General features: G+C 65.9%; 102 protein-coding genes, 1 tRNA gene and 3 pseudogenes (2 of these 106 cut by a window edge). 45 read left to right on the top strand and 61 right to left on the bottom strand.

What is annotated here, in order from left to right; translation table 11 throughout:
* Both U4012_RS12295 and ftrA read right to left on the bottom strand, forming a co-directional pair.
* Positions 1-472, bottom strand: partial view of a hypothetical protein gene (locus U4012_RS12295; RefSeq protein WP_321798797.1) — the 5' portion only. The gene continues 272 nt to the left of window position 1, outside the view; the window shows 472 of its 744 coding nt (coding positions 1-472); the start codon lies at positions 470-472; the stop codon falls past the left edge of the window.
* Positions 473-621: 149 nt separating this feature from the next.
* Positions 622-1,596, bottom strand: coding sequence for a transcriptional regulator FtrA (ftrA, locus tag U4012_RS12290; protein ID WP_321798795.1), 975 nt, complete (start codon positions 1,594-1,596; stop codon positions 622-624).
* 111 nt (positions 1,597-1,707) lie between these two features.
* On the opposite strand from ftrA, the gene U4012_RS12285 reads away from it, so the two are divergent.
* Complete coding sequence (locus U4012_RS12285) at positions 1,708-2,127, top strand: rhodanese-like domain-containing protein (protein ID WP_321798793.1); 420 nt, start codon at positions 1,708-1,710, stop codon at positions 2,125-2,127.
* Positions 2,128-2,217: 90 nt separating this feature from the next.
* Positions 2,218-2,544, top strand: coding sequence for a superinfection immunity protein (locus U4012_RS12280; protein ID WP_321798791.1), 327 nt, complete (start codon positions 2,218-2,220; stop codon positions 2,542-2,544).
* 18 nt (positions 2,545-2,562) lie between these two features.
* Here the strand turns inward: U4012_RS12280 and U4012_RS12275 are convergent, their stop codons facing one another.
* From U4012_RS12275 to U4012_RS12250, 6 genes are all read right to left on the bottom strand, one after another.
* Positions 2,563-3,729: a cytochrome P450 gene (locus U4012_RS12275; RefSeq protein ID WP_321798789.1), complete on the bottom strand. Its 1,167-nt coding sequence runs from the start codon at positions 3,727-3,729 to the stop codon at positions 2,563-2,565.
* A gap of 148 nt (positions 3,730-3,877) precedes the next feature.
* Complete coding sequence (locus U4012_RS12270) at positions 3,878-4,144, bottom strand: YodC family protein (protein WP_044847912.1); 267 nt, start codon at positions 4,142-4,144, stop codon at positions 3,878-3,880.
* 23 nt (positions 4,145-4,167) lie between these two features.
* Entirely contained in the window at positions 4,168-4,407 is a 240-nt protein-coding gene (locus U4012_RS12265; RefSeq protein ID WP_321798786.1) for a hypothetical protein, read from the bottom strand.
* 71 nt (positions 4,408-4,478) lie between these two features.
* Complete coding sequence (locus U4012_RS12260) at positions 4,479-5,339, bottom strand: isocitrate lyase/phosphoenolpyruvate mutase family protein (RefSeq protein ID WP_321798784.1); 861 nt, start codon at positions 5,337-5,339, stop codon at positions 4,479-4,481.
* Positions 5,340-5,555: 216 nt separating this feature from the next.
* The gene (locus U4012_RS12255) at positions 5,556-6,416 is read right to left on the bottom strand and encodes a MurR/RpiR family transcriptional regulator (protein ID WP_044847909.1); all 861 of its coding nucleotides are present in this window, start codon (positions 6,414-6,416) and stop codon (positions 5,556-5,558) included.
* A 63-nt stretch (positions 6,417-6,479) separates the two neighbouring features.
* A complete protein-coding gene (locus U4012_RS12250) occupies positions 6,480-6,833 on the bottom strand; it encodes a NirD/YgiW/YdeI family stress tolerance protein (protein ID WP_321798782.1) in 354 nt (117 codons plus the stop codon).
* 226 nt (positions 6,834-7,059) lie between these two features.
* On the opposite strand from U4012_RS12250, the gene U4012_RS12245 reads away from it, so the two are divergent.
* The 3 genes from U4012_RS12245 to U4012_RS12235 all read left to right on the top strand — a co-directional run bounded on the left by U4012_RS12245 (position 7,060) and on the right by U4012_RS12235 (position 10,155).
* A complete protein-coding gene (locus U4012_RS12245) occupies positions 7,060-7,722 on the top strand; it encodes a response regulator (RefSeq protein WP_044847907.1) in 663 nt (220 codons plus the stop codon).
* Positions 7,719-9,095 (top strand): ATP-binding protein, encoded by a 1,377-nt coding sequence (locus tag U4012_RS12240; RefSeq protein ID WP_321798780.1) that lies wholly within the window; start codon positions 7,719-7,721, stop codon positions 9,093-9,095. The genes U4012_RS12245 and U4012_RS12240 overlap by 4 nt, the downstream gene beginning before the upstream one ends.
* Before the next feature lie 859 nt (positions 9,096-9,954).
* Positions 9,955-10,155 carry a membrane protein gene (locus U4012_RS12235; RefSeq protein WP_044847905.1) on the top strand — a complete coding sequence of 67 codons (201 nt, stop codon included), beginning with the start codon at positions 9,955-9,957 and terminating at the stop codon, positions 10,153-10,155.
* Positions 10,156-10,675: 520 nt separating this feature from the next.
* On the opposite strand, the gene blaPEN-bcc is transcribed toward U4012_RS12235, so the two are convergent.
* Entirely contained in the window at positions 10,676-11,569 is an 894-nt protein-coding gene (gene blaPEN-bcc / locus U4012_RS12230) for a PEN family class A beta-lactamase, Bcc-type (RefSeq protein ID WP_321798777.1), read from the bottom strand.
* 116 nt (positions 11,570-11,685) lie between these two features.
* Here blaPEN-bcc and penR point away from each other — a divergent pair, with 116 nt between their 5' ends.
* Complete coding sequence (gene penR / locus U4012_RS12225) at positions 11,686-12,576, top strand: beta-lactamase transcriptional regulator PenR (RefSeq protein ID WP_044847903.1); 891 nt, start codon at positions 11,686-11,688, stop codon at positions 12,574-12,576.
* 494 nt (positions 12,577-13,070) lie between these two features.
* Here penR and U4012_RS12220 read toward each other — a convergent pair whose 3' ends face one another.
* From U4012_RS12220 to U4012_RS12210, 3 genes are all read right to left on the bottom strand, one after another.
* Entirely contained in the window at positions 13,071-13,325 is a 255-nt protein-coding gene (locus tag U4012_RS12220; protein WP_044847902.1) for a hypothetical protein, read from the bottom strand.
* A gap of 100 nt (positions 13,326-13,425) precedes the next feature.
* Positions 13,426-15,651 carry an amylo-alpha-1,6-glucosidase gene (locus U4012_RS12215; protein WP_321798774.1) on the bottom strand — a complete coding sequence of 742 codons (2,226 nt, stop codon included), beginning with the start codon at positions 15,649-15,651 and terminating at the stop codon, positions 13,426-13,428.
* 156 nt (positions 15,652-15,807) lie between these two features.
* Positions 15,808-22,911, bottom strand: coding sequence for an autotransporter-associated beta strand repeat-containing protein (locus U4012_RS12210; RefSeq protein ID WP_321798771.1), 7,104 nt, complete (start codon positions 22,909-22,911; stop codon positions 15,808-15,810).
* On the opposite strand from U4012_RS12210, the gene U4012_RS12205 reads away from it, so the two are divergent.
* On the top strand, positions 22,904-23,122 hold the full coding sequence (locus U4012_RS12205) for a hypothetical protein (protein WP_135801009.1): 219 nt from the start codon (positions 22,904-22,906) through the stop codon (positions 23,120-23,122). The two genes, U4012_RS12210 and U4012_RS12205, sit on opposite strands and share 8 nt — an antisense overlap.
* 644 nt (positions 23,123-23,766) lie before the next feature.
* On the opposite strand, the gene U4012_RS12200 is transcribed toward U4012_RS12205, so the two are convergent.
* Entirely contained in the window at positions 23,767-24,801 is a 1,035-nt protein-coding gene (locus tag U4012_RS12200) for a rod shape-determining protein (protein WP_044847899.1), read from the bottom strand.
* Between the two features lie 270 nt (positions 24,802-25,071).
* Here U4012_RS12200 and U4012_RS12195 point away from each other — a divergent pair, with 270 nt between their 5' ends.
* Complete coding sequence (locus U4012_RS12195) at positions 25,072-27,489, top strand: patatin-like phospholipase family protein (protein WP_321798766.1); 2,418 nt, start codon at positions 25,072-25,074, stop codon at positions 27,487-27,489.
* Between the two features lie 71 nt (positions 27,490-27,560).
* Here U4012_RS12195 and U4012_RS12190 read toward each other — a convergent pair whose 3' ends face one another.
* A complete protein-coding gene (locus U4012_RS12190; protein WP_321798764.1) occupies positions 27,561-28,691 on the bottom strand; it encodes an ATP-binding protein in 1,131 nt (376 codons plus the stop codon).
* 64 nt (positions 28,692-28,755) lie between these two features.
* Entirely contained in the window at positions 28,756-29,466 is a 711-nt protein-coding gene (locus tag U4012_RS12185; RefSeq protein WP_044846903.1) for a response regulator, read from the bottom strand.
* A gap of 221 nt (positions 29,467-29,687) precedes the next feature.
* Here U4012_RS12185 and U4012_RS12180 point away from each other — a divergent pair, with 221 nt between their 5' ends.
* Complete coding sequence (locus U4012_RS12180; protein ID WP_321798760.1) at positions 29,688-30,602, top strand: glutaminase; 915 nt, start codon at positions 29,688-29,690, stop codon at positions 30,600-30,602.
* Positions 30,603-30,830: 228 nt separating this feature from the next.
* Here U4012_RS12180 and U4012_RS12175 read toward each other — a convergent pair whose 3' ends face one another.
* Positions 30,831-31,622, bottom strand: coding sequence for an SDR family oxidoreductase (locus U4012_RS12175; RefSeq protein ID WP_321798758.1), 792 nt, complete (start codon positions 31,620-31,622; stop codon positions 30,831-30,833).
* A 75-nt stretch (positions 31,623-31,697) separates the two neighbouring features.
* The gene (locus tag U4012_RS12170; RefSeq protein WP_321799040.1) at positions 31,698-32,462 is read right to left on the bottom strand and encodes an SDR family oxidoreductase; all 765 of its coding nucleotides are present in this window, start codon (positions 32,460-32,462) and stop codon (positions 31,698-31,700) included.
* A gap of 138 nt (positions 32,463-32,600) precedes the next feature.
* Here U4012_RS12170 and U4012_RS12165 point away from each other — a divergent pair, with 138 nt between their 5' ends.
* The gene (locus U4012_RS12165; RefSeq protein WP_321798756.1) at positions 32,601-33,545 is read left to right on the top strand and encodes a LysR family transcriptional regulator; all 945 of its coding nucleotides are present in this window, start codon (positions 32,601-32,603) and stop codon (positions 33,543-33,545) included.
* Between the two features lie 164 nt (positions 33,546-33,709).
* Here U4012_RS12165 and U4012_RS12160 read toward each other — a convergent pair whose 3' ends face one another.
* A complete protein-coding gene (locus tag U4012_RS12160) occupies positions 33,710-34,591 on the bottom strand; it encodes an AraC family transcriptional regulator (protein ID WP_321798753.1) in 882 nt (293 codons plus the stop codon).
* Positions 34,592-34,743: 152 nt separating this feature from the next.
* Here U4012_RS12160 and U4012_RS12155 point away from each other — a divergent pair, with 152 nt between their 5' ends.
* Both U4012_RS12155 and U4012_RS12150 read left to right on the top strand, forming a co-directional pair.
* Positions 34,744-35,721, top strand: coding sequence for an oxidoreductase (locus tag U4012_RS12155; protein ID WP_321798751.1), 978 nt, complete (start codon positions 34,744-34,746; stop codon positions 35,719-35,721).
* A gap of 77 nt (positions 35,722-35,798) precedes the next feature.
* The gene (locus U4012_RS12150; protein WP_321798749.1) at positions 35,799-36,800 is read left to right on the top strand and encodes an aldo/keto reductase; all 1,002 of its coding nucleotides are present in this window, start codon (positions 35,799-35,801) and stop codon (positions 36,798-36,800) included.
* A gap of 322 nt (positions 36,801-37,122) precedes the next feature.
* Here the strand turns inward: U4012_RS12150 and U4012_RS12145 are convergent, their stop codons facing one another.
* From U4012_RS12145 to U4012_RS12115, 7 genes are all read right to left on the bottom strand, one after another.
* On the bottom strand, positions 37,123-37,683 hold the full coding sequence (locus U4012_RS12145) for a hypothetical protein (RefSeq protein ID WP_321798748.1): 561 nt from the start codon (positions 37,681-37,683) through the stop codon (positions 37,123-37,125).
* Positions 37,684-37,832: 149 nt separating this feature from the next.
* On the bottom strand, positions 37,833-38,216 hold the full coding sequence (locus U4012_RS12140; RefSeq protein WP_124523247.1) for an ATP-dependent protease: 384 nt from the start codon (positions 38,214-38,216) through the stop codon (positions 37,833-37,835).
* 601 nt (positions 38,217-38,817) lie between these two features.
* Entirely contained in the window at positions 38,818-40,137 is a 1,320-nt protein-coding gene (locus U4012_RS12135) for an MFS transporter (protein ID WP_321798745.1), read from the bottom strand.
* A gap of 58 nt (positions 40,138-40,195) precedes the next feature.
* Positions 40,196-41,410, bottom strand: a complete 1,215-nt coding sequence (gene tcuB / locus U4012_RS12130) for a tricarballylate utilization 4Fe-4S protein TcuB (RefSeq protein ID WP_321798743.1) — start codon at positions 41,408-41,410, stop codon at positions 40,196-40,198.
* The gene (tcuA, locus tag U4012_RS12125; RefSeq protein ID WP_321798741.1) at positions 41,397-42,806 is read right to left on the bottom strand and encodes an FAD-dependent tricarballylate dehydrogenase TcuA; all 1,410 of its coding nucleotides are present in this window, start codon (positions 42,804-42,806) and stop codon (positions 41,397-41,399) included. Before tcuA ends, tcuB begins: the two co-directional genes overlap by 14 nt.
* Positions 42,807-42,869: 63 nt before the next feature.
* Positions 42,870-43,823, bottom strand: a complete 954-nt coding sequence (locus U4012_RS12120) for a LysR family transcriptional regulator (RefSeq protein WP_321798739.1) — start codon at positions 43,821-43,823, stop codon at positions 42,870-42,872.
* A gap of 220 nt (positions 43,824-44,043) precedes the next feature.
* Positions 44,044-44,670, bottom strand: coding sequence for a class I SAM-dependent methyltransferase (locus U4012_RS12115; RefSeq protein WP_321798737.1), 627 nt, complete (start codon positions 44,668-44,670; stop codon positions 44,044-44,046).
* A gap of 260 nt (positions 44,671-44,930) precedes the next feature.
* On the opposite strand from U4012_RS12115, the gene U4012_RS12110 reads away from it, so the two are divergent.
* Positions 44,931-45,566 (top strand): isochorismatase family cysteine hydrolase, encoded by a 636-nt coding sequence (locus tag U4012_RS12110; protein ID WP_321798735.1) that lies wholly within the window; start codon positions 44,931-44,933, stop codon positions 45,564-45,566.
* A 79-nt stretch (positions 45,567-45,645) separates the two neighbouring features.
* On the opposite strand, the gene U4012_RS12105 is transcribed toward U4012_RS12110, so the two are convergent.
* Positions 45,646-46,377 carry a ribonuclease T2 gene (locus tag U4012_RS12105; protein WP_321798733.1) on the bottom strand — a complete coding sequence of 244 codons (732 nt, stop codon included), beginning with the start codon at positions 46,375-46,377 and terminating at the stop codon, positions 45,646-45,648.
* A gap of 417 nt (positions 46,378-46,794) precedes the next feature.
* On the bottom strand, positions 46,795-48,198 hold the full coding sequence (locus U4012_RS12100) for a DUF308 domain-containing protein (RefSeq protein ID WP_321798731.1): 1,404 nt from the start codon (positions 48,196-48,198) through the stop codon (positions 46,795-46,797).
* A gap of 545 nt (positions 48,199-48,743) precedes the next feature.
* Here U4012_RS12100 and U4012_RS12095 point away from each other — a divergent pair.
* Complete coding sequence (locus U4012_RS12095; RefSeq protein ID WP_321798729.1) at positions 48,744-49,301, top strand: helix-turn-helix transcriptional regulator; 558 nt, start codon at positions 48,744-48,746, stop codon at positions 49,299-49,301.
* Between the two features lie 109 nt (positions 49,302-49,410).
* The gene (locus U4012_RS12090) at positions 49,411-49,992 is read left to right on the top strand and encodes an HD domain-containing protein (protein WP_321798727.1); all 582 of its coding nucleotides are present in this window, start codon (positions 49,411-49,413) and stop codon (positions 49,990-49,992) included.
* 176 nt (positions 49,993-50,168) lie between these two features.
* On the opposite strand, the gene U4012_RS12085 is transcribed toward U4012_RS12090, so the two are convergent.
* Entirely contained in the window at positions 50,169-51,707 is a 1,539-nt protein-coding gene (locus U4012_RS12085; RefSeq protein WP_321798725.1) for an MFS transporter, read from the bottom strand.
* Between the two features lie 189 nt (positions 51,708-51,896).
* On the opposite strand from U4012_RS12085, the gene U4012_RS12080 reads away from it, so the two are divergent.
* Positions 51,897-52,832 carry a LysR family transcriptional regulator gene (locus U4012_RS12080; RefSeq protein WP_044846889.1) on the top strand — a complete coding sequence of 312 codons (936 nt, stop codon included), beginning with the start codon at positions 51,897-51,899 and terminating at the stop codon, positions 52,830-52,832.
* Between the two features lie 42 nt (positions 52,833-52,874).
* On the opposite strand, the gene U4012_RS12075 is transcribed toward U4012_RS12080, so the two are convergent.
* From U4012_RS12075 to U4012_RS12050, 6 genes are all read right to left on the bottom strand, one after another.
* Positions 52,875-54,014: an enoyl-CoA hydratase/isomerase family protein gene (locus U4012_RS12075; protein ID WP_124667450.1), complete on the bottom strand. Its 1,140-nt coding sequence runs from the start codon at positions 54,012-54,014 to the stop codon at positions 52,875-52,877.
* Positions 54,011-54,802, bottom strand: a complete 792-nt coding sequence (locus U4012_RS12070; RefSeq protein ID WP_044846887.1) for an enoyl-CoA hydratase — start codon at positions 54,800-54,802, stop codon at positions 54,011-54,013. Before U4012_RS12070 ends, U4012_RS12075 begins: the two co-directional genes overlap by 4 nt.
* Entirely contained in the window at positions 54,799-55,701 is a 903-nt protein-coding gene (gene mmsB / locus U4012_RS12065) for a 3-hydroxyisobutyrate dehydrogenase (protein ID WP_044846886.1), read from the bottom strand. Before mmsB ends, U4012_RS12070 begins: the two co-directional genes overlap by 4 nt.
* Before the next feature lie 18 nt (positions 55,702-55,719).
* Entirely contained in the window at positions 55,720-57,249 is a 1,530-nt protein-coding gene (locus U4012_RS12060; protein WP_321798722.1) for a CoA-acylating methylmalonate-semialdehyde dehydrogenase, read from the bottom strand.
* A 114-nt stretch (positions 57,250-57,363) separates the two neighbouring features.
* Positions 57,364-58,965 carry an AMP-binding protein gene (locus tag U4012_RS12055; RefSeq protein WP_321798720.1) on the bottom strand — a complete coding sequence of 534 codons (1,602 nt, stop codon included), beginning with the start codon at positions 58,963-58,965 and terminating at the stop codon, positions 57,364-57,366.
* A gap of 300 nt (positions 58,966-59,265) precedes the next feature.
* Positions 59,266-60,399, bottom strand: coding sequence for an acyl-CoA dehydrogenase family protein (locus tag U4012_RS12050; RefSeq protein WP_321799038.1), 1,134 nt, complete (start codon positions 60,397-60,399; stop codon positions 59,266-59,268).
* A gap of 137 nt (positions 60,400-60,536) precedes the next feature.
* On the opposite strand from U4012_RS12050, the gene U4012_RS12045 reads away from it, so the two are divergent.
* From U4012_RS12045 to U4012_RS12035, 3 genes are all read left to right on the top strand, one after another.
* On the top strand, positions 60,537-61,571 hold the full coding sequence (locus tag U4012_RS12045; RefSeq protein WP_044846883.1) for an AraC family transcriptional regulator: 1,035 nt from the start codon (positions 60,537-60,539) through the stop codon (positions 61,569-61,571).
* A 121-nt stretch (positions 61,572-61,692) separates the two neighbouring features.
* Positions 61,693-63,252, top strand: a complete 1,560-nt coding sequence (locus U4012_RS12040; RefSeq protein WP_321798718.1) for a nodulation protein NfeD — start codon at positions 61,693-61,695, stop codon at positions 63,250-63,252.
* On the top strand, positions 63,249-64,022 hold the full coding sequence (locus U4012_RS12035; RefSeq protein WP_044846881.1) for a slipin family protein: 774 nt from the start codon (positions 63,249-63,251) through the stop codon (positions 64,020-64,022). The genes U4012_RS12040 and U4012_RS12035 overlap by 4 nt, the downstream gene beginning before the upstream one ends.
* Positions 64,023-64,127: 105 nt before the next feature.
* Here U4012_RS12035 and U4012_RS12030 read toward each other — a convergent pair whose 3' ends face one another.
* The gene (locus U4012_RS12030; RefSeq protein WP_044846880.1) at positions 64,128-65,405 is read right to left on the bottom strand and encodes a haloacid dehalogenase-like hydrolase; all 1,278 of its coding nucleotides are present in this window, start codon (positions 65,403-65,405) and stop codon (positions 64,128-64,130) included.
* Positions 65,406-65,903: 498 nt separating this feature from the next.
* Here U4012_RS12030 and U4012_RS12025 point away from each other — a divergent pair, with 498 nt between their 5' ends.
* The 5 genes from U4012_RS12025 (at position 65,904) to U4012_RS12005 (ending at position 70,587) form a co-directional block, all read left to right on the top strand.
* Positions 65,904-66,803 (top strand): M24 family metallopeptidase, encoded by a 900-nt coding sequence (locus U4012_RS12025; protein ID WP_044846879.1) that lies wholly within the window; start codon positions 65,904-65,906, stop codon positions 66,801-66,803.
* Between the two features lie 49 nt (positions 66,804-66,852).
* A complete protein-coding gene (locus U4012_RS12020) occupies positions 66,853-68,640 on the top strand; it encodes an SDR family oxidoreductase (RefSeq protein ID WP_321798714.1) in 1,788 nt (595 codons plus the stop codon).
* A 36-nt stretch (positions 68,641-68,676) separates the two neighbouring features.
* Positions 68,677-69,582, top strand: coding sequence for a metal-dependent hydrolase (locus tag U4012_RS12015; RefSeq protein WP_124485276.1), 906 nt, complete (start codon positions 68,677-68,679; stop codon positions 69,580-69,582).
* A gap of 90 nt (positions 69,583-69,672) precedes the next feature.
* Positions 69,673-69,960 carry a hypothetical protein gene (locus U4012_RS12010; protein ID WP_044846876.1) on the top strand — a complete coding sequence of 96 codons (288 nt, stop codon included), beginning with the start codon at positions 69,673-69,675 and terminating at the stop codon, positions 69,958-69,960.
* Positions 69,961-70,212: 252 nt separating this feature from the next.
* The gene (locus U4012_RS12005; RefSeq protein WP_321798710.1) at positions 70,213-70,587 is read left to right on the top strand and encodes a DUF2917 domain-containing protein; all 375 of its coding nucleotides are present in this window, start codon (positions 70,213-70,215) and stop codon (positions 70,585-70,587) included.
* 173 nt (positions 70,588-70,760) lie between these two features.
* Here U4012_RS12005 and U4012_RS12000 read toward each other — a convergent pair whose 3' ends face one another.
* The gene (locus U4012_RS12000; protein WP_321798708.1) at positions 70,761-71,039 is read right to left on the bottom strand and encodes a hypothetical protein; all 279 of its coding nucleotides are present in this window, start codon (positions 71,037-71,039) and stop codon (positions 70,761-70,763) included.
* 781 nt (positions 71,040-71,820) lie between these two features.
* Between U4012_RS12000 and U4012_RS11995 the strand changes: the two genes are divergently transcribed.
* Positions 71,821-73,122, top strand: a complete 1,302-nt coding sequence (locus U4012_RS11995; RefSeq protein WP_044846874.1) for an NCS2 family permease — start codon at positions 71,821-71,823, stop codon at positions 73,120-73,122.
* Between the two features lie 174 nt (positions 73,123-73,296).
* Here U4012_RS11995 and U4012_RS11990 read toward each other — a convergent pair whose 3' ends face one another.
* Positions 73,297-74,148, bottom strand: a complete 852-nt coding sequence (locus U4012_RS11990) for a LysR substrate-binding domain-containing protein (RefSeq protein WP_321798705.1) — start codon at positions 74,146-74,148, stop codon at positions 73,297-73,299.
* A gap of 202 nt (positions 74,149-74,350) precedes the next feature.
* On the opposite strand from U4012_RS11990, the gene U4012_RS11985 reads away from it, so the two are divergent.
* Genes U4012_RS11985 through U4012_RS11975 form a run of 3 tightly spaced genes read left to right on the top strand, consistent with a single transcriptional unit; the run spans position 74,351 to position 76,098 of the window.
* The gene (locus tag U4012_RS11985; RefSeq protein WP_321798703.1) at positions 74,351-74,890 is read left to right on the top strand and encodes a sugar ABC transporter; all 540 of its coding nucleotides are present in this window, start codon (positions 74,351-74,353) and stop codon (positions 74,888-74,890) included.
* A 13-nt stretch (positions 74,891-74,903) separates the two neighbouring features.
* On the top strand, positions 74,904-75,230 hold the full coding sequence (locus tag U4012_RS11980; RefSeq protein WP_124485271.1) for a hypothetical protein: 327 nt from the start codon (positions 74,904-74,906) through the stop codon (positions 75,228-75,230).
* A gap of 4 nt (positions 75,231-75,234) precedes the next feature.
* Complete coding sequence (locus U4012_RS11975) at positions 75,235-76,098, top strand: MBL fold metallo-hydrolase (protein ID WP_321798700.1); 864 nt, start codon at positions 75,235-75,237, stop codon at positions 76,096-76,098.
* Positions 76,099-76,269: 171 nt separating this feature from the next.
* Here the strand turns inward: U4012_RS11975 and U4012_RS11970 are convergent, their stop codons facing one another.
* Together U4012_RS11970 and U4012_RS11965 are read right to left on the bottom strand one after the other, a co-directional pair.
* The gene (locus tag U4012_RS11970; RefSeq protein ID WP_014898618.1) at positions 76,270-76,557 is read right to left on the bottom strand and encodes a DUF1488 domain-containing protein; all 288 of its coding nucleotides are present in this window, start codon (positions 76,555-76,557) and stop codon (positions 76,270-76,272) included.
* A gap of 243 nt (positions 76,558-76,800) precedes the next feature.
* The gene (locus U4012_RS11965; protein ID WP_321799035.1) at positions 76,801-77,076 is read right to left on the bottom strand and encodes a DUF2964 family protein; all 276 of its coding nucleotides are present in this window, start codon (positions 77,074-77,076) and stop codon (positions 76,801-76,803) included.
* A gap of 391 nt (positions 77,077-77,467) precedes the next feature.
* Between U4012_RS11965 and U4012_RS11960 the strand changes: the two genes are divergently transcribed.
* The 9 genes and pseudogenes from U4012_RS11960 to U4012_RS11920 all read left to right on the top strand — a co-directional run bounded on the left by U4012_RS11960 (position 77,468) and on the right by U4012_RS11920 (position 82,833).
* Positions 77,468-79,357, top strand: coding sequence for a sigma-54-dependent Fis family transcriptional regulator (locus U4012_RS11960; RefSeq protein ID WP_321798696.1), 1,890 nt, complete (start codon positions 77,468-77,470; stop codon positions 79,355-79,357).
* A gap of 134 nt (positions 79,358-79,491) precedes the next feature.
* Positions 79,492-79,794 (top strand): 2Fe-2S iron-sulfur cluster-binding protein, encoded by a 303-nt coding sequence (locus tag U4012_RS11955; RefSeq protein WP_059527056.1) that lies wholly within the window; start codon positions 79,492-79,494, stop codon positions 79,792-79,794.
* A 56-nt stretch (positions 79,795-79,850) separates the two neighbouring features.
* Positions 79,851-80,345: an SRPBCC family protein gene (locus U4012_RS11950; RefSeq protein WP_321798691.1), complete on the top strand. Its 495-nt coding sequence runs from the start codon at positions 79,851-79,853 to the stop codon at positions 80,343-80,345.
* A gap of 103 nt (positions 80,346-80,448) precedes the next feature.
* The gene (locus U4012_RS11945) at positions 80,449-80,826 is read left to right on the top strand and encodes a DUF2946 domain-containing protein (protein ID WP_321798690.1); all 378 of its coding nucleotides are present in this window, start codon (positions 80,449-80,451) and stop codon (positions 80,824-80,826) included.
* 89 nt (positions 80,827-80,915) lie between these two features.
* A complete protein-coding gene (locus U4012_RS11940; RefSeq protein ID WP_321798689.1) occupies positions 80,916-81,059 on the top strand; it encodes a hypothetical protein in 144 nt (47 codons plus the stop codon).
* Positions 81,056-81,417, top strand: a pseudogene (locus U4012_RS11935) (copper resistance CopC family protein). Before U4012_RS11940 ends, U4012_RS11935 begins: the two are co-directional and overlap by 4 nt.
* Before the next feature lie 46 nt (positions 81,418-81,463).
* A complete protein-coding gene (locus tag U4012_RS11930; protein WP_321798688.1) occupies positions 81,464-81,910 on the top strand; it encodes a copper chaperone PCu(A)C in 447 nt (148 codons plus the stop codon).
* Between the two features lie 32 nt (positions 81,911-81,942).
* Complete coding sequence (locus tag U4012_RS11925; RefSeq protein ID WP_185733800.1) at positions 81,943-82,119, top strand: hypothetical protein; 177 nt, start codon at positions 81,943-81,945, stop codon at positions 82,117-82,119.
* An 84-nt stretch (positions 82,120-82,203) separates the two neighbouring features.
* Positions 82,204-82,833, top strand: a complete 630-nt coding sequence (locus U4012_RS11920) for a LysE family translocator (protein WP_321798686.1) — start codon at positions 82,204-82,206, stop codon at positions 82,831-82,833.
* Positions 82,834-82,877: 44 nt separating this feature from the next.
* Here U4012_RS11920 and U4012_RS11915 read toward each other — a convergent pair whose 3' ends face one another.
* On the bottom strand, positions 82,878-84,203 hold the full coding sequence (locus tag U4012_RS11915; RefSeq protein ID WP_321798684.1) for a leucine-rich repeat-containing protein kinase family protein: 1,326 nt from the start codon (positions 84,201-84,203) through the stop codon (positions 82,878-82,880).
* Between the two features lie 149 nt (positions 84,204-84,352).
* Between U4012_RS11915 and U4012_RS11910 the strand changes: the two genes are divergently transcribed.
* Positions 84,353-84,437 (top strand) — tRNA-Leu (locus U4012_RS11910).
* Positions 84,438-84,830: 393 nt separating this feature from the next.
* Here the strand turns inward: U4012_RS11910 and U4012_RS11905 are convergent.
* The 15 genes from U4012_RS11905 to U4012_RS11835 form a co-directional block, all read right to left on the bottom strand.
* Positions 84,831-85,964, bottom strand: coding sequence for a porin (locus U4012_RS11905; protein ID WP_124667467.1), 1,134 nt, complete (start codon positions 85,962-85,964; stop codon positions 84,831-84,833).
* A gap of 176 nt (positions 85,965-86,140) precedes the next feature.
* Positions 86,141-86,893 (bottom strand): dipeptidase PepE, encoded by a 753-nt coding sequence (gene pepE / locus U4012_RS11900; RefSeq protein ID WP_415750374.1) that lies wholly within the window; start codon positions 86,891-86,893, stop codon positions 86,141-86,143.
* 51 nt (positions 86,894-86,944) lie between these two features.
* Entirely contained in the window at positions 86,945-87,613 is a 669-nt protein-coding gene (locus U4012_RS11895) for an AroM family protein (protein WP_321798681.1), read from the bottom strand.
* Between the two features lie 19 nt (positions 87,614-87,632).
* Positions 87,633-88,571, bottom strand: coding sequence for a DUF1177 domain-containing protein (locus tag U4012_RS11890; protein WP_321798679.1), 939 nt, complete (start codon positions 88,569-88,571; stop codon positions 87,633-87,635).
* 14 nt (positions 88,572-88,585) lie between these two features.
* Entirely contained in the window at positions 88,586-90,199 is a 1,614-nt protein-coding gene (locus U4012_RS11885; RefSeq protein WP_321798677.1) for an OPT/YSL family transporter, read from the bottom strand.
* Positions 90,200-90,356: 157 nt separating this feature from the next.
* Positions 90,357-91,130, bottom strand: coding sequence for an IclR family transcriptional regulator (locus tag U4012_RS11880; protein WP_321798675.1), 774 nt, complete (start codon positions 91,128-91,130; stop codon positions 90,357-90,359).
* Between the two features lie 160 nt (positions 91,131-91,290).
* A complete protein-coding gene (locus tag U4012_RS11875; protein WP_124667501.1) occupies positions 91,291-92,091 on the bottom strand; it encodes an ABC transporter permease subunit in 801 nt (266 codons plus the stop codon).
* 5 nt (positions 92,092-92,096) lie between these two features.
* Entirely contained in the window at positions 92,097-93,062 is a 966-nt protein-coding gene (locus tag U4012_RS11870) for an ABC transporter permease subunit (protein ID WP_321798673.1), read from the bottom strand.
* Entirely contained in the window at positions 93,059-94,213 is a 1,155-nt protein-coding gene (locus tag U4012_RS11865; protein WP_321798671.1) for an ABC transporter ATP-binding protein, read from the bottom strand. The genes U4012_RS11870 and U4012_RS11865 overlap by 4 nt, the downstream gene beginning before the upstream one ends.
* 68 nt (positions 94,214-94,281) lie before the next feature.
* Positions 94,282-95,763, bottom strand: a complete 1,482-nt coding sequence (locus U4012_RS11860; protein ID WP_321798669.1) for a DUF3138 family protein — start codon at positions 95,761-95,763, stop codon at positions 94,282-94,284.
* Positions 95,764-95,857: 94 nt separating this feature from the next.
* On the bottom strand, positions 95,858-97,060 hold the full coding sequence (locus U4012_RS11855) for an extracellular solute-binding protein (protein ID WP_321798667.1): 1,203 nt from the start codon (positions 97,058-97,060) through the stop codon (positions 95,858-95,860).
* A complete protein-coding gene (locus U4012_RS11850; RefSeq protein ID WP_321798665.1) occupies positions 96,990-98,570 on the bottom strand; it encodes a hydantoinase/oxoprolinase family protein in 1,581 nt (526 codons plus the stop codon). Before U4012_RS11850 ends, U4012_RS11855 begins: the two co-directional genes overlap by 71 nt.
* A complete protein-coding gene (locus U4012_RS11845; protein WP_321798663.1) occupies positions 98,567-99,766 on the bottom strand; it encodes a DUF917 domain-containing protein in 1,200 nt (399 codons plus the stop codon). Before U4012_RS11845 ends, U4012_RS11850 begins: the two co-directional genes overlap by 4 nt.
* A 129-nt stretch (positions 99,767-99,895) precedes the next feature.
* The gene (locus U4012_RS11840) at positions 99,896-101,467 is read right to left on the bottom strand and encodes a PucR family transcriptional regulator (RefSeq protein ID WP_321798661.1); all 1,572 of its coding nucleotides are present in this window, start codon (positions 101,465-101,467) and stop codon (positions 99,896-99,898) included.
* 438 nt (positions 101,468-101,905) lie between these two features.
* On the bottom strand, positions 101,906-102,547 hold the full coding sequence (locus tag U4012_RS11835; protein ID WP_321798659.1) for a response regulator transcription factor: 642 nt from the start codon (positions 102,545-102,547) through the stop codon (positions 101,906-101,908).
* A 317-nt stretch (positions 102,548-102,864) separates the two neighbouring features.
* Here U4012_RS11835 and U4012_RS11830 point away from each other — a divergent pair, with 317 nt between their 5' ends.
* Positions 102,865-103,188 carry a flagellar transcriptional regulator FlhD gene (locus U4012_RS11830; protein ID WP_321798657.1) on the top strand — a complete coding sequence of 108 codons (324 nt, stop codon included), beginning with the start codon at positions 102,865-102,867 and terminating at the stop codon, positions 103,186-103,188.
* Entirely contained in the window at positions 103,185-103,787 is a 603-nt protein-coding gene (locus tag U4012_RS11825) for a FlhC family transcriptional regulator (protein ID WP_321798655.1), read from the top strand. The genes U4012_RS11830 and U4012_RS11825 overlap by 4 nt, the downstream gene beginning before the upstream one ends.
* Here U4012_RS11825 and U4012_RS11820 read toward each other — a convergent pair.
* Positions 103,784-105,595 (bottom strand): hybrid sensor histidine kinase/response regulator, encoded by a 1,812-nt coding sequence (locus tag U4012_RS11820; RefSeq protein WP_321798653.1) that lies wholly within the window; start codon positions 105,593-105,595, stop codon positions 103,784-103,786. The genes U4012_RS11825 and U4012_RS11820 overlap by 4 nt on opposite strands.
* An 826-nt stretch (positions 105,596-106,421) precedes the next feature.
* Between U4012_RS11820 and U4012_RS11815 the strand changes: the two genes are divergently transcribed.
* The 3 genes and pseudogenes from U4012_RS11815 to U4012_RS11810 all read left to right on the top strand — a co-directional run bounded on the left by U4012_RS11815 (position 106,422) and on the right by U4012_RS11810 (position 107,949).
* Positions 106,422-106,778, top strand: coding sequence for a NirD/YgiW/YdeI family stress tolerance protein (locus U4012_RS11815; protein WP_321798651.1), 357 nt, complete (start codon positions 106,422-106,424; stop codon positions 106,776-106,778).
* Positions 106,779-107,399: 621 nt separating this feature from the next.
* Positions 107,400-107,492 (top strand): annotated as a pseudogene (locus tag U4012_RS35935) (hypothetical protein); the annotation flags it as partial.
* A 94-nt stretch (positions 107,493-107,586) separates the two neighbouring features.
* Complete coding sequence (locus U4012_RS11810) at positions 107,587-107,949, top strand: cation:dicarboxylate symporter family transporter (protein ID WP_321798649.1); 363 nt, start codon at positions 107,587-107,589, stop codon at positions 107,947-107,949.
* Positions 107,950-108,243: 294 nt separating this feature from the next.
* Here U4012_RS11810 and U4012_RS11805 read toward each other — a convergent pair whose 3' ends face one another.
* Positions 108,244-109,134 carry a LysR family transcriptional regulator gene (locus U4012_RS11805; RefSeq protein ID WP_321798647.1) on the bottom strand — a complete coding sequence of 297 codons (891 nt, stop codon included), beginning with the start codon at positions 109,132-109,134 and terminating at the stop codon, positions 108,244-108,246.
* A 343-nt stretch (positions 109,135-109,477) separates the two neighbouring features.
* Between U4012_RS11805 and U4012_RS11800 the strand changes: the two are divergent.
* Positions 109,478-110,080 (top strand): annotated as a pseudogene (locus U4012_RS11800) (recombinase family protein); the annotation flags it as partial.
* Positions 110,081-110,450: 370 nt separating this feature from the next.
* The gene (locus tag U4012_RS11795) at positions 110,451-111,728 is read left to right on the top strand and encodes an MFS transporter (RefSeq protein ID WP_321798643.1); all 1,278 of its coding nucleotides are present in this window, start codon (positions 110,451-110,453) and stop codon (positions 111,726-111,728) included.
* Positions 111,729-111,855: 127 nt separating this feature from the next.
* Here U4012_RS11795 and U4012_RS11790 read toward each other — a convergent pair whose 3' ends face one another.
* From U4012_RS11790 to U4012_RS11775, 4 genes are all read right to left on the bottom strand, one after another.
* Positions 111,856-113,022: a porin gene (locus U4012_RS11790; protein ID WP_321798641.1), complete on the bottom strand. Its 1,167-nt coding sequence runs from the start codon at positions 113,020-113,022 to the stop codon at positions 111,856-111,858.
* A gap of 380 nt (positions 113,023-113,402) precedes the next feature.
* The gene (locus U4012_RS11785; protein WP_321798639.1) at positions 113,403-114,107 is read right to left on the bottom strand and encodes a response regulator transcription factor; all 705 of its coding nucleotides are present in this window, start codon (positions 114,105-114,107) and stop codon (positions 113,403-113,405) included.
* 68 nt (positions 114,108-114,175) lie between these two features.
* Positions 114,176-114,433, bottom strand: a complete 258-nt coding sequence (locus U4012_RS11780; protein WP_321798637.1) for a GlsB/YeaQ/YmgE family stress response membrane protein — start codon at positions 114,431-114,433, stop codon at positions 114,176-114,178.
* Between the two features lie 24 nt (positions 114,434-114,457).
* A protein-coding gene (locus tag U4012_RS11775) for a tetratricopeptide repeat protein (protein WP_321798635.1) crosses the window boundary here: on the bottom strand, positions 114,458-115,343 show its end. The gene runs 1,025 nt beyond the window's last position; 886 of the gene's 1,911 nt are visible here — the last part of the coding sequence; its start codon lies off the right edge, out of view — the gene reads right to left on this strand; it ends in the stop codon at positions 114,458-114,460.

Below are 115,343 nucleotides of genomic sequence, written 5' to 3'. Positions count from 1 at the left end.
AAATGAAGTTCACGCGCGCCGCGACGTCGGACTGCTCGTGCGTGTCGTGATTGACCTCGGCGGCCTTCTGCATCCACGCTTCGCCGCGCTCCACTTCGTCGCACATCACCGACGTCGTCGCGAGCTGCACCGCGTTGTGCGCGCTCGGCTCATGGTCGAACAGCGCGAGCCAGTACGGAAACGCTTCCGGGTAACGCTTCATCGCCGAGTATGAAAGCGCGCAGAGGCGCGCCGCATCGGCCAGCCGCTCCGCGTGCGGCGCGGCGGCCGCGATCGCGGCCTCGTGCCGGCCGGCCTGGAATGCCCTCAGCGCGGGCGCGAGTTCCGGCGCGATGTCGGGGCCGCCTTGTTCGTGCGTATCGTCCGATCCTTCCGTTGCTTCCGACGCTCCGCCTGCGTCGTGCGCGGAACGCGCAGGCGCTGCCGCTTCGTCACGCGTTTTCTTTCCGAACAGCTTGCCCAGCAGGCCCATGATGATTGTCCTTGTCGTTGTCGTTGCGAGCGGGAATGGCGGCGCCGCATCTACGGTCGCCGCACGGCGATCGCCATCTTACGCGTGCTCGAAGTCGACAAGAAGCAAACGACGGACCGGTGCCGCCGCTGCGCGGAAAGACGCACCACTCACGCGTCCGTGGACCTCATACCGCGATCCATCCCGCGCCGGTACGCGGCGGGGCTCGTCGCCGCGACGCGCCGGAAATGCCGGCGCAACGATTCCTCGGAACCGAACCCCGCGCGCGCGGCAATCTGCGCGAGCGACAGCCCGGGATGCGCTTCGAGCATGTCCTTCGCGACGTTCACGCGCTCGCGGATCAGCCATGCGAGCGGCGACATCCCCGTTGCATCCGCGAACTGCCGCTGCAGCGTGCGCGTGCTCATCGCGGCCTGCGCGGCCAGCGACGCGAGCGTGTGCGGTTCGGCCGCGTGCGCGCGCATCCAGTCGATCAGCTTCGCGAGCCGGTCGCTGCCGCCCGGCGCGACCGGGCGCGGCACGAACTGCGCCTGGCCGCCGTCGCGATGCGGCGGCAGCACGAGGCGCTGCGCGACGCGGTTCGCGATCGCGCCGCCGTGATCGCGGCGCACGAGATGCAGCAGCATGTCGAGCCCCGCCGCCGAGCCGGCCGACGTGACGATCTGCCCTTCGTCGACGTACAGCGCATCGGGATTCACGCGCAGCGCCGGATAGCGCGCCTGCAGGCGCTCGGCGTAGCGCCAGTGCGTCGTCACGGTGAGCCCGTCGAGCACGCCGGCCGCCGCGAGCACGAACACGCCCGAGCAGATCGAACAGAGCCGCGCGCCGCGGCGATGCGCGGCACGCAGCTTCTTTAGCAGCGGCTCCGGCGGCAGCTCGTCCGGATCGCGCCAGCCGGGAATCACGATGGTGTCCGCGCGATCGAGCATCGCGAGCCGGTACGGCGCGGCGACCGTGATGCCGCCCGCCGCGCGCACGGGCCCGGGCTCGCTCGCGCAGACCGCGAAGCGATACCAGTCGACGCCGAGTTCCGGGCGTTCGAGCGCGAACAGTTCGACCACGCAGCCGAACTCGAAGGTGCAGAGGCGATCGTAGGCGAGCGCGACGACGAGATGATTGTGCATGGCGCGATGTTACCGGAACTTGTCGATCACGCCACTGCCGCGACGGCCGCCGAACCGCGATACTGCCCTTCATTCCGGCGCATTCCGCGCCGTCCTTCAGGAGCGCCTTTCATGTCATACGTCACCGACGTCCCCGCCGCCGACAGCGCCACCGCCCTCGCGCACTTCGAAGCATCGCTGCGCTTCGAGACCGATTGCTGGGACGTCCACGATGCACTTGCGTCCGGCGCGCCGGATTTCGTGCTGCTCGACGTCCGGGGTCCGGAGCAGTTTGCCGCCGGTCACGTGCCCGGCGCGCACAACCTGCCGCACCGCAAGATCGTCGCCGGCAAGCTCGCCGACCATCCGGCCGGCACGCTGTTCGTCGTCTACTGCGCGGGCCCGCACTGCAACGGCGCCGCGCGCGCGGCGATCCGGCTCGCGCGCCTCGGCCGCCCGGTGAAGCTGATGATCGGCGGCGTCACGGGCTGGCTCGACGAAGGTTTCGCGTTGAGCAACGAAGTGCAGCCTGAGGGCGTCGCCATGCGCTGATCGTTATTGAAAACGCAACAATCAATTGCCGGCACACGAATGGAAAAAGCGCGACAATCAGCCTCATTGCAGTTCGGACGGAGCAGCAACATGGAACACACAGTCCTGATTCAGGTGGCCGGTTCGGTCGCAGCGATCGCGCTCTATTTTCTTCCGGCCATCGTCGCCGATCGGCGCAGCCGGCACGACAAGCTGACGATCGCGATGTTCAACGCGCTGTTCGCGTGGACGGGCATCGGCTGGCTGATGACGCTGTACTGGGCATGCCAGCCGAACCCGCAGGCCGACGTCGCACAAACCATCCTCGCGAAGCGCCGCGGCATCAGCATGCGGACCTTCTCGACCGGTCTCGTCGAACGCGTGCAACGCCGCGTCGCCGCCCAGCAACAATGGGCCGAGAAGCAAGGTTGCCGCTAGGCAGTCCCGCCTTTCCGCTTACCTCGCCACGCCGAACTTCGGCATCCTGACATTGGTCGAGGCCCGGTAGTCCCACACCAGCCTGTCGCGCGGCGCGTCACCGCCCGCGCGCAACCACGCCCCGAACGCCCCCGCCGTGACCGCCCGCGCGATCCGCTCGCCCGGACAGCCGTGCGGCCCCGTGCCGAACCCGAAGTTCGGCCCCGGCGCGCGGCCCGGCAGCAGTCGGTGCGGCTCGCGATGCACGGCCGGATCGCGGTTCGCCGCCGCAAGCACGACCAGGATGGCCGCACCGGCATCGACGGTCACGCCGTCGATCGTCGTGCGCGACGCGACGAAGCGGCGCGTGTTCTGCACCGGCGCATCGAATCGGCCGACCTCGGCGACGAATGCGTCGAGGGCGGCCGTATCCGGCATCGCGCGTTCGCCGTCCGTGCCATCCCATGCGACCAGCACGTTGCCGAGCCACGCGGCCGTCGCCTCGCACGTCTGCGACAGCAACCCGACCAGATTCGCGACCAGCGCGCCGCTCGCGTGCCAGCCCGCGGCGCCGGCCGCCTGCTGAACCGCGGCGACGAGTGAACCGTCCTGCGCATGCGTGCGCGCGACGCGTTCCGTCATGCGGTCGAGCAGTTGCCGCGCGGCTTCGCTCGCGCGGGCCAGCGCGGCGTCGTCCGACAGCGGCGACAGCGCGGCGACGAAGTCGACGACCAGCGCGGCGATATCGTCGAGTTGCGCGCTGTCGAAGCCGAGCAGATCGGCGACCGCGCAGACAGGCACCGTCAGGCACCACGCGTTCAATGCATCGGCGTCATACGGCGCGCGCAGCCGGCTGCCGGCGAGTTGGGCGGCCCGTTCGCGCAACGCGTTCGCATCGATCGGCGCGAACGCCGCGCGCAGCGCCTGCTTCGGCACGTCGTGCCGCAATGCGCCGTCGTTCATGCGCACCAGTTCGCCGAACAGCGCACCCGCCGTCGACCCGCGCAACGCGGGCGGTACCGGCGCATCGAGCGGCCTGACGCGGCACGCCGGGTGGCCGAGCACGGCCGTCACGCTGGCCGCCCGGCTCGCGACCCACAGGCCGAGCGAGGCGTCGAACGCAAGCGGCGGCCCGTCGACGAGCGTCGCGTAATACGGGTAGGGATCGCGGTGCGTGACCGCGGCAATCGGATGGGTCGGGTTCATGCGTGCAGTATCGGCGCGCCGGGCCGCCGCATGTTTCGGGTTGACGTGAAATGTCGTGGATGTCGTCGGCATGCCGGCACGGCCGGCCACTGCGATGCGGCAAGCTGCGGCCGGCAAGCGGCGCGGCGCCGTGACGGGCGCGGCGTCGTCAGGCTGCCGACCGGTAGCGGTGCCCCTGCATGCGCACGCGGACGCGCCCGGCGGAAATCGCGCGCGGTTCGGGCACCACCGTTTCGTGATGAAACATTTCCTGCCGGAAGTGGCCGCTGTCGTCGAACCACTGGCAGATCAGCCAGTCGGCATCGTCGAACACGACCGGCCCCGCGTAGGTGACGGTCATGCGCGGCCCGCCGGTTTTCAGCGTCACGACATCGCCGACGCGAACGCCACTGCGGTGATTTTCTCGGATTGTCATCGCTCTCTCGATTTTTTATATATTCATTTTCCGGCGGCCCGCTGGCAGGTCATTCGGATATGCGGGAGATTACCAATCCGATAAATAACCGGCAACTCCCGAATACGAAAAAAACAGCGAGCGGAAAATCGCAACAATATGCGGCACCGGTTCGCGTGGCGGGCGGCTGACGCCAGAACCGGCGCGGCTTGCGTGCCGGTTCCGGTCGCACCGCCGGAATACGGAGAATAATCGATGGTTTTCGCGCCGTCATCGAACTTCAAATCGGCAGCAGTTTCGATTGATTACCGTCAATCAGCTTTCGGTTGGAAACGTTCCCACGTTTCACCGGCCCTTATTGTTCGAACTGAACGGGCGAATTGTCCGGCGCCGAAAACCAGCGATTGAGGTCGCGGCCCGGCACCGCCGCCTGCGTGAACGTGAACGTGCCGTCGCGCGCCATTTCCGTCGCGGCGCGCAGGAACGCGCCGAATGCGGCCCGCGCCAGCGCGCCGCCGACGCTGACGCGCTTCACGCCGAGCGCCGCGAGTGTCTCGAGGCTCAGCAACCCGCCCTGCAGCCCCATCACGACGTTGACCGGCGCGCCGACCGCGCGCGTGAGCGCCGCGATCTCGTCGGGATCGGTCACGCCCGGTGCGTACAGCACGTCGGCGCCCGCGTCACGGTACGCGACCAGCCGCGCGATCGTGTCGGCGAGGTCGTGGCGGCCGTGCAGGTAGTTTTCGCAACGCGCGGTCAGCGTGAACGGAAACGGCAACGCGCGCGCCGCGTCGACCGCCGCCGCGATGCGCTCGACCGCCGCGTCGTACGGATAGATCGGTGCGTCGGCGCGGCCGGTCGCGTCCTCGATCGAGCCGCCCACCGCGCCGGCGCCGGCCGCCAGGCGGATCGTCTCGGCGACCGTGTCGGGCGCGTCGCCGAAGCCGTTCTCGAGATCGGCGCTGACCGGCAGGCCGCCCGCCGCGACGATCTCGGCGATGTGGGCGAGCATTTCGTCACGGCCGATCGCGTTGTCGGGCCGCCCTCTCGAAAACGCGAAACCGGCGCTCGTGGTGGCGAGCGCTTCGAAGCCGGCCATCGCGAGCAGCCGGGCAGACCCGGCATCCCACGGGTTCGGGATGATGAAGGCGCCGGGGCGCGCGTGCAGCGCGCGGAAGGTTTCGGCCTGGCGGAACTGCACGTTGGAATCGGACATTGACGTCTCCTCGGAATGGAGACGTCAGCATACGCGCGCGCGGTACCGCGACGGTTCAGGTCGCGATGAAATATCGATGCGGATGTCAGGGCCCGGCGCGGCGCAGTGTGCGGCCGGTCGCGTCGCCGGCGTCGGTCACGTCGTAGGTGAACGTCATCGGTTAGGTCGGATCAAGGAGAAAACGGGAGCGGAAGACAGGCGGAGCCGCGCGTGCGGCTACACGACATACGCGCCCTTCGCATGCAGTTCCGCTTCCGTGCGCTCGAGCGCCGTGATCGCATCGCTGCCTTCGAGCGCCAGCAACTGCGCGACCAGCGCCTCGGCCATCGCATGCGCGGCGACCAGCGACGGAAAGAACGACGGGCTGTCGTGCGTGAAGATCAGCTGCGCGTCCGCATGCAGCGCGATCGGCGACACCGCGCTGTCGGTGATCGCGACGATCCTGCTGCCCTGCGCTTTCGCTGCCTGCGCGACGCGCGTCGCTTCCGCCGAATACGGCGCGAAACTGATGATCACGGTCACGCTCTGCTTCGCGATCGTGCGCAATTCCATCTCGAGCGAGCCGGCGACACCGTTGAGCAACGACACGGTCGGCCGGAACAGCCGGTAGCCGTACACGAAACCGAACGCCACCGGATAGCACGACCGGAACCCCGCGACATGCACGTGCGACGCCTTGCGGATCAGCTTCGCGGCGTCCGCGAGCGCGTGCCCGTTTTGTGCGGCGGTGGCGGCAAGATTGTGCTGCTGTGCGGCGAGCAGGTCGTGCGCGAGCGACGCCTTCGCGTCGGGCCGCACGAGCGAACGCGCACGCTGCGTGAGCGGCTCGGGACGCGTGCGCACGCGTGCGACGCACAGGTCGCGCAGCTCGTTCCAGCCGGGAAAACCGAATTGCTGTGCGAGCCGCACGAGCGATGCGGGTTGAACCTGCGCGCGCTGCGCGACCTTGCGCATCGACGAGGTGGCGACCTCGTCGGGATGATCGAGCAGAAATGCAGCGCCCGCCTGGAATTGCGGGCTCAGTTCGGAAAATTGCGCCCGGATCCGGGACGCGAGTTCATCGAAATTGGCAGCCATCTTGGTGAGAACGGGAACCGGTCGTCCATGGTATCACCGGCCCCGTATGCACCGGTGCACCGGTCAGCGCAGCACTTCCACGTGATCGGCGTCGACCTTCACCTTGCCCGACCACTTGCGCTCGAACTCGCCGGTCAGCTTCACTTCGTTCTTGTCGCTGACGGGCTGGCCGGCCGCCCACAGCTTGCGGTCGATCTCGACGCGGATCGTGCCCGTCGCATCGGCGAACTCGTAATCCTCGCCGCCGGCATGCTTGACGATGCGCCCCTGCAACTGCACGTGCTGGTCGTCCTTGCCGTTCGCGAGCAGTTCCTTCACGGTCGTCGTGGTCAGCGCGGACGGCCCCGTGTATTGCGCGTAGACGGCGGCGGGCAGCACGGCAAGCGCGACCGCCAAAATTCTCGTCAGGTGTTTCATGATCTCGTTCCTCCATTTTTTCGAGTGCGCCGCGCTCCGTTGAACGCGACGGCCCCAGATTACGGACCGTAAGATTAAGCAAAGCTGAAGACCGTGCGCCGCGGCATGCCGTCGCAACGTTCCAGTGCGCGAACGCACGCAGGCGCCCGTGTTTAAGCTCCGCCTAAGACACCTGCGCTTATCATGGGAACCCCGGGCGCCCGCGCCCGCCAACAGACACGAATCCATGCGCGTACTGCTCGTCGAGGACGATCCGCTGATCGGCAGCGGGCTCGAACAGGGCCTCAAACAGGAAGGCTTCGCGGTCGACTGGGTCAAGGACGGCGACGCCGCGACGCTCGCGCTGCGCTCGACCGGCTACGGCCTGCTGCTGCTCGACCTCGGGCTGCCGAACCGCGACGGCCTGTCGGTGCTCGCGTCGCTGCGCCGCCGCGACGAAACCCTGCCCGCGATCATCATCACCGCGCGCGACGGCGTGCCGGACCGCATCGCCGGCCTCGACAGCGGTGCCGACGACTACCTCGTCAAGCCGTTCGTGCTCGAGGAACTGCTCGCCCGCATTCGCGCGGTCAACCGCCGCCACGCGGGGCGCGCGCAGACGACGCTCGCGATCGGCCCGCTGCGGCTCGATCCGGTCAAGCACCTGGTCTGGCTCAACGACGAAGAAGTCACGCTGTCGCCGAAGGAGTTCGTGCTGCTGCACGAACTGATGCGCGACCCCGGCGCCGTGATCTCGCGCGAACAGTTCGAGGAACGGTTGTACAGCTGGGGCGAGGAAATCGAGAGCAACGCGGTGCAGGTGCACATCCACAACCTGCGCAAGAAGCTCGGCCACGACATGATCCGCACGGTGCGCGGCGTCGGCTACCGGATCGGTGACGCCGCATGATGCGTCTGCAACACGCGATCGTGCGCTGGCGCAGCGCATCGCTGCGGCGGCGCCTGTTGACGTGGCTGCTGCCGGCCGCGTGCGTGATCGGGCTGGTCGCAAGCGCGGGCACCTACTGGGGCGCACTGCGCGAGCTCGACGATCTCCTCGACGACCAGATGCGCAGCATGTCGAAGCAGATCGTCGTCGGCCCGAACGGCGAACTGTCGTTCAGCAACCATCGCGACGGCAAGCACGAATTCGAGGCCGGTGACCCCGACGCCGTGCTGCTGCAGGTCTGGCGCAACGGCACGCTGGTGTATTCGACCGATCGCAAGTCCGCGCTGCCGCCGCCCGCGCAGACAGGCATCGGCAGCGTCGACGTCGGCGGCCAGCCGTGGCGCACCTACGTGACCGAACGCGGCGGCACGACGATCCGGCTCGCGCAGGCGCGCCACGCACGCTGGGAAGCGATCGCGGGCATCGCGGTGCACCTGCTGTGGCCGGTGTTCTCGATGCTGCCGGTGCTCGCGATCGGGCTGTGGTTCGGCATCGGCGCGGGGCTGCGGCCGCTGCGCACGATCGCGGCCGGCCTGAAGCGCAGGAATGCGAACAATCTCGAGCCGGTCGACGTCGCGTCGATGCCGAACGAAGTCCGCCCGCTCGCCGAAGCGATCAACGACCTGCTCGCGCGGCTCGACCGCTCGTTCACGCTGCAGCGGCACTTCATCGCCGATGCCGCACACGAGTTGCGCACGCCGATCATGGGGCTGTCGATCCAGTCGCAATTGCTGCGGCGCGCGTCGACGGCCGACGAACGCGAGCAGATCCTCGCGCAGATCCATGCGGGCACGACACGCCTCGGCCACCTCGCCGAACAATTGCTGACGCTCGCGCGCCTCGAACCCGACGCGCAGGCGTCCGCCGCGGCCTCCGCGCCCGTCGATCTCGCCGCGCTGTGCCGCTCGGTGGTCGCCGATCGCACGCGCGTCGCGGATGCGCACCGCATCGACCTCGGCGCGATCGTGTCGTCGCCGGTGATGGCCGCCGGCAACATCGACACGTTGCGCGTGCTGCTGAACAACCTCGTCGACAACGCGATCCGCTACGCGGGCGTCGGCGCGCGCGTCGACGTGTCCGCGCGTCTCGACGGCGCGACGCCCGTGCTCGAAGTCGCCGACGACGGCCCCGGCATTCCGGAAGCCGAGCGCACGGACGTGTGGGAGCGCTTCTATCGCGGCGAAGGCGCGCAGGCGGTCACGTCGTCGGGCAGCGGGCTCGGGCTGTCGATCGTCAAGCGGATCGCCGAACAGCATCGCGCAACCGTCGCGCTGGGCACGACGCAAGGCGGGCGCGGGCTGACCGTGACGGTGCGCTTTCCGGCGCCGGCCTGACACACGCCCGACGGGCCGCTTTTCCACAGATTGTGTTGGCAAGCTTGTGGACAACCGGCCGCTAACGGCAGCAAACCATTGATCCGAAAGGGTTTGGCGCTCGTGCGCAGCGAATGCGCCAACCCGCGCCGAGCAGGCGCTCGCCTCGACGCGACATCGCGTACCGATCCCTTCCCTCCGAGTCGTCGCCGCACTACTTGCAGGGGCGCCCAATGCCACATTTCAAATCGATGGACCCGAACTTCCCGATCCGGCAACAGTTCGGCGTCGACGCGCAACCCGTCGTGCTCCTCAACATCTTCACGGTGGATCCGGCAGACGAGGCGGTTTGCACGATGTGCCGCGCCGCGCGATCGCCACGCGGACTTCTCCACAGAAAATGTTGGCAAGCTTGTGGATATCCTGCGCACCGCAACGCTAAGCCGTTGATCCGACGGACTTTGGCACGCGTGATGCAGACGCGGCGCGCGCCGGGCCGTCACACGCGCCGGTTCGCCGCACTTCGCATCACGATGCCACGTCGATGCCCCAATGATGTGCGATGCGATCGTCGCAGCACTTACCCACAGATTTTGTTGGCAAGCTTGTGGATATCCTGCGCACGCATCGGCTAACCCGTTGATCGGCCAATGATTCATGCGCCACGTCACCGTTGCGGCAGCACGCGGTTCGCCCGCGCGCGCAGACAGACGATCCGGCGCAACAGCGGCACCCTGCCCGCCGCTTGACGCCCGCACCTGCCACGCGTCACGATCACACGAGCCGCACGCGCCACGCATCGCGAGACTTCACGCAGCGGCACCACGGTGCCGGCCGTTGCGCCCGCATCGGACAACGACACATCATTCCGAGGAAGACCATGGAACACTTCACCGCAGGGCAGTTGATCGTCTCGCTCGTGCTCGTCGCGATCGTCGTCTATCCGTATGTCCGCATCGTTCGGCGTACCGGGCATTCAGGCTGGTGGATCCTGACGATGTTCGTCCCGGTCCTGAACTTCATCATGTTGTGGGTGTTCGCGTTCGCGCGCTGGCCCTCGGTCGACGATCGGCATGGCTGAACATCGGGCGGGCTTGTCCACAGATTGTGTTGGCAAGCATGTGGATAGCCTGCGCATACCGCGATCAAGCGCTTGATCCGTAAGACTTTGTCCGCGCCGCTTCGAATCGGGCACGCGGCCACGCGATGTGCCGTTCACGCATCGTCGCACGACGCGACGGACCGCATGTCGCGCGCGCCATGCCGCTTGTCCACAGATTGTGTTGGCAAGCGTGTGGATAGCCTGCGCATACCACGCACAAGCGCTTGATCCGAAAGGTTTTGTCCGTGCCGCTTCGAACCGGGCAGGCAAGCCTCACGCACGCCGGCGCCGCGCCCGCTGCGCGATGAACGCGGCCGCGCGCGGGCTTGTCCACAATTTTTGTTGGCAAGGATGTGGATATCCTGAGCATGCGTCATCTAAGTCGTTGATCGCACAACGTTTCGACATGCCGGTCACGACTGCGGCACCGCGTGCATTCATCGACACATCGCTTCGTCGTTCCGTGCATTCATCGATGAACGCGCGCCGCGCCGCCCGCTCACGCGAACGTCGCGACCGCGATGCGCGCGGCGGCCGCGATCACGTCGTCCTTCGCCTTCGCATCGGCACGCGCCTGCGTGTAATACACGGCGAGCACGATCGGTGCGCGCGACGGCGGCCAGATCACGCCCGCGTCGTTCGTCGTCCCGTAGTCGCCGGTGCCGGTCTTGTCGGCCACCTGCCACCCGGCCGGCACGCCCGCGCGAATCCGCTTGTCGCCGACCTTGTTGCCGCGCAGCCAGGCGACGAGCTGCGCACGCTGCGCGGGCGGCAGCGCGTCGCCGAGCGTGAGCACGCGCAGGCTCGCGGCCATCGCGGCCGGCGTCGTGGTGTCGCGCGGGTCGCCCGGCAACGCGGTGTTCAGTTCGGTCTCCCAGCGATCGAGCCGGAACGTGTCGTCGCCGATCGAACGTGCAAACGCGGTCACCGCCGCCGGCCCGCCGATCAGCTTCATCGCCAGGTTCGCGGCCGAGTTGTCGCTGTACTGGATCGCCGCCTCGCACAACTCGGCGACGGTCATCCCGGTGCCGACATGCTTGCCCGACACCGGCGAGTAGTTCACGAGATCGGACTGCGCAACGGCCACGCGCTGCTGCAGCAGCCCCGGGCGCTCGACGCTCTGCGCGAGCACCGCCGCACTCAGCATCGCCTTGAACGTGCTGCAGAACGGGAAGCGCTCGTCCGCGCGATGCTGCGCGCGCCGGCCGCCCGCGGTATCGATCGCGCACACGCCGAGACGGCCGCCCGCCGCGCGCTCGAGCGCGGCAAACGACGTCGCGGACGAAACGTCCTGCGCGGCAGCCGGCGGCGACGCGCACGCGCTGACGGTCAGGACGAGCGGCGCCGTCGCGGCGGCCAGCAGCAGGGTTCGACGTTGCGATGAGTAGGTCATGGAGTGTCTCTCGTGGTGGAGTGGAGGCAGAATGGCCGGCCGGCGAGACAGCACTATCGTGACTTTACGGTTGCCTGACAAGCAACGATAATTGAGCGCTGACAAAAGAAATTCTTATGACGAAGCTCCGCCCTCATCTTCCGCTCAATGCGTTGCGCGCGTTCGAATCGTCGGCGCGCCACCTGAACTTCACGCGCGCCGGCCTCGAGCTGAGCGTGACCCAGGCGGCCGTGAGCCAGCAGGTGCGCTCGCTCGAGGAGCGGCTCGGCTGTGCGCTGTTCACCCGCTTGCCGCGCGGCCTCGGGCTCACCGACGAAGGGCGCGCGCTGTTGCCGGTGCTCAGCGACGCATTCAGCCGGATCGAAACCGTGCTCAAGCAGTTCGACGGCGGGCGCTTCCACGAAGTGCTGACGCTCGGCGCGGTCGGCACCTTTGCCATAGGCTGGCTAATGCCACGGCTGAAGCGCTTCGGCGACACGCACCCGTTCGTCGAGCTGCGGCTGCGGACCCACAACAACGTCGTCGACCTCGCGGCCGAGGGTCTCGATTTCGCGATCCGCTTCGGGGAAGGCAACTGGCCGGCGACGCGCAACGAGCGGCTGCTCGACGCCCCGCTCACCGCGCTGTGCGCGCCGGAGATCGCGCGGCGCCTCGCGCGGCCGGCCGATCTCGCGAACGAAACGCTGCTGCGCTCGTACCGCACCGACGAATGGCTCGGCTGGTTCGATGCCGCGCCGCTCGAACCGTGGGCGGTGAACGGGCCCGTGTTCGATTCGTCGCGGCTGATGGTCGAGGCCGCGATGCAGGGCGCCGGCATCGCGCTCGCGCCAGCCTGCATGTTCGCGCGCGAACTGCAGCTCGGCCTGCTCGCGCGGCCGTTCGACATCGATGTGCGCGCGGGCGGCTACTGGCTCACGTCGCTGAAGTCGAAGCCGCTCTCGCCGGCGATGACGCTGTTTCGCGACTGGATCGTCGCGGAGGCGGCCGACACCGCGCCGGTCGAATGATGCGGCCCGGCTTGTCCACAGATTGTGTTGGCAAGGATGTGGATATCCTGGGTACCCGAGGCCTAACCCGTTGATCGCGCACGAATTATCGCGCCGACGCACGCAGCGGGCAGCCCGTGTGCAAAGGCTTCGACGCCGCGGCCGCCGCGCGCCGGATCGTCAACCATCAGGAAGCAATCACGTCAGACTTATCCACAGATTTTGTTGGCAAGCCTGTGGATATTCCACCAATGTGACGCGTAACATCCTGATACAAAAGGGGATTCAGTAGATCGGGCCAGACAGGTCAATGACGCGTCATCGTGTGCGGCCTCGCGGCGCCGCTTGCGCGGCCGGTCGGGGGCCGGCCGGTTCTCCACAGATTGTGTTGGCAAGCTTGTGGATATCCTGCGCACCGGCCGGCTAACTCATTGAGCGCACGGGATTTTGTGCGCGCCGTGCAGGATTGGGCAGCGCCGGCGCGGGCCAGGCGGCCGACGCCGGCTGCCGCTTCGTCAATGCCGGTCGAGCCCGCGGCGCAATTCGCTCGCCTTGTCGCGCAGCGCCTCGTACCCGGAGCGCGCATGTTCGGGCAGGTCGGGATCGCCGATCAGCGCGCCGAGCGTTTCGATCAGGCTGAACAGGATGCCCTTCGCCGCGCCAGCCGCGATGCTCTGCGACTCGATCGACTTGTGCAGGTGGTCGACCGCCGCTTCCAGGTTCTCGAGCTTCTTCTGCTCGCCGTCGTCGGGCCGGTTGTCGGTCGTCATCGTAGGTGCCTCCGCCATCGTTCAAGGGTCATGTCACGATTCTATGCCGCTGCGTGCGGACGTGGCACGACATCGCGCAACGTCCGTGCAGCCGCATGCGCTACAGCACCGCGACCACCTTCACCCGCCCCGGCTGCTCCGCCGACGCGATCACCTGGCCGTCGACGCGCCGGAACGTCAGCGATACCGTTTCGTCGCCGACGCGCAGTTCGTCGATGCGCAGCCAGTCGACACCTTCGGGCAGCGCCGGGCGCTCGACCCGCACCTCGTGGCGCGCCGCGTCAACGCTCACGCCGAGACACGCCTGCAGCATCATGAACGGCGCACCGGCCGCCCACGCCTGCGGCAGGCACGCGACCGGATAGGCGGTCGGCGGCTCGCCGCGCCGGCGCGGGAACCCGCAAAACAGCTCCGGCAGCCGCATCTCGAAGCTGACCGCGGCTTCGAACAGCGCGCGCAGCAGGTTCACCGCGGCCGTCTTGTCGCCATAGCGCGCGAGCCCGCGCGCGATCAGCGCATTGTCGTGCGGCCACACCGAGCCGTTGTGATAGGCCATCGGGTTGAAGCGCGGCTGGCCGGCCGCGAGCGTGCGCACGCCCCAGCCCGTCTGGAACAGCGTCGAGCCGAGCACGCCGGCGACCGCCGCGCCGCGCTCGGCGTCGGGCAGGCCGAACGCGAGCAGATGGCCCGCGTTCGACGCCAGCACGCGGCACAGGTCGCCGTGACCGTCGAGCGCGATCCCGTAGAACTGGCCTTCCGGCATCCAGAACAGCGTCTCGACCTGGTCGCGCAGCGCCTTCGCGCGCAGCGCATAGCGTGTCGCGTCGGCCGCGTGGCCGCGCCGGTGCGAGCACATCGACATCGCATCGAGCGCCGCGCACGCATACGCCTGCACTTCGACGAGCGCGATCGGGCCGTCGGGAAAACGGCCGTCCGCGTGGAACACCGAATCGTGGCTGTCCTTCCAGCCCTGGTTCGCGAGACCGCGCTCCGACGTGCGCTGGTAATCGAGCAGCCCGTACGGATTGCGGTCGCACTTGTCGATCACCCACTGCGCGGCGCGCTCGAGCGCGGGCCACAGCTCGTCGATCAGCGCATCGTCGCCGGTGTGTTCGACGTACGCGCCCGCGAGCACGATGAACAGCGGGGTCGTGTCGACGCCGCCGTAATAGAGCGCGAACGGCACCTCCCCCGTCGCGGCCATTTCGCTGCGGCGGAATTCGTGCATGATCTTGCCGGGCTCCGCATCGCGAAACGCGGACGTCTCGCGCGCCTGGTGCTCCGCGAGAAAGCGCAGCACGCCGCGCGCGAGCGACGGCTGCAGCCACAGCATCTGCAGCGACGTGATCACCGCGTCGCGGCCGAACGGCGTCGAGAACCACGGAATGCCCGCATACGGATACGGCCCGGTATCGAGCTGCGTCGTGAGCAGCCCGAGATCCGCGAGCGAGCGGTCGAGCCACGCATCGAACAGCGGATTGCCGGTGTGCACGCGCGCCATCGACTCGCGGCGCGAGCGCATCTCGCGATGCACGCCGACGAGCGCGGTGCGCAGCGCGACGCGCCCGCATCCCGGGCCTTCACCGTCGTGCGCGCGGCCGAGCGTCGCGTCGACGGTCAGGTAGATCGACACGCACGCCTGCGCGGCGATCGTCAGCGTGTAATCGGCACGATCGACCGACAACGCGTCGGGCGCCGGCGAGAAATGCACGGTCACGTTGCGTTCGACCTTGTCGAGGCCATCGTAGCGAAGCCGCACCGCACCGCCGTCGACGCGCGGCGCAACCACCGTGCCGCGCTTCGGGCGCTGCGTGCCGCGCACTTCGAACATGTCCTTGAAATCCGCCGCGAACGACAGCGACAGCGGCACCTCGGCCTCGCTCGCGCCATAGTTGGTCAGCGTCAGCGCTTCGTAAAGCACGTCGCCCGCGAGCACGCGCATCCGTTCGATGTGGATCACGCCCTCGGGCGTCTCGCGACCGCCGAGCGGCGGCAGCGGGCGGTTCGTCAGGTGCGCGGTGAACGACGCGTTGTCCGCGCTCGTCGCGCCCGACAGCAGCGACGGCGCGCGGCCGCCGAACGTCAGGCGCCAGGTCGACAGCACGCGCATGTCGTCGACGAACAGGCCGTCGTCATGGCCGCCGACGTCGCCGAGCGCGTCGCTGACGACGAACGCGTCGCCGGATTTCAGCACGTACTGGTTGTTGCGTGCGAGCGCCTGCGGATCGGCTTCGGGCGCGATGAATGCGGGGCCTGTCGCCTGGGTCGGGGGGACGGGCGCGACTTGCGGCGCCTGCGTCGTGGTGGCTTCGGCGTGATTCGGCATCGATGCTCCTGTGTCGAGGCGCAACGCGCGGCGCGCGTCGCGTGTTTCGCACAGGATAGGCCAGAACGGGGGACGCGCGCAGCGCCGAAAAAGACGCGACCCCGATGCGGGCATTGCCGTCGCATCGGGATCGCGCACAGGCACCTCAGGCGCCGGTCAGAACTTCCACAGGATGTTGCCGAGCACCGCGTTGTCGCGCACGCCGCTGCCGTACTGGCCGCTGAACGTGAGACCGAGCGTCAGGCGCTTCGTGATGGTCGCGTCGATGCCCGCTTCGAGCACCGCGCTGTCGCGCGCGATCGGCACGCCCGACACCTGGAACGACGTGCCGCCGTTCGCGAACGTGAACGCCGACGACGGCCGCACGTTGCCGAACGCATGCCGCCAGCCGACCGTCCCGCGCGCGGTGAACGTGCCGCTCGCGAGCATGCCGAGTTGAGAGGCCGCGCGCACGCCGAGCGTCGAGAAACCGACGTGGGTCGTCTGGCCGCCGGCCTGCAGCGCGGCCGCGCCGCCGGTTTCCGTATAGCCGTCGGTATGCAGGTTCACGTAGGCAAGACCCGCGAACGGTTCGAGCGCGACCGGCCCGACCGGCAGCGCATAGCCGACTTCGCCGAACACCTGCTCGGAATGCGCGTTGTAGCCGGCCGAATCGTGATCGGAGAAGCCCGCGAAGCCCGGATAACGGTCGCTGTTGATGCGGTACCACGTGTACGACGCGCCGCCGCGCACGCCGAGCGCACCGTACTGCGCGCCGCCGTACAGCGACACGTAGTAGCTGTTGACCGACGCCGACGCGCTCTGGTCGTTGTCGAGCGAGCTGTGCGTGACGCCCGCGGCGAGACCGGCACGCCACTGGTCGTTGAGCGCCATGTCGGCACCGGCGATGAAGCCCGTCATGCTGCGGTTGATCGTCGACGCGTTGCCGTCGCCCGCGAGCCGGCTGCGGCCGCCGAACGCCTGCCCCCAGACCACCGGCTGATACGGCGTGCCGCCGTAGCAACCTGCGCGCGAACCGATCCGGCGTTCCGGCGGCAGCGTCGGATCGGTCGCGCCGGCCGTGTTGTCGCCGCACAGCGCGGCACCGCCCGACGACAGCGCGGCGAGCGGCCCCGCTCCGGGCGCGAGGCCCTGGCGCACGCGATCGGTCACGGCTTCGCGCACGTAGCGGCTGTCGAGCAGCAGCATGCTCTTCAGGCTCGCCTGCAGTTCCCCGTCGAGCATCCCGTAGGCTCGCCGCGCGGTGGCCGCATCGGTCGTCAGCACCGTGTCGTACAGCGGGTTGCCCGCGCCGAGCCCACCGATCGCGGTCGCGACCGCGCGCTGGTTCGGCGTCGCCGCGACATCGGGCAGCGCCGTGCCGTTCGCGACGAGCTGCAGGTACACGTGGTCCGGATCGTAGCTGAGCGTCGGCGTCAGGAACGCGTAGTTCGAATTCACCTGGCTGAACGTGCCCTGCACGCCCGACGATGCGCTGAGGATCGTGTACTTCGTGGTCGGCTGGTAGCTGGCCTGGTTCGCGAGCACCTGCACGGTGCCGCCGTTCAGCGTGGCCGTGCCGCCCGCCGCGATGCTGCCGGCCTGCTGCGGCGTCACCGCGACCTGCAGCGTCGAGCCCGGCTGGAACGCGACGTTGCCGGCCACGTTCAGCGCCGCGCCCGGCTGCGACGCGGCCGCGAACGCGCCGCCCTGCACGACGAGGCCGCCAACCGTGCCGGTGCCCGTCAGCGTCGCGCCGTTCTGCACGGTCACGGTCGACTGGCCGAGCGAACCGTCGACCGCGAGCGTACCCGCCGCGACGGTGGTCGGGCCGCTCAGCGTACTGGTACCGGTCAGCGTCAGTTGCCCGCTGCCGGCCTGGGTCAGCGAACCGGTGCCGGACAGCACGCTCGCGAGCGTCACGTTCGCGGACTGATTGAAGATCAGCGCGCCGTTGTCGACGACATTGCCGACCACGCTGCCCGACGTGCCGCCGTTGCCGAGCTGCAGCGTGCCGCCCGATGCGATCGTCGTGCCGCCCGTATAGGTGTTGCTGCCGGTCAGCGTCTGAATGCCGGTGCCCGCGACCGTCAGGCCGCCGGTGCCGCCGATCGTCCCGCCGAACGTGCTGGCGCCGCTGCCGCTCAGCGCCAGCGCATTCGCGCCGAGGTTCACGGTGCTGCCGGCCGCGCCCGACAGCGCGCCGATCGTCTGCGCACCCGCTGCGCCGCTCACGTCGAACGTCGCACCCGCGCCGGCGAGGTTCACCGCGCCCGTCGACGCGAGGCTGCCGCCCGCGCCGAGCGCGAGCGTGCTGCCGCCGTTGATCGTCGTGCCGCCGGTATAGGTGTTCGCGCCCGTCAGCGTCTGCGTGCCGGTGCCCGCGAGCGTCACGCCGCCGCTGCCGCCGATCGTCCCGCCGAACGTGCTGGCGCCGCTGCCGCTCAGCGCGAGGGCGTTCGCGCCGAGGTTTACGGTGCTGCCCGCCGCGCCCGACAGCGCGCCGATCGTCTGCGCGCCCGTTGCGCCGCTCAGGTCGAACGTCGCGCCCGTGCCAGCCAGGTTCACCGCGCCGCTCGACGCAAGGCTGCCGCCCGAACCGAGCGCGAGCGTGCTGCCGGCGTTGATCGTCGTGCCGCCGGTGTACGTATTCGCGCCCGTCAGCGTCTGCGTGCCGGTGCCCGCGAGCGTCACGCCGCCGCTGCCGCCAATCGCGCCGCCGAACGTGCCGTTGCCGCTGCCGTTCAGCATCAGCGCATTCGCGCCGAGGTTCACGTTCGTGCCGGCCGTGCCGGTCAGCGTGCCGAGCGTCTGCGCGCCCGTTGCGCCGCTCAGGTCGAACGTCGCGCCCGTGCCGGCCAGGTTCACCGTGCTGCCCGCGGCGAGGCTGCCGCCCGCGCCGAGCGCGAGCGTGCTGCCCCCGTTGATCGTCGTGCCGCCGGTGTATGTGTTCGCCCCCGTCAGCGTCTGCGTGCCGACGCCCGCGACCGTCACGCCGCCGCTGCCGCCGATCGTCCCGCCGAATGTGCCGGCGGTGCTGCCGTTCAGTGTCAGCGCGTTGCCGCCGAGGTTCACGCTCGTACCCGCCGCGCCGGTCAGCGTGCCGATCGTCTGCGCACCCGTTGCGCCGCTCAGGTCGAACGTCGCGCCCGTGCCGGCCAGGTTCACCGCGCCGCTCGACGCAAGGCTGCCGCCCGAACCGAGCGCGAGCGTGCTGCCGGCGTTGATCGTCGTGCCGCCGGTGTACGTGTTCGCGCCCGTCAGCGTCTGCGTACTGGTGCCGGCCAGCGTCAGGCTGCCGGTGCCGCCGATCGCGCCGCCGAAGGTATTGCTGCCGTTGCCGCTCAGCGTCAGCGCAGTCGCGCCGAGATTCACGTTCGTGCCGGCCGCGCCGGTCAGCGCGCCGATCGTCTGCGCACCGGACGCGCCGCCCAGGTCGAATGTCGCGCCCGCGCCGGCGAGATTCACCGTGCCGCTCGCCGCGAGGCTGCCGCCTGCGCCCAGCGCCAGCGTGCTGCCGCCGTTGATCGTCGTGCCGCCCGTATACGTGTTCGCGCCGGACAGCGTCTGCGTGCCGGTACCCGCGAGCGTCAGCCCGCCGGTGCCGCCGATCACGCCGCTGAACGTGCCGCTGGCGGTTCCGCCCAGCGTCAGCGCGTTGCCGCCGAGGCTCACGTTCGTGCCGGCCACGCCCGACAGCGCACCGAGCGTCTGCGCACCCGACGCGCCGCTCAGGTCGAGCGTCGCGCCCGCGTTCGCGAGATTCATCGTGCCGGTCGATGCGAGGCTGCCGCCTGCGCCGATCGCGAGCGTGCCCGCGTTGATCGTCGTGCCGCCGGTGTAGGTGTTCGCGCCCGTCAGCGTGGTCGTCGCCGCACCGTTCTTCACGAGCGCGCCCGTACCGGTAATCGCGCCGCCCAATCCGAGCGCGTTGCTGCCGCCGAGCGTGAGCGTCGAGCCCGCGCCGAGACCGATTGCATTCGCCACCGTCAGGTTCGTGTTCGTATCGAGTGTCGCCGAACCGCCGACATTCAGCGCGCCGGTGCCGAGTGCCGCGGCGTTGCCGAGCACCAGTCCGCCACTATTGAGGTTCGTGCCGCCCGAATAAGTGCTCGCGCCGTTCAGCGTCTGCGTACCGGTGCCGGCCAGCGTCAGGCTGCCGGTGCCGCCGATCGCGCCGCTGTACGTGCCGCTGGCGGTTCCGCCGAGCGTCAGCGCGTTCGCGCCGAGATTCACGTTCGTGCCGGCCACGCCCGACAGCGCGCCGAGCGTTTGCGCACCCGACGCATTGCTCAGGTCGAGCGTCGCGCCCGCGTTCGCGAGATTCATCGCGCCGGTCGCCGCCAGGCTGCCGCCCGCGCCGATCGCGAGCGTGCCCGCGTTGATCGTCGTGCCGCCGGTGTAGGTGTTCGCGCCCGTCAGCGTGGTCGTCGCCGCGCCGTTCTTCACGAGCGCGCCCGTACCGGTAATCGCGCCGCCCAATCCGAGCGCGTTACTGCCGCCGAGCGTGAGCGCCGCACCCGTGCCGAGATCGATAGCGTTGGCGATCGACAGGCTCGTATTCGTATCGAGCGTCGCCGCACCGCCGACGGTCAGCGTGCCGGTACCCAGCGCCGCGGCATTGCCGAGCACCAGTCCGCCACTGTTGAGATTCGTGCCGCCCGAATAGGTGCTCGCGCCGTTCAGCGTCTGCGTGCCGGTGCCATCCAGCGTCAGGCTGCCGGTGCCGCCGATTACGCCGCTGAACGTGCCGCTCGCGGTTCCGCCCAGCGTCAGCGCGTTCGCGCCGAGATTCACGTTCGTGCCCGCGACGCCCGACAGCGCGCCGAGCGTTTGCGCACCCGACGCATTGCTCAGGTCGAGCGCCGCGCCCGCGTTCGCGAGATTCATCGTGCCGGTCGCCGCCAGGCTGCCGCCCGCGCCGATCGCCAGCGTGCCGGCATTGATCGTCGTGCCGCCCGTATAGGTGTTCGCGCCCGTCAGCGTCACCGTCTCCGCGCCGTTCTTCACGAGCGCGCCGGCGCCGGAAATCACGCCGCCCAGCCCGAGCGCGTTGCTGCCGCCAAGCGTGAGCGCCGCACTCGTGCCGAGATCGATCGCATTGGCGACCGACAGGCTCGTATTCGCATCGAGCGTCGCGGCACCGCCGACGGTCAGCGTGCCGGTGCCGAGCGCCGCGGCGTTGCCGAGCACGAGGGTGCCGGCGTTCAGCGTCGTGCCGCCCGTGTAATTGTTCGCGCCGCTCAGCGTCAGCGCCGCCGCGCCGTTCTTCACGAGCCCGCCGCCGCCGGCGATCGTGCCGCCGAGCCCGAGATCGGTGCTGCCGCCCACCGTCAGCGTCGTGCCGGTGGCGACGTTGATGCCGTTCGCGAGCGACACGTTGGTGGTCGCATCGAGCGTCGACGAGCCGTTGACGTTCACCGCGCCGGAGCCCAGCGCCGTGTTGCTGCCGACGACGAGGTTGCCGCCGTTCAGGTTCGTGCCGCCGGAGTAGACGTTCGTGCCGGTCAGCGATTGCGTCCCGGGGCCGGACAGCGTCACGCTGCCCGAGCCGCCGATCGTGCCCGCGTAGGTCGCGTTGATGGTGCCGTTGAGCGTCAGCGAATTGCTGCCGAGGTCCACGTTCGTGCCGGCCGCTCCCGCCAGCGCACCGATCGTCTGCGCGCCCGACGCGCCGCTCAGGTCGAACGTCGCGCCCGCGCCGGTCAGGTTCACCGTGCCGGTCGCCGCAAGGCTGCCGGCGCCGCTCAGTGCGAGCGTGCCGCTGTTGATCGTCGTGTCGCCCGTGTAGGTGTTCGCGGCCGTCAGCGTGGCCGTCGCGGCGCCGTTCTTCACGAGGCCGCCGTTTCCGCTGATCGTGCCGGACAGCCCGAGGCTGTTGCTGCCACCGAGCGTCAGCGTCGCGCTGTTGTTGAGATTGATCGCATTGTCGAGCGTGACGTTCGCGCTCGTGTCGAGCAACGCCGACGCGTTGACGTTCACCGCGCCGGTGCCGAGCGCCCCGTTGTTGCCGACCAAGAGGTTGCCGCCGTTCAGGTTCGTGCCGCCCGTATAGGTATTGGCACCCGACAGCGCCAGCGTGCCGCCGTCGTTCTTCGTCAGCGCGCCGCTGCCCGACACCGTGCCCGACAGCGTGAGCCCGGTCGCGCCCTGCACCGTCAGGCCGGTGCCGAGCGTCACGTTGTTCGACACGTTGAGCCCGGCCGTGCCCGCCTGCAGCGCGCCGCCGTTGGCCGTGATCGTGCCGGTGCCGAGCGACGCGTTGTCGTTGATGATCGCGACGCCGCCGCTCGACAGCGTCGCGTCCTGCACGGTCGACGCGCCGTTGATCGTCCAGTTGCCGCTCGCGACGTCGAGGTGATTGAAGTTGACGTAGTTGTTGATCGCGATCGTGCCGTTCGCGGAGGTGCCCTGCTGGAGGTTCAGCGTGTTGTTGCCGCCCGCGCCGCCGTCGACGATCCCCGTCGCCGCCACGTTGAGCGTGTTCGGGCCGACCGTGATGTTGAACGCGCCGCCGGTGCCGCCCGCCGCGTTGACCGACGAGCCCGTCACCGCGTTGAACGTGTTGGTGCTGTTCGCGCCCATCGACACGCTGCCGTTGATTGTGCCCGAGTTGGTGAACGTGTTGCCGCCCCCGGGCGTGCCGTTCGTGGCGAGCGACACGCGGCCGTTGATCGTGCCGCTGTTCGTCATGTTGACCGTGCCGCCGCCGTATGCGGCGACCACCGGCGCATCCGCGCCGGACAGCGTCGCGCCGACCAGCGGGTTCGAACCGATCGTGCCCGTGTTGTTGATGGTCGACGTGCCGCCGGTGCCGTTCTGGACCGACAGCGCCATGCCGGTCACGCCGCTGATCGCGACCCCGGTCGAGCCGAGCATCGTGCCGTTGTTGGTGACGGTGGTATTGCTCGCCGACGCATTGCCGAGCACCGCGCCGCTCGACAGCACGCCGAGCCCCGAGCCGAGCGCGGACGGGTCGATCGTGCCGTTGTTGGTCAGCGTGTTGTTGTTGCCGGTCAGCGACATCGCGGTGCCGCCGACGCCCAGCAGCACGCCGACGCTCGCGCCCGGGTTGACAGTGACGTTCAGGTTGTTGGCGCTGTTTGCATAGCTCGGCGCCAGCGGATTCGCGACGCCCGTGCAGGTCACCGTGGTGCCTGCCGTGCTGCAGGTCGCGTACGCGGGGACGATGCCCGCGCCGGACAAGGCCAGGAAGACGCCCGTCGGCAACAGGAATTTCGGAAACGGCTCTCCGCTCTTCTTCGAATGCGCAATGTTCATGCTTCCCCTCGTGCTCGGCATGGCCGGTGAATCGATCCGGCGGCGGCGGAAAATCCGGGACGCAAGCGTGCCCTCCGGCGGTCGCGGAACGACGTCGGTCTATTCGTGGATGAACTGCGGGTTAATCGATTCTCGTTTGCGAGTGCAAACTCAACCGGACGACATGATCGTGGCCCCTTGTTCTTATGCAGCGACTTTCTGGTTGATTTGATTACCGCCCTGCTTTTTGTCAGACAAGGCTATATCAAATAAACAGGGTTTTCCAGTCGATGTTTGGTTATCGGACCGAGGTCGATGGAATACGTATTTTTTACTCGTTAGATTGCGTGAAACGACCGGATTAAAAGGGTCTTTCGGTCATTCCGTCATGCCAGGAAAAGTTACCTGTACCACGAGATCAGTAAAAACACTGATAATTCATACTAATCGCCGGCCGGATTTTCGCGACTCAATTTAAATGATGACGGCGGCAGTCGGCGCAAATAATCCGAACCCATTTTATTTAAAGAATTGAAAGCATGGATTCTCAACACACTTGCAGAGTGCCTTCGAATTCGGCGCACATGATCCCGCCGCCTTGAAATGAAAAATGAAAGCCGCAAGGTCAATCGCCCCCCGGCCACGCGGCCCCACTTGAAACGCGGATTCAAAGGTGTCGGACTTCAGGAGAAGCGTGCCGCCGGCTTGCACGGCACGCGGCCCGGCATGCTGCCACGGCCGGCTCGCGCATGGCCAGGCACTGCGGTCGACACGGCGTGTCGAGCGTGTCCGGAGCAGCCGGACGATGTTCGGCATGCCGGAGCTTCGGGGTTCGAAGGATGTTCAACGAACGTCGACGGGCCTGCCCGGCCCGCGTCAATCCACCGGACACATCGCGAGCCGCCCCATCGCCTCCCCGGCGCCGCGCACCGCGCAGGTGGCCGGCTCGTCGGCAATCCGCGCGCTCAGCCCGGTCTCGTCGCGCAGCAGGCGTTCGAGATCCGCGAGCAGCGCGCCGCCGCCCGTCAGCACCACGCCGCGATGCGCGATGTCGGTCACGAGTTCGGCCGGCGCGTTTTCCAGCACCGACTTCACCGCGCCGATCACCTGCTTGAGCGGCGCGGCCAGCGCGTCCGCCACATCGTGGTTGGACAGCTCGATCGAACGCGGCAGGCCGTCCTTGACGCTGCGCCCGATCGCGCGCGTCGACGCGCGCGGCACGGCGCTGGTGGCCGAGCCGATCGTCTCCTTCACGCGCTCGGCAGTCTGCTCGCCGAGCAGCACGCCGTACAGGTTGCGCACGTGATTGACGATCGCCGCGTCGAACTGGTTGCCGCCGACCCGGATCGCCTCGCGATAGACGACGCCGCCGAGCGCGATCACCGCGACTTCGGTCGTCCCGGCGCCGATGTCGACGACCATCGAGCCGACCGGCTCGGTCACCGGCAGGCCCGCGCCGAGCGCGGCGGCGAGCGCTTCCTCGATCAGTTCGACGTCCGATACACCGGCCGCGAACGCCGCCTCGCGCATCGCGCGGCGCTCGACCGCCGTCGCATCCGACGGCACGCACAGCGTGACCTCGACGCGGCGGCTGAAGCGCGAGCGCGTGCGCGACATGTCGATGAAGCGGCGAAACATCTGTTCGGCGGCGTGCGCATCGGCGATCACGCCGTGCCGCATGGGCCGCACGGCCTCGAGATGCCCCGGCTCGCGGCCGAGCAGCGCCTTCGCGAGTTCGCCGACCGCCTCGAGCGTCGGTCGCGCATCGGACGCGCCGCCCTTGCGAAAGCAGACGACCGACGGCTGGTCCAGCACCACGCCGCGCTCGTGCGTATAAATCCGCGTACTCGCCGTTCCAGGGTCGATCGCAACGGGTTGCGCAAACAACTTTCCGAACAGCGGTGTCGACATGGTTACCCTTTTCTTGAACAAACGGCCGAAGCGGCCAGGCCGCATCCCCGCGGCGCACCTTCGCCGCCCCATTGAAGTCTTAGCGGCAAATCGTGCCGATACTTTAAGCAATTCCAATGATTATTTCGCGACGAAATTGCCGAAACCGCGTTTCGGCAGGCCCGCGGCTACGCATCGGCCGCTCGCGTTGCGCTTGTAAAACACGGTAATCTCTCGGTCTTGCCTGCTCCCGGCAGGCGCCCGACGCCCGATCACGCCAGGTATTCCACCATGACAGCGACCGCCTCTCTCCGCTGGCTCGGGGTGCGCCGGCTCGGCGCCACGCTCGTTGCGCTGTGGTGCTGCACCGTTGCCGCGCAGCCCTTGCCGGCCGCCGACACCGCCGCGCGCACCGCGACGGCGGCCACTGCCGCCGCACCGGCCGCCCCTGCCACGGCGGCCGCCCCCGCCGCCACGCCCGCCTCGACCTGCAACGCCGACGGCGGCCCGGCCGGCCGGCCGCCGGTCGGCCTCGTGCTGTCCGGCGGCGGCGCGCGCGGTTACGCGCACCTGGGCGTGCTGAAGGTGCTCGAGGAAAACCGCATCCCGATCGACTGCATTGCCGGCACGAGCATGGGCGCCGTGGTCGGCGGGCTGTATGCGAGCGGGATGGCCGCCGACGAGATGCAGAAGCAGCTGTCGGAGGTGAACCTGGCCGACATCGCGTTCGACGTGACCGACCGCGCCGACCTGCCGCAAACCAGCCGCGAGGACGAGCGCCTGTACATCAACAGCCTGACGCTGGGCTTCGGCAAGAAAGGCGTGAAGGCGCCGGTCGGCCTCGTGCAGGGCAACCGGCTGCAGGCGCTGCTCGCGAACTGGACCGCCGCCGTGCCGACCAACCAGCCGTTCGACCAGCTGCCGATCCCGTATCGCGCGGTCGCGACCGACCTGCAGACGGGCCAGATGGTCGTGCTGGACCGCGGCTCGCTGCCGCTCGCGATCCGCGCGAGCATGGCGATGCCCGGCCTGTTCGCGCCGGCCGAGATCAACGGTCGCGCGCTCGTCGACGGCGGGCTCGTCAGCAACCTGCCGGTCGACACCGCGCGGCAGATGGGTGCGAAGGTCGTGATCGCCGTCGACATCGGCTCGCAGCTGCGTCCGCTCGACGCGCTCGCGTCGCCGGCCGACGTGATGCAGCAGATGGTCGGCATCCTGATCCGCCAGAACGTGACGTCGCAGCGCAAGCAGCTCGCCGCGCAGGACGTGCTGCTCACGCCCGACCTCGGCGCGCTCGCGTTCACCGATTTCCAGAACGCGAAGCAGGCGATCGCCGCCGGCGCGGCCGCCGCGACCGCGGCGCTGCCGCGGCTCAGGCACCTCGCGCTCACGCCGGAACAGTACGCGGCGTACCGGTCCGCGCATGCGCAGCCGCTGCCGCCGCCGATCCGCATCACGCGGGTCGAGATCAAGACGACCGGCGGCGTGCCCAAGCGTGTCGTCGCCGACGCGCTGCACGTGAAACCGGGCGACACCTACGATCCGGCGACCGTCAGCCAGGACCTGCTCGGGCTGACGACCGGCGGCAATTTCGAAAGCGTGACGCAGCAGATCGTGAGCCACGGCGACGAGAACGTGCTCGAGATCGATGCGCGGGAGAAATACTGGGGGCCGAATTTCCTGCTGTTCGGCGTCGGGATGTCGAGCAGCTCGACCGACGAAGGCGGCTTCCGCCTGCACGTCGGCTACCGGCGGCCGTGGCTCACCGAATCGGGCCTCGAGTTCCGCGCGGACACGACGATCGGCAGCGACCTGCAGTCGGCGCGCGTCGAACTGCGCCAGCCGTTGCCGGCCGCATACGGCTTGTACATTTCGCCCTATGCGGAATATCAGCGTCGCTACGTGAACCTGTACGACAACAGCGGCGAGGTGAAGCTGAACCAGTACTTGATGCAGACGGCGCGCACCGGGCTCGACTTCGGCCTGCCGATCGCGCGGCTCGGCGACTTCCGGATGGGTATCGGCTATGCGACCGGGCACGGCTCGCCGAACTACAACCTGCCGTTCCCGTTCGATGACGGCAGCTCGACGCTGATCTGGCCGAGCTTCACGTCGCAGGCGCTGACCGCGCGTGCGCGGCTCGTCATCGATCAGCTCGACGATCCGATGTTCCCGCGCCGCGGCTACTACGGCGAATTCCGTGTCGAACGGTCGCTGTGGTCGCACAACAGCCAGTCCGCGGAGGACCTCGCCGATACATCCAACACGCCTTACACCGAGCTCTACGCCAAGGCGATGATCGCGCAGCAGTTCGGCCGGCACAGTGTCAGTGCAACGATCGAGGGCGGCAAGAGCATCGGCGGCACCAACCTGATCAACGCGTTCAACTTCACGCTCGGCGGGTTCCAGCATCTGGCCGCGTATGCGGCCGACCAGCTGACGGGCAACGAACTCGCGTACGGCAACGTGACCTACATGAACCAGCTGATGACGTTCAACGCGTCCCCGATCAAGGCGCTGTCGGTCGGCGCCAGCGCGGAACTCGGCAACGTGTGGTCGAGCGGCGTGAACGTCGGCGGCGGCACGCTCAAGCAGAGCTATACGTTCTTCACGAGCCTGTCGACCTCATTCGGTCCGCTGTACATGGGTATCGCGCTCGCGCCGGGCGGCCGGCGCAACATCTACCTGCAGCTCGGCCGCACATACTGATGGGGGCGCGCGGATGGCGGCGGCGGGCATCCGCCGCGTCACCGCCCGCGCCTTGCGCGGCCGGACGCCGGCTAGATCGGCCAGCTGATCTCGAAGCGCGCGCCGCCGAGTTCGGCCGGATCGACGACCGCGATCCGGCCGTTGTGCGCGTGGAGCACCTGCCGCGTGATCGCGAGGCCTAGCCCGTAGCCGCCGGTGCGGCGGTCAAGCCGCACGAACGCGTCGAAGATCCGCTCGCGTTCGCTCTCCGGCACGCCCGGCCCGTCGTCCTCGACATAGATCGCGATGTTGCCGTGTTCGATCGCGATCCCGACGACGATCCGCGACGCCGCGTATTTGCTCGCATTGCGCAGCAGGTTGCGCATCGCGTACGACATCAGCCGCCGGTCCATCTTCACGCGCAGGTCCGACGCGATCGCGATGCGCGACTCGATCGCGCGCTCCGGATACAGCAGCTGCGCGTCGCTGACCTGGTGCTCGAACCACGCGACCGGCGCGGTCAGCTCGAGGCTCGACTGCAGCGAGCTGTATTCGAGCCGCGCGTACGTGAGGCTCATGTCGATCAGTTCCTCGAGTTCCGTCACGTCCTGCGCGATGCTCTCCAGCGCACCGTGGTATTCGGCGGCCGAGCCCGGTTCGCGCAGCATCTCGAGCGCGAAGCGCACGCGCGCGAGCGGCGTGCGCAGCTCGTGCGAGATCCCGTTCGTCAGGTCGCGCTGCGCGGCGATCAGCCGCTCCATGCGCATCGCGAGCGCATTCAGCGTGCGCGCGAGCGGGCCGATGATCACGCTGTGCGACTCCCGTGCGCGCGTGTTGAAGCGCCCGCCGGTGAAATCGATCGCGCGCTCGCGCACCATCACGAGATCCGACCAGACCGGCCGCATCCACCGATACGCGGCGAGCGCGGGCGCGGTGAACACGAACGCGAGCACGATCCAGATATCGCCCGGCAGCGCGTCGAACGCATGCCACACGACTTCCGGCGACAACACCACGCACAGCGCGAGCGCCGGCACCAGCGCGGTCAGCAGCACGAGGCCGAGTAGGTGCAGGTAGGTGCGCACGTACAGGCGCGACCAGCTCGGAATGCGGTCGGCGCGCGTGTCGGTCCACGCGCGGCGGAAATGCAGCCAGCGCCATTTGACATAGCGCAGCGCGGAAAGCGGCGCTGCGTCGGGGTGCGAACGGGTGCGTCGGATCATCGCGGCTTCCGGCTATCGTGCGATGCGGGGAGGCAGCGGCCGACGGGCTCGCGCCGGGTTGGCGTCATTCCCACGCATGCTTGCTGAACTGGTAACCCTTGCTGCGGATCGTCTTGATCCGCTGCGGGTTGCCTGCATCGTCGTGCAGCTTGCGGCGCAGCTTCGAGATGCGCCCGTCGATCGTGCGGTCGAGGCCGTCGAATTCGACCCCGCGCAGCTGCAGCATCAGGTCGTCGCGGCTGACGACCTCCCCCGCACGGCACACCAGCACCCACAGCAGGTCGAACTCGGCCGACGTGAGGTCGGGCGAGCCGCCGCCGGGCAGCACGACCGAGCGGTCGGTGCGGTCGATCGAGAACTGGCCGAACGTGTAGCGCTCCGGCTGCGGCGCGGCGCCCTCGGCCGCGCGCGCGGGGACGCGGCGCAGCTGCGCCTTGATCCGCGCGAGCAGGATGCGCGGCTCGACCGGCTTGTGCACGTAGTCGTCGGCGCCGAATTCGAGGCCGAGCAGTTCGTCGAACGGCTCGTCGCGCGCCGTCACCATGATGATCACGCCGTCGTACTGCTTGCGTGCCTCGCGGCAGATCTCGAACCCGTCCTTGCCCGGCAGGTTCACGTCGAGAATGACGAGATCCGGGCGCGTGGACAGGATCGCCGGCACGGCGGCGTCACCATGCAGCACAGTGTCGACTTCATAGTCGTTCTTGCGCAGGTAGCCGGCGATCAGCGTGGACAGGCGGGTGTCGTCTTCGACGAGCAGGATGCGAAAGGGCATGGGCAACGGTCGGATCGTACGGGGAGACCGCGGCGGCGGCAGGCTTGCGCCGGTTGCCGGCCATCGGTCGAAACGTACCGCATGATACTGCGCCCACCGCTCGCCTGTTTGCCCGATCCGATAAATAAGGGCGCGATTGCTGCCGCGCTTGACGAACCGGCGCCGAAACGGTTCCATACGGGCTCTTTGGAAACCGGGCCGCCCGCCCTGCCTCGCACGCGATGAACTATCAGCCGATCCTCGAACGCATCCATACCGAACTCGCCCCCTGGATCGGCCAGGGACGCGTCGCCGACTACATTCCCGAGCTCGCGAAAGTGCCCGCCGACAAGTTCGGGATGGCCGTCGTGACGCTCGACGGAAACGTTTACACGGTCGGCGACGCGCGGGAGCGCTTCTCGATCCAGAGCATCTCGAAGCTGTTCGCGTGCACGCTCGCGTTCCAGTTGCTGGGCGACGCGCTGTGGGAACGGGTCGGCCGCGAGCCGTCCGGCACCGCGTTCAATTCGCTCGTTCAGCTCGAGAGCGAGCGCGGCAAGCCGCGCAACCCGTTCATCAACGCCGGCGCGCTGGTCGTCACCGACGTGCTGTGCCGCCGCTTCGTCAGGGCCGAGACGGCGCTCGTCGAGTTCGTGCGGCGGCTGATCGGCGCGACCGACCTCGACTACGATTCGCGTGTCGCGCTGTCGGAGCTGCAGCACGCGGAACGCAACCGCGCGATGGCGCATTTCATGGCGAGCTTCGGCAACATGCAGATGCCGCCCGATACGGTGATCGACGCGTATTGCCGCCAGTGCGCGATCACGATGAACTGCGTCGAGCTGGCGCAGGCCGCGCTGTTTCTTGCGAACGGGGGCGTCGCGCCGGTTACCGGCGAGCGGGTCGTCGACGCGAGTTCGGCAAAGCGGCTGTCGGCGCTGATGCTGACCTGCGGCACCTATGACGCGGCGGGCGACTTCGTATATCGCGTCGGCTTGCCTGCCAAGAGCGGTGTCGGCGGCGGGATCGTCGCGGTGCTGCCGGGGGAGATGGCCGTGTGCGTGTGGGCGCCGGGGCTCGATGCGAACGGGAACTCGCTGGCCGGGACGTTGGCGCTGGAGTGGTTGACGACTTATACGGAAAGGTCGATTTTTTGACGCACCGAATTCACGCGCAACGCATTCTTTGAAATGTGACGATCGATTCGGCACGCACCGGCACGTTGAATGGGGAATTCGTTCTTGGGCAGCAATCGACCCGGAGGACACGCTCGCAACGCCCGAAACCGGACGTCGCACTCGTCATGAATCGAGCGCGACAACCGATCGCATCGGAACATCGAGCGAGCAAGATTCGGACAGGCCGGCGCAAGTCCGGCCACGCAGCTAGAAGGCGCTCTTTATCACGCCCCCGTCGGCTCGCAACGCAGCGCCGGTCGTCGCCGACGAAAGCGGGCTGGCGATATAAGCCACGAGGGACGCCACTTCCTGCGGCGAACCGAATCGCTTGATGAGCGATGTGGGACGGACCTTCTCGAAGAATTCCTTTTCGAACGCTTCAAACGATTTGCCGTCGGCCTTCGCGAGCGTCTCGACGAATTCGCCCACGCCGCGCGATTTCGTCGGCCCCGGCAGGATGCTGTTGACCGTGATACCCGTGCCGGCAACGGCTTCGGCCAGCCCGCGCGCAACCGCGATCTGCGCGGTCTTCGTCACCCCGTAGTGGATCATTTCAGCCGGAATCTGCACCCCGCTTTCGCTCGAAATGAAAATGATGCGCCCCCAGTCGGCCTGCTTCATCGCCGGCAGGAACAGCCGGGCGAGGCGTACGCCACTCAGGACGTTGACGTCGAAGAAACGCTTCCAGTCCGCGTCAGGAATCTCTTCGAATGGCTTCGGCTCGAAGATGCCGAGGTTATTGATCAGGATTTCCACACCCGGATAGCGTTGCGCCAGTTCGTCGGCCGCTTCGGCCGTACTCAGGTCGCCCGCAAATCCAGCCACATCGCCGCCGGTATCCGCTTTCAGTTGCGCGACTACGTCATCGACAGATGACTGGGAGCGTCCGTTCACGATCACACGAGCGCCTTCCTGGGCCAGCGTGCTGGCGATAGCGAGGCCAATGCCGGCTGTGCTGCCGCTCACCAGTGCGAGTTTGCCTGTCAGATTCAGGTTCATGAGTGATTCCTTTTTCCGTGGACAAAGTAGACGTGACGACATCGAGTCTCGAACGACCGGATGTCGCCAACGGGTTTACGTACGCGTAATCGATGCGCCGCCATCGACCAGCGAGGCAGTGCCGGTGACAAAGGACGAATCGTCCGATGCGAGATAAAGCACTGAACGCGCCAGTTCTTCCGGCTTTGCCACGCGCTTGAGCGCATGCAGCCCGGTCACGAACGCCTGCGATTCGTGGGTGTCGTTCATGCCGCGATACATCTCCGTGTCCACGGCACCCGGCAACACCGCGTTGACCCGCACGCCTTGCGCGCCGTACTCCGCGGCGAGTGCCTGCGTCAAGCCGATCAGCCCGGCCTTGCTCGCCGCGTAGGCCGCCGTGCCGGGAAACGCGAACGAGTAACCGACGAAGGTCGACGTGAAGATGATCGATCCGCCGCCTTGCTTCAGCATTTCGGGAATCTGGTGCTTCGCGCCCAGGAAGGCACTGGTCAGATTGGTCGCCAGCGCGGCGTTCCAGCCTGCTTCGGAAATACCGGTGGTCGGGCCCATCTCGCCGAGCGTACCTGCGTTGTTGTAGGCGATGTCCAGACGGCCGAAGCGGCTCACTGCAAGCGCGACCAGCGCTTTCGCGAAGTCCTCCGACTGTACGTCGCCGGCCAGATACGCGGCTTCGCCGCCTTCGCTGGCGATCTCCGCCGCGAGCGTCTCGAGTTCCGCGGCGCGCCGCGCCGCAATGACCACCTTGGCGCCTTCCTTCGCGAACAGCTTTGCAGTGGCACGGCCAATACCTGCGCTGGCACCCGTCACGATGGCGACTTTTCCTGTCAAACGTTGCATTTCCAATCTCCTGATCCGCTGCGTCGGCCAGCGCCCGATGCGTTGGCCCGTGAGAGCAATATAGGCTTCAGTCTTGATTGCAGAAAGGCATAAAAAATGGTCCTATCATTAAGTTTTTGTGAATGATCGAGGATTGGTATGGATCGCCTTCGCGCCTTCGAGGTTTTCGTGACGGTGGTGAGCCGTGGCGGCTTCGCGCGCGCGGCGGAAGCGCTCGGCACGTCGCCGGCCAACGTCACGCGGTACGTGCATGAACTGGAAGCGCACCTCGGCACGCGCCTCCTGAATCGCACGTCACGCACGCTGTCCCTGACGGAGGGCGGCGAGACCCTCTACGCCCGCTGCAAGTCCATCCTCGACGAGGTTGCGGAGACGGAGGGGCTTGTGTCATCCGCGTCGGTCGAACCCCGTGGACGACTGCGCATCAATGCGCCGGTGAGCTTCGGCATTCTGTATCTGGCGCCGCTATGGCCCGGGTTCATGCAGAAATATCCGCGAATCGAACTCGACATCGGGCTGATCGACCGCGTCGTCGATATCGTCGACGAGGGCTACGATCTCGCCATTCGCATCTCGCGCGCCGGCTCGACTAGCCACGCGGCACGCAAGCTGGCGACATCGCAAAACATTCTGTGTGCGTCGCCGGCCTATCTGGCCCGCTTCGGACATCCGACCGCGCTGACGGACCTGGTCGAGCATCGCTGCATCGGGTACACATATGCGGCCACCGGCGACGAATGGGAACTGATCGATGGAAACGGCAAGACCCATCCTGTGAGGGTCGACTGCCATATGCATACCAATAACGGCGATACGGCGCGCTCGGCAGCGCTCGCCGGGCAAGGGCTGATCTGGCAACCCACGTTCCTGATCAACGACGATCTGCGTGCAGGCAAACTCGTTCACGTGTTGCCTGAGTATCGTCTACCCGAGATCGACATACTTGCTGTCTACCCGAGCCGCCGACACTTGAGCGCCAGAGTGCGCGTCATGATCGATTTCCTGGTCGATGCGTTCGGTGGAGTGCCGCCGTGGGATCGGGATGACGGAAATCGGGCAGGCGCCACGCCGGCGATGCGTTGAAGGCGCCTCCCGGACAAGCGTCCGCCATCGTCGGGCATTCAGGCTGCGGGAGCGCGATCGTTCCGTGCTCTGGCATTCCATACGTTGCAAATTTGATTATTGACGGGTGTCCGTTGCGGGCCGCACGCCCCGTGGGGGAAAGTCGAACGAGAGAAACGGCATCGCTAGTCTGCAACGCAATGGGCGCGCGCTCCTGCCCCGTGGAAACGGGCCATGTCACGCGCGGGAGACACTCCGAATTGGCGTGCATATTCACGGCTGAATTGACTCGGGCTTTCGTAGCCCACGCTAAAGCCGACGCCTGCGACATCTCCTTGTTGCGCTAAAAGCCGGGCGCGAGCGGTCTGGAGGCGGATTTGCTTTTGATATTGAAGCGGGCTCATGGCGGTTGCCGCCTTGAAATGGCGGTGGAAAGATACCGGGCTCATTCCTGCCAACGCGGCCAGGCGTTCGACCCGCACCGACTCCGAAAAATTGGTGCGCAGCCATGTGATGGCACGGCTCACCTGCGAGAGGCGGCTGTCCGCCATGGCAATCTGGCGGACCATGGGGCCACACGGGCTTTGCAGAATCCGCCAGAACACCTCGCGCCGGATCATGGGCGCGAGGACTGCAATGTCCTCCGGCCGGTCGAGCAACCTGACCAATCTCCACATCGCATCAAGCAAATCGGGCCCAGCCTGGTTCACCTCCACGCCGGCGGCGCCGCCCTGTGGCGCCATTGGCTCGGCGATCAAGCTCGCGAGCATGCCCAAGTCCAGGTCCAGCGTGACGGCGGAGTATGGCGCCAGGGTGACCTGCCCTGTCGCTGGCAGGTCCACGGACACGGCTACGTAGTCGCCCGGCACGATGTCGAATAGCCGGCCTCCGAGCACCGTCCGCTTTGCCCCACCGAGGATTAGGGCCAAAACCGGCCGGTGGACCACGTAGGTGACTACCGAAAGATCCGTCTCGACATAAAGCGTCAGCCCGCCAACGGCGGTTTCAGTCGGGCCTTCCCCGCCATGGCGCTCGACCAGCGCGCGAAGTTCGTACAAGTGGTCCAAGCCTGCCTCCAAACACCTCAGGGCATTGCACCCGCTCCGGAAACACCAATTGACAGGATTGTGCAAGAGATTGGCGGCATTGCGCTACCGCCGCGAACGGTCGCTGCGATTCAATGGAGCGTCCCAAACGCAGAATTGAACGAGGAAACCGTATGACGCACACGCCTCAAAAACCAATCGGTTCAGGCTTCGGCCCCGCCTCGACCGCCGACGAGGTGATCCGTGGCATCAATCTTACGGGCAAGACCGTCGTGGTAACCGGCGGCGCTTCAGGTATCGGAATCGAGACCGTCCGTGCATTTCGTTCCGCAGGCGCCAGGGTCATCGTGCCGGCCCGCGATACAGCCCAGGCCAAAGCAGCCCTCGCGACCATGCCTGACGTCATCGTGGAAGCGATGGACCTGCTGGAGCCTGCAGCGATAGACCGATTCGCCAGTCGCGTACTGTCGCTGACGGACAAGCTGGACATTCTTGTCAACAACGCTGGAGTCATGGCCGCACCGCTGACACGCGATGCGCGCGGCTACGAAATGCAGTTCGCGGCCAACCACCTCGGCCATTTCCAACTCACCTGCCGGCTATGGCCCGCACTCGTGCGCGCGGAGGGGGCTCGCGTCGTAGCGCTCAGCTCCTACGGACATCGCCGCGCCGGCATCGATTTTCGCGACCCTCATTTCGAGCGTCGTGAGTACGACCGATGGATAGCCTACGGCCAGGCCAAAACCGCGAACGCCTTGTTCGCCGTCGCGCTGGATTCAATCGGCCGGCACTGGAACGTGCGCGCATTCGCCGTCCATCCCGGTGGCATTGCCACCCCGCTAGCGCGCCACATGCTGCCCTCCGAGATCGAAGCGAGCCGGATCTTCGATGCCGAGGGCAAGCCGGTCATTGATCCGGAAAACAACAAGAAGACGCCCGAACAGGGGGCGGCCACCTCCGTGTGGTGCGCGACGAGCCCTCAACTAGCCGGCATGGGCGGCGTCTACTGCGCCGATTGCGACATCGCCATCGCGCTTCCCAGCGACGGGAGCCCTGAAATGCACGGCGTCAGGCCCCGTGCCATCGACCCCGTCTCCGCCGGCCGTTTGTGGCAGCTCAGCGAACAACTGACGGGTGTGACGCTGGATTGAGCAAATTCGATGCGACTCGGGACAACCAGTCGCGCCTTATCACCAACCACTATGGCAACGTAGCCAGGAGAAAAAACATGCGAACGGTATCACTCGGTAGCCAAGGCATGGCGGTCAGCGCGCAAGGCCTTGGGTGCATGGGAATGAGCACTACCTACGGGCCCAGCGACGAGCAGGAAAGCCTTGCAACCCTCATGCGCGCCCTCGACCTCGGTGTGACGTTCTTTGATACGGCGGAGGTCTACGGCCCATTCATGAACGAGGAGCTTCTCGGCAAGGCCTTCATAGGCAAGCGCGACAAGGTCATCCTGTCGACCAAGGCAGGATTTCGCTACACCGAGCACGGCAAGCTCGCCATGGAAGGTGAGAAGCCCTTGGTCACGGGCGATCCGTCGCATATCCGAAAGTCGGTCGAAGGATCGCTGCGACGCTTGAGGACCGACGTCATCGACCTCGTCTACCTGCATCGCATCGATCCAGCAACGCCGATCGAAGTGACGATCGGCGCGCTCGCCGACCTCGTGCACGAAGGCAAGATCCGCTACCTCGGCCTATCCGAGGCATCGGCAAAGACGATCCGGAAAGCCCACGCGGTTCATCCGCTCACGGCCGTCCAAATGGAATATTCCCTGTTCGAGCGTGGCGTCGAGCACAACGATGTGCTGGCGACCGTCCGAGAGCTGGGAATCGGTTTTGTCTCCTACTCGCCGCTCGGCCGGGGCTTCTTGACCGGTGCGCTGAAGCATCTGGATAACCTGCATCCGACCGACTTCCGCCGGTTCGATCCGCGCTTCCTGGGAGAGAACCTCCAGTCCAATCTACTGTTGGTCGACCGCATCACCGAGATCGCTGAAGCAAAGGGCGTCATGCCGTCTCAGCTCGCCCTTGCATGGGTGACGAGTACCGGAACGGTGCCCATTCCGGGAACGCGACGCATCAGGTATCTCGAAGAGAACGTCGCCGCCATCGATATCACGCTGACCCAGGACGAGATGAACGCCCTGGATGCGGCCGCTCCGTTCGGCGCTGCAGCTGGCGAACGCTATTCGTCTGGAATGATGGCCACACTCGGTCATTAGGACAGCAACTCGCAGGAGGCGCCGCGAGCGTTTGCGCAGGCAGTGATCGACGTTGACAGGTTTTGATCCGGCAGACTCCGACCTTGAAGGCGCGCGCCTCAGCCAGACTGTGGTCAACACGACGTAAGTAACCAGGGGCAGCGCCACGACGTATACGAGCTGTGGCCTGTCGGACATCTTGCGATTTCGCGCAAGTTTGAAAGATGCATGACTCTTGTTCTCGGGAGCGGGTTTGCTTCGTAACTCCCCGCCGTGCACCACAACTCCCGCCCGTCATATACGCCGAAGGCGGTGCGGTACGCGACCCGGCTTCCAACGAGGGCTACGATTCTGTCCGTCCGGGTAGAGCAGCCACGGAGACCTGACTGCCGGCGAGCATCCTGTTCGCTCGGCGCACGAACACCCAGTGCCAAACCCAGAGCAAAACCGCAACGCCGCCCGCGATGGAGCCAATGGTATTGGGTATCAGCGAAAGAACCTGGGCAAGACACCACCCGATGCCGCTGATCCGGCCGAACGAGCGCAAACCCGACAGAGCCGGATTGATACGAGACTCCGCTTCCAGGGACTTCGCGACGTTGGAAATAATGAAGAAGTCCTCGATGAAGTTGTATGGCAAGAGGAACATGAGCCAGACGCTGTTGGGTTCGGCCGCACGCGATCCTCGGTTGACCGATTTCAGGGTGGTCCTGAGGTCGCTCGCGTAGGCATAGACCAGCGCCAGGAAAACCGCGACGACGACGATGCCACCGATCGGCCCAAGCATCTCCATTTCGCCGAGAACGCCTCCGCCTTCAGCGGGATAGATAAGGGGATAGGCGAGCCCAAAGGCAATGGGGATGCTCAGAATGGCTTTGAGAATGGTCCGCGCAGTCGTGCTCATGTATATCGGCTGGAGTAGGTGCGTTGTCGCAGGCAGCATAGCGAACGATCATCCTCGCCGTGCGATTTTTTCCTGATATATACCGCCTTTTCTCGCGACTCCAGCCGAGTTGGTGTCTTCGATTGAATCGACCCGTTCGATGGCAACGATCAGAGATCTCCGCGCACTTCACCGGTTCCCAGCGCGCTGCGCTGCCGGTTGACTTCCGCCCAAAGCTCGTCGCTGTCGTCATTGCGCAGCACGACCATCCAGTCCAGTTGATCGTCGGTCACGCCGAAGTATTCCAGGATTTCCCGGCGAACCGCATCGACGAACTGCGCATATTCCGGGGTTGCCTGCGCCTGCGCGTGCAGGGCGTCGTATGCGGCATCGTCCGCGCCGCCGCCGTGCTCGTCGATATAGCGCGAGATCCACTGGTCCAGTTCGCGGTCGTAATCGGCCTCGGCGCGCATCGCTTGCACAGCCGTGTAGAAATCCAATTGCGCAAACGCGGCGATTGCCGCCGTTGTCGCTTCGTCGAAGGTAGTCGTCATTCCATCTCTCATGTCAGTCATGGCACATCATCGCACGGGCCGCACCCGGGCAGGTGCCGCGAATCCGGACGGTGCAACACACCGCCTCGCGCCACCGGTCGACCGGAGCAAAGGCACCGTGAACGGGGGGCACGCCTTCCAGTGCGCCACTCATCGGGGCCGCCCGGCAACAGGACACTCATTTTGCCGCATTGCGAGCACAGTGAAGAAAGCAACCGGGCGCGGCAAATCGCGGAACAAGTTTCGAGCGTATCGCCGCAGGCGTCACTCCGGTACTCAAGCGCCAATGCGGGTGCCGGTCGTGCATGACTCGTAATGGCCGAATCGAACGCCGTTGGATACCTCCCCGGCGGTCCGTTGCCGGTTGAATCCGCTCCCCTTGCCGAAAAGCCCACTCGTCGGTCAGTCGAATAGGCCTTCAGCCCATGATCTGCACGCCGGACACACGAGCCTGTCAACCACAGACCCGCCGCTCCTGCGGCACGACGGCGTGGCCTGCGCTGCTGCGCAAGCTGGACCGCATCGCCCCTCTTGTCGCCGCTGAAAAAGCGCAAGCCCGGCGCGAAGCCGGGGTGACGGAAACGCGCCGCTGTAATCGCTCTCAGGCCGACGATGCCGCCGACGCATTGCCGCCCGCGCGGCGACGGTACAGCCCGAGCGTCGCGCAAAAGCCGCAGAGCGCGGCGAAGCTCAGCCAGTAGCCGGGTGCGGCCTTGTCATGCAAGACCTGAATCAGATACGTCGATACGGCCGGCGTAAAGCCGCCGAACAGCGCCGTCGCGAGACTGAACGCCAGCGAGAAGCCCGCGACGCGCACTTCGACCGGCATCACTTCGGTGAGCGCGGCGACCATCGCGCCGTTATACATGCCGAAGAAGAACGAGAACCACAGCAGCACGATCAGCATGCGCGCGAAGCTCGGTGCATCGGCGAGCCAGGACAGCGCCGGATAAGCCGTGAAGATCGTCAGCGCGGAAATGGCGAGCAACAGCGGTTTGCGGCCAATGCGGTCGGAGATCGCGCCGCCGATCGGCAGCCAGACGAAATTCGACGCAGCCACGAGCAGCGTCACCATCAGGCTGTCGGCGGTGGACAGCTTCAGCACCGACTTCCCGAAGGTCGGCGTATACACGGTGATGAGATAGAAGGTGGTGGTAGTCATCGCCGTCAGCAGCATGCCGCCGATGACGGTGCGCCAATTGCCGAGCAACATCGCGAAAATCTCGCGCGCCTGCGGATGATGCCGCCGCGCCTCGAACGCTGCGGTCTCCTGCAGCGAACGGCGCAGCACGAACAGGAACGGCACGATCGCGCAGCCGATGAAGAACGGCACGCGCCAGCCCCATGCAGCGATCTGCTGCGCGGACAGCCACTGGTTCAATCCGTAACCGATGGCCGCCGCCACGACGATGGCGACCTGCTGGCTCGCCGACTGCCAACTCGTGTAAAAACCCTTGTTACCGGGCGTCGCCATTTCCGCGAGATAGACCGACACGCCGCCCAGTTCCGCGCCCGCAGAGAAGCCCTGCAACAGACGCCCGAGCAGCACGAGCGCTGGCGCGACCAGGCCGATGGTCGCGTACCCCGGCACGCAGGCAATCAGAACGGTGCCGCTCGCCATGATCGACAGCGTAACGATCAGCCCGGTGCGTCGCCCGACCTTGTCGATATACGCGCCGAGAAAGATCGCGCCGAGCGGACGCATCAGAAACCCCGCGCCGAACACGGCAAAGGTGAGCATCAGCGACGCGAACTCGCTGGTGGACGGGAAAAAGATCTTCGCGATCGAGGTCGCGTAGAAGCCGAACAGAAAGAAATCGAACTGTTCGATGAAATTGCCGCTGGTCACGCGCAACACGGCGGCGGCCCTCGTCATGGGCGAAACGCCGGACGTGGCAGCGATCGATTCTGTGCGGTTCATTGCGTCTCCTGCTTCTTGTCTATGGTGATGGGCGCCCAAGGCGCACCCTAGTGACTTGCTAATCCGAACCGAGGCTCAGCGTGTTGCGTTGCCGCTTCTCTATCGACGATTTGAGCAATGCCGCCGAGCGGAAGATGCCGTGCGCGAACTTGCCGTAAGGCAGCGTGGCGAACAGCGCCATCACGATGCCGAGATGAATCGCGAGCAGCAACGGCATCGCCGAGGTCGTGCGGAGCGCGAGCAGCGCGAGACCGGATGCGCTCGTGAGAAGCAGGAGCGCGATGAAGCCGCGGTCCATCGGACGCTGACGGGCATCGCCCCGCTCCGGAACGCGTTTCAGGTTCAGCCACAGCAGTCCCGCCGGCCCCGCAATCAGTCCGATGCCGCCCGCCGTTCCCATCAGCACCGGCACGCTCAGAAACGGATACGGCGCTTCCAGACCGAATGCATAGTGATAAAGCGTCGCGACCGCGGTTGCCGCAAAGCACAGCATGAAGCCGTAGAACGTCAGATGATGGAAACGCCGCCGCGCCAGCGTGAAGGCATCGTCCTCTTCGTTGCAGCCGTCGCCGTGGCCGCCGTCCAGGTACTTGAGCGTCAGCGCGTTCCTGGCCGCGTCCGCGACGGCTGGCGCGCTCGCGCTCGCCGTTCCTGCCGACACGTCGCGCCAGAAGCGCGTGACGCCCAGACCGAGCGCAAGAATGGCGAACAGGAAAACGATGCCGAACATCGCCGCGAGCAGGCCGTGCGGGAAGATCGCGTAGAAGTTCGCCGGCGCGACATCGCCCGACAAGCCGCCGCGCAATGCCGTACCGAGCAGCAGAAACAGCGCGATTCCGGCCGCCAACGCAACCGACAATGTCAGGCCGTTTCGCTTGTACAGCGCGCCGAACGACGCGGGAAACGCGTATTCGGTGTAGGTTTCGAGCCGGACTTCGGCCATCGCCTTCGGCACGTTCACGCCGAACTCGTGCGGCGGCGCGTATTGGCACGCGTGATAGCACGCGCCGCAGTTGTGGCAGAGATTCGCCAGATAGTTGACGTCCGCCTTGCCGAATTCCAGGCGGCGCGTCATGGCCGGGAACACCGCGCAGAAGCCTTCGCAATAGCGGCAGGCGTTGCAGATCTGCATCTGCCGTGCCACTTCGGTTTCGGCGGCGCTCATCTGCACGATGGGGATCACGCGCGCCGTGCTGCCGTGTGAAGTTTTTTTCGTATCGACCGAGCACGCCGTGCGCGTGCGTTCGGGCGCGAGCGGGTCAGACTGCTGCACTGGTTGCCTCCGTTGTCTTGAGTGCGGCGCGTGCGGCCTGCGTCCCGGCAATGCGCCCGAAGGCCGTGCCGATCGACATGCCGACGCCCGCCGTATAGCCCTTGCCGAGCACGTTGCCGGCCATCATTTCGCCGGCGACGAACAGGTTCTCACTGGCTTTGCCGCCGAAGTGAACCTGCGCGCGGTCATTGGTCTCGAGTCCGAGATACGTGAACGTGATGCCTGGCCGCAACGCATAACCGTAGAACGGCGGCGTCTCGATGCGGCGCGCCCAGTGCGTCTTGGGCGGCGCGAGGCCTTCGGTGTGGCAGTCGTCGAGCGCGGTGTGGTCGAAGGTGCCGTCGCGGCATGAATCGTTGTAGCGCGTGAGCGTTTCCATGAAGCGCGCTTCCGGCAGCCCGAGCTTGCGCGCGAGTTCCGGCAGCGTGTCGGCCTGTTCGCCCGGAAACACCGGCGGCATGAAGCGGCCGATTGCTTTCGAGTCGATGATCGAATAGCCGATCTGCCCCGGCTGATGCGCAACGAGGCGTCCCCAGATTGCATAGCGCTTCGGCCAGAAATCCTCGCCTTCGTCGTAGAAGCGCTCGGCGTCACGATTCACCACGACGCCCAGCGACACGCAGTCGATGCGTGTGCAGATGCCGCCGTCATACAGCGGCGCGCGCGCATCGATGGCGACGCAATGCGACTGAGACGGGTCGCCAATCATGTCCGCGCCAGCGTCGGCCATATGCTTGATGAGCACGCCCTTGTTGAAGCGCGTGCCGCGAATCAGGAAGTTGTCGGCGGGCCATTCGCCGCGCTCGTTTTGCCCCCACGCTTCGCGCAGCCATTCGCGATTCGATTCAAAACCGCCTGCCGCCAGCACGCAAGCGCGCGCCTCGAAGCGCTGGCTGCCGCTGCGCGCCGCGATGAAGAGACTGCCGTCGAGTTCAAGCGAATCGACGGGCGTTTCATAGCGGATATCAACGCCGAGCGCTTCGGCGCTGCGGTAATACGCGTTGACGAGCGCCTTGCCGCCGCCCATGAAGAACGCGTTGGTGCGTGCCACGTGCAGCGCACCGGACAGCGGCGGCTGGAAGCGCACGCCGTGCTTCTGCATCCACGGCCGGCACGACGACGACGCGCGGATCGTCAGCCGCGCGAGATGCTCGTTCGTGATGCCGCCGGTGACTTTCAACAGGTCCTGCCAGAATTCCTCTTCCGGATAGGCATCGACGAGAACGTCTTGCGGCGCATCGTGCATGCAGCGCAGATTGCGCGTGTGTTGCGAGTTGCCGCCGCGCCATTCGCGCGGCGCGGATTCGAGAAGGAGGACCGAGGCGCCCGCTTCGCGCGCCATCAATGCGGCACACAGCGCGGCATTGCCTCCTCCGATTACGAGCACATCGACCATCAGACTTGCCTCCTTTTGGACAAATCGTAAAGGTCTCGTGCCCGCGTCGCTACCAGCCAGCCGTCAACGGGTCTTCACTTTTTGTGAAGGCTGAGGTTCCCGCAGCCGCGCACCGGGCCAGCGGCCTTCCTGCACCAGTCGACGGGCGACATCGGCGAGCACCACGCGCGCAGCGAGACCGGCGGGAGACAGTTCGTCGTCGGAGATGCTGGCGAGCATGTTGGGCCGCGTGGCGTATTTTTCAGCGACGGGCACGCTCGTCAGTATCACGTTCTCGGGCCTGGCGAGCGCCGCGCCCGGTTGTATCGTCGCGCCGATGCCGGTGCGGACGAAGTCCATCAGGAGCGCAAGGCCGTCGACTTCGGCGACGATGTTCGGCTCGTACTCGGCGCGCCTGAACGCCGATAACAGCAACGAACGCAGCCCGTGCGTGCCGCTGGGGAGAATCAGCGGAAGCCTGCCGAGATTTTTCAGCCGGACGAATGCGCTCGTCGGCATGCCATCGAGATCGTCCGCGCCGATCAGGAACAGCCGCTCGTCCAGCAGCGGCAGCACGCTCCAGCGTTGCGCGGACTCCTCACGGAACAGCACGGCGAGATCGATCTGACGCGCGCTCAACATGGACGCAAGATAGCCGGAGAGACTTTCGACCATGTGCAACCGTACATCGGGATAGCGCGAGCGCATGGCCTGCATGAATGCGACACCCAGCACGCTCGCCGTGCTCGGCGCCATGCCGACGCTGACATGGCCCGACAGACGGGCCGAGCGTGCGGCAAGCGCGGCATCGTCGATATGCCGCAGCGCAAGTTGCGCCTGACGCCAGAACGCCAAACCTGCGTCGGTCGGAACGACGCCCGCCGAGGTGCGTTGCAGCAAACGCGTGGACAGCTCGCCTTCGAGACGGCTGATCTGCTGACTCAGTGCCGAGGTCACCACGCCGAGTTCCAGCGCTGCCTTGCCCATGCTTCCGTGTTCGACGACACTGAGAAAATAGCGTAGTTGTCTGAGTTCCATTCCGCGCTCGATCAGAAGGATTGGGCGGATATTTTGACAGAACGTCGTCGGGTAATCCTCAGTGTCGAGGTCGGATCTTTACAGCAGGTGCGTCTCTGAAGAAGTCGCACATATCAAGCAGAGACCAGCCCCGTATGGATCCCGCTCTCTTCGAGAACCGCCGCTGATCGATCCATACGCGCGCTTACTGACGCCTCCCTGGCTCGAGCTTCGACCGAAGCTAACCCCGCGTGCCGCCTTTGACGAATGCCAATCGGCTCCACGTCACACCCGCACGCCGATTTCCACGCTGTACGGATTCGGTCTGGACATTCAGCACATTGCGCAAGCCATGAGCATTTGCGAGCTGCATGGTTTCGTCCGCTGAAACGTCGAACATCCGTCGTCCTTCCGGAACTGGTCCGTAACGCAAGGACATGACCAGCATCGCGCCATCGCACAGGAGAGCGCTGACGTTCGGCATCGCGCGACGACGTTCGTCTTCGTCAAGGTGCATCCAGACGGCCGACAGCATCACGAAGTCAAATGCTTTTCGCCTCGTACGCAAGATCGCGAGATCCGGCAGGCTATCGTCCAGCCATTCGATCCGCGGAGACGAATGCCGCCTGATTCCCGCAACGCGCAGCGCATCCACCGGTTCGACGGCTACGACCGAATGCCCCATCGCCGCGAATGCAGCCGCATCGGTTCCGATACCGGCTCCGACATCGAGAATGCACGACGGGCGCGCCGGAACGAGATGCAGGATGGGCTGATGATGTTCCTCGAACGAGATGTCTTGCCATTGCTCGATGAGCGAACGTGCATGCTCCGCGTAGCCTTCCGTGCCGCGTACATTGATGGACACCACCGTTCTCCAAATGTCGGTGTTTCGCGAAGTTTGCCAGACTGCCGGCATTTCAGTATCGCCGACCCGATGTCCAGAGCTGACCGAACCCGGTCGTCCAGGGCGGCACCGCACTCGCCAGCTCGGTCGGTCTGCACCAAGATGAAATGTCGGTTTATATTGCCGGAGTTCCAACACGCTCGCGCCGGAATGGTTGGCGACATATACGGAGCGGTCGATTTTCAGAAAACACCGAAGTGACTCATGGGAGAGCATCAGTCATGCAACCGGAACACGCTTCAGATCTCGCAACGACTCGCCATGCAGGTGCGGAAGGCGGCACGCACGCGCCGATACCCTCGATCGTTCCGGCACAAACCGCGCTCATCGTGATGCACTACCAGACCGACATCCTCGGCCTCTTTCCGTCAGTCGCCCCCACCCTGCTCGCCAACACGCGCAAGCTGTGCGATGCAGCCCGGGCGAGCGGTGTCCACGTCTGCTTCGCGAATCTCCGCTTCAGCCCCGGCTATCCGGAAGTCAGTCCGCGCAACAAGAACGGGCAAGGGATCAAGCAACTCGGGCTGTTCGTCGACGACGGCCCGTGCCCGGAGCTCGGCCGGCTCGACAGCGAGCCGCTGACTATCGCGCATCGCGCGAGCGTGTTCTTCCGCACCGACCTGCAGGCGCGGCTCATCGCGCGGGGTATCGATACGCTGATCCTGGTCGGGATCGCGTCGACCGGTGTCGTGCTGTCGTCGGTCGCGCACGCCAGCGACGCGGATTTCCGGCTGTATACGGTGAAGGACTGCTGCTACGACCCGGATCAGGTCGTGCACGAGCATCTGTTCGCGACGGCGTTCGAGACGCGCACGACGGTGCTGTCGCTCGCGGACGCGCTGCGGCTGCTCGCTTAGGCGCACGATATCCACGCCACGCCGGCCGGAGCGCTTCCGGCCGGCGCCTCGCGCATCACGCCGTGCGCAACTTCGCGCGTTACTTCGCGATATACACGCCCGACGTCGGGCACGTCCCCTGCGTATTCCCGTCCGTCACGAGCGACGCCGCGCTCGGAAACTGCGTGGTCGCGTTCGTCTTGACCGCGATCCACGCTTCCGTGAAATAGCTGACGCCATTGGTCTTCGTGCACTTCAGCGACACCGCGCTGCGCGTATTGCTGCCGAACGCGCCTTCGAACGCGGACAGCAGCTGGTTGCGCGTCACCGTCTTGCCCGCGTTCGCCTGCAGGAACGCGTTGAACGACGTGTTGCCGAGCCGGCTGATCATGCCCGCCGCCTGGTTCCAGTACGCATCCGGCGACGCCGAGTTCGAGCAGGTGCCGTGCTTGAACCATTCGTGCTTGTCGAGGCACGACGCCACGCCCGGCATGTAGGTCGACAGCGTATTGCGGGTCGCGGTGCTGACCGGATACGCATCCATGCTGCACCACTGGTGCGCGTTGTCGAGATCGACGTCGCTCTGCGGCACGCCGCAGTAGAACGGCTGGTTGCCGTCGTACCGGTTCGGCCAGAGACCATGCAGCGACAGGCTCGTCGCCGCATACGTGCCGGCGAGGTTCGTACACTCCGGCGTGCCGTGCGACGCGCAGAAGCCGGGTTCCCACGAAGCAGCGAGCAGCAGGTAGTCGTAGCTGGTCTGCGCGACGGCGTGCAGCGAGGCGGATGCAACCGCGATTGCGGCCGCGGCGCGAGCGAGCGTCTTGAGCATGGCGTTTCCTCGGAAAAGGCTTGCGGTCGCGGGATGCGCCGCAAGGTTGTCGAATGTCTGCCCGCGATTGTTGCTCGCGCAACGTGGCATCAATATGAAGGTGGACGAAGGAATTCGTAGTCGAACGCCACCCTTGTCAGCGCCGACATCGGTACCAACCAATACGCGCCCTTCTCCGCCGGAGACGCCGCCCAACCCTGCAACGGAGCATCCCCACGATGACGGCCTGCCGGCCGGGCAAGCCCTATCGCGTCGCGATCGGAACGGGCAAAGCATCGAACTCGCGGACAGCATGCCCCTGCTCACGGCTCGCTGCCAAGCCGCATGCACGCACGCGCGGCCGAATCCGTGCCTTCGAGCGCGAGAATCTGCCACACGCAGATGCTCACGCGCAGGCCCTCGTCCGGCGCCACGCGATCATTTCACCGACGCGGCTTCCGATCCGCCGGACGACAGCGCCGCGCTGTCTTGCTCGCGCCACGCGCGGCGCGACGCGATGATCGCCTGCACGGCCGAGCGCGCGACCTTCCACCACGCGAACGGACGCGGATCGGCGAGCATGCTGAGCGCGCGCGCATAGTCGAGCGTGAGCCCGGGCGTCCAGGCCATCGTCACCGCACGCTTGCGGATCTGCGCGGCGACCCACAGCTCGGGCGTGAGCAGCAGCCGCACGAATGCGCCCCACCCGGCCCGCGCGCCCTTGAGCCGCCACACCGCGCCGTCGAGCGCCGCTTCGAGCGCGTTCGACACGGTGCTCGAACAGTTGCGGTGCGTGAGGTTGTACGTGACCGTCTGCCGATACGACGACCAGAACGCGGCCAGCTTCGCCGGATCGTAGTTGCGGATCCGCACGCGCACGGTCGACGGACACCACGCCTTCGACTCGGTCGCATAGTCGGGCTGGAACAGCCCGGGCACGTCGTTCTCGCGCGTCGCGCGCAGGATCCGCGTGAATTCATCGGGAGAACGATCGATCTCGACGGCCGGATACAGGCTGATGTAGATGCCCTCGGGCGACTCCAGCGCCGCATGGCCGGTGGAGATCACCCCGTTGACGTCCACCGCCGCGATGTAGCGGTCGATCACCGGATAGCGCTGCGCCTCGGCCTTCGACGTGCCGGTCGGCGTCCACACGTGCACGGTCAGCGCGTGCTCGTGGTCGGCCGGCGGACCATCCCATTCGGATTGCGTGAAGCGCGGGAGGTCGGCAGCCGTGTCGATGTCGGGGACGATCGCCGGCGCCGGCGACGTGACGAACGCGGGGTTGCGCGTCAGCCGCCGCACGCGCGCGGCAAGGCTCAGCATGTGCATCCCGCCGAACATCAGCAGCAGGCCGAGGCAGTACGGCACGGTGCCCACATAATGAGTCGGATACGGCTGGTAGAAGAAGATCGCGAGCAGGATCTCGACGACGCCCCACGCGAATGCGACGTGCCAGCGCCGGTAACGCACCATCCACGCGGACGTGCACTGCAGCAGCCCGTCGACGAGGAACAGCGTGCCGAAGATCATCGACAGCAGGAAGTGTCCGTGATGATGGCCCGCGAACACGAGTGCGGCAGCCACCACGACCGCGATGCCCTTCACGTAGCGCAGGACGCGCTGCCCGCCAACGCCGCTGCCGGCCACCGCGAGCGTCGCAAGCCCCTCGATCAGGAACAGCCACGCGAACAGTTCGATCGGAAAATGCAGCGCGCCGTCGAGTGCGTCGACGAAGATGCCGACGCCCGCGACGACCCACAGCCAGCCCAGCACGGTCAGCCCGCGCCAGCGCGTTCGCAGATACTCGATGCCCAGCAGCAGCAAGACCAGTCGTACCATGGCGCCCTCGTATTGATTTTTTCTGGATACGCGCAGGTCACGCGTGCCCTGTCGTTCCAACCGCGCATCGTGCGATGCGGAAGTCGGACGGCGGCAATGCTGACCGGCGCGTCATGCGTCGACATGACCAATGGCGGCCGGCGCGCGCCGCTTTCGCCGAATAATAAGATATGGCGGAGCCGGTTGAAAGCCTGGCGAAAACATTGCCGGCGGAGCCGGACGCCCGGCGTGTCGATAGAGACGGCGCGATTGGCGGAGTTGCGGCTGCTATTCCGCCGAGGGTTTCGACGTACCGTCCGGGATGACCGCACCGTTGCTCGACCAGCCGTACACGATCTAAGCTCGGCATGTCACGATGGCGATCGCAGGTCTGGATCTCACGATGCCGCGCACACCGATCACCGCCGACGGCTCACCCGCCCTTGGCGGACGACGCGCGTTCCGATCGGGTTCGTCGTAATCCAGGCATCCCGGAAATGACGGCCCCATTCATCCATTGCGCAACGCGGCGCCTGCGCAACCCGCATCCCGAACGGAATACGAACATGCCCGCCTCACCGCTTCACACCCCGCCGCTCGGCCGGCAACTCAAGCGTTGGCGCACGCTGCATCGCGTGAAGCAGAGCCATGCTGCCGAGTTGTTCGGCGTCGCCCAATCGACGATCTCGCGCTGGGAAGCCGGCATCCAGCAGATGTCGCCGGACGAGCGCGCGACGGCCGAGCGGCTGCTTGCCGCGCGGCTCGATTCGGCGGGCGACCACGCGCTCGCGCGGCTGATCGCGAGCAGCGCGGCGCGCATGCATCTCGTGTGCGACCTCACGCACCGTCTGCTCGCGTGCTCGCCGTCGCGCGCGGCCGAGTTCTCGCGGCCGCTGCCGACGCTACTCGGCACGTCGCTGTGGCGCTATGCGTCGCCGGAGATCGTCCGCATGGAAGCCGCGCTCGACCCGCTCGGCTGGCACGATCATGCGGGGCCGCCGAGCGTCGAATTCGCGACCGGCGCCAATGCGTCGCGCGTCGTGCCGATCCGCGGCAGCACCTGCCGATGGACGCGGATGACGCTGTCGGACGGCTCCGCCGCGCGCCTCGTCGAAACGCTGTAGCACGCGCGGCGGTGGCGGGGTGCGAGCGCGGCGCGCATATTTCATGCGTGGACGCAGCGCGGCCGCGCGGCGTACGCTAGACGGCACGATTCGAGCATTTCCACCAGCCATGAACCTCGACACGATCCACGCGCGGCTCGATTTCCTGCGCGAAGCCGAACGCCTGAAAGACGTGCTGCGCAGCGGCCACACGTCGAGCGGGCGCGCCGAAAGCACGGCCGAGCACAGCTGGCGGCTGTGCCTGATGGCGCTCGTGTTCGCCGACGCGCTGCCCGACGTCGACACGACGAAGCTGCTGAAACTGTGCGTCGTCCACGATCTCGGCGAAGCGCTGCACGGCGACATCCCCGCGATCGAGCAGGCCGCGCATCCGGACAAGAGCACGCACGAACGCGACGACCTGCTGACGCTGACGGCCGGGCTCGATCGCGCGCTGCGCGACGAGATCGTCGCACTGTGGGACGAATACGAGGCGGCGGCATCACCGGAAGCGCGCGCCGCGAAGGCACTCGACAAGCTCGAGACGATCCTGCAGCACAACCAGGGCAGCAATCCGCCGGACTTCGACTACGCGTTCAATCTCGGCTACGGCCGGCGCTACACCGACGCCGCGCCGCTGTTCAACGCGATCCGTGCGATCGTCGACGCGGACACGCAACGCAGGATCGATGCCCGCGGCGACGGCGCGTAAGCGCGCGGAACCAGCCGCGCACCACACCGCGTGCGGCAATCGCACAAGATGCGCACGCACCTGAACGGACGGGAATCGGCGCGATGCCCGCGCGCGGCGAGGAACGCGACCGGCCGATGATGGCGCTCGTTACCGCGTCACGGCAACGACGCGTCACCCGACGCGCGGCGCACGCCTCATTCACACACCGTCACCCCCCGCCGCGCCGGCGCGAACGCCACCGCGCTTGCCGTCGCGAGCACGGCCACGCCGGCCGCGCCGTACATCATCACCCAGCCGAAGCCGTGCACGAGCGCCGCGTGCAGCGCCGCACCGTTCGGGTCGGCCTTGGCGAGCGCCGGCGCGATCGCCTGCAGCCCGTCGGTGCTGCCCGACGCGATCTGCTGCGCCAGCGCGCGCAGCGCCTCCGGATCGACCGCTCCCGCGACGCCGGCCTTCAGGCTCGCGACGATCCCCGCGACCAGCACGAAGCCCATCGTCGCGATGTTCAGCGCGAGCGAGATCATCCGCGCGCTCATGTCGATGCCCGACGCCATCCCGGCCCGCGAACTCGGCACCGCGCCCGTCGTCGTGTTCGTGACCGGCGTGTTGGTGAGCCCGAGCCCGATGCCGGCGATCACGCAGCCGGGCAGCATCGTGAGCCAGCTCGCGTGCTCGACGCCGCTGCCGATCCGCATCAGCGCGAAGCCGGCCGCGATCGTAAACAGGCCGCCCGGAATCACGACGCCTGGCCCGTAGCGCAGCGCGAGCCGCTCGCCGAACGGCGGCGCGACCAGCGTCGGCAGCGTGTACGCGAGCAGCGCGAGGCCGGCCGTCACGCTGTCGTAGCCGAGCGCGACCTGGAACCAGATCGGCAGGTAGATCATGAACGGCCAGAAGCTGAAGTTCATCCCCATCGAGCCGAAGATCGCACCGGTGAACGCGCGAATCCGGAACACGGAGAAGTCGAACATCGGCCGCGCGCTCGTGCACTCCGCGACGAAGAAGCCGGCCAGCGCGAGCACGGTCGCGCCGAGCACGCCGAGGCCGGCCGCACTCGTGAGCCCCAATTCCGCGCTCTGGGTAATGTAGAACGCGAGACCGAGCACCGCGAGCGACAGCGTGACGATGCCCGCGACGTCGAGCGTGCCCGCATGCGGATCGCGCGACTCCTGCACCGCGCCGCCGATCAGCACGAGCGCGACGGCCGCGAGCGGCGCATGCACGAGGAACACCCACGGCCAGCTCGCCGCCGCGACGATCGCGCCGCCGACGATCGGCCCGAAGCCGAGGCCGATCCCGAACACGATGCCCCAGATCCCGAACGCGCGGCCGCGCTCGCGCCCCTCGCGGAACTGGTGCGACAGCACCGCGATCTGGCAGATCAGCATCGCGCCGCCGCTCGCGCCCTGCAGCAGCCGGCCCGCGACCAGCACCGGCACGTTCGGCGCGAGCCCGCACAGCAGCGAGGTCGCGCCGAACAGCACGGTGCCGATCACGTACACGCGCTTGCGGCCGAACCGGTCGGCGAGCGTGCCGGCCGCCATCAGCACCGTCGTGCACGCGATCGTGTACGCGTTCATGATCCACTGCATGCCGTTGAAGTCGCCGTGCAGCACGCGTTCGAGCGTCGGCAGGATCACCGGCACGCTCGAGATCTCGAGGCCGAACATCAGCGACGTGAGACAGACGGCCGCCAGCGCGACCGCATTCCTGCGGGAGTCGGATAGGGTCATGCGTATTGCGCGACGGCCCTCGACAGGCCGTGCGCCTCCAGGTGAGAAGGATGCGCCGCGTGCGGCCGGCAACGCACGCTGAGCGGGAATCGGTACTATAGTGAGAATTTCCCTCCCCATTGATGCGTCCATTTCCCCGGACTCGGGAATCACAGGACGCAATCAGGGCAACCTCAGCACACCCCTGCCATGACCGACAAACTCGACGGCGTAACGACCTTCGTCCAGGTCGTGGAATCCGGCAGCTTCGCGCTCGCCGCGGAACGGCTCGACATGACGCGCTCGGCGGTCGGCAAGGCAATCGCGCGGCTCGAGAAGCGGCTCGGCGCGCGGCTGCTGCAGCGCACGACGCGCAGCCAGAGCCTGACCGACGACGGCCAGGCGTACTACGACCGCTGCGTGCGCGCGCTGGCGGAGCTGGAAGCGGCCGAAGCCGATCTCGATTGCGGCCGCAACGAAGCGCGCGGCAAGCTGCGGCTGAGCGTGCCGCTCGCGTTCGGGCATCACTGCGTGACGCCGATCGTGCTCGATCTCGCGCGCACCTATCCGCACCTGCGGATCGACGTGTCGATCACCGACCGCTTCGTCGACCTGGTCGAGGAAGGCATCGACCTCGCGGTGCGGATCGGTTCGCTCGCGGACAGCACGAGCCTCGCGGTGCGGCGGCTCGGCACGCAATACGGAAGCCTCGGCGCCGCGCCGTCGTATCTCGCGCGCTACGGGATGCCGCAATCGCTCGACGATCTGAGGAACCACCGGACGATCGCGTACTCACGCTCGGGCGTCGCGCAGCCGTGGGACCTGCGCGCGCCGGACGGCTCGACGGTGCGCATCGACATGCCGCACCAGCTCAGCTTCGACGACGTGCAGGCGATCGCGGCGGCCGGCGCATCGGGGTTCGGGATCGCGTGGCTGCCGAGCTGGCTGCTCGATCATTACGTGAAGCGCGGCGAGATGGTCGTCGTGCTCGATCGCTGCTTCGTATGCGAAGGCGACATTCACGCGATCTGGCCGAAAACGCGCTACCTGCCGCGCAAGACGCGCTGCGTGATCGACGCGCTCGTGCAGGCGGTGCCGCCGATGATCGAGCGGCCGGAGCCCGCGAGCCTCAAGAAAACCGGTTGAAACCGACGCGCCGCACGGGCGCGCCGGGCCGTCACGCGGCGCTCACGCCGCGCCGAGATCGGCGAGCGGATGGGCGAACAGCTTCCACGGCGACGTCAGGAAATGCCGCACGCGCTCGGCGCGCAGCTCGACGAGCGACGCCGGCGCCCAGCGCGGCTTGCGATCCTTGTCGACGAGATGCGCGCGCACGCCTTCGCAGAAGTCGCCCTCCTCGATCGCGCGCGCGACGATGCCGAGCTCCATCCGGAACGATTCGGCGAGCGTCATCTGCCGTCCGCGCAGCAGCGCTTCGCGCGTCACGCACAGCATCGTCGGCGAATGGCCGGCGAGTGCATCGAGCGTCGCCTGCAGCCATTGACGGTGCTCGCGCGACAGCTCGTCGCGCGCGAGCTCCTGCGTGAGCGTCGCGACGATCCGCTCGACGGTCGAGCGCTTGTCGAAGTGACGGACGATCCACGCCATCTGCGTATCGAGCGCCGCATGCGGCACGACGTTGCACGGCGGCTCGAACACCTTGCGCAGCGCCGGCAGCACGTCGCCGTCCCACTTGATGCTGTCGATGCGCGTCTCGAACGTATCGAGCCACGCCGACGGCACGCACAGATCCGCGAGTTTCGCGCTCAGCGCGTCGGCACCCGACAGCATCGCGCCCGTCAGCCCCACGTACAGTTCGAGCTCGACCGGCATGCGCGACAGGAAATGCGTCGCGCCGACGTCGGGCACGAGGCCGATGCGCGTCTCGGGCATCGCGATCTTGCTGCGCTCGGTCGCGACGCGCAGCGCCGCGCCTTGCGCGAGCCCCATTCCGCCGCCCATCGTCACGCCGTCCATCAGCGCGACCACCGGCTTCGGGAACGTGTGGATCGCGTAATCGAGCCGGTATTCGTCGACGAAGAACGGCAGCCAGGTCTCGCGCTGCGCGACCATTCGGTGCAGCGCTCGCACGTCGCCGCCCGCGCAGAAGCCCTTCTCGCCCGCACCGCGCAGCACGACCGCGACGATCTGGTCGTCGGTGCGGCAACGTTCGAGCAGCGCGGCCAGCTCGCCGATCATCGAATAGGACAACGCATTGAGCGCGGCCGGCCGGTTCAGCGTAATGAGCGCCACGCGGTTCACCACGCGAAACAGCACCTCCGGCGCGGGTTGCGCGAAGCTGTCATGAGTCGTCACCGGCGTGCTCATCGTTGCGGCTCCCCGTCGGTGTGCCATTGCGGCGCGCGCTTGCCGAGAAACGCGGCCACGCCCTCGCGCGGATCGTTGGTGTCGAACAGGTCGACGAAGCGCTCGCGCTCGACCGCGAGCGCCGCGCCACGCGGCACGCCGCGGCGCGCGAGGCCGATCAGCTCCTTGCTGTAGGCGACCGCATGCGGGCTCTGCCGCGCGACGTTGCGTGCGAGCGCCAGCGCCGCATCGCGGGCCGCGCCGCTTTCGACCACGTCCTCGACGAGGCCGATCCTGAGGGCCGTCGCCGCGTCGACGCGCGTGCCGGCCAGGATGATCTTCTTCGCCCAGCCTTCACCGACGAGCCAGGGCAGCGTCTGCGTGCCGAGCCCGCACGGCAGCAGGCCGACCGACGGCTCGGGCAGCGCCATCTGCGCGTGCGTCTCGGCGATCCGCAGGTCGCACGCGAGCGCGCATTCGAGGCCGCCGCCCATCGCATAGCCGTTGATCGCCGCGATCGTCACGACGCGCGCGTCGTGCAGCGCCTCGAATGCCGCGCCGAAACGCGCGGCCATCGCGCGCGCGACCGCGCGATCGCCGTCGGCGAACGTGTTCAGGTCCGCGCCCGCGCTGAAGAACTTCGGGCCGTCGCCGGTGATCACCAGCGCACGCACGCGCGGGTTCGCATTCAATTCGGCGACGGTGGCCTGCAGCTGCTGCAGCCCGTCGGCGGTGAAGGCGTTCGCGGGCGGACGCTTGAGCGTCGCGCACGCGATCGCGCCGTCGTCGACGTAGTCCAGTTCGATCATGAGGCGTCCTTCTTGGTGGCCGGTTGGTACAGGCGGATCACCGCCGAGAAATCGAGCTGCCCGTCGCCGCGGCTGCTCATCGTCTGGTACAGCTGCTGCGCGAGCGCACCGAGATAGACGGGCTGGCGCGCCTGCTTCGCGGCGTCGTTCGCAAGGCCGAGATCCTTCAGCATCAGGTCGGTGCCGAAGCCGCCGCTGTAGCCGCGCGACGACGGCGCGGTGTCGATCACGCCCGGATACGGGTTGTAGGTGTCCGAGCTCCAGCAGCGGCCCGTCGACGTGTTGACGATGCCGGCCAGCACCTTCGGGTCGATGCCGAGCGCGACGCCGAGCGACATCGCTTCCGACACGGCCGCCATCGAGATGCCGAGCACGAGGTTGTTGCAGACCTTCGCGACCTGCCCCATCCCCGTCGGCCCGCAGTGGACGATGTTCTTGCCCATGCCCGCGAGCACCGGCTTCACGCGCTCGAAATCCGCATCGCTGCCGCCGACCATGAAGGTCAAGGTGCCTGCCGCCGCGCCGCCGGTGCCGCCCGACACGGGCGCGTCGACGAACGCGCCGCCGTGCTCGCGCACGAGCGCGCCGAACGCCTGTGCGCTCGCCGGGTCGATCGTGCTCGAATCGATCACGGTCGCGCCGGCGCCGAGGCCGGCCAGCACGCCGTTCTCGCCGGCGAGCACCGAGCGCACGTGCGGCGCGGCCGGCAGCATCGTGATCACGAAGGCCGCGCCCGATGCCGCGTCGCGCGGCGATGCGGCGACCTGCGCGCCGGCGTCCTGCAGCGCGCGCAATGCGTCGGCGCTCAGGTCGAACGCATGCACTTCATGGCCGGCCTTCAACAGGTTCAGCGCCATCGGCGCCCCCATGTGGCCCAGTCCGATAAAACCGATCTTCATGTTCGTGTCCTCCGCGGCTCAATGCAGCCGGATCGTCGTGTTCACCGGGCCGGCCGTCGTGTCGTCGTCGAACCAGCGCGCGGTGACCGTCTTGGTCTGCGTGTAGAACTGCACGACCTGCTTGCCGTACGGGCCGAGATCGCCGAGCTTCGAGCCGCGCGAACCGGTGAAGCTGAAGAACGGCACCGGCACCGGGATCGGGATGTTGATGCCGACCTGGCCGACGTCGATCTCGCTCTGGAACTTGCGTGCCGCCGCGCCGCTCTGCGTGAAGATGCCCACGCCGTTGCCCATCGGGTTCGCGTTGACGAGCGCGATCGCTTCGTCGAGCGTGTCGGCTTCGAGCACGACCAGCACCGGACCGAAGATCTCGTGCGTGTAGATCGACATGTCGGTCTTTACGCCGGAGAAGATCGTCGGGCCGACGAAATTGCCCTCCTCGTAACCGGCCACCTTCACGTCGCGGCCGTCGAGCTCGAGCTTCGCGCCTTCCTTCACGCCCGCTTCGATCAGCGACAGGATGCGGGCCTTCGCTCCGCGCGACACGACCGGACCGACGTCGGTGCCGGCTTCCGCGCCCGCGTTCACCTTCAGCAGCTTCGCCTTCGCGACGAGATCGGGCAGCCAGTCGCGCGCCTCGCCGACCAGCACCGCGACCGACGTCGCCATGCAGCGCTGCCCGGCCGCGCCGAAGCCCGCGCCGACCAGCGCGTTGAGGGTCTGCTCGCGATTCGCATCGGGCAGCACCACCGCGTGGTTCTTCGCGCCCATCATCGACTGCACGCGCTTGCCGTGCTCGCTGCCGAGCTTGTACACGTGCGTGCCGACGGCCGTCGAACCGACGAACGAGATCGCCTTCACGAGCGGATGCGTGCAGATCGCGTCGACCACTTCCTTGCCGCCGTGCACGACGTTCAGCACGCCCTTCGGCACGCCGGCCTCGATCGCGAGTTCGACGAGCTCCATCGTCGACATCGGGTCTTGCTCGGACGGCTTCAGCACGAACGTGTTGCCGCATACGATCGCCATCGGGAACATCCACAGCGGAATCATCGCGGGGAAGTTGAACGGCGTGATGCCCGCACACACGCCGAGCGGCTGGCGCAGCGTGTAGGTGTCGACGCCGCCCGCGACGTTCTCCGCGAATTCGCCGAGCTGCAGCGTGCCGATCGAGCACGCATGCTCGACCACTTCGAGGCCGCGGAAGATGTCGCCTTCGGCATCGGGCAGCGTCTTGCCCTGCTCGGCCGTCAGCGTCTTCGCGATGCGCTGCAGGTTCGCGCGCACCAGATCCTGGAACTTCAGCATGATGCGCATGCGCGCGGCGATCGGCGTGTTCTTCCACGTCGCAAACGCGGCGTGCGCGGCCTGCACGGCCGCGTCGACTTCGGCGACGGTCGCGAACGGCACGCGCGCGAGGACCTGCTGCGTCGCCGGGTTGACGATGTCGCGCCACTCGCTCGTGGTGGACTCGACGAAGGCGCCGTCGATCAGCAGCTTGACCGTCGGCACGTCTTGCCCCGTGCGGGGCGTCGGATTCGCGTTCATCAGTGCACTCTCCTTGCAGTGGGCCGCATGGCGTGATGCCACGCGCGGCCGGTTCGGTTCAGTCCGGTGACGGGCGACGCACGGCAAAACGCGGCGCGCGCGGCCCGCGGCCGGTCATTTCAGTTCGGCGGCGAAATCTTCTTCCCAGTATTCGCCGGGCATCCGCGTGCTCGCATCGTCGCCGCGCTCGATCTCGCGGCGGCGCAGCTCGACGCGGCGGATCTTCCCCGAGATCGTCTTCGGCAATTCCGCGAACTGCAGGCGGCGGATGCGCTTGTACGGTGCGAGTTTTTCGCGCGAGAAGCGGAAGATCTCCAGCGCGAGCGCGGGGCTTTCCTCGTAGCCCTGGCGCAGCGTGATGAAAGTCTTCGGCACCGACAGCCGCAGCGGGTCCGGGCTCGGCACGACGGCCGCTTCCGCGATCGCCGGATGCTCGATCAGCACGCTTTCCAGTTCGAACGGGCTCAGCCGGTAGTCGGACGACTTGAACACGTCGTCCGCGCGGCCGATGTACACGTAGTAGCCGTCGTCGCCGCGCATCGCGATGTCCGACGTGCGGTAATGGCCGTCGCGCATCGCGTGGGCCGTCGCGTCGGGATTGTTCGCATAGCCGGGCAGCGGCCGCCCCATCGAGCCCGCGACGACCGGCTGGCCCGGCGTGTTGCCGATCAGGCAGGTCGTCTCGGTCTGGCCGTAGCCGTCGCGAATCGTGATGCCCCACGCCTTCTTCACGCGCTCGATGATCTCGGGATTGAGCGGCTCGCCCGCGCCGACGATCTCGCGCAGCTTCACGTCGAACGACGCAAGCGGCTGCTGCACGAGCATGCGCCACACGGTCGGCGGCGCGCACAGCGTGGTCACCTGGTATTTGACGAGTGCATCGAGCACGACCTTCGGCTCGAAGCGCGCGTAGTTGAACGCGAACACGCACGCCTGCGCATTCCACGGCGCGAAGAAGCAGCTCCATGCATGCTTCGCCCAGCCCGGCGAGCTGATGTTCCAGTGGATGTCGCCCGGCTGCAGGCCGACCCAGTACATCGTCGACAGGTGCCCGACCGGATAGGTGCGATGCGTGTGCTCGACGAGCTTCGGCTTCGACGTCGTGCCCGACGTGAAGTACAGCAGCATCGGATCGCTCGCGTGCGTGACGGCGTCCGGCTCGAACGCGGCGCTCGCCGCATAGCCGTCGTTCATCGCAAGCCAGCCCGCGCGCGGCGCGCCGGCGACGATCTTCTGCGCGAGGCCGAGATCGGCCTGTTCGAACTTCGCGGTTTCGTTCTCGTCGACGATCGCGTATTTCGCGCCGCCGATCTGCACGCGATCGCGCACGTCGTCGGCCGACAGCTGCGTGGTCGCGGGCAGCACGATCGCGCCGAGCTTCATCGCGGCGAGCATCGCGTCCCACAGTTCGACACGGTTCGGCAGCATCAGCAGGATCCGGTCGCCGCGCACGACGCCGATGCCGCGCAGCCAGTTCGCGATCCGCGACGAGCGCTCGGACATCTGCGCGAACGAATACGGGTCGCCCGTACCGGTCGCCGCATCGACGATCCACAGCGCGGGCTTGTCGTTGCCGCGCGCCATCGGGTCGAAGTAGTCGAGCGCCCAGTTGAACGCATCGAGCACCGGCCATTCGAAATCGCGGTAAGCGGTTTCGTAGTCGGTGCGATGGCGCAGCAGAAAGTCGCGTGCGTCCAGGAATGCCTGTACCGTCATCGTGTCGTCTCCTGTCTCCTGTCGACGTGAGTTAGCGCTTTAGCGCTTACTCACGTCCCATGCCTCGTGCGGTCGACGTGAGTTAGCGCTTTAGCGCTTACTCGCGTCCCATGCCTTGGCGAGTCTCCATGCCCAGCGGTCAACCGGGCACGCGCTGCAGCGAATGCCCGGTTCCGTATCGCGCGGCGCACGGTCACGTCGTTGCGTGCCGCGTTTGCCGCGCTGCCCTCGTGCCCTGTCTGTTTGCCTGCCTGTCTGTCTGGTTGTTTGCGTGGTTGTCGATGGCGCGCGCGTCGCGACTCAAAGCTGTCGCGCGATCACCATCCGCTGCACTTCGCTGGTGCCTTCGTAAATCTGCGTGATGCGCGCGTCGCGATAGTGACGCTCGACTTCGTAATCGACGAGGTAGCCATAACCGCCGTGGATCTGGATCGCGTCCGAGCACACGCGCTCGGCCATCTCGGACGCGAACAGCTTCGCCTGCGATGCTTCCGACAGGCACGGCAGCCCGGCGGTGCGCAGCTTCGCCGCGTGATGCACGAGCAGGCGCGCCGCGTTGATCTGGGTGGCCATGTCGGCGAGCTTCTGCTGGATCGCCTGGTGCTCGGCAAGCGGCTTGCCGAACTGCACGCGCTCGCCCGCATAGCGGCGCGCCTTGTCGAATGCGGCGCGCGCGATGCCGAGCGCCTGCGCGGCGATGCCGATGCGCCCGCCTTCCAGGTTCGACAGCGCGATCTTCAGCCCTTCGCCGCGATTGCCGAGCAGGTTCTCTTCCGGAATCGCGCAGTTCTCGAACGTGATCGGGCACGTATCGGATGCGCGGATGCCCATCTTCTTCTCCGGCTTGCCGACGATGAAGCCCGGCGTGTCGGTCGGCACCAGGAACGCGGAAATGCCGCGCTTGCCGGCTTCCGGGTCGGTCATGGCAAAAACGATCGCGACGCCGGCGCGCTGGCCGTTGGTCACGAACTGCTTCGCGCCGTTCAGCACCCACTTGCCGTCGCGCAGCTCCGCCCGCGTGCGCAGGTTGTGCGCCTCGGAGCCGGCCTGCGGCTCGGTCAGGCAGAACGCGCCGATGATGCGGCCCGCCGCCATCTCGGCCAGCCAGCGCTCCTTCTGCGCGGGCGTGCCGAAGCCGAGGATCGGCCCGCAGCCGACCGAGTTGTGCACGCTCATCATCGTCGCGCAGGCGGCGTCGCCCGCCGCGATCTCTTCCATCGCCAGCGCATAGGCGACGTAATCCGTGTACGCGCCGCCCAGCTCCTGCGGCACGATCATCCCGAGCAGGCCGAGTTCGCCGAGCTGCGCGACGACGGCGTCGGGCAGGTGCGCGTCGTGGTCCCACTGCGCGGCGTTCGGTGCCAGCACCTCGGTGGCAAAAGCGCGCGCGGCGTCGCGGATCATCCGCTGGTCTTCGGTGTAAAGCTCGTCCATGGCGCTGCTGTCTCCCGCGGCCGCGTGCCGCGACCGACCTTTCGTTTCGATGCAACAAGTGTAGGCAAGCGCGCGCGACTGTTCGATGCTCGCGCCGCTCATTTACACTGAGCGTTTTTGCCATACCGGCGGCTTCGATGAAGCAGGAAGAGAAGGGAACCGTCGCGATCAGCCTCGTCGCCTACAGCGTCGCGCTCGCCACCCGGCGCGGCGTCGCGGCCGAGCCGCTGCTCGCGCAGGCCGGCATCGCGCCCGCGCTGCTCGTGCAGCCGCGCGCGCGGGTGTCGGCGCAGCAATACGGTGCGCTGTGGAACGCGATTGCGCGCGCGCTCGACGACGAGTTTTTCGGGCAGGATCGCCACCCGATGCGCAGCGGCAGCTTCATCGCGATGAGCCAGGCCGCGCTGTCCGCGCAGGACGGGCTGCACGCGATGGCGCGCGCGGTGAATTTCATGCACTGCGTGCTCGACGACCTGCACGCGGAGCTCGACGCCAACCCGCAGCGCGTGCGGCTGCGCTTCGTGCACCGCAACAGCGCCGCGGCGCCCGCGATGTTTACGTACGCGACCTATTTCATCATCGTGTACGGGCTCACCTGCTGGCTGATCGGGCGGCGCATCCCGGTGCTGCACGCGAGCTTCCGCTGCGACACGCCGCCGGCCGACCACGAATACCCGTCGATGCTGTGCGACGACATGCGCTTCAACCAGCCCGATTCGTATGTCGATTTCGATCCCGAATTCGCGACGCTGCCGGTCGTGCAGAACGCGAAGACGCTGAAGACCTTCCTGCGCAATGCGCCGGCCAGCTTCATCGTCAAGTACCGCAACCCGAACGCGCTCGCGCAGCGCGTGCGCACGGTGCTGCGCGGGATGCCGCCCGCCGCGTGGCCCGGCGCCGGCGGGATGGCCGCGCGGCTGCATGTGGCCGAAGCGACGCTGCGCCGCAAGCTGCACCAGGAAGGCCACGCGTACCAGTCGATCAAGGACACGCTGCGGCGCGACCTCGCGTTCGAGGCGCTGGCCGATCCGGCGCGAACCATCGCCGACGTTGCCGCCGCCGCCGGTTTCGCGGAACCGAGCGCGTTCTACCGCGCGTTTCGCAAATGGAGCGGGCGCAGCCCGGCCGAGTACCGGGAAGAAGCGCTCGCGCGGGGCGGCGCCGCCGGCTGAGTGCGCGGCCGGCGGCACCGCCTTCGCGCTTTCCGCCGAAACCGCCTAATCTTCAAATATCGGGCCAACGCCCTTTCCGCGAGCCGGACGGCGTGCGGCCGCGCGCCGCCCGGACGCCTCGATGCGCATTCACCGTCATGGGCCACCGCCGGCACCTGCATCGCCCGGCGGCCGCCCCCGTCACCCGCTGTCCGCGCGGGTCGCGCGCGCCGCGCTGTTCGCGGCGCTGCTCGTCGTGTGCGCGGCGGTTGCCGCGCCGCCTCCCGCCACCCAGCCCGCCACCGCACCCGCCACCGCGCCGCCGGTCGTCGTGATTCCGGTCAACGGCGCGATCGGGCCGGCCAGCGCCGACTTCATCGTCCGCTCGCTCGACCGCGCGGCGCGCGAGCACGCGCCGCTCGCGATCCTGCAACTCGATACGCCCGGCGGGCTCGACACGTCGATGCGGCTGATCATCAAGGCGATCCTCGGCTCGCCGGTGCCGGTCGCCGCGTTCGTCGCGCCGGGTGGCGCACGGGCCGCGAGCGCCGGTACCTATATCGTCTACGCAAGCCACATTGCCGCGATGGCGCCCGGCACCAATCTCGGCGCGGCATCGCCGGTGCAGTTCGGCATCGGCGGTGGCGCGCCGGGAGCGCCAGGTGCGACGAAGCCGTCGCCGGCCGGCGCGTCCGGCGCATCCGCAACGCCAGCCGAGTTGCCGAACGACACGCAGTCGACCGAGATCCGCAAGGCGACCCAGGACGCCGCCGCGTACATCCGCGGCCTCGCGCAGTTGCGCGGACGCAATGCCGAGTGGGCCGAGCGCGCGGTGCGCGAGGCGTTGAGCCTGTCGGCAACGGAGGCGCGCGCGCAGCATGTCGTCGACCTGGTCGCGCAGGACCCGGCCGACCTCGCGCGCCAGCTCGACGGGCGCACCGTGACGACGACCGCCGGCACGCTGCACCTCGCGACCGCGCATGCGCCGCTCGTCGTGCTGGCGCCCGACTGGCGCAGCCGCTTCCTGTCGATCATCACCGATCCGAACGTCGCGCTGATCCTGCTGACGATCGGCATCTACGGGCTGTTCTTCGAGTTCGCGAATCCCGGCTTCGTGCTGCCGGGCGTCGCCGGCACCATCTGCCTGCTGATCGGGCTGTTCGCGATGCAGTTGCTGCCGGTCAGCTATGCGGGGCTCGGGCTCGTGCTGCTCGGGCTCGGCTGCCTCGTCGCCGAGGCGTTCCTGCCGACCTTCGGCGTGCTCGGATTCGGCGGGATCGTCGCCTTCACGATCGGCGCGCTGATGCTGATCGACACCGACGTGCCCGGCTACGGCATTCCGTGGCCGGTGATCGTGGGCCTCGCGGCCGGCGGCGGGCTGCTCGTCGCCGTCGTGTCGAGCGTCGCGCTGCGCGCGCGGCGGCGGCCGGTGGTGACGGGCGCCGAGGCGATGGTCGGCAGCATCGGCGAAGTGCTCGACGACGGCCTGCACGCCGACCAGCCGCAGGGCGCGACCGGCGCCGCACCGTCGGCGGCGGGCTGGGCGCGCGTGCACGGCGAGCGCTGGCGCGTCGCGAGCAGCACGCCGCTGGCCGCCGGTTGCCGCGTGCGCGTGACCGGCCGCCACGGGCTGACGCTCACCGTCGCGCCGCTCTACGACGTGCCGGCACACGAACAACAACACCAGGGAGCACCGTCATGATGGGCTACACGTTTGGCTTCAGCAGCGTCCTGATCGTCTTCGTCGTGGTGCTCGTCGCATCGTCGATCCGCATCTTCCGCGAGTACGAGCGCGGCGTCGTCTTCATGCTCGGTCGATTCTGGAAGGTGAAGGGGCCGGGGCTCGTGCTGATCATCCCGATCGTCCAGCAGGTCGTGCGGATCGACCTGCGCACCGTCGTGTTCGACGTGCCCGCGCAGGACGTGATCACGCGCGACAACGTGTCGGTGAAGGTCAATGCGGTCGTGTATTTCCGCGTCGTCGATCCGGAGAAGGCCGTGATCCAGGTCGCGCGCTTCTTCGAGGCGACGAGCCAGCTCGCGCAGACGACGCTGCGCGCGGTGCTCGGCAAGCACGAGCTCGACGCGTTGCTCGCCGAACGCGAGCAGTTGAATGCCGACATCCAGAAGACGCTCGACGCGCAGACCGATGCGTGGGGCATCAAGGTGTCGACGGTCGAGATCAAGCACGTCGACCTGAACGAGACGATGATCCGCGCGATCGCGCGGCAGGCCGAGGCCGAACGCGAGCGGCGCGCGAAGGTGATCCATGCGGAAGGCGAACTGCAGGCGTCGGAGAAGCTGCTGCAGGCCGCGCAGCGGCTCGCGCTGCAGCCGCAGGCGATGCAGCTGCGCTACCTGCAGACACTGACGACGATCGCGGCGGACAAGAATTCGACGATCGTGTTTCCGCTGCCGGTGGATCTGCTGGGGGCGTTGCTGGAGCGATTGAGGCCGCCGCGCGAGCAGTGAGACGGGCGCCCGAGCGACGCCGCGGCCGATGCCGACGGGCGACGCTCGGGCGCGGGGCCGCCGCGGCCGGAAACCGGATGCCGGATGCCCGTCGCCCGGCCCGCGTCAGGCCAACAGCTTGCGGTCGGTCTTGCCGTACTTGATCGACTTCTCGTCCGGGATCATCAGCCCCGTGTGCTCGTCGCGGCCCTGCAGCAGGAAGCGCGCGTCCGGCTTGCCGATCTGCTCGGCCGCGAGCTTGCTGTCCGCGCCGATCTCGCCCTTCTTCATCCGGTTCACGATCACGCCGGCCGCGGTGTCCTTGAAGTCGCGCAGCATCCACGCGTCGCCGTCGCTGTCGCCGAACACCAGCAGCGGGCCGTAGCCCTTCTTCGACGCGAGGACGTTGCGGATGCCCACCGTCTTGCCGGGCCCCCAGTTGAAATGCCAGCCGGCCGGATAGGTGCTCGTGTACTTGCCGTCCTGCATGTCGAGACGCAGGCCGATCACGTTCTCGGGCGGCACGCCGTAACCATAGTTCGGATTGCCGGCGAATACGCGCACGACATCGTCGAGCGACGCGGTGCTCACGTACACGTCGATGCCGTTCGCACGCAGCGTATGCATCACCGCGCGGATTTCCTCGTGAATGCGGATGCCGTGGAAATGCGTGTCGGCCACCACGCCGGCCTTGCCCGGCAGCGCTTTCGGGCTTTCGTAGCGGACCTTGCGCAGCGCGTCGCCGATCCCGTAGTTGTTCGACGCTTCCGCCATCGCCTGCAGCTCGGCGGTCGTCATGTTCTTGTAGAAATAGATGATCCACTTGTAGCCGACTTCGAGCGGATGCGTATCGCAGATCGCGTCGTACATGAAGTACAGCTTCGCGCGAAAATCCTTGAACTGGTCGGTCTCGCGAATCTCGTCGAGGCTCTTGTCGCCGCCGAAACCCTTGTAGTTCGCGTAGAGCCAGCGGTAGTCGGACTCGACGTCGGCGGCGAGATCCTCCATCGTCACCGGCTTGCCGTCGACGGTCGTGTAGTCCTTCATGAACGCGCCCTTCGGCACGTCCTTCCACATCACGCCGACGAACTCGTCCGGCGTCAGCTTGTACTGCAGATGGTTGATCTGGTACATCAGCAACGCTTCTTCGCAGTCGTTCATGATGCACGTGTTGTCCCAGTCGAACACCGCGTACGGGCGGCGCTTCCCGTCGTAGCGCGCGCTCGCGACGCCGTGCTGGTCGAGTACCGCCTGCAGGCGCGCGGCGTTGAACGGCGACCAGCGGCCCGGGTCCAGCGCGTCCGGCGCGGTCGCGCTCTTCGCGCCGGCCATGCCGGCCTTGAGCATCAGCGGCGTCGCAGCGGTCGCCGCGGCAAGGGTGTTCATGAACTTGCGGCGTTGCATGGTCTGTCTCCGTAGGAAGGTCGAATCGGCTTCGGTCGCTGCCCCCGCGCGACGCGCGGCACACCGGCCCCGCGAAGCCGCGAAGGCTTCGAATCGGGGGCGAATGATGTGACGAAATTATTTCGGCAATTTGACAGCGTCGCGCCGCGACACGACAGGGAGTTGATCCAGCGCGACATGCCAGGCCCGCGCCGCGGCCTCGCGTGGCGCTCCCCGGCCGGCTGCCCCGCTCGGGATGCGTGTGCCCGACGGCCGTCCGCCCCGATCGCCGCCAACCTAGAGCTTCCCCTCCATTTCGGCCTTCATTAGGAGAAATCCTCACCTCCGCGCCACGTCGAACCCGCTATGATCTTTACATCGACCAATGACACATTAAATGCTGACTGAATAACCCGCCGCCGGATCACCGGCGGATGCATTCCGGATCAGCGCCCCAGCCTTGCACCGGACCCGCGTCGCGCCGAGGCGCGAACGCGGGCCGACACATGGAGACGCATCATGACCGCCCACCATCCGCTGCCGGAAGTCCACCTCGACGAGCTGCCGCAATTCCGCGCGGTCCAGCAGCTTGCATACCGCTGCGTCGAGACCGTCGGCGCGATGCTCTACCCCGGCATCACCGAGAAGGAAGCCGCGCGCCTGCTGACCGAATGGCTGCAGGACAACGGCGTGCACGACTGGCTGCACAAGCCGTTCGCGTGGTTCGGCGACCGCACCGCGTTCCAGGGCTTCTCGGGCCTGAAGCACATGGGCGGCTTCAACCTCGCGTTCTTCCCGAGCAACCGCCAGCTCGAAACCGACATGCCGGTGATCCTCGACGTCGCGCCCGTGCTCGACGGGATCGTCGCGGACGTCGGCTACGCGCACTGCCTCGGCCACAACCCGATCCTCGAACAGCTGCAGGACGACCTGATGGACCATCGCGACCTGATCGTGCAGCTCGTGAAGGCGCGTCGTCCGATGGCCGAGGTCGCACAGGCGGTCGACGCGCTGTGCCGTCGCCAGGGCGTCGAGCCGCGCCACAAGGCCTATCCGTTCAAGGTGCTCGCGCATCGCGTCGCGAAGATCCACAAGCTGTCGAAGCCGCGCTTCGTCGCACGCTTCGGGCTGAACGCGACACGCAACCTGCTGCTCGACCAGGGCCGCGCAGCGAAGCAGCAGGGCTGGTCGCCGCTGTGGTCGATCGACCGCCGCTCCGAGCACGCGCCCGTGCCGGGCCTGTGGGCCGTGGAGCCGCATCTCGGCTTCGCCGGCGTCGGCGCGAAATTCGAGGAACTGCTGGTGATCACCGACGACGACGCGTACTGGCTCGACGACGACCTGCCGCACGTGCGCCGCTGGCAGCGCCGCCAGGCCGAACGCGCGCCGGCCGTCGCGACCGTGCAGGCCGCCGCCTGACTCACACGCGTTGCGCCTTCCTCCCGAATCCCTGAACGACGGACTCACGATGCAGCCTCTTTCCGACGAAGCGCCGCTGGCCCTGTTCGAATCGGTCCACAGCGAAACGGCCGTCGCCTCCGGCGACCTGACGCTCGCGGTGCGAACCTGGGGCGACCCGGCCCGCTCGCCGGTCGTGCTCGTACACGGCTACCCCGACGACAGCAGCGTCTGGCAGCAGGTCGCGCCGCTGCTCGCGCGCAGGCACTACGTGATCGCCTACGACGTGCGCGGCGCGGGCCTGTCCGGCGTACCGAAGCGCACGGCCGACTACCACCTCGCGAAGCTGACCGACGACTTCATCGCGGTGATCGATACGCTCTGCCCCGGCCGCGCGGTGCACCTGATCGCGCACGACTGGGGTTCGATCCAGGGCTGGGAGTTCGTCACCGATCCGCGGCTCGCCGGCCGCATCGCGTCGTACACGTCGTGCTCGGGGCCGTGCCTCGATCACGTCGGCTTCTGGCTGCGCGAACGCGTGCTGCACCCGACGCCCGCGTCGCTCGGCAAACTCGGCGGCCAGCTCGTGCGCTCGTGGTACGTGTACCTGTTCCACCTGCCGTTCGTCCCTGAACTCGGCTGGCGACTGTGGCTGGGCCGCGCATGGCCGGGCCTGCTGCGCCGGATCGAGAAGACGCCGGCCACGCCGCGCCCGACGCAGGCCGACGACGGCGCGCGCGGCGTGCGCCTCTATCGCGCGAACTTCATCCGCTGCCTGTTCGCGCCGCGCGAGCGCTACGCGCACGCACCGGTGCAGACGATCGTGCCGCTCGGCGACAAATACGTGAGCCCGGCGCTGTCCGAGAACCTGTCGCGCTGGGTGCCGCAGTACTACCGCCGTGAAGTCGCGGCCGGCCACTGGCTGCCGCTCGCCGATCCCGCGCGCTTCGCGGGCCTCGCCGAGCAGCTGATCGACGCGGTCGAATCGGGCGAGGAACCGCCCGCGCTCGCGAACGCACGCCGCCGCGCGACCAGCGGCCGGTTCAGCGGCAAGGTCGCGGTCGTCACCGGCGCGGGCAGCGGCATCGGCCGCTGCGCGGCGCTCGCGTTCGCCCGCGAAGGCGCGACCGTCGTCGCATGCGACATCGATCTCGCGAGCGCCGAGCGCACCGCGCTGCTGCTCGGGCTGACCGGTGCGCGGGCATACGCGAAACGCGTGGACGTCGGCGCCGCCGACGAGATGGAAGCGCTCGCGGCATGGGTCGGCAGCGCGCTCGGCGGCGCGGACATCGTGATCAATAACGCGGGCATCGGCATGGCCGGCGGCATCCTCGACACGAGCGAGCGGCACTGGGAGCGCATCCTGCACGTGAACCTGTGGGGCGTGATCCACGGCTCGCGGCTGTTCGCGCAGCAGATGGCCGCGCGCGGCGCGGGCGGCCACATCGTCAACACCGCGTCGGCCGCCGCGTTCGGGCCGTCGCGCGACCTGCCCGCTTACGCGACGACGAAGGCCGCCGTGCTGATGCTCAGCGAATGCATGCGCGCGGAACTCGCGGAAAAAGGCATCGGCGTGACGGCCGTGTGCCCGGGTTTCGCGGAAACCGGAATCATGGCGTCGACGCAATACGCGGGCGCCAACGCACAGGACGAAGCGCGGCTGCGCAAGCGCGCGACGAAGCTGTACCAGATGCGCGGCCTGAAGCCGGAAACCGTCGCGCAGGCGATGGTCGACGGCGTGCTGCGCAACCGGCCGGTCGTGGCGGTGGGCACCGAGGCGCATGCGTTGCGCTTCGTCGGCCGCTTCATGCCGTGGCTCGGCCGGATGCTCGCCCGCATCAGCATGGCATCGCATTGACGGCGCCGCGCGCCGCACAGGAACGGAGAGACACAGATGACCGCTACCGCCGACTATCACAAGATCAAGGCCCGGCACGTGAAGTTCGACTTCAGCGACACGCCGATCACCTGGGTGCCGAACGACCCGGGCAGCACGCACATCATCAACACGCTGAACCTGCTGTTCCCGGAAGGCGAACTGTGGTTCTGCCGCGTGTACAACAAGGCGCTGCCGCACATCACCGATGCGCGCCTGCGCGACGAAGCCGAAGGCTTCCTGCGCCAGGAAGCGGTGCATTCGCGCTCGCACGGCGGCGTGCTCAAGCATTATTACGACCGGCACGGGATCGACACGAAGCCGTTCACGCAGAAGCTGAACTGGCTGTTCACGCGCGTGCTGGGCGAAGCGCCGTTCGGGCTGAAGATCGGCCATACGCGCTTCTGGCTGCGGCAGCAGCTCGCGGTCATCGCGTCGCTCGAGCATTTCTTCGGCTACCTCGGCAACTGGGTGCTCAACGCGCACGGGCTCGACGAAGGCCGTGCCGACCCGACGATGGTCGACCTGCTGCGCTGGCACGGCGCGGAGGAAGTCGAGCACCGGACCGTCGCGTTCGACATCTACAACCACATGGGCGGCAACTACCCGGAGCGCTGCCTGCACATGGCGTTCGTGATCGTGCTGCTGCTCTACTTCATCACGAGCGGCGCGAAGTTCATGTACCGGCGCGATCCGGCCGCCGGCCGCTATCCGGGTTTCGTGCTCGCGTGGTGGAAGGGTTCGCGGCGCGGGCACCTGCCGTCGTTCTGGAAAGTGATCGGCGCGGCGCTGCGCTATTTCAGGCCGGGCTATACGCCGCACCACGAAGGCTCGACCGAGCAGGCGCTCGCGTATCTGGCGCGCTCGCCGGCCGCGCAGGCGGCCGCGCACGGCGGCAACTGGGGCACGACGAAGGGCGCGTGAGCCGGTTCGTCGACGGCTTCGTCACGGCGTCGGCGGGCGGCGTCCGCCGAAATGCGTACAATCGCGGCTTCATTTCCCGGAGGTGCCGCGATGGCCATGAAGAAAACCGATCTAGAAAAGAACAAGGCGCTCAAGCTGACGCACGCGATGAAGCAGTCGAGCTCCGCCCGTTTCGGCAAGGGCGCCGAGGACGCGGCGAAGCTCGATCGTCGCGCGCAGCGCAAGCTCGACCAGGAACAGGGCCTCGTGCCGTTCGCGTGCAAGCTCAACGCCGAACTCGTCGAACAGCTGAAGGCACGCGCCGCCACGCATCCGAACGGCATGACGGGCCTGCTGTCCGAACTGCTCGTCAACGGCCTCGCCCAGCGCGACGCGTGACGCGCCACGTTTCTCGAAAATAGTCGTTGACAACGCCGTACGACATCGACAAACTCGTTCGCATGCCTACGTTCAAGCTCATCGCCATCGCGAATCATTGCCCGGTGAACATTCGAAAGAATGGATCACGGGAGGCGCTTGTGCGTTAGCATCCGAGCAGTACCGCATGTCACACGAGGCCTCACCGGAAACGGATGAGGCCTTTTTGTTCTGGTGCGCGTCATCCGTCCGGCTCAACGAATGGAGAAGACGATGGACCAGGCAAGCCCGTTGTTCGACCGTCCCGATTCGCGCCGCGCCGGCGCGATCGCGTTACCGACCGTCGTGATCCGTTTCGCGGTTGCGCCGCGCACGACGCTGACCTGGCGCGCGCCGGGCGATGCGGAAATTCGTGCGCACGGTGCGCCGCTGTGGATCACGCGGCCGCCGAGCGTCGACGACTACTGGGTGCAACCCGGCGACGTGCTGCGCATCGCGCGCGGCGATCGCATCTGGCTCGGCACCGATGACGACCGGCCGGCCGAAGCGTCGATCACGACGGCGTACGTGCAGCGCGGCGAACGGCTGAGACGCGCGCTCGCGCGAATGCAACGTTTGCTCGCCGGACGATGGCGAAGACGGGAGTGACGATGCGCGATTCCGTCGCGCGACGTGACACCGGAACGCGCGGAATCAACGCATCCGGAAACGGACGCACCCGCGGCGCCATGCGTCGCGGGTGCGCATCGAATGACGCGGCACGCGCGTGCGTGCCGCGAGCGATCGCGCGCCGTGCGCAACCCTTGCATGCATCGCGTGCATCAGGTGCTGGCGGCGAGACGCGGGCCCGTGCTGCGAGGAGTGGCATCGAGCTCGGGGCGTTGCGCCGCCTGCGAGGTCACCCACGGGTCGATGCCTTGCTTTTGCACCTCCTCGAGAAATGACACCCGCGTACGCCAGTAATCCGCCTGTAATTTCGCATCGATGACGCGCTGTTCGGCTGCGAACAGTTCCATGCGCGCCGTCACGAGCATCGACGCAGCGGTTTTTTCCGGCGTGGGGGCGTGCCGCATCGCCCAACGGCTGATCCAGTTCAACATGCTCACCTCCGGGATGACGGACGAACCCGCATCGGGCAATCGCAACCGGTCGCGCCTGCCCGAATGCGCAACGACCGTCACCGCACTTCACCGCCTGCCCTGCACGGACTGCGACTCCCCCGCGTCGGCAACGACTGGCCGGCGTGTGTGCGCGGTGTATCTATCCTAGAAAGACTTGCCGGTTAACGCGATGACGTCTTGCAATCTTTTACACAGAAACCACAGTCGGGCCCGCAGCGCGAAATGACAGTTGCGGACGGAACGGGTTCGGCGCAGGATAGCCCGATATCTGCAACCGCCTCGACTGATGAATGGCCGCTGCAGGCCGCTGCGCATCCGCGCCGGTCATGCTGCGTGCGCGTTCGCGCATGCATTGCGGCCGTCCTGCGTTAGGCCAGCATGCGGGTGCGCCATTGCAGTCGCATGTCATCGCATGTCATCGCGCGGCGGCCGCGCGCCGCATGCCGGTCATGTCGTTGCGCCCGCATCGGCCGGCCCGGCCCGCCGCCCCCTCATCGAATCGTTTTCATCGTTTCTACCTGCCCGCTTCGTCCGAACCGGTAAAATGCGCGCCTTCCTCGCGCGGCCGGCCTGTCCGACCGTTCGCGCGAACGCGGCCGATCGTGCCCCGCAACTATATCGTCCGAGCTATCCGCGCTATTACAATCCGCCGATAGCGCGGCAATAGTGGCTGGTTACAGTAGGCCGGCCTCGCGCTGCCTTACAACAATTCGGCACGAACAACAAGCAACACGACAACCCGACCGGAGAAAACGCCTTCATGGAATCCATCAAGCGGTATTTCGGCTTCGCTGAAGCCGGCACCGACTTCCGCACCGAAATACTCGCGGGCGTCACCACGTTCCTGACGATGGCCTACATCATCTTCGTCAACCCCGCGATCCTCGGCGATGCCGGCATGCCGAAGGAATCCGTGTTCGTCGCGACCTGCCTCGTCGCGGCGCTGGCATCGATCATCATGGGGCTGTACGCGAACTATCCGATCGCGTGCGCGCCCGGCATGGGCCTGAACGCGTATTTCGCGTATACGGTCGTCAAGGGGATGGGCTTCACGTGGCAGGCCGCGCTCGGCGCGGTGTTCATCTCCGGCTGCCTGTTCCTGCTCGTCACGCTGTTCCGCGTGCGCGAGGCGATCGTCAACGGCATTCCGAAATCGCTGCGCATCTCGATCACCGCCGGCATCGGCCTGTTCCTCGGCATCATCTCGCTGAAGACCTCGGGCGTGATCGTCGGCAGCCCGGCCACGCTCGTCACGCTCGGCGACCTGCACAAGCCCACGACGATCCTCGCGATCATCGGCTTCTTCACGATCGTCACGCTCGACCACCTGCGCGTGCGCGGCGCGATCCTGATCGGCATCATCGGTGTCACCGTCCTGTCGTTCTTCTTCGGCGGCAATCAGTTCCACGGCGTGTTCTCCGCGCCGCCGTCGATCGACGCGACGCTGTTCAAGCTCGACATCGGCGCCGCGCTGTCGACCGGCATCATCAACGTGATCCTCGTGTTCTTCCTCGTCGAGCTGTTCGATGCGACCGGCACGCTGATGGGCGTCGCGAACCGCGCGGGCCTGCTCGTCGAAGGCAAGATGAACCGCCTGAACAAGGCGCTGCTCGCCGACAGCACCGCGATCGTCGCGGGCTCGGTGCTCGGCACGTCGTCGACCACCGCGTATATCGAAAGCGCATCGGGCGTGCAGGCCGGCGGCCGCACCGGCGTGACGGCGATCACCGTCGCCGTGCTGTTCCTCGCGTGCCTGTTCATCGCGCCGCTCGCCGGCGTCGTGCCGGGCTACGCAACGGCACCGGCACTGCTGTACGTGTCGTGCCTGATGCTGCGCGAGATGGTCGACGTGCCGTGGGACGACGCGACCGAAGCCGTGCCGGCCGCGCTGACCGCGCTGCTGATGCCGTTCACGTACTCGATCGCGAACGGCGTCGCATTCGGCTTCATCGCGTACGGCGGCCTGAAGCTGCTGACGGGCCAGGCCCGCACGGTCAAGCCGATCGTGTGGATCATCGCGGCCGTGTTCCTGTTCCGCTTCTTCTATCTCGGCAGCGAGTGACGCACGCGCATCGGTGCGATGCATGATGAAAAGACGCCACCTTCAGGTGTAGTGCCGCCCGGTTCCTGTCGCGGAACCGAACGGCATGGCGAGAAGGACGGCCCCTGACGACCCGGTCGCATTTGCGGCCGGGTCGTTTCACATGGGCGCCCGCATGGTGCGGGCGACGTCAGGTCACGCGTCCGCCTGCCGGAGCACCCAGCGCGCGAAGGTCTGCAACGGCCCCTCGCCCAGTTCCAGCGCCTCCGGCAACACGAGACAGAAGCGCTTGACCACGCCCCGCCCGTCCGGCCAGGGCGCCGCGAGCAGCCCCTGCGCGATTTCGGCGTCGACATAGAGGCGCGGCACCAGCGCGACGCCGAGCCCGGCCAGCGCCGCGGCGATCAGCATCGAGTAAAGATCGTAGCGGGCGCCGGCGGCCGGATTGTTCACGGGCAACCCCGTCTCCTGCACGTAAGCCGACCACGCATCGGGCGTCTGGCGCTTGTGCAGGCGCGGCAGCGTGCCCAGCAAGGTGTCCGGCTGCCCGCCCGCGAGCAGCGACGGATGGCAGACCGGCACCAGCACCTCCTCGCACAACCGGTACGTATGCATGCCGGCCCAGGCCGGATGCTCGAAGTGAATCGCCGCGTCGAAGCCGCTGCCGGCCAGCACGAACGGCTCGGCGCGATCGGCGAAATGCACCGTGATGTTCGGATGCTGCGTCTGGAATCCCTTGAGCCGCGGAATCAGCCAGCGCGTCGCAAACGTCGGCGTCACGGCGATATCGACGCTGCCGCCGTCGCCGGCCTGCCCCATCATGTACTGGCTGTCGCGCTCGAGCCGGTCCAGCACTTCGCGAACCTGCGCCGCGTAGCGCGCGCCGTTCGGCGCCACCCGCACGCGGTTGCCGACCCGTTCGAACAGCGTGACGCCCAGGAACGTCTCCAGCCGGCCGATCTGCCGGCTGATCGCGCCTTCCGTCAACGCCAGTTCGTCGGCGGCGCGCGCGAAGCTCCCATGCCGCGCCGCGGCCTCGAATGCCATCAATGCCGAATTGCTCGGAATCCTGCGTCGCGTCACGATTGCTCCCGGTCCGACCGCCGTCGGTCATGGCTTGATCAAATGTCATTGAATGGTGACGAATCATCGTTTTCCGCCCATTCTTCCGCTCATTATCATGACAAAAACTCACCCCGTCGAGCCGGCCGATCGCGCCCGAAGGCCGCTCGCCACCCGTGGAGATGTCATGATCTATGCCGTTGAATGCAGCATCGCCGAGCCCGCCGTCGAAGCCGGGTGGAACGACTTCTACAGCCGCGTCAAACTGCCGGCGCTGATCTCGGTATCCGGCTTCCGCACGTCGCAACGCTTTCGCGCCCTCGGCGGCGACGGCCCCGTCTACCTCGCGCTGCATACGATCGACGGCCCGGACGTGCTGACGTCGGCCGAGTATCGCGACAAGGGCGGCGGCAATTTCGCGCGCTGGCAGCCGCACATCGTCGAATGGCGCCGTAACGTGTACGACAGCGCGGCACCCGCGCCGGCCGTCTCCGGCCATCAATGGCTGGCCGTTTGCGACGACGCCGCCCCGTTCGCGCGAGCAGGTATCGCAGCCACCGCCATGCATGCGGTCGCGCTGGACCGCCAGCCGGCCACTCGCTGGCTGGCGGTCCTCGATCACGATCAGGCGCGGCTCGCGTCGGATGCGTCGGGCGCCGCGATCCGGTGCTATGCGCCGATGGGCGACCGGCTTGTCAGCGCGACGACGACGTCGGCCGCACGCTGACGGGAGCCCGGCCATGCCCAGCGTCACGATTTTCATCCCCGGGACGAGCATGCCGTCCAGCGCGGCACTCGATGCACTGTCGTCAGCCTGCGAGACGCTCTGCACCGAGGTGTTGCGCGCCGCACCCGGCACGATCCACGTCGCCTACGTTCCGATCCGGCTCGGCCGAGGACATCCGGTCAGCGCGGAGATCCGCTTTCGCATCGCATCATTTCGTACCACTGAATTGATGGACCGGTTCATGGCCGAACTGGATCGCGAGATTCTTCGGCACACCGGATTCGTCGCACGCATCCGCTGCTTCGGCTACGACACCACCCACCTTCACGCCCGACATTGACCCCATGAGCGCACCCGTTCCACGGCCTTCTTTCCCGCGCCGCCAAGTCGGCGATTTCACGGTGACCGCGATCAGCGACGGCACGCTGACGGCCGGCCTCGATCTGCTGTCGAACATCGACGTCGACGACGCGACCCGCATCATGCACCGGGCCGGCATGCACACGCCGTCGGCGGTCAACATCAACTGCTACGTGATACGCGGCAACGGCCGCACCGTGCTCGTCGACACCGGTGCCGGCGGCATCCGGAACTGGGGCGGCCTGCTGCGTCCGTCGCTGTCGCAAGCCGGCATCGATGCACGCGAGATCGACACGGTCCTGCTGACGCACGCGCATCCGGACCACATCGGCGGCCTGCTCGACGCAGACGGGCGCCCGGCCTTTCCGCAAGCGGAGGTGCTCATCGACGAACGGGAACGCATGTTCTGGCTGGACGACGATATGTACGAAAGGGCCAGCGAGCGCGCGCGCGTCAATGTCCGAATCGCGCGGCGCGCGTTCGACGCCTGCGCGGCGCAACTGCGCACCATCGCGGCAGGCGACGTGCTGCCCGGTATCGCCGCCGTGCCGCTGCCGGGGCACACGCCCGGCCACACCGGCTATCGCGTCGAATCGCAGGGCAAGCGCCTGCTGATCTGGGGCGATCTCGTGCATTTCGCGCCGATCCAGGTTGCTCGCCCAGACGTGTCGATCGCGTTCGATCACGATCCGTCGCAGGCATCGGCGACCCGCGCGGCCACGCTCGCCGAAGTCGCTTCGGATCGCTTGCTGATTGCCGGCATGCACCTCGCCGACGCAGGCTTCGCACGCATCGCGCGCACGCACGACGCAACGGGCGGCGCGTATGCGCTGATCGGCGCAGATTGAGCGAAACGGGATCAAGCGAAACGGAACGCGGGCACGCCATCGCGCCGCACGATGCCCGGACCGTGCAGCGCATCGTCCCGCACAAGCGATCGATCTACCGGACGAGCCCGCGCCGATATGACACGGGCGCCGGTATCCGGCGCCCGCTCCGTCGCTGCCCGGTCGTCCGGCTCAGCGCCAGTTCGCTTCGTAGAAGCGCACGTAGCCGCTGCGCAGCGTCACGCATTGCGCGCGCGTCTCGGACAGCAACCGCCGTGCGGCTGCCTCGATCCGCTCGCGGTGCTGATCGTACGCACCGACCATGTCCTCGAAGCGCGGCGATGCCGCACCGAAATGATCCTCCAGCGCCTCGGCGGTGATCTGACATTGGACGCGCTCGCCATTGACCAGCGCCGTGAAACCCAGCATCAGGTCGCGCCCCGAATATTCGGGCTTCTCATTCGTGAAATGGATCTGCATGGGAGCCGCCTCGACCGGTAGAAAGCAAATGACCGCGTCCGTCGTCCGCTACCGGCCGGACGAAAATTTACGCGGGCTCGCCGGCAGAGGCACGATCCACGGGGGTATGGCGCGGACTAATGCATGCCGGTTGCATTCCACTTTAGACGGTTTCGCGCAGGAGGCAAAATTTGCGATGTGCGTCGTCCCGACGCGCATTTCCTCTGACCAGCGCAACATCCGGCACCGTTTTGCCGAACGGCGTCAGTGAGGATCGGTAGGCCAGACGTTCAGCGCGATCGCGGCGGTCGTGGCGCCCGCCGCAATCGCGGCCGCTCCGTATTGCACCGCGTCGCTCAGGTCGAACAGCAGACCGTGGATCGCCACGGCGATGCCGCCCAGCATGATGAAAGTGGCGATGGCCGCCAGCACGACTCTCAGTTCCGTCCGAACCATGATGCGTCTCCCGAACGGATGCATGTCGCGTCGCATGCATGTTGCGATGCGGAACACGGCGCGTGCGTGTTCCTTTTCCATCATTGCAGGCGGGCGCTTAAAAGCAAGGGGTTTTTGTACGCAGTCGCACAACGTGCGCGGCGCTTGTATGATGAGGCGATATCGACGGCGGCGGCCCGGGTGGCGGATGGTGCGGTGCAGGGCGTCCAAGGGTTTCGACTGCGAAGCGGGGGCCTCGGAACGCGCTGATGTGCGGATTCGGGTTGACCGCGAAGCGTGGGACCAGAGCAAGCGCTGAAGCGCCAACTTGGGCCGATCGCGAAGCATGGGCCCAAGTAAGCGCTGAAGCGCCAACTCCGGCCGACCGCGAAGCATGGGACCAGAGTAAGCGCTAAAGCGCTAACTCTGGTCGACCGCGAAGCATGGGACCAGAGTAAGCGCTAAAGCGCTAACTCTGGTCGACAGGAGACAAGACATGCCTCAATCTTTCGTGCTGCCCGCCACCGCGGGCCGCACCGACCTGCTCGCGCAGGCGCATGCCCGTTCGACCGCGGTCGGCCTGCGCGCGAACGAGCGCCCCGATTTCTCGCCGCTGTCGCGGCTCGCACTGCGCGAACTGCTCGACACGAACCACGCATTGTTCGCGCACGCGCGCCCGGTGATGGAAAACCTCCACGCGCAAATCGCCGACACGCAAAGCCTCGTGCTGCTCACCGATGCCGACGGCGTGATCCTGCACAGCATCGGCGACGCGGACTTCATCGAGAAGGCGAACCGCGTCGCGCTGTGCACCGGCGTGTCATGGGCCGAAGGCGCACGCGGCACCAACGCGATCGGCACCGCGCTCGCATCGGGCCAGGCGGTCGCCGTGCACGGCTCGGAACACTTCCTGCGCGCGAACCATATCCTCACCTGCTCGTGCGCGCCGATCATCGATCCGTTCGGCCGTACCCTCGGCACGCTCGACGTGAGCGGAGACCCGCGCGGCTTCAGCCCCCATACGCTCGCGCTGGTGCGGATGTCCGCGCAGCTGATCGAGAACCACCTGTTCGCGAACCAGTGCGCGGAAGCGCTGCGGCTGCGCTTCCACGCCCACGAGGATTGCGTCGACTCGCTGTTCGCCGGGCTCGTCGCGTTCGGCCCCGACGGGGGGCTGATCGCCGCGAACCGGAGCGCGCAATTCCAGCTCGGCGCGACGTTCGATGCATTGCAGCATCAAGGCTGCGACGCGCTGTTCGGCATGCACTTCGGCCAGCTCGCGCAGCACGCAGCCCGCGCGGCCGGCGCACCGTTCCGCCTCACGCTGTCGACCGGCGTGCGCGTGCTCGCCCGCTGCGAATTCGCGGAAGCGCACAAGACGACCGTCGCCGTCACGCCGCCCGCCCCCGCCGTGCGCACGCGGGCGCCGGATCCCGACGCGATCACGTTCGCGACGCTCGACACCGGCGATGCGCGGATGGCCGCCGTGCTCGAACGCGTCGCGAAGATCCGCGGACGCGACCTGCCGTTGCTGATCCTCGGCCAGACCGGCACCGGCAAGGAATGGCTCGCGCGTGCGCTGCACCAGGCATCGCCGCGCGCGGACGGCCCGTTCGTCGCGGTCAACTGCGCGGCGCTGCCGGATTCGCTGATCGAGGCCGAACTGTTCGGCTATGAGGACGGTGCGTTCACAGGCGCGCGCAAGCGCGGCAGCCCCGGCAAGATCGTGCAGGCCGACGGCGGCACGCTGTTTCTCGACGAAATCGGCGACATGCCGCTCGCGCAGCAGGTCAGGCTGATGCGTGTACTGCAGGAGCGCGCGGTGATGCCGCTCGGCGGCGCACGCGCGGTGCCGGTCGACGTGCGGGTGGTCTGCGCGACCCACCGCGACCTGCGCGCGATGATCGCCGCAGGCACGTTCCGCGAAGACCTGTTCTACCGGATCAACGGGCTCGCGGTCACGCTGCCGCCGCTCGCCGCGCGCACCGACCTGCCCGCGCTGGTCGAGCGGATCCTCGCGCGGCTGGCGCGCAGCGAGCCGATGCCGGACCGCCTCGCGGCCGACGTGCTCGACGCGTTCATGCGGCACCGCTGGCCCGGCAACCTGCGGCAAATGACCAACGTGCTGCGCACGGCCGGCATGCTCGCCGAAGACGAAGCCGAAATCACGCTCGCGCACCTGCCCGACGATTTCTGGCTCGACTGCGACGACGCACCCGCGGCGCAAGCCGCACCGGCCGACGTGCGCGAAGCGACGACGCTGCAGAGCCACCAGGCCGCGGTGATCGATGCCGTGCTCGCACGGCACGGCGGCAACGTATCGGCCGCCGCGCGGGAGCTCGGGCTCGCGCGCAATACCGTATACCGCTACCTGCGCCGGCACTGACACGTTCCGGGCCGGTTGCCCGCCCGACGGGCGCCGGCCGCAGGCGGCTTCGGGTATGCTTGGCGCTTGCGTTGCCTTCCGGCATCGCGCTGCCTTGCCTCGCTTCGCTGCCGATTCGCCGCCCGCTTTCACCCATGACCGATCCCGACCACCCGCCTCTCGTGCGCATCGAGCCGCTTGGCGCGACGTTCGACGCGCCCGATTCGCTGACGCTGCTCGAGGCCGCCGCGTTCGCGCACGTCCGACTGCCGCGCTCGTGCCGCAACGGCACGTGCCGAAGCTGCCTGTGCAGGATCGTCAGCGGCAGCGTACGCTATACGATCGAATGGCCGGGCCTGAGCCGCGAGGAGAAGGCCGACGGCTATACGCTGCCGTGCGTGGCCGTCGCGACTTCGGATGTCGTGCTCGACGTGCCCGACGCGGTGATGATCGACTGAACGCGGCGCGCTGCCGCGCGCCGTCCCGCAACGATGATGCCTGCCTGGAGAAGATGATGACCCAGTCCACCGATCGCATCGAGAAGCAAGCCTTGCTCGCCGCGCCGCTGGCGCGCGTCTGGGAAGCCGTCAGCAATGCCGGCGAATTCGGCATCTGGTTCGGCGTGTCGTTCGACGGGCCGTTCGTGCCCGACCAGCCGCTGTTCGGCCGCATCACGCCGACGCGCGTCGATGACGACGTCGCCAAGGCACAGGAGCCGTATGCGGGCACTGTGTTCGAAATCGTCGTCGATCGCGTCGAGCCGAAACAACTGTTCTCCTTTCGCTGGCACCCGTTCGCGATCGACCCGAACTTCGATTACACGTCCGAGCCGATGACGCTCGTCACGTTCGCGCTCGCGGAAAAAGACGGCGGCACGCTGCTGACGGTCACCGAGACGGGTTTCGACCAGCTGATCGAAGCGCGCCGTGCGAAGGCGCGCGAGATGAACGATCACGGCTGGGCCGCGCAGATGATGCTGATCACGAAATATCTGGCGAAGCACGCGTGAGCGCGGCGCGCGTCATTCCCGGTATCCACGTGCCCGCATGCCCTAGCCGCGGGTGCATGGCATAATCCGCTCCATCGTTACCCTACGCCGCCCCGCGCATCGCATGCTGAGTCGTCGTTTCCGGAAGATCGTCAGTCTGATCGGGATGCTCGCCATCCTGATGACGGCGCTCGCGCCGACGATCTCGCAGGCGCTGACGACGCAAGGCCGTGTCGACGCGCTGCTTGCCGGCCACTGCACGGTTGCGCCGGCTGACGGCGGCCACGCCGGCGATGCGTCGTCGAAAAGCCTGCAGGCGCATCTGCAGGCCTGCGGCTATTGCAGCCTGCTCGCCCATACGCCGGCCCTGCCCGCGCCCGAACTGACGTTCGCGGCCAACGTCCACCCGCTCCAGCACCGCGAAGCAACCCGCTTCGACAGCCTGCGCCGCGCGCTGCCGCTCACGGCCGCGCAGCCGCGCGCCCCGCCCTTCACGTCCTGATTCGTCGTCACCGCGCGTGATGCCGCAGCGCATCGCGCCGTCCGCACGCGCCCGCGCGTGCATGCCGTGTCACGTTTCGAAGGACGATCATGTTCGACCGTATTGCTCGCGGCGCCGTGCCGTGCGTGCGCTCGCCCGCTTCAGGCCGTTGCGCGCGCGCGAACGCGCGGCCGCGTGCTGAATTCGAATACATCGTTTTCCTTATCATTTCCAACCGGATCATCCCGTCATGAAAACCACTGCATTCCTCCGCGGCGCACTCGTCGCTCTCGGCTTCGTCGTCGCCCAGGCCGCACACGCGCACGCGCACCCGAAAACCCTGGAACCGGCCGCCGACGCCACGCTGTCGAGCGCGCCGCACGCGGTGACGATCGACTTCAGCGAAACGCTCGAACCCGCATTCAGTTCGATCGCCGTCACCGACAGCCACGGCCAGTCGGTCGCCGACGGGAAATCCGCGGTCGACGCCGGCAACCGGAAGCGGATGCATGTCGCACTGGCGAACCTGACGCCCGGCACGTACACGGTCGGGTCGCGGTGGCGAGCGACGGCCATCGCACGCAGGGCCGCTACGCGTTCACGCTGAAGTAACCGCATACGCTGCCCGCGCTTCCCTACCCGATCAGGAACACCAACAATGAAACGCTCGATTCCGACCAGCCTGCTGTTCGCACTACTGGCGCTGCAGGCGCCCGCCACGTTCGCCGCGTCGGCCGTCCAGGCCGATGCATGCTGGATCCGCACGATGCCGGCGACGGTGCCGTCATCCGGCTATTTCACGCTGAAGAACGACGGCGACAAGCCCGTCACGCTCACGGGCATCGATACGCCCACGTTCGGGATGGCGATGATGCACGAAACGCAGACGGCCGGCAGCACCGCGAAGATGGTTCACGTCGAAGCGGTCGACGTGCCCGCGCACGGCACGGTGACGTTCAGGCCGAAGGGCTATCACGTGATGCTGGAGGAGCCGCGCCAGCCCGTCGCGCCCGGCGCGAAGGTGCCGTTGCGGCTGCATTTCGCCGACGGCGCGACGGCGTCCGTGACCTGCGACGCGAAGGCGCCGTCCTACACCGGCCAGTAACGCCGCCTGCGCAACGACCGAAGGAGATGCACATGAGCAAGGAACGCCTGCCGCTGGCCAACCTGATCGTCCGCTACCGGACGCCGTTGAATGTCGCCGTGCTGATCGTCTGCGGGTTATGGGCGGGGTGGATCGCCTGGATGACGCGGCCGTCCGCGATCGATTCGCCGTCGTCGATCGCCGCCTACTGCGTGCGCGACGCGCGTTGACGCCGTGTGTCGGGGTGAACCGCGCCGCCGTGGCATCATGCACGGATTCACCCCGACCTCGGAACCCGCCTTTCGGAGCGCCGCATGTCCATTCAGACCTGGCTGCTGTTTGCCGCCGCCTATCTCGCAACCACGCTGTCGCCGGGCCCCAACGTGCTGCTCGTCATCCGCAACACGGTGCGCTACGGCTCGCGCGGCACCGCCGCGACGATCGCGGGCAACCTCGTCGCGCAAGGCGCGGTGGTCATGCTCGTCGCGTTCGGCGTCGGCGCCGTGCTGGCCGAGATGCCGCCGCTGTTCATCGCGATGAAGGTCGTCGGCGCCGCGTATCTGATCTATCTGGGCATCCGGCAACTGCGCGGCGGGCGCAACCGCCGTTCGCCGGACGGCGGGGCCGCGATCGTCGAGCCCGACCGCAGGAAACTGTTCCGCGAAGCGCTGTTCGTGTCGGGCAGCAATCCGAAGACGATGATCTTCCTGTCGGCATTCATGCCGCAGTTCATCGCGCACGATCGCCCGCTCGCGATGCAGTTCGTCGCGATGTACGCGACGATCGCCTGCACCGTCGTCATCGTGCACAGCGTCTATTCGTTCGGCGTGCGCCGGCTCCATCGCGGCATCGCCATCAGCCCGTGGGTACGCGCGGCCAAGCGCGCGAGCGGGCTGCTGTTCGTCGGGCTCGGGATCAAGCTGCTGACCGCGCGGCAGGCGTAAGCATCCGCACGGCGACGGCCCGCGCCGCGGCGCGGGCGAAATCGTCAGTCCTTCGATGCGGCCAGCGCTGCCGCAATCTCGCTGAACGACGGCCGCGCGTCGATATCCTCGTTCAGGCACGCGGCCGCCAGTGCGTCGAGTGCGTGCGAGTCTTCCCACGCACGCGGCTCGCAGCGCGCCAGCAACTCGCCGAGCAGATGACCGAACGCCCTGACCTCCAGCCGTTCGAGCCGCGCCGCGCGCTCGCGGTCGTTCACGTCGTAGACCGACGCCGCGCCGAAATCGCCGAGCAGCGCGCCGCCGTTGCCGTCGTGCAGGATGTTGTGCGCGTACAGGTCGCCGTGCATGATGCCGCGCGCGTGCAGATGCGCGGCGACCGACGCGATGCCGAGCGCGATCCGCGACGCGTCGGCCGGCGCGAATCGCGCATCGGCCGCATATACGTCGCGCGTGCAGGACGCGAAGCTCGGCGGCCCGGCGAGATTGGTCAGCGCCGGATCGACCAGTTCCATCACGAGGCCGTGCGTGCCGTCCGGATGACCGCGCACCTTGCCGATCACCGGAATCATGTTCGGATGGCGCCCGGCGTGCAGGCAGGCGGCCATTTCGCAATCGGGCAGGCCGTCGCTCGTCACCGCGCCCTTGAACAGCTTGACCGCGACCGCTCGCGGCGCGGCGCCGTCCACACGCCATTGCGCGCGGTGGATTACGCCCGACGCGCCTTCGCCGAGCTTCTCGTCGCAGGTCAGCGACGTCCAGTCGATGTCCGCGACGCCCGGCTCGGCCGAAGCCACGGCTTCCGGCGCGGCGCCGAACGGATTGCCCGCCGATGCGAGCCACGCGAGGCGCGGCAGGCGCAACAGCCAGTCCGGCAGCGCGTCGAGCCGGTTCGCCGACAGCCGCACCAGCTCCAGCGCACGGCAGGCGGCCATTTCGGGCGGCAACGCACGCAGCCGGTTACCCGCGAGCATCAGCTTCTGCAGGCGCGCGCAATCGCCGATCTCGGCAGGCAGTGCGTCGATTTCGTTGTCGGTCAGGATCAGCCAGCGCAGCGCGCGCGGCAGCGAATCGCGCGGCACCGTGCGGATCCGGTTCGCCTTGAAGCCGATCATGTCGAGCTGCGCGCACGTGCCGAGCACGTCGGGGAATTCGGTGAAGCGATTGCCGGACGCGAACAGGATGCGCAGGCGATGCAGCCGCGACAGGTCGTCCGGCAGCGCGGACAGTGCATTGCCGGACAGGTCGAGCACTTCGAGCGTGTCCGCCAGATCGAAGATCTCGCGCGGGAATTCGGTCAGCCCGCACGCGAGCTTCAGTTGCCGGGCGCCCGACAGCTGGCCGGCCTGCAGTTGTTCGAGAGTCGTCGTCACGGGGAGAAAACGGGTTGCGGTTGTGAGGATCGTCGGATCGATCCGGCGAATTTTACCGGCTTCCCACTCGCCTGCCTCGCAATCGCGTCACACCCCCTTCACAAACGCGCAATGTGGCGCTAGAATTGCGCCCCTTGCAGTACTGAAGTGCCGACGTGGTGAAATTGGTAGACACGCTATCTTGAGGGGGTAGTGGCGAAAGCTGTGCGAGTTCGAGTCTCGCCGTCGGCACCAGATACGGTTTTTCCGTGTTTCGTGCATTTGCAAAAAAACCGCAACAGCGCAACGCTGCGCGGTTTTTTTTATTTCATCGCCACCGCTCTCACACTTGGTCCCCGGTGACACCGGAAACCCTTGGGCGACCGGATTCCAAGGGCATGGGCCGCGCACCTGCCGCCAACTACGCTCCCCGGCGTTCCGCGTTCTTCATGATGCTCGTGAATTCGCGCAATCCGTTCGGAAGCCATCCCCTCGTCTTCCGCATTATCTTCACGATCGCCTCGCGTCTCGCTCCCTGCACGGCGAGCCCGCATCAGGAGGATTCCCCATTCAATCTTCCTGCATGCGGGCTCGGCGAGGAACGTCAACCGGTATGAGGCGGACAGTATCTGTTACTCAAAATCGCGGCTAGAACGAGTGGCGCATCCCGATCCGTACGTCTGCCTGTGTCGTGGTCGACGACGGCACGAAGCTGTAACCCACCACCGCGTTCACACCGCTCGACGCCTTCACGTAGTCTCCCGACAGATAGACATCGGTCCGTTTCGACAACAGGTAATGGAGGCCAAGCGCCCCTTCGTTCCAGTGATGGCCTTCGAACGTCGTGTACTGATACCCTCCGATCACGCTGAACGACGGCGTCACCTGCCAGGCTGCACCGCCCTCGCCGACTTTCATTCTCGACGTTTGCCCGTTTCCCTTGATGGTCGAATACGTGAAATTGCCGAGCAGGGTTACCTTGCCGATTTCATAACTCGCACCAATACCGAACGTCGCCTGTTTGTCGACCGCAAAAGGCGTGCTCGCATACAAGTCGGTCACGGCTCCGGTTGCCGAATCGACGCTGACCGTCGGTTTCCCGAGGAACGTGCTGGTGCCGATCATCAGGTATGGATCGAACGCGTATATCCCGTGCGGATTGTTGAGCTGCGTATATGCAGCACCCATCGAAAATCGACCGTTGGCATAATGCGCACCGGCGCTGTAGGCACTGTTTTGATGAAACGCCCCGGCCACCCCGCCGAAGGAATACATGCCGCCGAACTCGAGTCCGCCGAAGTTGGCTGACTTGAATTTCACGGAATTCGGCAACCGGTCCCCATTGAAGCGGTCGAAATCGCCCTGGTGAATCGCGTACCCGCTCCCCCATCCGGATACGTTGTAGTACGTGACAAACTCCTTCGTCATGTCCAGCTGGTTGCCGAGCGACAACGTACCCCACTCGTTCCGAAGCCCGACGTATGCCTGCCGCCCGAACGCCGCGCCGCCGAATCCGAGTTGCCCGTTCGCCACGCTGAATCCGCTTTCGAGCACAAAGACTGCCGCCAGCCCTCCCCCGAGATCCTCGGTTCCCTTCAGGCCCCAACGGTTTCCATACGATACGCCGTCGTCGAATTTGGCGACACCGGACCCGCCGGTGTTGCTGACATAAGTGATCCCTGCATCGATGACTCCGTACAGCGTCACGCTGCTCTGCGCCTGAGCCACACCGCCATACATCGATATCGCACAAGCAAGCATTCCTAATTTATATTTCCCCATTTTCTCCTCCTTGATTGCCCACGTTGAAATGAACCGGTACTTGATGAAATCCCGAAGTGCCGCTTATCGAACGCCTACCGTATCCGGAATCGGCGCGAAGCCCGGCGCGGCACCGTTCCGTCGATCAACGACAAGCCACCATCGATTCCGGTGCCCGCTGACGATCGACGCGCCGATCACTGCCTGGAGATGGGCCAGCTTCCGTCGATCACCGGCCCCTTGATTTCACCGAGATTGAATATCTCGTTCGCCGTCAGGCGAATCGCCCTGTTCGAATCGACGAAATGCAGTGCGGCCTGGTCGCCCAATACCATTGCGGCGGCGCCGTCGACGAGCAGTGCGGTACCCTCCGGCAATGCGATGACGTGCTCCCGGGGATTGATCGCGAGAAACTCGGCGATCCGCTCCTCCCGGCTTTCGCCGTTGAACCCCGCCGGCTTTCCGCTGATGAAATGCGGATTGATCTGAAAATGGACCAATCCGAGCGCGCGCAAGGTCGGCGGCTGAACGATCGGCATGTCGTTGGTCGTACGGATCGTCGGACATGCGACGTTGCACCCGGCGCTCCAGCCGATATATGGCATGCCGTCATTCACACGTTCCCGGATCGCATCGACGATGCGTTCGTCATACAGACGCTTGAGCAGCGCGAACGTATTGCCGCCGCCGATCGCGATCGCCTCCGCTTCGGCAATCGCCCGAAGCGGATCGGCGCGATGAATCGACTCGAATTCGAAGCCGATCTGTTCGAAAACGGGGCGCGTCATTTGTTCGTATTCGTCGTAGGTCGACGTAATGCCACCTGCATAAGGGACGAACAGGATCCGCTTTGCACGCCCCTTGAGCGCAACATCAATCTGCTCGCGCGCATGCGCCAGATATCCGAGATCGCCCTTGCGAGAACTGCTCATCAACAGTAGACGTTTCAATTTTCTTCCTTCAATACAATACCGTTGCCGCGACGACGGCGCGGACAACATTCATATCCATTCGGCGACCAATTTGGCCGCCAGAGAATTCGACAGGATCACCGGGCATCGCGCCTCGTGAAAAACATAATCGCGATGACGCTGTTCATATCCCATGCAGTCGAGCACCAGCATCTGCGCCCCGCGTGCGCGTAGCGCACGCGCGGCCGCCGTCAACGCCCGGTTGTCGCCGGTATAGGGTGACCACGCTTCGTACAACGCCGGCGTCGCCAGGCGTTGCCACTTCGACGTCGCCGTTTCGATCTGTTCGCGAAGCGGTACGATGACCCCGACTTTCCACGATTGAGCCATCACACCGACTACCGCCGGAATCATCTTGTCGGGCTCGAAAAGCCGAGCACGCCTGCACGAAAGGCCGTCGAATTCGCCGGTGCACAGCAGCAGAACTGCGTCGCACCCTCGCGCTTCGAGGCGCCCGAGCATTTCCTGCATTGCGACGCCGACAGCCTCTTTGTCGAGGACGACGGTCGTACCGTCTGCCATCCGCGTAACGAGCTTTGGTTGCATCTTGCGGGGCGCGAAGCGTCTATTCATTTCGGCGCGTGTCAGACCATCCAGCACCCCGGCATGAACACACCTCACGCCGTGCGGCATCGATGCCTCGACGACCGGTGCGATATCCGGCCTCGGCGCCTGGCCGATCGTCAGCGTGGCAAGCACTCGATGACTCATTTCTGCATCAACCGAGCGCGCGTCGCTGCTGGAGGTGCGCGAGCGAGCCGTACAGTTCGACGAGACGGTCATACTCTTCCATGTCGTGAAGCCGACATTTTCCGCTCGTGAATGCCTTCGCAACCTCGGTCATGAATGCGACGGCCGACGCGATGTCGATTTCATGACTCGCGCCCGTGCCACAGCCGGGCACCGTCGCCTCGGTCGAGATCGCGACGCCGACCACCGGCGCAGACGTCGAAATCGACGGTTGCATGATGCTGTTCAGATGATGCACGCCGTTCCCGTATGGCGTGATGTCCTGAGTCGTCACCGGAAACGTGACGGGCAGTCGGCCGGTCGTCATCTCCATGATTCGCAGCAGGTCCTCCGACACGCGCAGGATATAGCCCTGCTTGACCGTCGGTGAAATCGCGAACCCCTTGTGATTGAGAATCCTGTTCCCTTTCGTCGTATCGACGGAAAGGACGGCATCCATCTCGGGCAGCACTTCCTCAGCTTCGATCTTTTCGAACTCGACCGGCGAATCCATGAAGTCGACAGGCTCGCGCGGCTGGGTCGGTGCGTCTGGACACACGTGCGTCGTGATGATCACGTCGCCTGCCAATGCGTCGCCCCGTTCGCGCATGGTTGCCAGTTTGAGTGCCGTGGCCACCGCCGCGATGGCACCGTCGGCATCGGATACCAGACCGATGCACGCCGGCCTCGCGCCCAGACCGCCCAACCGTCCGACGATACCGAGCGTCGGTGCATGGCCTCCCGCCCGCTTTCCCGCGCGCCCCGGGATCGTCATCCTGACGAAATCGGTATCGCCCTTCGCCCCGACAAGAGGTGTTACCTCGATCTCGACTTCAGGAAACAATCGAAAGAGCGCTTGAATCGTTTGACCCGACGCATAGGCGCTGTCGAGCGCTTCGAATACCTGGATGGTTTGATGCAAACTCATGTGACTTACCTTGGTTATTTACCCGTCTTGCCCAACGTGACCAGAGGGCTGACGAAACTGAACAGCGCATCACCGGCGATGACGCCCGCGGCGAACGTCTCCATGCCGCCGCGCGCTGCCTCGCCACCCATGCGCTCGATCACCAGACGCAACGCGATGCCGGTCAATACGCACCAGCCCGCCAGCGGACTTGCAATCAGGAGGCCGGTTGCGAGCAACACGCCGATCTGACGCTTCGGGCCGCCCAACCATTGGGCAATCGCACCGGGAATCGCCCAGATCGCCAATGACTTCGCGACGTCCGCCGCGACACCGGCCTTGATCGTCGCCACGTAAACCTTCGCGACGGGCGGAATCAGTCCGGCGTGGAAATAGCTGCGATGCGCGAAATAGACAACCAGAATCGAGATGACGAACGCCAGCGTCGCCGCAAAGAACTGCTGCTGCCGTCCCGCGATTTCAAAGTTCGCGTTCTGGCCGCGACCACGCAGCAGATAACCGGCTTTCAGGTCATAGCCCATGTCGGCGAATGCCGGGCCCGTCGCCGCGGAAAAGCCGCACAGCAACGCCAGTGCGATCGGCGGAAAGCCGATCAGCATGCCGACCAGCAACGTAATCAGCGCGACCGCGAATGCCGGAAACCATCCGGAATGCATCGCGGCGATGCCGACGATCAGCTCATGCACGAATGCCGCCAGCGCCGCATACAGCACGAATGCGATCAACATGCCCGGCGACATCTCCGTGAACAGCCCGCCCAGCGCCGCGAGCGTGGCAGCGATCGACACGTAGGCGATCGCGCCGAACCGCAGCGACTGGCCGAGCACCCGGACGCCCCTGGCGGAATCGGAATGCTCGGCGTCGGCATCGCGCCGCCCCCGAATGATCATCACGGCCTGCGTCAGCGCAACGACGCCCGCGCCAATCATGATCCCGTGAGGGATATACGCCTTGGCGATATCAATTCCGAGGATCGGCTGCGAATAGCCGCGCAGCAGCAGACCGATGCCGAACATCAGAAGCGACCAGGTATTGCCGATGAACGCCGTGCCGAACGCGGACATCGGAATGTTGAACCACGATCCGATCGCCCCCACCGCCACCCCGGCGCCGAGAAGACGGGCCTGACGTCCGCCCTGATCGCCAGCCTTGATCGCCTCCGCGGCGGCGATACCCGGCGGCCAGGCTCCAGACGCGGGAAACAATCGCGTATCGAACATTCGATACAACAGATAGCCGTCGAGCAGCATCGCCAGCGCGGCGCCGGCGAACATCGGCATCACCAGATCGGAGCGACCGAATACGTACGGAATGGCGATGGGCAGCAACAAGCTGTTGGCGGCGCCGAACGTCGCGGCGGAAATCGCGCTCTGAGCCAGGTTCTGCACGTGAATCGACCGGTATCCGGCAAACAGACGAAGCGGCACACGCCCCAGCACCATCGCAACAAGTGCGCCGACGATCGACGTGATCGGCGTGACGCCAAGTGAAGTTACCACTTCGATGCCTATGATCGCCCCGACTATACTCAGCACTACCAATAGAATTGCATTTGAAAAAGTGAACGTACCCGGATGAACTTCCTGAGACAACTCGTCATCCGGCATCGACTTCCCGACTGAGGACATATCAGTATTCCTTTTCTGTAACACCATCAATTTCGATTAGTCATACTTATTTAAATGACCGCGCAGCTATCTGGAATGGCATCGACAGCCTGCCGCTCCAGACTGAATACCGGTCAGAAACCCGCGTACGAGCGACGGTGCTGCGTTCGATGCAGCATCAGGCAGCCGCCGCCGGTCCCGTCGACCAGTACGGATCGCCGACCGTGCGGCCCAGCTGGGATGCCTGTTCGCGCATCGTCGCAGCGAGACGCTCGATCTCCGCCGGCGTGCTCATCGTGAGCGGAAACGTCAGACTGAATGCCAGCGATTCACCGCTGGAAGGATCGCCGACCGCGCATCCGACCGCACCGATCCCCGGCAGCGATTCGTCCAGCGCGACCGAGAAGCCGGTGCGACGGGTTTCCGCGATCCGCCGCAAGAGTTCGGCGACTGTATCCGGCGCAGCCGACGAGGTTGCCGGCAACCCGCCGGCGAATCGGTGCGCGACAGAGTCGTCGGTCTCTCGCGCGAGGAGTGCCCGGCCGGTCGAACCGGCCCATGCGGGCCCGCGTTGCCCCGGAAAGGTGACGACGCGCAACGGATGAATGCCGGGGTGAACGCGGAGCACGACGACTTCCTGCTCGTCGAGGACGGAGATGTACCCGGTATGTCCGGTCTGTTCGCACAATCCGCTCAGCGCCTTGTCCATCATGCTGAGCAGGGGCGTCGACGCCCGAACCATGTGCGCAAGTTCGAGCAGCATCAACGCCGGCCCGTAGGCAAGCGTCCCGGGGTCGCGTTCGAGGAGCTTCTGCTCCGCCATCTGTTTCAAGACACGCGACGCCGAACTCTTCGGCATATCGAGATGCTGGACGACATCGCTGACTGTCACAGCCCGCCGCAGACGAGTCAGAAGCTGGAAAATCGCACTGGTGTTTTCGAGAGAGCCCATCGCTGGTTCCATATTTTGGAACTAAGTTCCACAATAAGAAACATGATGAGGGGAACCTCCCTAGACAACTAGTAGGAATTTCCCGGACTGCCGGGTCACGGTCCGCCCCTGTTTTCGAAGAATGTGCCGTCGCATCCCGGCCGGCAGGCCGAGTTCGCCGTTACCGCGCAAATCGAACCTGCCGGCGTTTCAGACCGCTCGCCGTCAGCACGATCAGCGATACGCCCCCGATCATCACGGTTGCCAGCGCGTTCATCTCCGGATTCATCCCGAGCCGTACCCGGGAGAACACCACCAGCGGCAGCGTGGTCGAACCCGGCCCGGAGAGAAATGCCGACAGAATGAGGTCGTCGAGCGAAATCGTGAACGACAGCAGCCATCCGGACGCGATCGCTTGAAAGATCGCCGGGAGCGTCACGTGAAAGAACGCGGCGACCGGGCCGGCACCCAGATCGAGCGCGGCTTCCTCGATGGCGATATTCAGCTCCTTCACGCGCGACTGAACGATGACCGCGACGTACGAGACGCACAGCACCGTATGTCCGATCGCCATCGTCATCCAGCCGCGCCCGGACGGCCAGCCGAGACACTGCTCGAGCGCGACGAACAACAGCAGCAACGCGATACCGAGTACCACTTCCGGAATGACGAGCGGCGCATTGATCAACAGCGAAAACGCGGACCGCCCGCGAAAGCGATTGAAGCGCGCGAGAACGAAGCCCGCCCATGTGCCGATCAGGGCCGACAGGCATGCGGTGCAAAACGCGATCTTCAACGAAAGCCCGGCCGCATGCAGCAGTTCGTCGTCGCGCGTCAGCTCGGCATACCATCTCAACGATGCATGGGACCACACGCTTGCCAGCTTCGAATCGTTGAACGAGTAAACGATCACGCTTGCGATCGGAAAATACAGGAATGCAAATCCGAGAACGAGCACGAGCACACTCGCCTTGCCAGTCATGTTCTTCACGCCGTGCCTCCACGCTCGCGGTTCTGGTAATGCTGAAATGCAGCGATCGGCACGAGCAGCAACACCATCATCGCGACGGTGATGGCCGCCGCCGCCGGCCAGTCCATATTGTTGAAAAACTCGTCCCACATCAACCGCCCGATCATCAACGTGTCGGATCCGCCGAGCAATTCAGGAATCACGTATTCGCCGACCGACGGAATGAACACGAGCAAGCTGCCGGCGACAATGCCGTTTCGCGCGAGCGGGATGGTGACGCGAAAGAACGCCTCCACCGGCCCGGCACCGAGATCGTAGGCCGCCTCGAGCAGGCGCATGTCCATCTTCATCAGGTGCGCGCACAACGGCATGATCATGAACGGCAGGTACGAGTACACCATCCCGATATAGACGCCGATATCGGTGTGATAGAGGCGCAGCGGCGATGCGATCAGACCGGCCGCCATCAGCGCGCGGTTGAGGATGCCGTCGTCCTTGAGAATGCCGCTCCACGCATAGACCCGCAGCAGGAATGACGTCCAGAACGGCAACATCACGCCGAGCAGCAGCACGTTCCTGCGCGCCGGCGACGCCCGCGAAATGCAATACGCGAACGGGAAGCCGAGCACGAGACACAGTGCGGTCGAGATCGCCGCGATTTTCAGCGAACTGAAGTAGGTCGACACATAGAGACTGTCGGTCAGCACGTTGGCGTAATGCTGCAGGCTCAATACGATCCGAATCAGCGAATCCGACACGACGATCGTGTCCGTATAGGGCGGGCTTCGAAGCGCGACGTCTGAAAAACTGATCTTGAGGACCAGCAGAAACGGAATGGCGAGCACCAGCGCGAGCCAGGCCGACGGAACGGCGATCGCGAGGCTGCGCCGGCTCGGCGCAATCGAGCCGAACCATGCCGGCACGCGTTGCAGCACGGTCGGCAACCGGCGGCGCTGCGTCAACTGAATACGGGAGATGTTCATGCCGTCAGCACCATCACGTCGTCTGCATCCCAGCACAGGGTGACCTCTTCTCCCGCGGCGGGCAGGCGATCAACCGTCCCGCCCGCGACCGGCACATGCGACAGCAATGTCCTGCCGCTCGCAAGCGCAACATGGAAGCTCGAATAATCGCCCATGTACACCGTGTCGACGACCGTGCCGACAGCGCAGTTGCGTTCACCGGCAATCCGTCGGCGCGACACCCTGACCCGGGTCGGCCGGACCGAAACGGCGACCGCCATGCCGGGCGAACCCGTGATGCCGTGGCCGACGTAAATCTCCGACTCGAGTTGCCCGCAGCGGATCACCGTATGATCAGGGCTGCTCTCGTGCACGGTTCCCTCGAGAATGTTGGTCGTGCCGATGAAACTCGCCGTGAACCGGCAATTCGGATATTCGTAGACGTCGCGAGGCGTTCCCGTCTGCACGATGTTTCCGGCGCTCATGATCGCGAGACGGTCAGCCATCGCCATGGCCTCCTCCTGGTCGTGCGTCACCATGATGCAGGTCACGCCGACCTTCTCGATGATCTTCACGAGTTCCAGCTGGGTCTGCTGGCGAATCTGCCGATCCAGTGCCGACATCGGTTCGTCGAGAAGCAGGAGCTTCGGCTGTTTCGCCAGCGATCGAGCAAGCGCGACACGCTGCTGCTGCCCACCGGAAAGCTGATCGGGCCGCCGGTTCGCGAACGAGGCCATCTGCACCAGTTCGAGCATCTGCATGACGCGCTCCCTGCGGGCATGCCGTGTCATCTTTTCCCATTTCAGCCCGAACGCGACGTTCTGCGCGACGCTCAGATGCGGAAACAGCGCATACGACTGAAACATCATGTTGACCGGCCGCCGATACGGCGGACATTCCGTGATGTCCGTGCCGTCGACGAGGATGCGGCCCGAAGTCGGCGCCTCGAAGCCGGCCAGCATCCGCAACAACGTCGACTTTCCGCATCCGGAGCTGCCCAGCAGCGCGAACAGTTCGCCCTTGCCGACGCAGAGGTCGACCTCCTGCACGGCAACCGCATCGCCGAACTTCTTGACCAGCTTCTCGATGCGGACGAATCCGGCATCGCTGTGCGCCGGATCGCTTAGGTTGGCCGGCCGCTGAAACAGCGGTGCGGCGTCGGTGAGATTCATGGAGTGCTCGCTCGTCTGAAAATGAAATCGGATTCCGTCGGCATGCGCGTCATGCGCGATGCCCGAGGTCAGAACGTATAGACCAGCGTCGTGCCGATCACGTCATTGCTTTTTCGCCACGAGCCGTCGGCGCGCTGGAACACGTTCTTGTTTGCCCAGTCATGGCGGTATTCGACCTTGATCGTGTAGTTCACGGCCGGGTAGAACATCAGGTCGAACGCGACGTCCTGCCGATTCGCCCCGCGACATTCGAGTCCGTTGTCGCTCGACGCGGCCAGACAGGACGGATCGATCCCGAAGCCGTTCAGGCCGTCGGTTCCGGCCGAGGCATTGCCCGCCAGCGCGCTGCCGCCGACATAGGTATTCCCGCCTCCGCCGCCGTTACGGCTGTCGTTCAGATAATCCCAGCGCAACGCGACACCCATCAGGCCGATCGTCGGCAGGTGCCATTTGCGCGTATACAGCATCGAAAGCCCCCACCACGTTGCATCCCGTCCGTTCCATGCCGCATGCTTCTGCTTGCCGAAGTCCACTTCCGCGTTGAACGTCGTGTCCGCGACCGCGTAGGTCGCGTCGATGTCCATGAACATGTAGGTCGAAAACGGCGATGCAGCCGTACAGTTGTAGCCGAAGCCTCCCGACGCGCAATCCCCGCCGGCATTGCCCGAATAGATCGGCTGGCGGCCGATCGCACCCGACCACCCCACGTCCCAGGCGCCCTTGCTGCGATCGATCCGCCAGTTGATCATCGGCGTGAGACTCGTATGCAGGCGTCCGCTCGAATCGGATGCGATCGCCGCGTGCGTCAGGTTCTGCGCATTGCCGACGATCACCTTCCAGCTGTAGTCGCCCTTGGATCCGTTGTATCCGGCGCCGACGAAATAGCCGGGAATGCTGAAGTCGTACAGGAGGTTGTGCGTCAGCGTCGGCAGCAGGTTGGATTGCTGCGACTCGTAGCCTGCGACGCTGGGCATGAGGCCGAACAGGAACTGGTTCGTGTCGTCGTGCGGGATCGTCACGAAAGCCGTATTGAAAATATTGTTTCCCTTGGCACCGTCGAGCGTCGTATTGCCGGCACCGCGGTTGGGCTGAATCTGGATTTCGGCTGAAGGGGCGGTAGGCCCGACGCCGAACGTCTTCTTGATGTCGAGGTATACGTCGCCCATGTTGCCGCCATAGTACGTATACCCGCTGTTGTGATCGAGAAACGAGACGCCGCCGCTGCGCGCATTCCGGTTGTACAGATACATCGGATCCAGATAGCCGGTGATCGACAGGCCGGCGATCGGCCCCTCGCTCGCTGCCGTACTGAGTGTCTCGACCTGCAGATTCTGTCTGGCCACTTGTTGCTTGAGATCGGCGAATTCCTCCTCCGAAACACCCGGATTCGCGCTCCCCGACTTCGCCGGCGCATCCTTCGCGGCCCGCTCCAGACTTTCGACCTTTCTTTGCAACACCTGCAACTGCGCCTTCAGTTCGTCGACGACCGTGTCCGCATGGGAAACCGCCGGCACACAGGCCATCAGCAACGCTCCAATCCGCTTGCTCATCCCGCGCCTCCTCACCGTGCCAATTATTTCGTTATGCATATCAATATGGATGTATTCATCGCGTGCGACGCCGTCATGTCGGCGTCGCGCCTGCTTATCGCCCGGCTTTCAGCTCGAGGTAATCCCGATTGATCTGGCGCATCAGGGAGATCGGCAGCGGCTTCTCGAGCGTCACCCGCTTCATGTCCTCGGGTGGCGGAAAGATGGCCGGATCGTTCATGATCTTCGGATCGATCAGCGGACGCGCAGCGCTGACCGAAGTCGGATACTTGAGCTCATTGGTTTGCGTGGCCGATACATCCGCGCGCAACATGAAATCGATGAACTTCATCGCATTCTCCTTGTGCGGCGAGCCTGCGGGAACGGCGAACATGTCGACCCAAAGCGGCGCACCCTCCTTCGGAATGACGAAGGTCAGATCGAATTTTCGTCCTGCTGCCTTCGCCTGGAGCTTCGCCGTTTGTGCGTCGCCGGAGTACGCCACGGCGGCGCATACGTCCCCTCCCGCGAGATCCGCGATATAGCTGGACGAGCTGAACTGGGTGACATACGGGCGAATCGCCTTGAGCTTGTCGAGCGCGGCCTTGAAGTCCTTCGGATCCTGCGTATCGGGATTGAGCTTCGCCCCGAACAACGCATCCTGGAAAGTCTCGCCGCCGTTGTCCTGCAGCGAGATCCCGCACGACTTCAGCTTGCCGGCCCACTTCGGGTCGAAGATCATGTCCCAGCTGTTCAGCGGCGCATCCGTGCCGGCACGCTTCCTGACCTCGGTCAGGTTGTAGGCCAGCCCCGTGATGCCCCATACGTACGGCACGCCATATTCCCCCTTGGGATCGTTGATCCTGATCAGATTGACGATCTGCGGATCGAGGTTCTTCAGGTTCGGCAACTTCGCCGGATCGAGCCGCGCGAACAGGCCGGCATCCTTTTCCTTCGCGAAGTAGTTGTTGCTCGGCACGACGATGTCGTAGTCCGACCGCCCCGCGAGCAGCTTGGTCATCAGCGTGTCGTCGGTGTCGTAAACGTCGTACGTCACCTTGATGCCCGTTTCCTTCTCGAACTTCTCGACCGTGCCCGGCGCAATGTTTTCCGAGAAGTTATACACATGAAGCACTTTGGCCTCGTCGGCATGCGTCGCCGTGCAACAGACCGCCGCCGTGATCGCGCACGAAACCGCCGCGAGAATCGCCTTCAGATTGGATTGAGTAAGCATGGCTGTCATGCACCTATTGACGATGTGAAGGATGCGTCGGCGACATAAGGCGACCGGCCACCTTGAACCGGATTCGCGTCGCATTGCCGGGAAGATAGGAAAGCGGCACGTCCTCCTGCTCGAGGATCTCCACCGTCGCCGGATCGGCGCCCGCGTGAACGGCGGCCCGGATCGCTTCGTCGCGCAACGACGCCAGCGTTTCGTCGCGAATGTCGTCGCGCATCGTCACGATGCGATCGACCTCGCCGCTGACGTCGCCGATCGCCACGCCGATCGCGTTGGCCGCACCGAAGTTGGCCGGCCGGATGACTTCGTCGGCACCGTCGATGCGATCGGGAAACAACGCGCTTCCGCCGCCGACCAGAATGACCGGCAACGGTACACCGCTGGTCCTGATTCGCTCGACACCGCCCGCCAGTTGCCGCAGCACCGTATTGAATGCGGTCCGACAGAAGCCGGCCGACACGTCCGGCACACGATCGCCGATGCAAAGTCCCGTGCCGAGAACGGACGCGACGTCGGTCAGCGTCAGCGTCGATCCGCCGAACACCATCGCTTCGCTGGTCAGTCGATAGCCAACGCTTTGCGGGCCGATCACCGGAACACCGTCCGGACCGCGCGCGATCACCGTGCCGCCGCCGATGCCGAGCGAAATGATGTCCGGCATCCTGAAGTTCGTCCGCACGCCGCCGATGTCGACGGCAAGCGCGGACTGGCGCGGGAATCCCTTCATCAACATCCCGATGTCCGCGGTAGTGCCGCCGACGTCGATGACGATCGCGTCCTTGCGCCCCGAGAGAAACGCCGCGCCCTTCAGCGAATTGGTCGGCCCGCACCCGATCGTGAGCACCGGAAACGCGCGCGCGACATCGGCCGCCATCAGCGTACCGTCATTCTGTCCGATCATCGCGCGCGCATGGTCGAGCCGCGTCGCCTTGAGCGCGTTGCCGAAACCGGCGATCACGTCCTCGATCACGTCGCCCAGCGCCGCATTCAGGATCGATGCGTTCTCGCGAGGCAGAAAGCCCACCGATCCGATCCGGTGCGAAAGCGTGACGGGAATCGCGCCGAGTTCATCCCGCACCCACTGCTCGACCAGGCACTCCTGTTCGGGATTGATGTTGGAAAACACGCCGCACACGGCAATCGCGTCGATGTTGCCGCGCCATTGGCGAACGGTGTTCCGGATCTCGCTCTCGACGAGCTTGCTGAGGAGACGGCCGTCGTATTCGTAACCGCCGCCCACGATGCGCCATTGCAAACCGACCGCCGCCGCGAGATCGCACGGCCAGTTGGCCAGTGGCGGCACGGACGCGGATGACGGCCCCGCCAGCCGCAGCAGACCGACGCGCCGCAGCCGTTTGCGTTCGACGATCGCATTGGTGCAATGCGTGGTGCCGAGCATCGCCAGTCCGATCTCGTCGCGCGCAATGCCGGTATCCGACAGCAACTGCTCGATGGCGGTGCGCACGCCGCCGAACACGTCGACGGTCGTCGGCACCTTCGCCGTCGCGATGCAGGTCAGGTTTTCATTCAGGATCGCGGCGTCCGTATTCGTGCCGCCAACGTCGATTCCGATTCGATAGACGGTCATGCGCGCCTCCTTGCGATCGATTCGACCGGCTCGTAGTCCACCTCGTAGCCGAAATACCGGGGGCCGGTCGTCCGGATACCCTGCTCCGTGCGCCACTGGTCATGGCACGGGCATGCGAGCAGCGCGACACGCATGCCGTAGGTCAGCGTTTCGGTCGGAATGGCATGCCCGGTTTCATGATCGACAAGCGTGATCAGGTCAGGCGTGGTCGCCAGAACGCCTTGCGCATCCCGCGCAACCAGAAACTCGTTCTGGAAATTCACGGTCACGCTGCGCCCGGTGTCGTGCTCGATGCCTGCGATCACCATCGAGCCGCGCGTGAATCCTCCCGTCGTGCGACGCTTCAGGTCGGCGATCTTTCCTTCGATCAGCAGGTAGCCGTTCAGCGCGTCGGCCAGATCGGTCACAACGTTGCCGGTCTGACGATCACCGGCGCGCGAAATCAGCCGGCCGATATCCTCGGCCAGCGTGATCGAGCCCGGTATCGCGCACCGGCGTACTTCCTCGCCGGTCAGCGGGAAATCGCAAGCCGTTGCGTTCGCACCCATTGCGTCCACCAGCGGACGGCAGAGGCGTTCCCCCCATTCACCATCGATCGGATGCACGGTCGCGCGATTGCCGCGCTCGTCGGCAAACGTGGCGATGCGGGCCGCCAGGCCATGCAGATGAAACGACACCATCTGATATTCCGGAAACGCGCGTCCCATCGCATCCGCGTCGACGACCGGCAGCCGGCGTCGCGCGGCCAGGATGAGCGGCACCAGCGAATTTCCGCCGCCGATCTCGACCGGCATCGTCGCGAATGCCCGCTTGCCGAGCGCGGCCTGCATATCGTCGAACACGATGTCCAGCTCCCGCCCGGACGGCAATTTTTCGATCGAGACCGCGGGCGCGCCCATCATCGACGTCGGCAGGATCAGCGCGCCGGCCGGCACCTCGTTCACGTCCAGCAGTTCGATCGGGCCGCTGCGGCGAATTTCGTCCAGCGCGATATAAAGCCCGATCGCCGTGTCGCCCCCGCCGCCCGTGCCCAGGACTGCCGCCCCCAATGCGATGTTTCTCACCGCGTCTTCGTTAAGCTGCCGCATGCATGCCCCCTGCCGCGGCGCCCGGTCGACTGCCCGGGTCGTTTGTCCGTCGTTCCATGTCTTGAGTGCCCCTTCGGTTCTCGGGTTGGATCGCCCCGCCGGATGCAACTCGCATCCGGCAGCGTGGTACCGAGAATCGGGCGCCAAATTCGGACGGTCACTAGACAAGATACGCAACGGGAAACGGGGCGTTTATCCCGGCGGGATAACAGGGCAGCCGTACGGGGCGAAACCGCGTCAGCCGGCGCTACGCGACAACTTCAGCGCGAAGTGCAGCCCGAACTGGGCGGCGTCCCGCAGGGGCACGCAGCCGACGATCTGCTCGATCTTGTCCAGCCGGTATTTGAGCGTCTTGGGGTGAATGCCGAGGCGATGGGCCGCCAGCTTATGCGACTGGCCTGCGTCGAAGAATGCCTCCAGCGTACGCACGAGCTCGCTTTCCTGCGCCCGGTCGTGACATGCGAGCGCACCGACCATGCTGTCGACCCAGCGTCGCGCGGCCGGCTGCGATGCGATCTGGCGGAACAACACGTCGAGCGCGACATCGTCGTACGCGACCGGACCGTCGACCAGCGCGGCGGCGTCGAGCGCCAACACTGCCTGGGCGTCCAGCACGCTTCGATACAGGTCCAGCGCGGAGTCGACCGGCGCGCCACATGCGATCCGCCAGGCCTCTCGCCCGGTGTCCGCGAGGCGCTCCCAGATCCGGCGAAGCCGCATGTCGATCGCCTGCCGCGTGCCGTCGGACGACGCACCGCGCGGAATCGACGGCAACCAGAGCAAGCGTCCGTCCCACTCGAACACGAGCGGCTTCGATTCGATTGCATAGATCGCCCGCCAGATCGCCCGGCTTCTTGCCTCGAGCGGCGTCGACGCATCGCATGACGGCCGCGCGGGCTCGAACAGAACCGCCACGCTCAGCAACGACAGATCGAGCGACTTCGCCAGCGCCAGCGCATTCGCCCGGTCGACGTCGCCTGCGGCAAGCTGCGCGAGCCAATCCCTGAACGGCTCGGCGTAGGCCTCGTCGGCCACGCGCTGTTTCGTCAGTTCCAGCGTCAGAAGTGCCGCCGCCTGCTCCATCGTCGCGACTTCCAGCGGGCTGGGTTCCAGCCCGTCGGGCACGTTCACGATCAGGTAGCCGTCGACCGGCGTATCGGGCCGGCGGCCGAGGGCGACCATCCAGGCGGCGCTCCTGACCACGGTCCGGGTCGGCACGATGGACGCCGGCAGATTGGCGGCGATGTCGGCGGCCCCCCATTCGTCCGATGCCGCATAAAGCACACCGCGATCGTCCAGCACGACGACCGACCGTCGCAGCACGCGCGCGAGCAACGACACGAGCGTATTCAATCCGCCGCCGTTCAACATTTCCGTCAGCAGCTGCTGCTGAATCATGCCGGCTTCGCGCGCGACGTAGCCGTCCTCGCGCTGAACGGCGCAGATGAGCGGCGTCAGGATTTCCGCGTAATCGACGCTGAGCGGGAGCTCAAAAAGCGGCAGCGAGAGCTCGTCCGCCATCTGCAATACGGCCGGCTGCAACGGATCGATCAGTCCGGCCTGAAACACGAGAGCCGCGCAACCGCCGCGGCTCAATTGTCTGATCAGTGCGACCTGCCGATTCGTGTCGCTTCCCGTAAAGCTCAATGTCGTCAGAAACAGATGATGGCGAATATCCCAGTCTTCCTCATGCTCGGTGACTGTCTCGAGTACATTCACATGATGCACGACATTCGTCTGGCCGCCCTTGCCGGCGATCAGTCGCGCCTCCTTCATTCCACCGACGCGAGACGCCTCGTCGACTGTCATCCCCATATCGTCCCCCTCTGTTCCGGCTCTGATTGCAGTAACTTCTGCTCCCGGGCGCTCCGCCGCGAAGTGCCGGCATGATACCGAGCCAATAGACGTTTGAGGACTCCCCCGGTGTGGAGGACCAAAAACTGGAACCGGGTGACTCGCGTGAAGCCGAAGCGAGAAAAGTTGATGTCCGACGCCGCCAACATGCGGATTGCCGATCCCGTGGACGCGCGCCTGCGCCGCAAGGCGACTCGATGGATGCACTGGTCGCGGACGGCTGCGGGCGTCGACAACGACGGGGATATTTCCGGAACCAGGTTTCGAATTCCGGGATTCAGTCGGCAAGCGCGGGGAAATCCAGACGGTTCAGCGTGAGGACTCTTCCTTCGGCCCAGGATTCGTCATGAGCCTGCACGCCAGTGATGAGCCGACCCCGCATCGACCCGGACCTCACAGGAGACCGGCCTTTCTCGCGGCGGCGGCCGCCTGGGTGCGATTCAGCACGTTCAGGGCTCTGAAGATGGCTGTCACGTGGGCCTTGACGGTCTTCTCCGACAGATCCAGCTTGTCTGCGATGACTTTGTTGGGGACGCCATCGGCGAGATAGCGGAGTACTTCGATCTGTCGCTGCGTGAGTGGTCCGCTGGGGGAAGACGGTGCCGGACGCGGGAAATCGTCGACACTCGGTGAGACTTGTTGGTCGAGCACCAGCGGCGGCACGTAGTGCTCGCCGTTCAGCACCATCTTGATCGCGGAAAGGACGGTATGCGGGCCGGCCGATTTCGGCACATAGCCGAGTGCGCCGCGCCCAAATGCAGCGCGTACATCGCCGGGATCTTCGGACGTCGACAGAACGATGATCTGTACTTCCGGACGAATGCCCGCAATCGTGGAAATGGCTTCGAGGCCATTCATCCCGGGCATCTTCAGGTCGAGCACAACGGCATCTACCTCGGTATCCTGACAAAGAATTTGCATGGCTTCGTCTGCATTGCCGACCTGTTCGACAGTCAGGCCTTCCTCGCTCTGGCAAAGCAGGGCCGCTACACCGTCCCGAAGGACCGGATGGTCGTCGACGATGAGTATCTTCATTGCAATCGACCAGACGAGTAATCGATGTAAGGAAAGGTCTTAAGACCTTCGCCCTATTCAGGCTTCCTATATCAATAGGATAGTCAAAGGTCGTAATGCTTCAGTCTTATTTTAATTTCTCGCCTCGCTGGCCCAACGTCGCGTTTACATTTTCTCGAAAATTGCCAAGACTGAATCTCGTTAGTGCCTAATGCGAGTCGACTGCATGGGAGTCAATTCGGGTACTCATCGTCAATGGACGACGCGATGACGATTTCAGGCTCACCAACCCGAACGGCATTGATTTGATTGTATCTTCGATGCAATTGGAGTAAGCCATGAACATTACCAATACCGGCGACGCAGTATGGGAATTGAATATGTCGTATCTGTGGCTCGCGCAACGCTTGCTGCAGGAAGATCGCGCGAAGGGCATGTTTCGTCTCGGCCTGACGGCCGATATGGCCGCCGCGCTGAGCTCGCTGTCAATGAAGCACATGATCGACCTTGCGTCGTCAGGACAGTTGCTTTGCATACCTCGTCCGGGGACGCATGATGTCGTGCGAGCCTTGATGCGGCCGACGCCACCCGTCGATATCGGGCGCCTGCATGTCGCCATGACGCTGGCGACCAGCAGGCCGGACGCCGGGGAGGCCGTATGAACCGCAACGTCGAGCGACCGAAACTGGCCGATGACGCGAAGCTGGTGATGGATGCGGTTGTTCTGATCCGGCTCGGCGCGCGCCTCCCGATGCTGCAGAGCGAGGTTGCGCTTGCACATGATCGGCTGGCCCGCCTTTATCGCGAGGTAACGGGCACCTTCGCGACGAAGGGAATGCTGCCCTTCTCCACTGACTGGTACATGACCTGGATGGCGAATCTCCACGCATCGCTGTTCTTCGGCATTTACCGGTTTCTACGGAAAGAGGCGGGTTGCCGCCGGCTCGATGCACTCGCCAAGGCGTACGACGAGTACACGGCTTGCTGCGAGATGGTCCGGTCGGGGCCCGTGCTGACCGTGACGCGCGCATGGATGCTGGTGCGATTTGTCGACGGCGCCGTACTGGATACCGTTCGGTGTGTCGAATGCGGCGCCAGATTCATCGCGTATTGCCACGACGTTCGTCGTCAGCCGCGCTGCGTTGGGTGCCATCTGCCTGCGCGTGCAGGCAAGCGCAGGCCTGCATGCGCGACCGATCTGCGGGTCGGTCGCATGATGCCCAGGAAAAATCCGCCGCACCCGGACAAGCGTTCCGGCTAGCCTTCATCGCTCCCGGCCCGCGCACGCGCGCCGGCCGCGACAAGATTGCCAATCGCGGCACGCAGCTTGCCATTCGGGATCGGTTTGTGGAGTAGCAAGCAACCGCTGGCATGCGCCTCTGCGAGCCGTTCGGCTCCCGTGTCGCCACTGATGAGCATTGCGGGAATTTCCACGTTGTATTCGTTGCGTAGTCTCTCGATGACTTTGAGGCCGTTGGTGCCGCGGAGTCGGAAGTCACAAATGATCAGATCCGGGAGCCTGGAACACGCGGATAGTTGCTCGACCGCATCTTCGTCGGAGTCCGCGACAATCGTCTCGTAACCCCACATGCCAAGCAGTCTTGACATCCCCTCCCGAATCGCGGGCTCGTCATCCACGATAACGACGAACCCTCCGGTCTGAATGAAAGCGCGAGTGATCTCCGGGGACGTGCTCAATTGCCGGGGTGTCTCGTCGGAGCGGTCCAGGCACACTTCGAAGCATGACCCGCGACCGGGCTCCGAGCGGACGGTCAGACCGCATTCCATCAGGTCAACCATGCGGCGTACTATCGCGAGGCCCAATCCAAGGCCTTTACCGCGATCGCGCTCGGGATTGTCAAGCTGGTAATACTCCTGAAATATCAGATCAAGCTGATCGTGTGGAATACCCCGCCCCGTGTCCCATACTTGAATCGCGATGCGTGTTCCCCGGCGGCGACAGCCAACTACTACCCGGCCGGTATCCGTGTAACGTATTGCGTTCGACACGAGATTGCGCATGACACGTTCGAGTAACACCGGATCGGTATCAACGATCGCTCGGCACGGTACGCGTGACAGCCGAAGATTTTTTTCCGACGCGTCGAGTACGTGGTCGTTGCATACGTGTGCCAGCAATGCATCGAGCTGGAACGGCCGCCGGTGTACCTCGATTACTCCGGCGTCGAGCCGGGAGACGTCGAGCAGGGCACCGAAAAGCATGTTCAGCGTGTCTGTCGACTGCTCGATCCGAAGAAGGATTCGCTCCTTTTCGGAAGACGTCGCCGCGCCGCGCAGTGCACCGACCAGCAGACTCAGCGCGTGAGACGGTTGGCGCAGGTCATGACTCGCCGCCGCGAGAAAGCGCGATTTGGCCAGGTTCGCTTCTTCAGCAATGTGCTTCTGTCGCAACAGGTCGACCGCAAGCTGCTTCGCGGTTTCGTTGCGTGCACGCAAATCGGTGGCGAGCTGTTCGGCCTGGAAGCGCAAGCGGATGTTTTGTGTCGCGCTCCGGTTGGCGAGCAATCCGAGATAGGCGATGACGCAGATGAACAGGAACATCATGGGAGCGGTCGCCTGCTGGACCCGGTTGGCCGAGAACGCAGCAACCAGAACATACGGAACCGTGGCCGGCAACAGGAATGCAAGGAACGCGGGGAAGTAGGTGCCGAAGACGGGGACCGCGCCTGCGACCACGCCGAGCGTGGCGGTCACTGCAAGACTCTCGACCTCGAAACCGCCCCCGTATGCGAGCCGGATAGACGACCAGCCCCAGCCGATGCCAGCCGCCGCGCTGCATGCAATGAAGGCCGCCGCCCAGCGCGATCCAAGACGCACTTTCGTCGCCGAGCGCAGATAGCGCCAGGCCAGAATGGCATGGACGATGGAACAGGCCGCAATGTACGCAACCCACGCGGGACCGGCAAATGGATCGAGGTGCCCCAATCGATTCAGCGAAATCGCGAGCGTAGCAGCCAGGAGCGTGCCGCCGGACACGCTCAACGTCACGGTGCCGTAAACGATCTTCACCTGTTCCACGGCAATCGGATCCTGCGGATGCATCGCCATTTGATGAGCTCCGTTCCCCGCCTGCGGAATTCCAGCATCGCCTCAACGAACGGCATCGATCAACACACCTTGCAGGACGACCTGCGGCCGCTCGGTACTGCAATCAGTATGGCTCGCGCAATGCGACGGGTCTACGGTGCTGCACGCCAGAGCACTAAATCACATCGGCGAACAAGAAAAACGAAACGAGAACAGCCAGCACCACGATGCACGTCGTATTGATAGCGATCAGAAAATTGCGTCGGCGCCTGGCCACATTCCCGATCGGGTCGGCGCGGCGACATCCGGGACACGGGTCCATCGTTCGCGCGTCCAGCACGTGGTGACATGCAGGGTTCGGACAATACCTCACATCACTGCGTCTATTACTCATACTCATATTTCCGCCTCTGAACCGATCCGCAAACCGAATCTTATCCACCGCGCCGTTTCGCTATTGATGGAGAACGCACAGTCGAGCCCGACAATTCATGCAATCGGCAATTTGTCTGAATATTTTGGGTTTCGCGCTCGGCAGTTTTTTCAGGGAGGCAGGAAGACTGAAAAATGAAGGCTCGACAGGACATCCCCCGATCCGGGGCAGCCCTGAAGTACCACGCATTTCCGCGGCAATACCGGCTCGGACATGATGAATCTCGCGCGCAATGAACGACCCGATCAATGCCCGTTCTGTTGATACACAAACGTCCCTCAAGATCTGGGGCTTCATCTTCCCTGCTCCCCGGCCAACCCCGATTCCTTTCTTAAGCTATGCTTAATATAAGAAGTGAGACGATTCAAGCCGTGCCTCCTGAAACCTTTCACATTCGATCCATGGAGAAAAACAATGAAGAAGCTGATTGCCGCAATCGCGCTGGCCTCGGTTTGCATCAACGTGTTCGCGGCTGATGGTGGGACCGCCACCGCGCCCTCCGAGCCCGTCACGGTCAAACAGTTTCTCGCCTCGGCGATTGACGATCAAGCCGCGTCGCTGCGCGGTCACGTTACGAAATCACTCGGCGACGACAAGTATCTGTTCACGGATGGAACGGGCGAGCTCGTTGTGAAGATCAAACGCAAGCTGTGGCCTGAAGGACACTCGGTCGCGCCGGAGCGTATGGTCGAACTGTCCGGCAAATGGGATAAGGAAAAGTCGCCTGACCGCTCCAAGTTGAAAGTAAAGCAGCTTCGACTGCTTCCGTAACATGGATGGACGCAGCGATGCGAAAAATATCGGCACTCGACGCTGTCCAAGTATGCTGTAGCACACCGAAGTAGTTTCAGTATCCAGTTGACTATAGCAGTCTCCTGGGCCTTGACCATAGCGATCGATCACGGAATTCGAACGTGACAATTCATGACAGTCGGCCGCTGATTTGGGACGTATGCTTGTACATGCAATGATCTCCCCCCGATCGTTGCTTGTTCGTGTCGGATGTGCCAGTGAACCACCGAATCCTCCCCTGGTCCGGTGGTTCTTTTTTCAGTGTCGACTATCGACGGCCGGGCGGGAGGCGGGATTGAAACTGGAGGCATCGTGACTTCCGCGCCAGGAGCGCGATCCACCGCATGAAGCCCGAACCGGGGTGTGTTTCGGGTACGCGCGACGCGTGCCGAGCCGTCGGCGAACCCGGCGATAACGAGAAATTGACTGGGCGGTTGAGGAGAAGATCGTGTCGCTGAGGGAGCGCCTGTTGTCCCGCGGAGTGGAACACGCGCTGACGCAAAGACGGAGCTGCGGTGATCCGGATCTCGATGAGAAAGCCCGTTCGGATTCGGTCCGCTGCTTCCGCCGGTCAGGCTTGTCGCGGTCGCCTGCGTTGCGATGGCGATGTTTGCCGTCTTCATATTCGGCATCACGGCACGACTGTTCGGGTTTCGTCTGACGACCATCCTGCGCATCATCCGCGGCGAACTGCCCGTCGCGTTTTCAACCTGCAGTTCGGCGACCATGTTGCCGCAGTTGATGAAAAGACGCAGGACACGGCGTCCCGGCTCGCATCGCGACATTCGTGAATCCGACCGGCTACTCGTTCAACCTCGAAGGCCCTTCGATCCACCTCGGCCTGTCGGAACAGCTGGCTCTGACGATAACGATGGCGACCACTACGAAAGGTGGTGCGGCCGTGCCCGTATTCATCCTTGCGATTCTCTACGCGACGCATTCCAGCGCGCGGTTGCCCGTCGAGGGACTCGCGTTGATCGGCAGGGTCGATCGATTGATCGACGTGGGCCGCACAACGCTGAACGTTCTCGGAAACGCCGTTGCGCCGCTCGTCATCGCGAAATGGTGCGGCGAATACGACCTTGAACCGGGATGGACGTACGAACCATCGATACGGTCCGACAGGAAGTCCGTCGCGCCCCCGGGCTGAAACGGCAACGCGCCGGCTATCGCGCGGGGATAAATGATTCACGTTCCGTTATCCATCTCGTCTAGTGACTCTTCGAGGCGAATGACCGATTCTCGGTGCGGGGTGCCAGGCACCGCACGCAATGCAAAGGCGCACAACGATACTCACGAGGAAGCAGAAAGTGCTCGAAAAATGAAAGCACCGACGAACGAACCCGGGAATCGGCCTCGGACCGTGACAGCGACGATGGCCGCGCCGGCAATCTCGATCGGACGATTTCCGGCACTGCATCCGGAACATCTCACGGCGAGCCGGTCAGTCAGGGTCGCGCAGCCGTTCGTCTATGAATGGACGAATGACCTTGGACGCCATGGGCAACGTGCGCCCCTTCAGCGAGACCCACGAAAAATGCGCGTCGATGTTCAACGCCGGCTGAGTCGGAATTTCTGCCAGACGCGGCGCCGCGTGACGCACGCCAATGACGATGGTATCGCTCAGGCGAGCCAGTTCGAGCAGACTGCCCAGTTCCCCGCATTGCAGGTTGAACAGACGGTCCGGGTGGCCGTCCGGCCCGAATCGCTCCATCAATGCACGCCGCGTCGCTTCGGGCACGATCGTGCTCGCGATCTGGTAGCGCTTGAGGTCGGTCAACGTGGCCGGCAGGTTGCCCTTCAGGATCGGATGGCCGTGACGACACATGATCGCCCCTCTCATGATGCCGATGGGTTCGACGGCGAGATCGTGATCCGCCGGAATCGCGCGCGAATCCGCTATCAGAATGTCGAGCGAACGTTCGCGCAAGGCCTTCAGCAGTTGCTCCGGCTCCGTTCGCATGATCTGCAGCTTCAGGTTCGGCTGGTGTTTCGCAACGTATAGCAGCAGCGGCGTCATCAGGATCGCGCCCGGGCCAGGTCCCATTCCGATCGACAGACGGCCCAGCGATCCCTCGACCATCTGGGCCGCGGAGTCGGTCAGCGCGTCAACATTGGCGCAAATCACCCGGGCCTGCTCGAGGACATGTTGCCCGAGCGGCGTCGCCTCGATGCGATGACCGATGCGATCGAACAATGCGCCGCCCAGCTCCTCTTCAAGTGCGCGAATGCTGCGGCTCAGCGCGGGCTGGGTCAAGAAAGCGGCATCGGCCGCACGGCTGAACGAGTTCAGTTCGGCCAGCAGGATCACATGCCTCAATTGGGTGAGCGTCATGACGGATCGTCCATAACTCAAACTCATCATATTTCGCAAAACAATGCATTGGACGTCAAGTTTGCCTCACCGTAAGCTTGTTCCACCCTCGGGAAATACACGGAGACCACGACGAATCATTCCTGGGGGCTGATCTCGAGTACGCCCCGGGCCTTGCGATGACGGTTGAAGACCACCGCAGATACAGGCCCTGTCCGTTTCCCGACGTACGTGAAACGGGCATTCGCGGTCGGTACCGGATCCTGATGGGGACCGCATCAAGCGGAAGTGCCATCCGCGCCGGCGGGGCACCGTTCGTTCATGATCGCGCTCGGTATCGAATGGATAATACTCAGGATGTCGAATGAAAGTAGGTTACGCCCGGGTCTCGACGGACGAACAGCATCTCGACCTGCAATTGAACGCGCTTCAGCAGTCGGGTTGCGACCGGATTTTCTCCGACCGCGGCATTTCCGGCGCCCGAACCGACCGCCCGGGGCTGCAGCACGCATTGGCGGCACTGCGACCCGGCGATACGCTCACGGTCTGGAAGCTGGATCGTCTCGGACGTTCGCTCAGCCACCTCGTTTCAATCATCGGCGAATTGAACCAGGCGGGTGTGCGCGTCGTCTCGCTGACCGAAGCGATCGATACGCAATCGTCGGCTGGCCGATTCACGTTTCACCTGATCGCCGCACTCGCCGAGTTCGAGCGATCATTGATCAGCGAGCGAACGCGGGCGGGTCTCGCCGCTGCGCGCATGCGCGGCAAAAGGCCGGGGCGACGGGCAATACTTGATGCAGAAAAACTCGAGCAGGCACGGGGACTGTTGACGCATCAGTCGGAAGCCGCCGTCGCGCGGCGGTTCAAGATTCATCAGCGAACACTGCAGCGAATGCTTAAAACCACCCGTAACACAAGCGGCGAAGCTGCGATGCCGGGCAACGCGAATGCTGCGGCCGGTTGCGCGCCCTTGTACGAGTGCCCGATCTGCATGCAGGCGTCCATGCAAATGGAAGGCGTCGAGGTGTTTGGTTGCAACCGGGCAAAAGGCCTGGGACGCAAGACCGAGTTGCCGCTGTCGGGCATATCGTTCGCGGGTGCCACCGCTCGAACGCGTCTGGAATGCGGAGCCGCGTCGATATGCGGCACTCCGTCGTGCGTCGCTGCGATCACGTAACCCGGGCAGCATTACAACAATACGATGGACAACAAGCGTAAAGACAGCCGCCCCCCGCGCCTGCCCCCCACTTCGAAATAGCCGGTTCCCCCCGTGCTCCGCACACATGCGGTCGCTGCATACCGCGCAAGCCTTATCCATTTCGAAACATTCACCCATGACCCATTCCATATCGTCACCGCTGCTCACTGGTCGAGTCAGCAAGAAGCTCGTCGTAGCCACGGTCGCCGGCAACGCAATGGAGTTCTACGACTTCGTCACCTACGCGTTCTTCGCGATTTATATCGGCAAGGCTTTTTTCCCGGCATCGACGCCGTCGGCAAGCCTGTTGCTGTCGGTCGCGGTATTCGGCGTCGGCTTTCTTGCCCGCCCATTGGGCGGGATTCTCATCGGCGCGTTTGCAGACCGTGCCGGACGCAAGCCGGCCATGCTGCTCACGATCGGACTGATATCCATCGGCACCCTGGGTCTCGCACTCACGCCGGCCTACTCGTCCATCGGCATGGCCGCTCCGGTCATCGTGGTTGCGTGCCGACTCGTGCAGGGCCTCGCCCTCGGCGGCGAGGTCGGTCCGTCCACGGCCTATCTGATCGAGATCGCCCCGTCGGCGCGGCGGGGCCTCTATACCAGCTGGCAACTCGCGAGCCAAGGCATGGCCGTACTCATTGCCGGTGTCATCGGGCTGACGGTGATCCTGTGCCTGCCGCCGGAACAGACACAGGCATGGGGGTGGCGATTGCCGTTCGCGGCCGGGTTGCTTCTCTTGCCTATCGGCCTTTTTCTGCGCCGGCATCTGCCGGAATCGTTGCCGCGTGATGCACAGGTTGCGCACGAAGCCGGGCTGGCGGGGCTCAAGCAGCACCGAAACGTCATCGTACTCAGCATGCTGGCGATCCTTGGCGGCACGATCGCAACCTATGTGATCAATTTCATGACCACGTTCGCGATATCCACGCTGAAGCTGTCGCCCGCCGTGGCCATGAGCGCGACGATCATCAACGGGCTGTTCACGCTGGTATTCAGTGTGCTGGGCGGATGGATGACGGACCGATGGGGACGCAAACCCGTGATGCTATGGCCGCGCCTGATCGCTTCGTTGCTCGCCGTACCGATGTTTCTATGGATGACCGAAGCACCGTCGCTCGGATCGCTGCTGGCCTCCACGGGTTTGCTGACGCTGCTTTCCTCGATGAGCGGATCGGCGGTCATTATCGGCATACCCGAAATGCTGCCACAGCGCATACGTGCGACCGGGTTATCGGTCGCTTACGCGCTCAGCGTGTCGGTATTCGGCGGGTCCGCTCAATTCATGGTCACGTGGCTGATCAATGCCACCGGAAATTCGATCATGCCGGCGTGGTACATGTGTGCCGCGGGCCTCATCGCCGTCGCCGGCACGTTCGCGCTGCCGGAATCACGAGGCCGCTCGCTTTGAGCCTGCGAGAGATTGTCCGCATGCCGACATTGCTGTCGTCATGCACGAGAAAAAGCCCCGATGCACGAGATGCGCATCAGGGCCATGCACGGCAAGACGCGATCAATACATCGCGTCGTCATCACGATCAGAACTTGTGTCGGATACCGACACGCGTAACCACCTGCGAAGTTCCCGTGGAATACCCGCCGGCACCCACGACGCCAACGAGGCCGTCCGTCCCGCTGGAACCCTTCTGATAGACCGCCTGCGCATACAGATCGGTGCGCTTGGACAGGAAGTAGTCGGTCATCAGGCCGACCGTGTGAAAATTCCCACCTACCCGGCCACCGTTTGCACTAAACGTCAGACGCGTGTAGTCGTACATCGCTCCGAGGGCCAGCGCGGGCGTCGCGAAATACTGCGCATTGCCTTCCACGTTCAGGAATCGGGCATACGCCGTCGGGGTCTGCATCAGGGATTCGCTCGCCATCACGCCCAGGGTCGCCGGACCCACTGCGTAGCTCGCCCCGATTCCGCCCGTACGCTGATTCGCGAAGGCGACAGTGACGGCCCTCCCGGTCGCGGCACTGGCGAGGCCGCTCAACAAGCCCGCAAACGGAATACCGTCGGTCTGCGCGCCGGCCGCATTGACGGTCGTCCCGTTCTTCAGATCAAGATAGGCCGCGGCGACCGTGAACGGTCCGTTCGAATAGCGTGCACCGACGCTCCAGGCGCGATTGTTCGAGAACTGGGTCGAATTGCTGAACCCGTACAAGCCGCCGAACTGGAAACCGCCGTAATTCGCACTCGTGTACTTGACCGAGTTGTTGATGCGGAACGAGTTGTCCGTATTGTCGTTGTCGAACGGATGCGAGAAGAACGCGCCACCCCAATTGCCGTTGGCGGTCATCGGTCCGAGGTAATCGACGACCGAATCGTACTGGCGACCCAAAGTAACCGTGCCGGCGTTCGATGACGACAGACCGACGTACGCCTGACGGCCAAACATGCGGCCGCCTTGACCCAGGGCGCCGCTGCTGGCATTGAACCCGTTCTCCAACTGGAAAACGGCCTTCATGCCGCCGCCGAGATCTTCGGTACCCTTGAGCCCCCATCGGCTGCCCTGCAGCACACCGCTCTGCAAGGCAAACACGTTGCCGCGCGACACGACGCCATTCGCGCCAACCACCGCGACGTTGTTCGTATAGCTCAGACCCTCGTCAATGATGCCGTACAGCGTTACGGAGCTTTGGGCGTGCGCGAGAGTGGAAAATGCTCCGACAGCCGCCAGAGCGATAATCGACTTTTTCATAGTGATAAGGTCTCCAAATTAACTAGTTGATTCGATGAACCATGAAATAACCGGACAAGGCGGAACCGATGTTAGCAAAGACAATTTCGCGTCCAAACGGGTCCGTTGCACGCGAGCATCGGACTGTCAAACATTGTCACGCTCGCCGTCTGATCTGGAGATCGCGATCGCACTGCCTGATAATCAACCCACCGAAGTCACGCGCTTTGGTGCGCGACGTGTCAGTGCGAGAATCGTCGCGTGCGTTATCTCCAAGTTGAACCCGCAGCAACTCATGTTGCTGCGGCTTTTTTCGAATTTCGCACGTGATATTCGAGTAGTTGCTGCTCCCCGCCCGGTCTTTTACGAGCAGTCGTGTGGTGCTGTTCTCGGAGCGCTGGTCATTCGGATTTCGTTTGAATCGTCCGCTCCAGCCGATATCCGTATCCATAGAGCGATATAAGCCGATAACCGCATTCCGGGCGCAGGCCGAGCTTCGTTCGCAATGAAGACATGTGTGTGTCGATCGTTCTCGACGAGACGTCGGTCACCTGCTTCCAGACGATGTCGATAATGTGTGCGCGCGACAGCGGCCGATCGAAGAACTGGAACAACAGCAATGCGAGATCGAACTCCTTCTGCGTAAGGGACACGGGGCTGTCACCGACATACGCCTGTTGCTCGTGCATATCGAAACGAAACAGATCGAATTCGCGCGTCGCACTCTCCGCATCGACCGAATATGTTCTGCGCAGCAGCGAGGCGATGCGCGCACGCAGGATCGTGCCCGACACAGGCTTGACAACGTAATCGTCCGCGCCGGTGTTGAGGATATGTGCAATTCCGTCTTCCTCGCTCCGGCAGGTCATGAAGATGATCGGCAGCCTTGCTCCATACGGCTTCGTGCGTACCCATCTCAACACCTCCTCTCCGGACACGTCCGGAACGTTCCAGTCAAGCACCAACAGGTCAAACGTCTCACGTTGGAGACGCCTCATCAGCGCCCTGCTGCTGTTGAATTCGTAGCACGTATGACCGTCGATCGACAGCGTCTGATTGACGAATTCCGTTTGCATCGGATCATCATCGAGGATGGCAATTCTCATAGCGATTAGTAAAAATACAATTTCTTTTCGACATAATCGGCCGGGCATCCGGACCATGCCCATCCGGCTCAAGGAAGCAAATAGCGCACGAGTCGAATCGCAATCAGCAGGATGACGGCACCGGCAATCGCAACGATGGTCGACATGACGGCCCCGCCGCTCGTAGCGATACCCGCCGTAGCCGACAGCCACGCGCCGATGAAAGCCCCGACGATTCCGACCGCGATGTCGATCAACAGGCAGAACCCGCTACCATTACCGACCAGGCCGGCGATCCAGCCGGTCGTTGCGCCGATCGCAATCCAGACGATAACGATGTGGCTCACGTCTTCTTTCCCTTTGTCGCGCGATCAATCATCGCGCACTGCGCGGCGCACACCGAACCACGGCGATCGCCCGGTTCCGGCTTCCGGCCGCATCGGCGATTTAGCCATCGACGGTCGTCCCTCGCGCGGTTGCGATTCACCTCGCCGGATTTCGGAGAGGTGCCGCAGATCGCCCGCCACCCGTTCGATGACCGGCGCCCACTGCCGGTATTCGTCCTGCCGATATAGCGTCAAACTCGGATACCACGGACTGTCCGTACGCTCCGCCATCCATACCCAGTGCGGATTGACGTCGAGCAGCAACCAGGTCGGCACGCCGAGCGCGCCTGCCAGGTGCGCCACTGACGTGCAAACCGTAATCACGAGATCCAGCGTCGAAAGCAACGCGGCCGTATCGTCATATGAACGCAGTTCGGCGGTCGGGTCGGTGATGACCATTCCCGCTTCGCGCATCGCGCCCAGCTCGTCGGATGCATTCAGTTGCAGATTGACGAACTCGATTCCGTCGATGTCCTTGAATGCGTTGGCGTAGGCAAGCGGCTCGATCGAACGCAGAGGATTGCGTCGATGTGTCCGATTTCCGCTCCATACCAGCCCTACACGCAACCGGCCATCGTGTGCCCAGCGGCCTCGCCAGCGCTCGACCGCGCAGGGATCCGGCTGCAGGTAGTGCGTCGCGCCGGGCAATTGGTCCATCGTCAGGCCGAGCGCCAGAGGCAGGCTGGCAAGCGGTAACTCGAAATCGTGCACAGGTAGTGCCGAGATGTCGTGTGGCACGATCGTATCGACGATGCCCTCGAGGGCACGACTGAAGAGCGGAAGGAATTGTGCGAAACAGCAGTAAACAAGCTTTCCGCCTTCCGCGCGAACGCGTTCCGCGAGTTGCGGCACGAAGCGCATGAACTGGATC

The sequence above is a fragment of the Burkholderia sp. BCC1988 genome, assembly GCF_905339895.1.
Classification (GTDB): Bacteria; Pseudomonadota; Gammaproteobacteria; order Burkholderiales; family Burkholderiaceae; genus Burkholderia.
The sequence above is the reverse complement of the archived record's forward strand: the minus strand, read 5'-3'. Positions and strand labels throughout refer to the sequence as shown.

Bases quoted from the DNA above. Each gene is read 5' to 3' on its own strand.
- ftrA (WP_321798795.1), bottom strand. From the start codon at position 1,596: ATGCACAATCATCTCGTCGTCGCGCTCGCCTACGATCGCCTCTGCACC.
- U4012_RS12285 (WP_321798793.1), top strand. From the start codon at position 1,708: ATGTCATACGTCACCGACGTCCCCGCCGCCGACAGCGCCACCGCCCTC.
- U4012_RS12280 (WP_321798791.1), top strand. From the start codon at position 2,218: ATGGAACACACAGTCCTGATTCAGGTGGCCGGTTCGGTCGCAGCGATC.
- U4012_RS12275 (WP_321798789.1), bottom strand. From the start codon at position 3,729: ATGAACCCGACCCATCCGATTGCCGCGGTCACGCACCGCGATCCCTAC.
- U4012_RS12270 (WP_044847912.1), bottom strand. From the start codon at position 4,144: ATGACAATCCGAGAAAATCACCGCAGTGGCGTTCGCGTCGGCGATGTC.
- U4012_RS12260 (WP_321798784.1), bottom strand. From the start codon at position 5,339: ATGTCCGATTCCAACGTGCAGTTCCGCCAGGCCGAAACCTTCCGCGCG.
- U4012_RS12255 (WP_044847909.1), bottom strand. From the start codon at position 6,416: ATGGCTGCCAATTTCGATGAACTCGCGTCCCGGATCCGGGCGCAATTT.
- U4012_RS12250 (WP_321798782.1), bottom strand. From the start codon at position 6,833: ATGAAACACCTGACGAGAATTTTGGCGGTCGCGCTTGCCGTGCTGCCC.
- U4012_RS12245 (WP_044847907.1), top strand. From the start codon at position 7,060: ATGCGCGTACTGCTCGTCGAGGACGATCCGCTGATCGGCAGCGGGCTC.
- U4012_RS12240 (WP_321798780.1), top strand. From the start codon at position 7,719: ATGATGCGTCTGCAACACGCGATCGTGCGCTGGCGCAGCGCATCGCTG.
- U4012_RS12235 (WP_044847905.1), top strand. From the start codon at position 9,955: ATGGAACACTTCACCGCAGGGCAGTTGATCGTCTCGCTCGTGCTCGTC.
- blaPEN-bcc (WP_321798777.1), bottom strand. From the start codon at position 11,569: ATGACCTACTCATCGCAACGTCGAACCCTGCTGCTGGCCGCCGCGACG.
- penR (WP_044847903.1), top strand. From the start codon at position 11,686: ATGACGAAGCTCCGCCCTCATCTTCCGCTCAATGCGTTGCGCGCGTTC.
- U4012_RS12220 (WP_044847902.1), bottom strand. From the start codon at position 13,325: ATGACGACCGACAACCGGCCCGACGACGGCGAGCAGAAGAAGCTCGAG.
- U4012_RS12215 (WP_321798774.1), bottom strand. From the start codon at position 15,651: ATGCCGAATCACGCCGAAGCCACCACGACGCAGGCGCCGCAAGTCGCG.
- U4012_RS12205 (WP_135801009.1), top strand. From the start codon at position 22,904: ATGTTCATGCTTCCCCTCGTGCTCGGCATGGCCGGTGAATCGATCCGG.
- U4012_RS12210 (WP_321798771.1), bottom strand. From the start codon at position 22,911: ATGAACATTGCGCATTCGAAGAAGAGCGGAGAGCCGTTTCCGAAATTC.
- U4012_RS12200 (WP_044847899.1), bottom strand. From the start codon at position 24,801: ATGTCGACACCGCTGTTCGGAAAGTTGTTTGCGCAACCCGTTGCGATC.
- U4012_RS12195 (WP_321798766.1), top strand. From the start codon at position 25,072: ATGACAGCGACCGCCTCTCTCCGCTGGCTCGGGGTGCGCCGGCTCGGC.
- U4012_RS12190 (WP_321798764.1), bottom strand. From the start codon at position 28,691: ATGATCCGACGCACCCGTTCGCACCCCGACGCAGCGCCGCTTTCCGCG.
- U4012_RS12185 (WP_044846903.1), bottom strand. From the start codon at position 29,466: ATGCCCTTTCGCATCCTGCTCGTCGAAGACGACACCCGCCTGTCCACG.
- U4012_RS12180 (WP_321798760.1), top strand. From the start codon at position 29,688: ATGAACTATCAGCCGATCCTCGAACGCATCCATACCGAACTCGCCCCC.
- U4012_RS12175 (WP_321798758.1), bottom strand. From the start codon at position 31,622: ATGAACCTGAATCTGACAGGCAAACTCGCACTGGTGAGCGGCAGCACA.
- U4012_RS12170 (WP_321799040.1), bottom strand. From the start codon at position 32,462: ATGCAACGTTTGACAGGAAAAGTCGCCATCGTGACGGGTGCCAGCGCA.
- U4012_RS12165 (WP_321798756.1), top strand. From the start codon at position 32,601: ATGGATCGCCTTCGCGCCTTCGAGGTTTTCGTGACGGTGGTGAGCCGT.
- U4012_RS12155 (WP_321798751.1), top strand. From the start codon at position 34,744: ATGACGCACACGCCTCAAAAACCAATCGGTTCAGGCTTCGGCCCCGCC.
- U4012_RS12150 (WP_321798749.1), top strand. From the start codon at position 35,799: ATGCGAACGGTATCACTCGGTAGCCAAGGCATGGCGGTCAGCGCGCAA.
- U4012_RS12145 (WP_321798748.1), bottom strand. From the start codon at position 37,683: ATGAGCACGACTGCGCGGACCATTCTCAAAGCCATTCTGAGCATCCCC.
- U4012_RS12140 (WP_124523247.1), bottom strand. From the start codon at position 38,216: ATGACGACTACCTTCGACGAAGCGACAACGGCGGCAATCGCCGCGTTT.
- U4012_RS12135 (WP_321798745.1), bottom strand. From the start codon at position 40,137: ATGAACCGCACAGAATCGATCGCTGCCACGTCCGGCGTTTCGCCCATG.
- tcuA (WP_321798741.1), bottom strand. From the start codon at position 42,806: ATGGTCGATGTGCTCGTAATCGGAGGAGGCAATGCCGCGCTGTGTGCC.
- U4012_RS12120 (WP_321798739.1), bottom strand. From the start codon at position 43,823: ATGGAACTCAGACAACTACGCTATTTTCTCAGTGTCGTCGAACACGGA.
- U4012_RS12110 (WP_321798735.1), top strand. From the start codon at position 44,931: ATGCAACCGGAACACGCTTCAGATCTCGCAACGACTCGCCATGCAGGT.
- U4012_RS12105 (WP_321798733.1), bottom strand. From the start codon at position 46,377: ATGCTCAAGACGCTCGCTCGCGCCGCGGCCGCAATCGCGGTTGCATCC.
- U4012_RS12100 (WP_321798731.1), bottom strand. From the start codon at position 48,198: ATGGTACGACTGGTCTTGCTGCTGCTGGGCATCGAGTATCTGCGAACG.
- U4012_RS12095 (WP_321798729.1), top strand. From the start codon at position 48,744: ATGCCCGCCTCACCGCTTCACACCCCGCCGCTCGGCCGGCAACTCAAG.
- U4012_RS12090 (WP_321798727.1), top strand. From the start codon at position 49,411: ATGAACCTCGACACGATCCACGCGCGGCTCGATTTCCTGCGCGAAGCC.
- U4012_RS12085 (WP_321798725.1), bottom strand. From the start codon at position 51,707: ATGACCCTATCCGACTCCCGCAGGAATGCGGTCGCGCTGGCGGCCGTC.
- U4012_RS12080 (WP_044846889.1), top strand. From the start codon at position 51,897: ATGACCGACAAACTCGACGGCGTAACGACCTTCGTCCAGGTCGTGGAA.
- U4012_RS12075 (WP_124667450.1), bottom strand. From the start codon at position 54,014: ATGAGCACGCCGGTGACGACTCATGACAGCTTCGCGCAACCCGCGCCG.
- U4012_RS12070 (WP_044846887.1), bottom strand. From the start codon at position 54,802: ATGATCGAACTGGACTACGTCGACGACGGCGCGATCGCGTGCGCGACG.
- mmsB (WP_044846886.1), bottom strand. From the start codon at position 55,701: ATGAAGATCGGTTTTATCGGACTGGGCCACATGGGGGCGCCGATGGCG.
- U4012_RS12060 (WP_321798722.1), bottom strand. From the start codon at position 57,249: ATGAACGCGAATCCGACGCCCCGCACGGGGCAAGACGTGCCGACGGTC.
- U4012_RS12055 (WP_321798720.1), bottom strand. From the start codon at position 58,965: ATGACGGTACAGGCATTCCTGGACGCACGCGACTTTCTGCTGCGCCAT.
- U4012_RS12050 (WP_321799038.1), bottom strand. From the start codon at position 60,399: ATGGACGAGCTTTACACCGAAGACCAGCGGATGATCCGCGACGCCGCG.
- U4012_RS12045 (WP_044846883.1), top strand. From the start codon at position 60,537: ATGAAGCAGGAAGAGAAGGGAACCGTCGCGATCAGCCTCGTCGCCTAC.
- U4012_RS12040 (WP_321798718.1), top strand. From the start codon at position 61,693: ATGCGCATTCACCGTCATGGGCCACCGCCGGCACCTGCATCGCCCGGC.
- U4012_RS12035 (WP_044846881.1), top strand. From the start codon at position 63,249: ATGATGGGCTACACGTTTGGCTTCAGCAGCGTCCTGATCGTCTTCGTC.
- U4012_RS12030 (WP_044846880.1), bottom strand. From the start codon at position 65,405: ATGCAACGCCGCAAGTTCATGAACACCCTTGCCGCGGCGACCGCTGCG.
- U4012_RS12025 (WP_044846879.1), top strand. From the start codon at position 65,904: ATGACCGCCCACCATCCGCTGCCGGAAGTCCACCTCGACGAGCTGCCG.
- U4012_RS12020 (WP_321798714.1), top strand. From the start codon at position 66,853: ATGCAGCCTCTTTCCGACGAAGCGCCGCTGGCCCTGTTCGAATCGGTC.
- U4012_RS12015 (WP_124485276.1), top strand. From the start codon at position 68,677: ATGACCGCTACCGCCGACTATCACAAGATCAAGGCCCGGCACGTGAAG.
- U4012_RS12010 (WP_044846876.1), top strand. From the start codon at position 69,673: ATGGCCATGAAGAAAACCGATCTAGAAAAGAACAAGGCGCTCAAGCTG.
- U4012_RS12005 (WP_321798710.1), top strand. From the start codon at position 70,213: ATGGACCAGGCAAGCCCGTTGTTCGACCGTCCCGATTCGCGCCGCGCC.
- U4012_RS12000 (WP_321798708.1), bottom strand. From the start codon at position 71,039: ATGTTGAACTGGATCAGCCGTTGGGCGATGCGGCACGCCCCCACGCCG.
- U4012_RS11995 (WP_044846874.1), top strand. From the start codon at position 71,821: ATGGAATCCATCAAGCGGTATTTCGGCTTCGCTGAAGCCGGCACCGAC.
- U4012_RS11990 (WP_321798705.1), bottom strand. From the start codon at position 74,148: ATGGCATTCGAGGCCGCGGCGCGGCATGGGAGCTTCGCGCGCGCCGCC.
- U4012_RS11985 (WP_321798703.1), top strand. From the start codon at position 74,351: ATGATCTATGCCGTTGAATGCAGCATCGCCGAGCCCGCCGTCGAAGCC.
- U4012_RS11980 (WP_124485271.1), top strand. From the start codon at position 74,904: ATGCCCAGCGTCACGATTTTCATCCCCGGGACGAGCATGCCGTCCAGC.
- U4012_RS11975 (WP_321798700.1), top strand. From the start codon at position 75,235: ATGAGCGCACCCGTTCCACGGCCTTCTTTCCCGCGCCGCCAAGTCGGC.
- U4012_RS11970 (WP_014898618.1), bottom strand. From the start codon at position 76,557: ATGCAGATCCATTTCACGAATGAGAAGCCCGAATATTCGGGGCGCGAC.
- U4012_RS11965 (WP_321799035.1), bottom strand. From the start codon at position 77,076: ATGATGGAAAAGGAACACGCACGCGCCGTGTTCCGCATCGCAACATGC.
- U4012_RS11960 (WP_321798696.1), top strand. From the start codon at position 77,468: ATGCCTCAATCTTTCGTGCTGCCCGCCACCGCGGGCCGCACCGACCTG.
- U4012_RS11955 (WP_059527056.1), top strand. From the start codon at position 79,492: ATGACCGATCCCGACCACCCGCCTCTCGTGCGCATCGAGCCGCTTGGC.
- U4012_RS11950 (WP_321798691.1), top strand. From the start codon at position 79,851: ATGACCCAGTCCACCGATCGCATCGAGAAGCAAGCCTTGCTCGCCGCG.
- U4012_RS11945 (WP_321798690.1), top strand. From the start codon at position 80,449: ATGCTGAGTCGTCGTTTCCGGAAGATCGTCAGTCTGATCGGGATGCTC.
- U4012_RS11940 (WP_321798689.1), top strand. From the start codon at position 80,916: ATGTTCGACCGTATTGCTCGCGGCGCCGTGCCGTGCGTGCGCTCGCCC.
- U4012_RS11930 (WP_321798688.1), top strand. From the start codon at position 81,464: ATGAAACGCTCGATTCCGACCAGCCTGCTGTTCGCACTACTGGCGCTG.
- U4012_RS11925 (WP_185733800.1), top strand. From the start codon at position 81,943: ATGAGCAAGGAACGCCTGCCGCTGGCCAACCTGATCGTCCGCTACCGG.
- U4012_RS11920 (WP_321798686.1), top strand. From the start codon at position 82,204: ATGTCCATTCAGACCTGGCTGCTGTTTGCCGCCGCCTATCTCGCAACC.
- U4012_RS11905 (WP_124667467.1), bottom strand. From the start codon at position 85,964: ATGGGGAAATATAAATTAGGAATGCTTGCTTGTGCGATATCGATGTAT.
- U4012_RS11890 (WP_321798679.1), bottom strand. From the start codon at position 88,571: ATGAGTTTGCATCAAACCATCCAGGTATTCGAAGCGCTCGACAGCGCC.
- U4012_RS11885 (WP_321798677.1), bottom strand. From the start codon at position 90,199: ATGTCCTCAGTCGGGAAGTCGATGCCGGATGACGAGTTGTCTCAGGAA.
- U4012_RS11880 (WP_321798675.1), bottom strand. From the start codon at position 91,130: ATGGGCTCTCTCGAAAACACCAGTGCGATTTTCCAGCTTCTGACTCGT.
- U4012_RS11875 (WP_124667501.1), bottom strand. From the start codon at position 92,091: ATGACTGGCAAGGCGAGTGTGCTCGTGCTCGTTCTCGGATTTGCATTC.
- U4012_RS11870 (WP_321798673.1), bottom strand. From the start codon at position 93,062: ATGAACATCTCCCGTATTCAGTTGACGCAGCGCCGCCGGTTGCCGACC.
- U4012_RS11865 (WP_321798671.1), bottom strand. From the start codon at position 94,213: ATGAATCTCACCGACGCCGCACCGCTGTTTCAGCGGCCGGCCAACCTA.
- U4012_RS11860 (WP_321798669.1), bottom strand. From the start codon at position 95,763: ATGAGCAAGCGGATTGGAGCGTTGCTGATGGCCTGTGTGCCGGCGGTT.
- U4012_RS11855 (WP_321798667.1), bottom strand. From the start codon at position 97,060: ATGCGACGCGAATCCGGTTCAAGGTGGCCGGTCGCCTTATGTCGCCGA.
- U4012_RS11850 (WP_321798665.1), bottom strand. From the start codon at position 98,570: ATGACCGTCTATCGAATCGGAATCGACGTTGGCGGCACGAATACGGAC.
- U4012_RS11840 (WP_321798661.1), bottom strand. From the start codon at position 101,467: ATGACAGTCGACGAGGCGTCTCGCGTCGGTGGAATGAAGGAGGCGCGA.
- U4012_RS11835 (WP_321798659.1), bottom strand. From the start codon at position 102,547: ATGAAGATACTCATCGTCGACGACCATCCGGTCCTTCGGGACGGTGTA.
- U4012_RS11830 (WP_321798657.1), top strand. From the start codon at position 102,865: ATGAACATTACCAATACCGGCGACGCAGTATGGGAATTGAATATGTCG.
- U4012_RS11825 (WP_321798655.1), top strand. From the start codon at position 103,185: ATGAACCGCAACGTCGAGCGACCGAAACTGGCCGATGACGCGAAGCTG.
- U4012_RS11820 (WP_321798653.1), bottom strand. From the start codon at position 105,595: ATGGCGATGCATCCGCAGGATCCGATTGCCGTGGAACAGGTGAAGATC.
- U4012_RS11815 (WP_321798651.1), top strand. From the start codon at position 106,422: ATGAAGAAGCTGATTGCCGCAATCGCGCTGGCCTCGGTTTGCATCAAC.
- U4012_RS11805 (WP_321798647.1), bottom strand. From the start codon at position 109,134: ATGACGCTCACCCAATTGAGGCATGTGATCCTGCTGGCCGAACTGAAC.
- U4012_RS11795 (WP_321798643.1), top strand. From the start codon at position 110,451: ATGACCCATTCCATATCGTCACCGCTGCTCACTGGTCGAGTCAGCAAG.
- U4012_RS11790 (WP_321798641.1), bottom strand. From the start codon at position 113,022: ATGAAAAAGTCGATTATCGCTCTGGCGGCTGTCGGAGCATTTTCCACT.
- U4012_RS11785 (WP_321798639.1), bottom strand. From the start codon at position 114,107: ATGAGAATTGCCATCCTCGATGATGATCCGATGCAAACGGAATTCGTC.